101 protein-coding genes, 10 tRNA genes and 5 pseudogenes (2 of these 116 only partly in view) are annotated in these 113,977 nt (G+C 57.6%); 78 read left to right on the top strand and 38 right to left on the bottom strand.

The annotated features are described in order from the left end of the window. Positions 1-680, bottom strand: the 5' portion of a protein-coding gene (locus EAH78_RS07715; RefSeq protein WP_140667051.1) for a winged helix-turn-helix domain-containing protein. Its footprint begins 61 nt before the window's first position; only the first 680 of its 741 coding nucleotides appear in the window; its start codon is at positions 678-680; the stop codon falls past the left edge of the window. Positions 681-1,177: 497 nt separating this feature from the next. Here EAH78_RS07715 and EAH78_RS07710 point away from each other — a divergent pair, with 497 nt between their 5' ends. Then, positions 1,178-2,011, top strand: a complete 834-nt coding sequence (locus tag EAH78_RS07710; RefSeq protein ID WP_140667050.1) for an undecaprenyl-diphosphate phosphatase — start codon at positions 1,178-1,180, stop codon at positions 2,009-2,011. Positions 2,012-2,058: 47 nt separating this feature from the next. Here EAH78_RS07710 and dusA read toward each other — a convergent pair whose 3' ends face one another. Continuing rightward, positions 2,059-3,054 carry a tRNA dihydrouridine(20/20a) synthase DusA gene (gene dusA / locus EAH78_RS07705; protein ID WP_140667049.1) on the bottom strand — a complete coding sequence of 332 codons (996 nt, stop codon included), beginning with the start codon at positions 3,052-3,054 and terminating at the stop codon, positions 2,059-2,061. A 145-nt stretch (positions 3,055-3,199) separates the two neighbouring features. Then, positions 3,200-3,805, bottom strand: a complete 606-nt coding sequence (locus tag EAH78_RS07700) for a hypothetical protein (RefSeq protein WP_140667048.1) — start codon at positions 3,803-3,805, stop codon at positions 3,200-3,202. A gap of 288 nt (positions 3,806-4,093) precedes the next feature. Between EAH78_RS07700 and EAH78_RS07695 the strand changes: the two genes are divergently transcribed. Continuing rightward, positions 4,094-4,312: a hypothetical protein gene (locus EAH78_RS07695; protein WP_140667047.1), complete on the top strand. Its 219-nt coding sequence runs from the start codon at positions 4,094-4,096 to the stop codon at positions 4,310-4,312. A 64-nt stretch (positions 4,313-4,376) separates the two neighbouring features. On the opposite strand, the gene EAH78_RS07690 is transcribed toward EAH78_RS07695, so the two are convergent. Both EAH78_RS07690 and EAH78_RS07685 read right to left on the bottom strand, forming a co-directional pair. Continuing rightward, positions 4,377-5,162: a transporter substrate-binding domain-containing protein gene (locus EAH78_RS07690; RefSeq protein WP_140667046.1), complete on the bottom strand. Its 786-nt coding sequence runs from the start codon at positions 5,160-5,162 to the stop codon at positions 4,377-4,379. A 186-nt stretch (positions 5,163-5,348) separates the two neighbouring features. Then, positions 5,349-6,053, bottom strand: a complete 705-nt coding sequence (locus EAH78_RS07685) for a murein L,D-transpeptidase catalytic domain family protein (RefSeq protein WP_140667045.1) — start codon at positions 6,051-6,053, stop codon at positions 5,349-5,351. 81 nt (positions 6,054-6,134) lie between these two features. On the opposite strand from EAH78_RS07685, the gene EAH78_RS07680 reads away from it, so the two are divergent. Then, a complete protein-coding gene (locus EAH78_RS07680) occupies positions 6,135-7,886 on the top strand; it encodes a L,D-transpeptidase family protein (RefSeq protein ID WP_140667044.1) in 1,752 nt (583 codons plus the stop codon). A gap of 41 nt (positions 7,887-7,927) precedes the next feature. On the opposite strand, the gene EAH78_RS07675 is transcribed toward EAH78_RS07680, so the two are convergent. Further along, positions 7,928-8,395, bottom strand: a complete 468-nt coding sequence (locus EAH78_RS07675) for a hypothetical protein (protein ID WP_140667043.1) — start codon at positions 8,393-8,395, stop codon at positions 7,928-7,930. 255 nt (positions 8,396-8,650) lie between these two features. Here EAH78_RS07675 and EAH78_RS07670 point away from each other — a divergent pair, with 255 nt between their 5' ends. Together EAH78_RS07670 and EAH78_RS07665 are read left to right on the top strand one after the other, a co-directional pair. Continuing rightward, positions 8,651-10,222: a sensor domain-containing diguanylate cyclase gene (locus tag EAH78_RS07670; protein ID WP_140667042.1), complete on the top strand. Its 1,572-nt coding sequence runs from the start codon at positions 8,651-8,653 to the stop codon at positions 10,220-10,222. 142 nt (positions 10,223-10,364) lie between these two features. After that, positions 10,365-11,386: pseudogene (locus EAH78_RS07665) on the top strand (DUF1254 domain-containing protein); the annotation flags it as partial. Between the two features lie 114 nt (positions 11,387-11,500). On the opposite strand, the gene EAH78_RS07660 reads toward EAH78_RS07665, so the two are convergent. After that, positions 11,501-11,806: a hypothetical protein gene (locus tag EAH78_RS07660; RefSeq protein WP_140667041.1), complete on the bottom strand. Its 306-nt coding sequence runs from the start codon at positions 11,804-11,806 to the stop codon at positions 11,501-11,503. A 347-nt stretch (positions 11,807-12,153) separates the two neighbouring features. On the opposite strand from EAH78_RS07660, the gene xth reads away from it, so the two are divergent. Next, positions 12,154-12,948, top strand: coding sequence for an exodeoxyribonuclease III (gene xth, locus EAH78_RS07655; protein ID WP_140667040.1), 795 nt, complete (start codon positions 12,154-12,156; stop codon positions 12,946-12,948). Between the two features lie 112 nt (positions 12,949-13,060). After that, positions 13,061-13,888, top strand: coding sequence for an arylamine N-acetyltransferase family protein (locus tag EAH78_RS07650; protein WP_140667039.1), 828 nt, complete (start codon positions 13,061-13,063; stop codon positions 13,886-13,888). Between the two features lie 32 nt (positions 13,889-13,920). On the opposite strand, the gene EAH78_RS07645 is transcribed toward EAH78_RS07650, so the two are convergent. Next, a complete protein-coding gene (locus EAH78_RS07645; RefSeq protein ID WP_140667235.1) occupies positions 13,921-14,253 on the bottom strand; it encodes a BrnA antitoxin family protein in 333 nt (110 codons plus the stop codon). A 229-nt stretch (positions 14,254-14,482) separates the two neighbouring features. Here EAH78_RS07645 and EAH78_RS07640 point away from each other — a divergent pair, with 229 nt between their 5' ends. Continuing rightward, the gene (locus tag EAH78_RS07640; protein WP_140667038.1) at positions 14,483-16,000 is read left to right on the top strand and encodes a nucleobase:cation symporter-2 family protein; all 1,518 of its coding nucleotides are present in this window, start codon (positions 14,483-14,485) and stop codon (positions 15,998-16,000) included. A gap of 120 nt (positions 16,001-16,120) precedes the next feature. Here the strand turns inward: EAH78_RS07640 and EAH78_RS07635 are convergent. Then, positions 16,121-16,196 (bottom strand) — tRNA-Asn (locus EAH78_RS07635). Positions 16,197-16,424: 228 nt separating this feature from the next. On the opposite strand from EAH78_RS07635, the gene EAH78_RS07630 reads away from it, so the two are divergent. Continuing rightward, positions 16,425-16,655 (top strand): hypothetical protein, encoded by a 231-nt coding sequence (locus EAH78_RS07630; protein ID WP_027921605.1) that lies wholly within the window; start codon positions 16,425-16,427, stop codon positions 16,653-16,655. Here EAH78_RS07630 and EAH78_RS07625 read toward each other — a convergent pair. Both EAH78_RS07625 and EAH78_RS07620 read right to left on the bottom strand, forming a co-directional pair. After that, on the bottom strand, positions 16,652-16,852 hold the full coding sequence (locus tag EAH78_RS07625) for a hypothetical protein (protein WP_140667037.1): 201 nt from the start codon (positions 16,850-16,852) through the stop codon (positions 16,652-16,654). The two genes, EAH78_RS07630 and EAH78_RS07625, sit on opposite strands and share 4 nt — an antisense overlap. Before the next feature lie 233 nt (positions 16,853-17,085). Further along, positions 17,086-18,282: an amino acid aminotransferase gene (locus EAH78_RS07620; protein ID WP_140667036.1), complete on the bottom strand. Its 1,197-nt coding sequence runs from the start codon at positions 18,280-18,282 to the stop codon at positions 17,086-17,088. A gap of 338 nt (positions 18,283-18,620) precedes the next feature. On the opposite strand from EAH78_RS07620, the gene uvrB reads away from it, so the two are divergent. Further along, positions 18,621-20,636 (top strand): excinuclease ABC subunit UvrB, encoded by a 2,016-nt coding sequence (uvrB, locus tag EAH78_RS07615; RefSeq protein ID WP_140667035.1) that lies wholly within the window; start codon positions 18,621-18,623, stop codon positions 20,634-20,636. Positions 20,637-20,771: 135 nt separating this feature from the next. Here uvrB and EAH78_RS07610 read toward each other — a convergent pair whose 3' ends face one another. Together EAH78_RS07610 and EAH78_RS07605 are read right to left on the bottom strand one after the other, a co-directional pair. Beyond that, positions 20,772-22,322 carry an MDR family MFS transporter gene (locus EAH78_RS07610; RefSeq protein WP_140667034.1) on the bottom strand — a complete coding sequence of 517 codons (1,551 nt, stop codon included), beginning with the start codon at positions 22,320-22,322 and terminating at the stop codon, positions 20,772-20,774. Further along, the gene (locus EAH78_RS07605) at positions 22,312-23,361 is read right to left on the bottom strand and encodes an HlyD family secretion protein (protein WP_140667033.1); all 1,050 of its coding nucleotides are present in this window, start codon (positions 23,359-23,361) and stop codon (positions 22,312-22,314) included. Before EAH78_RS07605 ends, EAH78_RS07610 begins: the two co-directional genes overlap by 11 nt. 220 nt (positions 23,362-23,581) lie before the next feature. Between EAH78_RS07605 and gltX the strand changes: the two genes are divergently transcribed. From gltX to EAH78_RS07545, 12 genes are all read left to right on the top strand, one after another. Beyond that, positions 23,582-25,063 carry a glutamate--tRNA ligase gene (gene gltX / locus EAH78_RS07600; protein WP_140667032.1) on the top strand — a complete coding sequence of 494 codons (1,482 nt, stop codon included), beginning with the start codon at positions 23,582-23,584 and terminating at the stop codon, positions 25,061-25,063. A gap of 189 nt (positions 25,064-25,252) precedes the next feature. Next, a tRNA-Ala gene (locus EAH78_RS07595) sits at positions 25,253-25,328 on the top strand. A gap of 79 nt (positions 25,329-25,407) precedes the next feature. Further along, positions 25,408-25,483: transfer RNA gene (locus EAH78_RS07590), tRNA-Glu, on the top strand. Positions 25,484-25,535: 52 nt separating this feature from the next. Further along, a tRNA-Ala gene (locus EAH78_RS07585) sits at positions 25,536-25,611 on the top strand. A gap of 80 nt (positions 25,612-25,691) precedes the next feature. Next, positions 25,692-25,767, top strand: a tRNA-Glu gene (locus tag EAH78_RS07580). 184 nt (positions 25,768-25,951) lie between these two features. After that, positions 25,952-26,491, top strand: coding sequence for a TetR/AcrR family transcriptional regulator (locus EAH78_RS07575; RefSeq protein ID WP_027921598.1), 540 nt, complete (start codon positions 25,952-25,954; stop codon positions 26,489-26,491). A gap of 31 nt (positions 26,492-26,522) precedes the next feature. Continuing rightward, positions 26,523-27,356 (top strand): alpha/beta fold hydrolase, encoded by an 834-nt coding sequence (locus EAH78_RS07570; protein ID WP_140667031.1) that lies wholly within the window; start codon positions 26,523-26,525, stop codon positions 27,354-27,356. 48 nt (positions 27,357-27,404) lie between these two features. After that, entirely contained in the window at positions 27,405-27,860 is a 456-nt protein-coding gene (locus EAH78_RS07565) for an acyl-CoA thioesterase (RefSeq protein WP_140667030.1), read from the top strand. 153 nt (positions 27,861-28,013) lie between these two features. Continuing rightward, positions 28,014-28,973, top strand: coding sequence for a tRNA dihydrouridine synthase (locus tag EAH78_RS07560; protein ID WP_140667029.1), 960 nt, complete (start codon positions 28,014-28,016; stop codon positions 28,971-28,973). Between the two features lie 120 nt (positions 28,974-29,093). Further along, a complete protein-coding gene (locus EAH78_RS07555; RefSeq protein WP_140667028.1) occupies positions 29,094-29,540 on the top strand; it encodes an Hsp20 family protein in 447 nt (148 codons plus the stop codon). A 188-nt stretch (positions 29,541-29,728) separates the two neighbouring features. Beyond that, on the top strand, positions 29,729-30,427 hold the full coding sequence (locus EAH78_RS07550) for a DUF1266 domain-containing protein (protein WP_140667234.1): 699 nt from the start codon (positions 29,729-29,731) through the stop codon (positions 30,425-30,427). Beyond that, on the top strand, positions 30,424-33,105 hold the full coding sequence (locus EAH78_RS07545; RefSeq protein ID WP_140667027.1) for a DUF805 domain-containing protein: 2,682 nt from the start codon (positions 30,424-30,426) through the stop codon (positions 33,103-33,105). Before EAH78_RS07550 ends, EAH78_RS07545 begins: the two co-directional genes overlap by 4 nt. Here the strand turns inward: EAH78_RS07545 and EAH78_RS07540 are convergent. From EAH78_RS07540 to EAH78_RS07530, 3 genes are all read right to left on the bottom strand, one after another. Then, on the bottom strand, positions 33,102-34,793 hold the full coding sequence (locus EAH78_RS07540; protein WP_140667026.1) for a molecular chaperone HscC: 1,692 nt from the start codon (positions 34,791-34,793) through the stop codon (positions 33,102-33,104). The genes EAH78_RS07545 and EAH78_RS07540 overlap by 4 nt on opposite strands. A gap of 115 nt (positions 34,794-34,908) precedes the next feature. Further along, positions 34,909-38,187 (bottom strand): sensor domain-containing protein, encoded by a 3,279-nt coding sequence (locus EAH78_RS07535; RefSeq protein ID WP_140667025.1) that lies wholly within the window; start codon positions 38,185-38,187, stop codon positions 34,909-34,911. A 69-nt stretch (positions 38,188-38,256) separates the two neighbouring features. After that, complete coding sequence (locus tag EAH78_RS07530) at positions 38,257-39,147, bottom strand: LysR family transcriptional regulator (protein WP_140667024.1); 891 nt, start codon at positions 39,145-39,147, stop codon at positions 38,257-38,259. Between the two features lie 142 nt (positions 39,148-39,289). Between EAH78_RS07530 and leuC the strand changes: the two genes are divergently transcribed. The 23 genes from leuC (at position 39,290) to EAH78_RS07415 (ending at position 64,563) form a co-directional block, all read left to right on the top strand. Beyond that, complete coding sequence (gene leuC / locus EAH78_RS07525; RefSeq protein ID WP_140667023.1) at positions 39,290-40,708, top strand: 3-isopropylmalate dehydratase large subunit; 1,419 nt, start codon at positions 39,290-39,292, stop codon at positions 40,706-40,708. Positions 40,709-40,719: 11 nt separating this feature from the next. After that, the gene (gene leuD / locus EAH78_RS07520; RefSeq protein WP_140667022.1) at positions 40,720-41,364 is read left to right on the top strand and encodes a 3-isopropylmalate dehydratase small subunit; all 645 of its coding nucleotides are present in this window, start codon (positions 40,720-40,722) and stop codon (positions 41,362-41,364) included. 146 nt (positions 41,365-41,510) lie between these two features. Then, positions 41,511-42,278, top strand: coding sequence for a class I SAM-dependent methyltransferase (locus EAH78_RS07515; protein WP_140667021.1), 768 nt, complete (start codon positions 41,511-41,513; stop codon positions 42,276-42,278). Between the two features lie 65 nt (positions 42,279-42,343). Next, positions 42,344-43,426 carry a 3-isopropylmalate dehydrogenase gene (gene leuB / locus EAH78_RS07510; RefSeq protein ID WP_140667020.1) on the top strand — a complete coding sequence of 361 codons (1,083 nt, stop codon included), beginning with the start codon at positions 42,344-42,346 and terminating at the stop codon, positions 43,424-43,426. A gap of 66 nt (positions 43,427-43,492) precedes the next feature. Then, a complete protein-coding gene (gene asd, locus EAH78_RS07505; RefSeq protein WP_140667019.1) occupies positions 43,493-44,605 on the top strand; it encodes an aspartate-semialdehyde dehydrogenase in 1,113 nt (370 codons plus the stop codon). A gap of 255 nt (positions 44,606-44,860) precedes the next feature. After that, positions 44,861-45,871, top strand: a complete 1,011-nt coding sequence (locus EAH78_RS07500; RefSeq protein ID WP_140667018.1) for an aspartate-semialdehyde dehydrogenase — start codon at positions 44,861-44,863, stop codon at positions 45,869-45,871. Positions 45,872-46,078: 207 nt separating this feature from the next. Next, positions 46,079-48,712, top strand: coding sequence for a FimV/HubP family polar landmark protein (locus EAH78_RS07495; RefSeq protein ID WP_140667017.1), 2,634 nt, complete (start codon positions 46,079-46,081; stop codon positions 48,710-48,712). A gap of 342 nt (positions 48,713-49,054) precedes the next feature. Beyond that, positions 49,055-49,879 carry a tRNA pseudouridine(38-40) synthase TruA gene (truA, locus tag EAH78_RS07490; RefSeq protein WP_140667233.1) on the top strand — a complete coding sequence of 275 codons (825 nt, stop codon included), beginning with the start codon at positions 49,055-49,057 and terminating at the stop codon, positions 49,877-49,879. A gap of 63 nt (positions 49,880-49,942) precedes the next feature. After that, entirely contained in the window at positions 49,943-50,566 is a 624-nt protein-coding gene (locus EAH78_RS07485) for a phosphoribosylanthranilate isomerase (RefSeq protein ID WP_140667016.1), read from the top strand. A gap of 209 nt (positions 50,567-50,775) precedes the next feature. Beyond that, a complete protein-coding gene (gene accD, locus EAH78_RS07480) occupies positions 50,776-51,696 on the top strand; it encodes an acetyl-CoA carboxylase, carboxyltransferase subunit beta (protein WP_140667015.1) in 921 nt (306 codons plus the stop codon). Then, positions 51,693-53,000, top strand: a complete 1,308-nt coding sequence (gene folC / locus EAH78_RS07475; protein WP_140667014.1) for a bifunctional tetrahydrofolate synthase/dihydrofolate synthase — start codon at positions 51,693-51,695, stop codon at positions 52,998-53,000. The genes accD and folC overlap by 4 nt, the downstream gene beginning before the upstream one ends. Next, positions 52,984-53,637 carry an SPOR domain-containing protein gene (locus EAH78_RS07470; RefSeq protein WP_140667013.1) on the top strand — a complete coding sequence of 218 codons (654 nt, stop codon included), beginning with the start codon at positions 52,984-52,986 and terminating at the stop codon, positions 53,635-53,637. Before folC ends, EAH78_RS07470 begins: the two co-directional genes overlap by 17 nt. A gap of 99 nt (positions 53,638-53,736) precedes the next feature. Beyond that, positions 53,737-54,297 carry a CvpA family protein gene (locus tag EAH78_RS07465; protein WP_140667012.1) on the top strand — a complete coding sequence of 187 codons (561 nt, stop codon included), beginning with the start codon at positions 53,737-53,739 and terminating at the stop codon, positions 54,295-54,297. Positions 54,298-54,338: 41 nt separating this feature from the next. Beyond that, positions 54,339-55,844 carry an amidophosphoribosyltransferase gene (gene purF, locus EAH78_RS07460; RefSeq protein WP_123425738.1) on the top strand — a complete coding sequence of 502 codons (1,506 nt, stop codon included), beginning with the start codon at positions 54,339-54,341 and terminating at the stop codon, positions 55,842-55,844. A gap of 132 nt (positions 55,845-55,976) precedes the next feature. Continuing rightward, complete coding sequence (locus tag EAH78_RS07455) at positions 55,977-57,188, top strand: O-succinylhomoserine sulfhydrylase (RefSeq protein WP_140667011.1); 1,212 nt, start codon at positions 55,977-55,979, stop codon at positions 57,186-57,188. Next, positions 57,185-57,961 carry an SDR family oxidoreductase gene (locus tag EAH78_RS07450; RefSeq protein ID WP_140667010.1) on the top strand — a complete coding sequence of 259 codons (777 nt, stop codon included), beginning with the start codon at positions 57,185-57,187 and terminating at the stop codon, positions 57,959-57,961. Before EAH78_RS07455 ends, EAH78_RS07450 begins: the two co-directional genes overlap by 4 nt. 181 nt (positions 57,962-58,142) lie before the next feature. Further along, a tRNA-Val gene (locus EAH78_RS07445) sits at positions 58,143-58,218 on the top strand. 53 nt (positions 58,219-58,271) lie between these two features. Beyond that, positions 58,272-58,348 (top strand) — tRNA-Asp (locus EAH78_RS07440). Positions 58,349-58,440: 92 nt separating this feature from the next. After that, positions 58,441-58,517 (top strand) — tRNA-Asp (locus tag EAH78_RS07435). 471 nt (positions 58,518-58,988) lie between these two features. Beyond that, a complete protein-coding gene (locus EAH78_RS07430; protein WP_140667009.1) occupies positions 58,989-61,820 on the top strand; it encodes a xanthine dehydrogenase family protein molybdopterin-binding subunit in 2,832 nt (943 codons plus the stop codon). After that, complete coding sequence (locus EAH78_RS07425; RefSeq protein WP_046026867.1) at positions 61,813-62,352, top strand: (2Fe-2S)-binding protein; 540 nt, start codon at positions 61,813-61,815, stop codon at positions 62,350-62,352. The genes EAH78_RS07430 and EAH78_RS07425 overlap by 8 nt, the downstream gene beginning before the upstream one ends. 2 nt (positions 62,353-62,354) lie before the next feature. Further along, entirely contained in the window at positions 62,355-63,590 is a 1,236-nt protein-coding gene (locus EAH78_RS07420) for a c-type cytochrome (RefSeq protein ID WP_140667008.1), read from the top strand. 1 nt (position 63,591) lies between these two features. Next, the gene (locus EAH78_RS07415; protein WP_140667007.1) at positions 63,592-64,563 is read left to right on the top strand and encodes an XdhC family protein; all 972 of its coding nucleotides are present in this window, start codon (positions 63,592-63,594) and stop codon (positions 64,561-64,563) included. Between the two features lie 49 nt (positions 64,564-64,612). Here EAH78_RS07415 and EAH78_RS07410 read toward each other — a convergent pair whose 3' ends face one another. Continuing rightward, on the bottom strand, positions 64,613-65,896 hold the full coding sequence (locus EAH78_RS07410) for an NAD(P)/FAD-dependent oxidoreductase (protein ID WP_140667006.1): 1,284 nt from the start codon (positions 65,894-65,896) through the stop codon (positions 64,613-64,615). Between the two features lie 183 nt (positions 65,897-66,079). On the opposite strand from EAH78_RS07410, the gene EAH78_RS07405 reads away from it, so the two are divergent. After that, positions 66,080-66,156 (top strand) — tRNA-Val (locus EAH78_RS07405). A gap of 609 nt (positions 66,157-66,765) precedes the next feature. On the opposite strand, the pseudogene EAH78_RS32595 reads toward EAH78_RS07405, so the two are convergent. Next, positions 66,766-66,976 (bottom strand): annotated as a pseudogene (locus tag EAH78_RS32595) (hypothetical protein). A gap of 752 nt (positions 66,977-67,728) precedes the next feature. Between EAH78_RS32595 and EAH78_RS07390 the strand changes: the two are divergent. From EAH78_RS07390 to EAH78_RS07380, 3 genes are all read left to right on the top strand, one after another. Next, positions 67,729-68,004, top strand: a complete 276-nt coding sequence (locus tag EAH78_RS07390; RefSeq protein WP_140667004.1) for a hypothetical protein — start codon at positions 67,729-67,731, stop codon at positions 68,002-68,004. A 189-nt stretch (positions 68,005-68,193) separates the two neighbouring features. Then, on the top strand, positions 68,194-68,535 hold the full coding sequence (locus tag EAH78_RS07385; protein WP_240051852.1) for an RDD family protein: 342 nt from the start codon (positions 68,194-68,196) through the stop codon (positions 68,533-68,535). A 62-nt stretch (positions 68,536-68,597) separates the two neighbouring features. After that, entirely contained in the window at positions 68,598-68,792 is a 195-nt protein-coding gene (locus EAH78_RS07380; protein ID WP_059181194.1) for a hypothetical protein, read from the top strand. Positions 68,793-68,833: 41 nt separating this feature from the next. On the opposite strand, the gene EAH78_RS07375 is transcribed toward EAH78_RS07380, so the two are convergent. Next, positions 68,834-69,586 (bottom strand): carbonic anhydrase, encoded by a 753-nt coding sequence (locus tag EAH78_RS07375; protein WP_140667003.1) that lies wholly within the window; start codon positions 69,584-69,586, stop codon positions 68,834-68,836. A 200-nt stretch (positions 69,587-69,786) separates the two neighbouring features. Between EAH78_RS07375 and EAH78_RS07370 the strand changes: the two genes are divergently transcribed. Both EAH78_RS07370 and EAH78_RS07365 read left to right on the top strand, forming a co-directional pair. Then, on the top strand, positions 69,787-70,020 hold the full coding sequence (locus EAH78_RS07370; protein WP_140667002.1) for a hypothetical protein: 234 nt from the start codon (positions 69,787-69,789) through the stop codon (positions 70,018-70,020). A gap of 22 nt (positions 70,021-70,042) precedes the next feature. Further along, a complete protein-coding gene (locus EAH78_RS07365) occupies positions 70,043-70,498 on the top strand; it encodes a DUF2214 family protein (protein ID WP_140667001.1) in 456 nt (151 codons plus the stop codon). A 189-nt stretch (positions 70,499-70,687) separates the two neighbouring features. On the opposite strand, the gene csrA is transcribed toward EAH78_RS07365, so the two are convergent. Then, positions 70,688-70,882: a carbon storage regulator CsrA gene (csrA, locus tag EAH78_RS07360; protein ID WP_007938114.1), complete on the bottom strand. Its 195-nt coding sequence runs from the start codon at positions 70,880-70,882 to the stop codon at positions 70,688-70,690. 250 nt (positions 70,883-71,132) lie between these two features. Here csrA and EAH78_RS07355 point away from each other — a divergent pair, with 250 nt between their 5' ends. Beyond that, positions 71,133-71,498 carry an SPOR domain-containing protein gene (locus tag EAH78_RS07355; RefSeq protein ID WP_140667000.1) on the top strand — a complete coding sequence of 122 codons (366 nt, stop codon included), beginning with the start codon at positions 71,133-71,135 and terminating at the stop codon, positions 71,496-71,498. Between the two features lie 67 nt (positions 71,499-71,565). On the opposite strand, the gene EAH78_RS07350 is transcribed toward EAH78_RS07355, so the two are convergent. From EAH78_RS07350 to EAH78_RS07340, 3 genes are all read right to left on the bottom strand, one after another. After that, on the bottom strand, positions 71,566-72,255 hold the full coding sequence (locus EAH78_RS07350) for an endonuclease (protein ID WP_140666999.1): 690 nt from the start codon (positions 72,253-72,255) through the stop codon (positions 71,566-71,568). Positions 72,256-72,259: 4 nt separating this feature from the next. Then, complete coding sequence (locus EAH78_RS07345; protein ID WP_140666998.1) at positions 72,260-72,550, bottom strand: DUF1654 domain-containing protein; 291 nt, start codon at positions 72,548-72,550, stop codon at positions 72,260-72,262. A gap of 169 nt (positions 72,551-72,719) precedes the next feature. Beyond that, a complete protein-coding gene (locus EAH78_RS07340; protein ID WP_140666997.1) occupies positions 72,720-73,808 on the bottom strand; it encodes an asparaginase in 1,089 nt (362 codons plus the stop codon). Between the two features lie 348 nt (positions 73,809-74,156). Between EAH78_RS07340 and EAH78_RS07335 the strand changes: the two genes are divergently transcribed. From EAH78_RS07335 to EAH78_RS07300, 8 genes are all read left to right on the top strand, one after another. Then, positions 74,157-74,603 (top strand): hypothetical protein, encoded by a 447-nt coding sequence (locus EAH78_RS07335; RefSeq protein WP_140666996.1) that lies wholly within the window; start codon positions 74,157-74,159, stop codon positions 74,601-74,603. 190 nt (positions 74,604-74,793) lie between these two features. Next, positions 74,794-75,750, top strand: a complete 957-nt coding sequence (locus tag EAH78_RS07330) for a sugar ABC transporter substrate-binding protein (RefSeq protein ID WP_140666995.1) — start codon at positions 74,794-74,796, stop codon at positions 75,748-75,750. A gap of 55 nt (positions 75,751-75,805) precedes the next feature. Continuing rightward, positions 75,806-77,359 carry a sugar ABC transporter ATP-binding protein gene (locus EAH78_RS07325; protein ID WP_140666994.1) on the top strand — a complete coding sequence of 518 codons (1,554 nt, stop codon included), beginning with the start codon at positions 75,806-75,808 and terminating at the stop codon, positions 77,357-77,359. Beyond that, a complete protein-coding gene (locus EAH78_RS07320) occupies positions 77,356-78,333 on the top strand; it encodes an ABC transporter permease (protein ID WP_027921561.1) in 978 nt (325 codons plus the stop codon). Before EAH78_RS07325 ends, EAH78_RS07320 begins: the two co-directional genes overlap by 4 nt. Before the next feature lie 3 nt (positions 78,334-78,336). Beyond that, entirely contained in the window at positions 78,337-79,356 is a 1,020-nt protein-coding gene (locus EAH78_RS07315) for a LacI family DNA-binding transcriptional regulator (protein WP_140666993.1), read from the top strand. Between the two features lie 57 nt (positions 79,357-79,413). Then, on the top strand, positions 79,414-80,331 hold the full coding sequence (gene rbsK / locus EAH78_RS07310; protein ID WP_140666992.1) for a ribokinase: 918 nt from the start codon (positions 79,414-79,416) through the stop codon (positions 80,329-80,331). Further along, positions 80,328-80,732, top strand: a complete 405-nt coding sequence (gene rbsD / locus EAH78_RS07305; protein WP_140666991.1) for a D-ribose pyranase — start codon at positions 80,328-80,330, stop codon at positions 80,730-80,732. Before rbsK ends, rbsD begins: the two co-directional genes overlap by 4 nt. Positions 80,733-80,773: 41 nt before the next feature. Beyond that, on the top strand, positions 80,774-81,802 hold the full coding sequence (locus EAH78_RS07300; RefSeq protein ID WP_140666990.1) for a nucleoside hydrolase: 1,029 nt from the start codon (positions 80,774-80,776) through the stop codon (positions 81,800-81,802). A 32-nt stretch (positions 81,803-81,834) separates the two neighbouring features. Here EAH78_RS07300 and EAH78_RS07295 read toward each other — a convergent pair whose 3' ends face one another. Next, positions 81,835-82,047, bottom strand: a complete 213-nt coding sequence (locus EAH78_RS07295) for a hypothetical protein (RefSeq protein ID WP_140666989.1) — start codon at positions 82,045-82,047, stop codon at positions 81,835-81,837. A 132-nt stretch (positions 82,048-82,179) separates the two neighbouring features. On the opposite strand from EAH78_RS07295, the gene EAH78_RS07290 reads away from it, so the two are divergent. Together EAH78_RS07290 and EAH78_RS07285 are read left to right on the top strand one after the other, a co-directional pair. After that, positions 82,180-82,485 (top strand): hypothetical protein, encoded by a 306-nt coding sequence (locus EAH78_RS07290; RefSeq protein WP_140666988.1) that lies wholly within the window; start codon positions 82,180-82,182, stop codon positions 82,483-82,485. Between the two features lie 164 nt (positions 82,486-82,649). After that, complete coding sequence (locus EAH78_RS07285; protein ID WP_140666987.1) at positions 82,650-82,970, top strand: I78 family peptidase inhibitor; 321 nt, start codon at positions 82,650-82,652, stop codon at positions 82,968-82,970. Positions 82,971-83,042: 72 nt separating this feature from the next. Here the strand turns inward: EAH78_RS07285 and EAH78_RS07280 are convergent, their stop codons facing one another. Beyond that, positions 83,043-83,255 (bottom strand): cold-shock protein, encoded by a 213-nt coding sequence (locus tag EAH78_RS07280; protein WP_003179963.1) that lies wholly within the window; start codon positions 83,253-83,255, stop codon positions 83,043-83,045. 291 nt (positions 83,256-83,546) lie between these two features. Then, complete coding sequence (locus EAH78_RS07275; RefSeq protein WP_140666986.1) at positions 83,547-83,849, bottom strand: hypothetical protein; 303 nt, start codon at positions 83,847-83,849, stop codon at positions 83,547-83,549. Positions 83,850-84,223: 374 nt separating this feature from the next. Between EAH78_RS07275 and thrS the strand changes: the two genes are divergently transcribed. The 9 genes from thrS (at position 84,224) to EAH78_RS07230 (ending at position 91,679) form a co-directional block, all read left to right on the top strand. Beyond that, entirely contained in the window at positions 84,224-86,146 is a 1,923-nt protein-coding gene (gene thrS, locus EAH78_RS07270) for a threonine--tRNA ligase (protein ID WP_140666985.1), read from the top strand. Next, entirely contained in the window at positions 86,146-86,697 is a 552-nt protein-coding gene (infC, locus tag EAH78_RS07265; RefSeq protein ID WP_172668659.1) for a translation initiation factor IF-3, read from the top strand. The genes thrS and infC overlap by 1 nt, the downstream gene beginning before the upstream one ends. A gap of 60 nt (positions 86,698-86,757) precedes the next feature. Continuing rightward, positions 86,758-86,952 (top strand): 50S ribosomal protein L35, encoded by a 195-nt coding sequence (rpmI, locus tag EAH78_RS07260; protein ID WP_008145659.1) that lies wholly within the window; start codon positions 86,758-86,760, stop codon positions 86,950-86,952. A 27-nt stretch (positions 86,953-86,979) separates the two neighbouring features. Continuing rightward, a complete protein-coding gene (gene rplT / locus EAH78_RS07255) occupies positions 86,980-87,336 on the top strand; it encodes a 50S ribosomal protein L20 (protein ID WP_007905879.1) in 357 nt (118 codons plus the stop codon). 109 nt (positions 87,337-87,445) lie between these two features. Further along, positions 87,446-88,462: a phenylalanine--tRNA ligase subunit alpha gene (gene pheS / locus EAH78_RS07250; RefSeq protein WP_007905876.1), complete on the top strand. Its 1,017-nt coding sequence runs from the start codon at positions 87,446-87,448 to the stop codon at positions 88,460-88,462. A gap of 26 nt (positions 88,463-88,488) precedes the next feature. Further along, positions 88,489-90,870: a phenylalanine--tRNA ligase subunit beta gene (pheT, locus tag EAH78_RS07245; protein ID WP_140666984.1), complete on the top strand. Its 2,382-nt coding sequence runs from the start codon at positions 88,489-88,491 to the stop codon at positions 90,868-90,870. 3 nt (positions 90,871-90,873) lie between these two features. Beyond that, complete coding sequence (gene ihfA / locus EAH78_RS07240; protein WP_002553164.1) at positions 90,874-91,176, top strand: integration host factor subunit alpha; 303 nt, start codon at positions 90,874-90,876, stop codon at positions 91,174-91,176. Beyond that, on the top strand, positions 91,157-91,513 hold the full coding sequence (locus EAH78_RS07235; RefSeq protein ID WP_003179985.1) for a MerR family transcriptional regulator: 357 nt from the start codon (positions 91,157-91,159) through the stop codon (positions 91,511-91,513). Before ihfA ends, EAH78_RS07235 begins: the two co-directional genes overlap by 20 nt. An 89-nt stretch (positions 91,514-91,602) precedes the next feature. Continuing rightward, positions 91,603-91,679 (top strand) — tRNA-Pro (locus tag EAH78_RS07230). A 1,499-nt stretch (positions 91,680-93,178) separates the two neighbouring features. Here the strand turns inward: EAH78_RS07230 and EAH78_RS07220 are convergent. The 7 genes from EAH78_RS07220 to EAH78_RS07190 all read right to left on the bottom strand — a co-directional run bounded on the left by EAH78_RS07220 (position 93,179) and on the right by EAH78_RS07190 (position 102,308). Continuing rightward, positions 93,179-93,787: a hypothetical protein gene (locus EAH78_RS07220; protein WP_140666983.1), complete on the bottom strand. Its 609-nt coding sequence runs from the start codon at positions 93,785-93,787 to the stop codon at positions 93,179-93,181. Positions 93,788-94,171: 384 nt separating this feature from the next. Next, positions 94,172-95,581 carry a bifunctional NUDIX hydrolase/phosphatase PAP2 family protein gene (locus tag EAH78_RS07215; RefSeq protein WP_140666982.1) on the bottom strand — a complete coding sequence of 470 codons (1,410 nt, stop codon included), beginning with the start codon at positions 95,579-95,581 and terminating at the stop codon, positions 94,172-94,174. A 202-nt stretch (positions 95,582-95,783) separates the two neighbouring features. Further along, on the bottom strand, positions 95,784-97,001 hold the full coding sequence (locus tag EAH78_RS07210) for an EAL domain-containing response regulator (RefSeq protein ID WP_140666981.1): 1,218 nt from the start codon (positions 96,999-97,001) through the stop codon (positions 95,784-95,786). A gap of 103 nt (positions 97,002-97,104) precedes the next feature. Beyond that, positions 97,105-98,136: a fimbrial protein gene (locus tag EAH78_RS07205; protein WP_140666980.1), complete on the bottom strand. Its 1,032-nt coding sequence runs from the start codon at positions 98,134-98,136 to the stop codon at positions 97,105-97,107. Positions 98,137-98,201: 65 nt separating this feature from the next. Continuing rightward, positions 98,202-100,790 carry a fimbria/pilus outer membrane usher protein gene (locus tag EAH78_RS07200; RefSeq protein ID WP_140666979.1) on the bottom strand — a complete coding sequence of 863 codons (2,589 nt, stop codon included), beginning with the start codon at positions 100,788-100,790 and terminating at the stop codon, positions 98,202-98,204. 177 nt (positions 100,791-100,967) lie between these two features. Further along, on the bottom strand, positions 100,968-101,708 hold the full coding sequence (locus EAH78_RS07195) for a fimbria/pilus periplasmic chaperone (protein WP_140666978.1): 741 nt from the start codon (positions 101,706-101,708) through the stop codon (positions 100,968-100,970). A 72-nt stretch (positions 101,709-101,780) separates the two neighbouring features. Further along, positions 101,781-102,308 (bottom strand): fimbrial protein, encoded by a 528-nt coding sequence (locus tag EAH78_RS07190; protein WP_140666977.1) that lies wholly within the window; start codon positions 102,306-102,308, stop codon positions 101,781-101,783. Between the two features lie 516 nt (positions 102,309-102,824). Between EAH78_RS07190 and EAH78_RS07185 the strand changes: the two genes are divergently transcribed. The 5 genes and pseudogenes from EAH78_RS07185 to EAH78_RS07165 form a co-directional block, all read left to right on the top strand. Next, the gene (locus EAH78_RS07185) at positions 102,825-103,511 is read left to right on the top strand and encodes a response regulator transcription factor (RefSeq protein ID WP_140666976.1); all 687 of its coding nucleotides are present in this window, start codon (positions 102,825-102,827) and stop codon (positions 103,509-103,511) included. Further along, positions 103,511-105,886: an ATP-binding protein gene (locus EAH78_RS07180; protein ID WP_140666975.1), complete on the top strand. Its 2,376-nt coding sequence runs from the start codon at positions 103,511-103,513 to the stop codon at positions 105,884-105,886. The genes EAH78_RS07185 and EAH78_RS07180 overlap by 1 nt, the downstream gene beginning before the upstream one ends. 206 nt (positions 105,887-106,092) lie before the next feature. Beyond that, positions 106,093-106,434: pseudogene (locus tag EAH78_RS07175) on the top strand (RtcB family protein); the annotation flags it as partial. Between the two features lie 149 nt (positions 106,435-106,583). After that, complete coding sequence (locus EAH78_RS07170; RefSeq protein ID WP_140666974.1) at positions 106,584-107,564, top strand: quinone oxidoreductase family protein; 981 nt, start codon at positions 106,584-106,586, stop codon at positions 107,562-107,564. 14 nt (positions 107,565-107,578) lie between these two features. Beyond that, a pseudogene (locus EAH78_RS07165) lies at positions 107,579-108,145 on the top strand (TauD/TfdA dioxygenase family protein); the annotation flags it as partial. Here the strand turns inward: EAH78_RS07165 and EAH78_RS07160 are convergent. The 3 genes and pseudogenes from EAH78_RS07160 to EAH78_RS07150 form a co-directional block, all read right to left on the bottom strand. Beyond that, positions 108,092-108,619 (bottom strand): annotated as a pseudogene (locus EAH78_RS07160) (integrase arm-type DNA-binding domain-containing protein); the annotation flags it as partial. The pseudogenes EAH78_RS07165 and EAH78_RS07160 overlap by 54 nt on opposite strands. Positions 108,620-108,922: 303 nt before the next feature. Next, positions 108,923-110,023, bottom strand: coding sequence for an aromatic ring-hydroxylating dioxygenase subunit alpha (locus tag EAH78_RS07155; protein WP_140666973.1), 1,101 nt, complete (start codon positions 110,021-110,023; stop codon positions 108,923-108,925). Positions 110,024-110,049: 26 nt separating this feature from the next. Further along, on the bottom strand, positions 110,050-111,003 hold the full coding sequence (locus EAH78_RS07150; RefSeq protein WP_140666972.1) for a PDR/VanB family oxidoreductase: 954 nt from the start codon (positions 111,001-111,003) through the stop codon (positions 110,050-110,052). A 292-nt stretch (positions 111,004-111,295) separates the two neighbouring features. Here EAH78_RS07150 and EAH78_RS07145 point away from each other — a divergent pair, with 292 nt between their 5' ends. Further along, complete coding sequence (locus EAH78_RS07145) at positions 111,296-111,766, top strand: MarR family winged helix-turn-helix transcriptional regulator (RefSeq protein WP_140666971.1); 471 nt, start codon at positions 111,296-111,298, stop codon at positions 111,764-111,766. 138 nt (positions 111,767-111,904) lie between these two features. Further along, on the top strand, positions 111,905-112,840 hold the full coding sequence (locus EAH78_RS07140; protein WP_140666970.1) for a LysR family transcriptional regulator: 936 nt from the start codon (positions 111,905-111,907) through the stop codon (positions 112,838-112,840). On the opposite strand, the gene EAH78_RS07135 is transcribed toward EAH78_RS07140, so the two are convergent. Both EAH78_RS07135 and EAH78_RS07130 read right to left on the bottom strand, forming a co-directional pair. Next, complete coding sequence (locus EAH78_RS07135) at positions 112,825-113,271, bottom strand: GlcG/HbpS family heme-binding protein (RefSeq protein ID WP_140666969.1); 447 nt, start codon at positions 113,269-113,271, stop codon at positions 112,825-112,827. The genes EAH78_RS07140 and EAH78_RS07135 overlap by 16 nt on opposite strands. An 11-nt stretch (positions 113,272-113,282) precedes the next feature. Further along, positions 113,283-113,977, bottom strand: partial view of a metal-dependent hydrolase family protein gene (locus EAH78_RS07130; RefSeq protein WP_140666968.1) — the 3' portion only. The gene runs 655 nt beyond the window's last position; only the last 695 of its 1,350 coding nucleotides appear in the window; its start codon lies off the right edge, out of view; its stop codon occupies positions 113,283-113,285.

Below are 113,977 nucleotides of genomic sequence, written 5' to 3'. Positions count from 1 at the left end.
GCATTCGTGCCAAACAGGCCTTTTATCTTTCCGCGAAGGCGGCTGATGGACTTTTCCAAGGCCCTTGGATCGTAAAAATTAATATTAAGCCCCATGATTCTGGCGATTTCATCGTGGCTCAATATCTGGCTTTTTGTGCCGGAAAATGCTTCTAGAATCTTCATTTCCGGAAACGATAGATCCAGTCTTTTATAGTCTCCAATCAGGCAAATACGAGTGGGGTCCAGGAGTAAATTGTGCTGCTTCTGCCATTCCGCACTATTAAAAAACTCGGAAAGCACGTCCGAGTTTTGGTCAGTCAAAGTACCAAACTTAATACAATAGTCGGCCCCGGCAAGATAATATTTCATCTTGTTGTAGGTGCCTCTACCGGTGATAGCTACAAAAATGATGAGTGCATGGTTGTCAGCACGCATATTTTCAACGAGGGCAAGGCTTTCAACAAACGCCTGAGGGCTGTCAATGACAATGAAGACGGCACGGTAAGAATGAGCGTCTTTGTTTTTTCTGAAAGAGTTATTGTAGCAAATTGTGTCAACTGGTATATCATTTGGGGCGTGGTTTGTTACTAAGGTCTTAAAGCCCTCCACTAACGTTTGGGTCCGCCCAATGGTGAGAATACCGGTCACCTCCTTCGCGTGACGGTGGCTGTTAATCGTTATTTTCCCTGTAAGCATCATGCTTTGACTCGGCTGGGTGCTGACATTTGGATGTTAAAGCACTGATTCTCGTCTGTGACTGACAATTGGTAACATTTCATGGGGTTTTTTCGCTAGCATCACAATTTTTTAACATTGTTGGTAAATTTGTTAGAAATCATTGCGCTCTTGTGTGATTGATGGTGGCTGGCAAAAGAGTGTCATTGTGCCATCCTCCTGCTTGTTGTCCCGCCTTTCCAGCGCAATACGCTGTGCGCTTGGTTACCCAATCGCTGCGTGACTTTATGAGTTGGGTGTTATGAATGATCAGCACTTTGTTACTTGGCAGATTGTTCTGATATTTTCTTTGGTGCTTAACTAGAGGCCATTGATCTCTGTATAACATCAGGGTTGTTAGTAGTAGTGGTGGACAATAATTAACATGGGGTTCTAATGCTTGGCTGAATGCGTTTTACTCTCTCTTTAACGATGCATTAAAAGCACGTCGGTGGATGTGTTTTTGTCGATAGGGAGGATTGATGGATTTTTGGACTGCTGTAACGGTGTTGATTTTAGGCCTGGTCGAAGGCCTGACAGAGTTTTTGCCTATATCAAGTACAGGGCATCAGATTATCGTCGCGGACTTGCTCGACTTCGGCGGTGAACGAGCAATGGCGTTCAATATCATCATTCAACTGGGTGCGATCCTGGCGGTTGTCTGGGAGTTTCGTCGCAAGATCCTCGAGATCATCACCGGCTTGCCAACTCAACGTAATGCACAGCGTTTTACCTTGAATGTGTTGATCGGTTTTATGCCGGCCGTTGTCTTGGGCGTATTGTTCGCCGACAAGATCCATGAGTATCTGTTTAATCCGATTACCGTGGCAGTGGCATTGGTAGTGGGCGGCTTCATCATGTTGTGGGCAGAGCGGCGTGAACATGTGGTGTATGTCGACCATGTTGACGACATGCGCTGGACCGACGCCCTGAAGGTCGGATTCGCACAGTGCCTGGCAATGATTCCGGGCACCTCACGCTCTGGATCGACCATTATCGGTGGGCTGCTGTTTGGTCTGTCGCGAAAGGCCGCCACCGAGTTTTCATTCTTCCTGGCCATGCCGACCATGGTCGGTGCCGCCGTCTACTCAGGCTTCAAGTATCGCGACCTGTTCCAGGCCGATGACCTTCCAGTGTTTGCCTTGGGTTTTGTGACCGCGTTCTTTTTCGCCATGATCGCTGTGCGCGGCTTGCTCAAGTTCATCGCCAGCCACAGTTACGCCGTATTCGCCTGGTACCGGATCGCATTCGGTTTGTTGATACTGGCAACCTGGGCATTTGGCTGGGTTAACTGGACTGAGGCGGCAGCGCTCTGATATATGCACCAGGCTGCGGTAAATACAGCCTGGTTTCTCGCAAGCCGTTAACGCCCCTCAAGTAACTCCGCGGCCTGATCCAGCAAGGCCAACGGCTCTTTGGCCTTGTGAATATCCACCGACAACAACTGCCGGAACTTGCGCGCACCCGGAAACCCGGTGCCCAGCCCTAGCACATGCCGGGTGATATGGTGCATCGAGCCACCCGTATCGATGTGCGCGGCAATATAAGGCCGTAATTGCGCCAGGGCCTCGGCACGGCTGATCACTGGCGCCATACTGCCGAACAGTTGCTGGTCTACCTCAGCCATTACATAAGGATTGTGATACGCCTCGCGGCCCAACATCACGCCGTCGAACGTCTGCAAATGTTTGTGACAGGCCTCCAGCGTCTTGATCCCGCCGTTGAGAATAATCTCCAACTCCGGAAAATCCGTCTTCAGCCGCGCCGCCACGTCATAACGCAGGGGCGGAACGTCGCGGTTCTCTTTCGGCGACAACCCCTCCAAAATCGCAATCCGCGCATGCACCGTAAAACTCGTGCAGCCGGCATCCCGAACCGTGCCCACGAACTCACACAGCTCCTCGTAACTGTCCCGCCCATTGATCCCGATGCGGTGCTTCACCGTCACCGGAATCGACACCGCATCGCGCATCGCCTTCACACAATCTGCCACCAACTGCGGATGCCCCATCAGGCACGCGCCGATCATGTTGTTCTGCACCCGATCACTCGGGCAGCCCACGTTGAGATTCACCTCGTCGTAACCGTGTTCCTGGGCCATGCGGGCACAGGCGGCGAGGTCCAGCGGGACACTGCCACCGAGTTGCAGGGCGAGCGGGTGTTCGGCTTCGTTGTGACGGAGGAAACGCTCGTGATCGCCGTTGAGCAGCGCGCCGGTCGTGACCATTTCGGTGTAGAGGAGGGCGTTTTTCGACAATAGGCGTAGGAAAAAACGGCAGTGTCTATCAGTCCAATCCATCATCGGGGCGACGGAGAAGCGGCGGGAGAGCGGGGCGGGTGCGGCAGTGATTGGGGGCATTGGGGGTCTGGAATCGGTGGGGCGAAAGAGCGGAGTTTATCAGGAATGGGCTGGTTGAGTTGAGGCGAGTCCTGCGAGATAAAGCTCTGGCGACGCATTAATCAGGTCCGCCCCTATTCTCGTACACACTCGTCGAGCGCCCAACTCAAAAAAACCAACTCCGATCATCTTCCAACGCCTGGCGACAAAGCTTCAACTGCGAGTTATAACTCTGTGATTGTTGTTCTACTTTGCGCGCTACCTGCATGAGCCAAGGCTTGCTCAGATAGGTGCCATTACGATAGCCACCACGGCCCTCGTGGTACGCCAGATACTGGTTGTAAGCGTCCCATTTGGAGATCCCGAGTTGGCGCTGGGTGCCGGTTGTGTACCAGCCGATGAACATGATCGCGTCATCAAAGTTGTCTCGCGAGCCGCCATTGCCGGTGCCGTTTTTGTACTCACCCCACACGGGGTCTTGCGCTTGCGCATAGCCGTATGCGGAACTGACTCGACCCCATGGGATGACCCACAGCAGGTAGTCGCGAGGTGGCAATGCATCGGAAATAAAACTGCTTTCCTGCTTCATGATGGCCATCGCCACATGTTGAGGCGTGCCCCACTTTTCCTGCATCTTTAGCGAGTCTTCATACCAGCCAGGGTATTCACGATAAATATTGCAGAGGTTGTTCTGGTCTTTGGGTGGTGGCGTTGCGCATCCCGTCAAGGTCAGCAGCATCAATACGGGTAGCCATGTTCGCCATTGCTTCATTCATCGTGTCTCAGAAAAGAGTAAGGGCGAGGTCAGCCCATCTTCGTTGCTTGTGGCTCTCATGGAGCACAGCAGCGCCAGCAACGTCTGATGTCATTTGGCTGGATGGGGTCACCCGTTAGGCGATTGGCTTTGTAACGTTCTGCGACCATTCAACCGACCCAAAACTGCGATTCCTGAACCAACGCTGTCGCCCCGCAAAGTTTCATAATCCCCACAGAAATTGCAGCTTAGGATGACAACTCAACCTCGTATCACCGCGCCCTCCAGCCCACAGGGAACTGAAAAATGATCTCGAATCTCTTCAAAGTCGTGCTAATCGGTGGTGCAGTGCTGTTGAGCGCCTGCTCGGGTGCAAGTACCCATAGCGAATATTCGGAAGCCACGCTGCCGTCTGCTGGTTTTGGCCCGGGGCCTACGAACAGCCCCAACAAGATGAATTTCCATGGCAGTGCGCTTGGTAACAGCTTCGGCGAGTACAGTTCGGGGTTGTTGCACGACGATTAATTATCGGCGGAAGTGTTTCCGCCGTTTTGCGATTTGCCTGAGATGGCGTGTGGTAACTGGCGGGTTATTTAGTCTCGGGCGTTGCTATCCACTGGCTTAGTACCTTCTGGTAACTGCCCGTCACCTTGGCCAGGTGCAACCACTGATCGACATACAATTTCCAGGTGATGTCGTCGCGCGGTAGCAGGTAAGCCTTTTCCCCGTACTGCATAAACTTGCTCGGGTTCACCGCGCACAAACCGGGTTTAAGTTTCTGCTGGTACAGCGCTTCCGACGCATCGGTGATCATAACGTCAGCCTTCTTATCCAGCAGTTCCTGGAAGATGGTCACGTTGTCGTGAAGGCTTAGTTGCGCCTTGGGCAGGAAGGCATGGACAAACGCTTCGTTGGTGCCACCGGCCGGTTCAACCAGGCGCACTGAAGGCTGGTTGATTTGCTCGACGGTTTGGTACAGCGCCTGATCGTCGCAGCGCACTAGCGGGATCTTGCCGTCGACGTCCAGCGTGGTGCTGAAGAAGGCTTTTTTCTGCCGTTCCAGGGTCACCGAGATACCGCCCATGCCGATGTCGCACTTACCCGCCAGCATGTCCGGCATCAGGGTTTTCCAGGTGGTCGGCACCCATTCAACTTTGGCGCCCAGGCTGTCTGCCAGTGAACGGGCCATGGCGATGTCGATGCCTGAGTATTCGCCGTCCTCGGCTTTGGAGGTATAGGGTTTGTAGTCACCTGTGGTGCACACGCGAAGTTGGCCTTGCTGGATGACGCTGTCCAGATGCGAAGGTTCTGCCTGAACGCCAAACGATAGAGCGATCAAACCACCGAGCATCATTGTGCTTTTTATGTTCTTCATTGTTCTCGGACTTTTTTGACGGATTCTCATCAGCCCTGCATTAATGCAGAGCCGTCCCCGAACGAATCATAAACACTAAATACCATCCAAGGCGACGCACGCCGCTGTCCCCGGTCCGTCAACATAGAGTTGACGGCGAGACAAGTGAGGGGGCTTTCAGAAGACAGAGGAGGGGGCGCGAGGTGTTTACTTGCGGATGGTGGATTTGGACGCCGACGCGACCGTGCCGCTGCCGCAATTGATATACGAAGAGGTCTTCAACCAGCGCTGATCCGGATAGTAGGAAAACAATAGCTGCCCATCTTTCATCGAATCAATCAGCCGATGCGCAATCGCCGGCCTGACTGCCGGGCAACCGAGGCTTCGGCCAATTCTGCCATTCACACGGGCCAGCATCGGGCTGACATAGGGCGCGCCGTGAATCACGATTGCCCGGTCAAAGGCGTTGTCGTTGAAACCGGGCTCCAGGCCTTCCATGCGCAACGAGTAACCGTTTTGCCCGACATAACTTGCCTGTGTACGGTACAAACCGAGACTGGTGGCGAAGCTTTCGTTTTGATTGGAAAAGTTGACGGCCATGTTTTCGCCGCTGTTTCGACCGTGGGCCACCAGTTCATGGAACAGCAACTTGCGTTTTTTAAGGTCGAACACCCACAACCGTTGTTCGGTCGAGGGCAGGGAATAGTCGATGATCGCAAGCCTTTGGACAGGGGCTGCGCCTTGAGCGATGCTGCATTGTGAAGCGCGCACGGCCAGGTTAATGACTTTTGCGTCGGCACCGGGCGCTGCTTTGACGAGGGCGGCAGCCAGCGAATCGGCGTAGGCTAACGGTACGGACATTGCAGTCAGTAGCAGGGCCGCCAGTGGAAGGCCAATACGTAGTCGCGCCATATAGATGTCTCATCATGTTAAGTTCGAGTCTAGCAGTGCGTGGGAAGCTAGCGAGTGAATGCGGGAGATTAAGGATTATTCATGGTGCAATTAACAAGGTTATTCGTCATAAGCCGCCTATTTTTTATGGGCTTTCTGATCAGCGGTGCAGCAGTAGCCGAAACGTCGCCGATTGAGCCGGTAACTGCGTCGATCAACGTGATGGATGCCGCAGCGGACGACAACGTCGCACAAACGATTCAGGCTTCGCTTGCGCCATTGAAAACCGCATTTCCGCCCTTGCTCACTTCAAAGCGTTATCGGCGAGTGGATGTCAGCCGTCTGGTCATGGATTTTTATACCCATCGCGCCTACCGCGCGGCGTGGACCAACGACAGCGACGTCGCACAGTTGATCACAAGTTTGAACAACCTCCAGGCCGACGGTTTGAACCCGGCGGATTTCCATATTGATGAAATTGTCCGCACTCAGCCCTCGCTACAGGCGTTGAACGCCACGACTGAGCAGCGGGCAGCGTTTGATATTGCCACCACCCACACTTTTATTACCGCGTTGCTGCAATTACGGCGCGGCAAGGTCGACCCTTCGCGGCTCGACAATCACTGGAATTTTGACTCCAGTGGCGTCGATCCCCGTGACGACATCAACGCCTTCTTCGCTGCGCTCGACAATCACGACGTGGCAAGCGCTTTTGCCCAGGCACCGCCGCAAGAGGCCGTGTACGTCAGTTTGCGTCAGGCGTTGGCACAACTGCGCGGTATTCGGGACAGGGGCGGCTGGCCGAAAGTGGCGGTGGACCATTCGCTCAAACCCGGCATGGACGAACCCGCTGTTGCACAGTTGCGTGCGAGGATGGTCGCGGCAGGTTTTCTCGATCCGAAATTGATCCGCGGTACGAAGTACGATGGCGCCGTCACCGCGGCGGTGAAAAAGTATCAGAGCGAGCAATACCTTGGCGCCGATGGCATGGCGGGGGCGACTACGCTGGCGGCGCTGAATGTGCCCGTTGAGGCGCGCATCGACCAGGTGCGGGTGAACATGGAGCGGGCGCGTTGGCTGCTTTATAAACTGCAGGGTACGTTCGTTATTGTCGATATTGCCGGCTATAAAGTGGCGATGTACCGCGATGGCCAACCGATCTGGCGATCCCGGGTGCAGGTGGGTAAAACGGCTCGCAATACCCCGATTTTCCAGGCGCAGATTACCTACATCACGTTTAACCCGACCTGGACGGTGCCGCCGACGATCCTCAAGGAAGACGTGCTGCCAAAAATCCAGGCCAATCCAGGCTACCTGGCCTCCAACCGAATCCGCGTACTGGATCGAGAAGGCAATGTGCTCGACCCGTCGACCGTTGACTGGAGCAATGCACGCGGGCTCACCTTGCGTCAGGACGCCGGGCCTGAGAGCTCGCTGGGCCAGGTGGTGATCCGCTTCCCCAACGACTATGCGATCTACCTCCACGACACACCGCACCGCGACTTGTTTGCCAAAACTGTCCGCGCGACCAGTTCGGGCTGCATTCGGGTAGAGAACCCGTTGCAACTGGTGGAACTGCTGTTCAACGACCCAGTGAAATGGAACAGCGCCGGCATTCAAAAACAATTGGCCAACGGTAAGACCGAGAACATCCGGCTTCCGGTGAAAGTGCCGGTGTTGTTGGCGTACTGGACGGTGGACCTGGAGAATGACGGACGAGTGGCGTTCAAGCCTGATGTGTATGGCTACGACGCGCCGGTGTTGCAGGCGCTGAACCGGCCTGCGCCAATGCCGGCGCTGGATCTGCGTGCGGCGACGGGTTCGGTGGTGGCGTCGGGAACGGGTTTGCAATAAGAAGGGGCACGTTTGGCTTGGACCCCTTATGTCGCGCGGGTCTAGAGTTCCAGTCCGTCTTGGACGGCCGTCAGCAAGATGTGCTCTGTTATCGCCACCGCATCGGCTTGCTCGCCGGACTGCTCAATCGTCTGCAACCACCAATGCGTCTCGCCGTGCTCGTCCACCGTGCGCAGCAGCGCGAGTTCTTTACCCTTGGAATGAACCTCGACGCGCCCCTCGCCATCCGCGGTGAAGCGTGCAACCGGGTCGAAAGTCAGGGTGTGGCGATTGCCTTCAATCAGCAGTTGGTCGATCGCATAGTCGAACGTTTCCCCGTCCGGACTGCTCTCGAACACATGAGTGGGATTACGCCGCAGGACCAACCCCACCTCGGTCAACGGATGCAGCCAAACCTCGATCTGGCGATACAGTTCGTAAACCTGGCCAGGCCAGCTGTCGATCGCCTGGCTGACGCGGGTAGACCCGGAGTGTTTCAACTTCGCGGCGAGCTCGTCTGCCTTACTCATTTCGATTCCTTGTCATGATGTAAGTGTAAGCGTAGCGCCTCCAACGTCATCCGGGTCTTGCCTTGGGTCATGCTTGTAATGCAAGCGTGACAAGCCAACGCGCCTCGGCGATGCCGAGAGCGCTCGCGCACATTTGGAGAGTGCAATGCGGCGTCTGCCCAAAGCACAATTGCCCCTCACCACCGCGTAGACTAAGCTCACAAAAAATAAGGGTTTTGGGCCTTCGCCCACGCCTTACCCTTACAGGACGAGCTTTTGCCTATCCCCATTCATGATCCGCATCACGCCCCCGGCGGCGCGTTGAAACGGTTACCGCTGCTGACAGCATCGGTGCTGTTTATCGCGACGGTGTGCCTGTGCCTCTGTGGTTTGTTGTACCTGCAACTGGAGCAGTCGCGCCGCCACGATCTGGATGAGGCGCAAGTGGCGTCGTCGAACCTGAGCCGGGCCATGGCGCAGCAGGCTGAAGACACCTTCATGAAAGCCGACCTGGTGCTGACCAGTCTGGTGGACTGGATTCAAGCCGACGGTTATGGCGCTGCTCAACTGCCGCGCTTGCAGAAAACCTTTGCCCGCAGGGTGCTGGCGCTGGACCAGTTGCACGGGATTTTCCTGTTCGACAAACAGGGGCAATGGGTGGTGACGTCGTTCGAGGACCTGCCGCGGGGGGCGGGGGTGGCCGATCGTGATTACTTCAAGTTTCATCAGCAGAACGTGTCGTCGGTTGCGCACATCGGGCCCGCCATCCGCAGTCGACAGAATGGCGAGTGGATCATTCCAGTGTCCAAGCGCATCAACGACAAGAACGGCAAGTTTCAGGGCGTATTGCTGGCCGGCATCAAGATGGAGTACTTCGATCAATTCTTCAAAAGCTTCAGCATCGATGACAAGGGCTCGATGTTTTTGGCCCTGAGCGATGGAACACTGTTGGCGCGACGGCCGTATATGGAGTCGCTGATCAACACGTCATTGGCCAAGGGCGATATCTTCCAGACGCTGCTGCCGAATGCACCGGCCGGCAACGCGATGATCGGTTCGGTTGTGGACGGCATCGTCCGTCTGTACGGCTACCGTCAACTGGAAGGTTATCCACTGGTGGTTTCCGCAGCGTCTTCGCGGGACGCGGTGCTGAAGGGCTGGTACGACACGGCGTTTCAATCCAGCGTCATCGTGGCGCTGGTCATCCTGGGGGTGGGATTATTCGGCTGGGTGTTCATTCATCAGGTGCGCGACGGTGAGCGGATCGAGGCTGATTTACGCAAGGCGCAAGAGGCGCTGGAGCTGATTGCCACTCACGATAGCCTGACCGGTCTGGCGAACCGTCGATTGTTCGAGCGGGCGCTGGACATCGAGTTCGCGCGCGGGGCCCGGCAGTTGAGTTCGTTGAGCCTGGTCATGCTCGACATCGATTTCTTCAAACGCTACAACGACACCTACGGCCATGTCGCCGGCGACCATTGCCTGGCCGAGGTGGCGCGAGCGCTGAAGAGTTGCTGTCATCGCAAGGCCGATCTGGCGGTGCGCTATGGCGGTGAAGAGTTCGCCGTGTTGCTGCCCAACACCGACATTCATGGCGCAATGGCGATTGCCGAGCAAATCCGCCGCAGCGTCATGGACAAGAACATCACCCACAGTGGCTCGCCCACGGGGTATGTGACGGTCAGTCTGGGCTGTTACGCGTTTATACCGACGGGGCGCGACAGCATTGAAGTGTTCATCGAACGCGCCGATGCCGCGTTGTATCAGGCCAAGCATTCGGGGCGTAACCGGTCCTGCGTGTTGTCGATGGAAGGGGGCGTGGAGGCGCTGTTGCGCTCGGATCGTTGAATCGCCCGCCTTGTTGTTTCAGTCTTGCAACACCCTCGAGAACCGGCCGTCCGCCTGTCAGTTCTTGCTGAATCGATCGTCTAGAGTTCCGGTAGCCCTGCCGAGCCCGGCAGCGCTCCCCATCGCACGGACGATCGCCTAAATGTTGATCAGTCAAGCATTGACAGCCGTTGCTCTAACCCTTGCTGCTGCCGTTTTCCCACTGGCCAGTCAGGCTCAACCGAACGTCACGCCCGAAGAAGCGCACGCGATTGGCGTCGACGCCTACCTGTATTTTTATCCGCTGTTGACCATGGACATCACCCGCAAGCAGTTCACCAATATCGAACCCGGCAAGGAGTTTGGTAAAGGCCCGATGAACATGTTTGTGAGTGTGCCGCAGTACCCGCCCGCGAATTTCAAAGGGGTCGTGCGCGCGAACTTCGACACGTTGTATTCCATCGCCTGGCTCGACTTGACCAAAGAGCCATTGGTGGTTTCCGCGCCGGACACGGCGGGGCGTTTTTATCTGTTGCCGATGCTCGACATGTGGAGCGATGTATTTGCCTCGCCCGGTTGGCGCACGACCGGCACACAAGCCAGTCAGTTTCTGGTCACCCCGCCGGGCTGGACCGGAATGGTCCCGGCCGGATTGAGCCATTTGCCGGCGCCGACGCCTTTCGTCTGGATCATCGGTCGTACCAAAACTGACGGCGAAGCTGACTACGCAGCGGTGCACAGCATTCAGGCGGGCTACACGGTGAGGCCGTTGTCGCAGCTGGGTAAAAAAGCTGAGCCGGTCACGGTGAAAATCGACCCGTCGGTGGACATGAAAACGCCACCGAAGATTCAGGTCGATACGATGTCGGCAGCCAATTACTTCTCCTACGCGGCCGAGTTGCTCAAAGTGCATCCGCCACATCTTACTGACCAGCCGATCCTGGCGCGGATGCAAAGCATCGGTATTGAAGTGGGCAAATCGTTCAACGTTGAGGCGCTGGACCCGGCCGTGAAAGCCGCGCTGCAGACCGTGCCTGATGAAGCGCAAACGCTGATGAAGTGGAAAGTGGCAACACTGGCTCGCGTGGTCAACGCTGGTCGATGAACACCGACACCATGGGCGTTTATGGCAACTACTACCTTAATCGCGCGATCGTGACCCAGGTCGGGTTGGGGGCAAACTTGCGGCCCGAAACCCGAGCGTGGAACGGCAAGTGGAACCCGCCGGCGGTCAAGCGCTTGTTATGGGGGGGTAACGAAAGCAGGCCATGAATCGCTTCATGGCCTGCTTTTATTCGTTCAGCTGCCTGTTCCACCCCCGGCACCTCCGGTTCCGCCACCCGCCGCCCCAGTGCCGCCGCCTGCGCCCGAGCCCGAACCACTGGCGCCGCCATTAGTCCCGGTGCCGGTGCCGCCACCCGAGTCCGTGTTACTCCCGGCCGGAGGCGTGCCGGGCGTGTGGTCGGTCGACATGTTCGAGCCGCTGTTGGTCCCCGACTGGGAGCCGGTCGAACTGGAGCCGTCGTTGGACGCTGCAAACGTGGCTGCCGAGGCGACGCATAACAAGCCAGCGAGTAACAGCGAATTGAATTTTTTGGTCATCATGGTCCATCTCCAAAAGATGAGTCGTTACCTGATGTTGGTGCGAAGGGCGGGGTGGTTGGTGCCGGTTGAATGACGAGTGGTCACCCCGACTCAAAGTGGGCGAGCCTTCGTAGGGGTGAGCCTGCTCGCGATGGCGTCCTTTCAGCCAACTCACCATTAACAGACCTGACGCCATCGCGAGCAGGCTCACGCCTACAGAGTTTTGAGGTGTCATCGAGGTCTCTCCATTACGAGGATGGCAAGTCCCGCCGCGGCACCTTTAATCGCCTGCTTCGTTGGCCTTGGCAACTGTCGCCATGCAAACGGGTCATAAGCGGATAACGCCAATCCGCTGCGAGCCTCGGACCATGAAAAACCTGAAAATCGCCACCTTCAATGTCAACGGCCTGCGCGCACGCCTGCCCAACTTATTGGCGTGGCTGGAACGGGAAAAACCGGACATCGCGTGTTTGCAGGAACTGAAGTCGGTCGACACGGCTTTTCCCGCCACCGAGCTTGAAGCGGCCGGTTACGGCGCTATCTGGCAGGGCCAATCGTCGTGGAACGGTGTGGCGATTCTGGCCCGAGAGGCGCAACCGCTGGAGAGCCGACGCGGTTTGCCAGGTGACGACACGGACACCCACAGTCGTTATCTGGAAGCGGCAGTGCACGGCGTGCTGGTGGGGTGTCTGTACTTGCCCAATGGCAACCCGCAGCCGGGGCCGAAATTCGATTACAAACTGGCGTGGTTCGAGCGGCTGATCGCCTATGCCAAGGATCTGCAAAGCAGCGAGCACCCGGTGGTGCTGGCCGGTGACTACAACGTGGTCCCCACCGATCTGGACATCTACAACACGCGCTCCTGGCTCAAGGACGCGCTACTGCAACCGCAAAGCCGCGAGTGTTATCAACGTTTGCTGGATCAGGGCTGGACTGACTCCCTGCGCCATTTGTATCCGGAGGAACGGCTTTACACGTTTTGGGATTACTTCCGCCAACACTGGCAGACCAACTCCGGGTTGCGCATCGATCACCTGCTCCTGAACCCGGCGCTGAGTCCCTATCTGCAAGAGGCGGGTGTCGATGCCTGGGTGCGCAATGAGCCGCATGCCAGTGATCATGCGCCGACGTGGATTCGTGTGAGCTCGCGCAAGCAACATTGATATTGATGGGCGCCGTGATTGGCGAAATCAATTGTCAGTTGAGCAGGCTTATCCCTTATACATGACGGCCATTGGCGGAGAGATCCGCGGCCCCATGCATAAGGACTGAGCAATGAGCGAGCCACGCCTGACCCACCTTGCGTTGTATCTCCAGCGTCTGGGCTTCGACGCGCCCCCGGCGCCGACCCTGGAAACCCTGCGCCAGCTGCAACTGCGCCACACCGGTGCCTTCGCGTTCGAAAACCTCACCACGTTGTCGGGCGAGTCGGTGCTGATAGATCTGCCGTCCATCGAGCAGAAAGTCCTGTTCGACGGTCGCGGTGGTTACTGCTATGAACTCAACAACCTGTTTCTTGCCTTGCTTCAGGAACTGGGCTTCGATGCTCGCGGCATCACCGGCCGTGTGGTGATGGGCCAACCCGAAGGCGCGTGGACTGCGCGCACGCACCGCTTGAGCCTGGTCACGCTGGATGGCGTGCATTACATCACCGACGTCGGCTTCGGCGGCATGGTCCCCACCGCACCCCTGATACTCGATACCGACGCGGAACAACTAACCCCCCATGAACCGTATCGCATTGAACGCCATGAAGACGGCTACACCTTGCGGGCCAACGTCGGCGGCGAGTGGCGGCCGATGTACATTTTCGACCTGCAGCGCCAGGAAGACATCGACTACACCGTCGGCAATTGGTACGTCTCCACCCATCCCGAGTCGTCGTTTACGCGGCAGCTGATGGTCGCCCGAACCGGTGACGGCTGGCGCCGTACCCTGAACAACGGCAGCTTTGCGATACACCGGCTCGGTCACGAAAGTGAACGGCGGCAGGTGGCGAATGTGGGCGAATTGGTCGGGGTACTGCAGAACGAATTCGGGATTCGGGTGCCGGAAAACGAGGGATTAAGGACTGTGCTTGAGCGATTGATTCGCCCAAGCTGAGCCCGTGTTATTGCGGCCTCAGAGCGGTGTGTTCAAGGCGCCATCACCCGATGAATTTCACTGAGCACCTCGGTTAATTTTTTCTCGAGGTCCTTCCGTTCGCCAGGGGTTATCCCTTCCTTGAAATGCCTGGCATTCCCGACAGCCGTGCGCTGTTCGAGCTCAACGGGTGTTTCCCGGTGATTGAGCAGCGCCTGACGCAAGGTGTTATTGATCACCGTCTGATAACCAAACCCCTCGCTCTCGGCAAGAGAGCGAGCGGCCTCTATGACGGCATCATCCAGCATGATGGTGATTCGGGTTTTGCCTTTGCTGCTGGCTATGGCGCCACGCTTGGCATTGCTGAAGTCGTATTCGTCCTGCATCTTCATGGCCTCAATACACACTGTTGAAAGGCATGGTTATGCATATCTAATATGCATAACAAGAAAAAATGGATTTCAAAAATTTTGAGGAGCCAGCAAGCCGCACAGATAAGGCCGAAATAGACACCTGTCCATAATCTGACTGATGAGTTGTATACAACTCTATAGACATTTGTCCTGAGTCTTGCATACAGTGTGCGCATAACAAAAACCAGGGAACCCCCTAACTATGAAAACGCCCCATGTTTCACACCAACGGCCCGAGGATGAAAATCTTGGGATCGGCGCGAATATGGCTTACGGCCTGCAACATGTTCTGACCATGTACGGCGGCATCGTTGCGGTGCCATTGATCATTGGTCAGGCGGCCGGGCTTTCGCCGGCGGACATCGGATTGTTGATTGCTGCTTCATTGTTTGCAGGGGGGCTGGCGACGTTATTGCAGACCCTTGGTTTACCGTTTTTCGGTTGTCAATTGCCGCTGGTACAGGGCGTGTCGTTCTCTGGCGTCGCGACCATGGTGGCGATTGTCAGCAGTGGCGGGGAGGGCGGGTTTCAGTCGATTCTCGGGGCGGTGATTGCCGCGTCGTTGATTGGCTTGCTGATCACGCCGGTGTTCTCGCGCATCACCAAGTTCTTCCCGCCGCTGGTCACGGGCATTGTGATCACCACCATCGGCCTGACGTTGATGCCGGTGGCTGCGCGCTGGGCCATGGGCGGCAACAGCCATGCACCGGACTTCGGCAGCATGGCGAACATCGGCCTGGCGGCGGTGACGCTGGTGCTGGTACTGCTGTTGAGCAAGATCGGCAGCGCGACCATCTCCCGATTGTCGATTCTGCTGGCGATGGTCATCGGCACGGTCATCGCGGTGTTCCTCGGCATGGCAGATTTCTCGTCCGTCACCCAGGGCCCGATGTTTGGCTTCCCGACACCGTTCCATTTCGGTATGCCAACCTTCCACTTCGCCGCCATCCTGTCGATGTGCATCGTGGTCATGGTGACGCTAGTGGAAACTTCGGCGGACATCCTCGCCGTCGGTGAAATCATCGGCACCAAAGTCGACTCCAAACGCCTGGGCAATGGCCTGCGCGCCGACATGCTGTCGAGCATGATCGCGCCGATCTTCGGTTCGTTCACCCAAAGCGCCTTCGCCCAGAACGTCGGGCTGGTGGCGGTGACCGGGATCAAGAGCCGCTTCGTGGTCGCCACGGGTGGTTTGTTTTTGGTGATCCTCGGCTTGTTGCCCTTCATGGGCCGGGTCATCGCCGCCGTGCCGACGTCTGTCCTCGGTGGCGCCGGTATTGTGCTGTTCGGCACCGTGGCAGCCAGTGGTATTCGTACGCTGTCCAAGGTTGATTACCGCAATAACGTCAACCTGATCATCGTCGCCACCTCCATCGGTTTCGGCATGATTCCGATTGCTGCACCGAACTTCTACGATCACTTCCCAAGCTGGTTCGCGACCATTTTCCACTCGGGCATCAGCTCGTCGGCGATCATGGCCATCGTGCTGAACCTGACCTTCAACCACCTCACGGCGGGTAACTCGGATCAGCAGTCGGTGTTTGCGGCCGGTACTGAGCGTGTGCTGCGTTATCAGGATCTGGCAGCGTTGCGTGAAGGGGATTACTTCAGCGAAGGCAAGTTGCATGACTGCGACGGGAAGGAAATTCCGGTGGTGGAGGTGGACCATGGACATGGAGAATCGCATCCGGTGCATGCGAAAAGCAGCGAGCATGTCTGACGGCGACACTCGCTGAAAAAGGCCGATCTGTTGAAGAGACAGATCGGTTTTTTTGTTTTTCCGTCAGCCACAAAAAAGCCCCTGAACCTTTCGATTCAGGGGCTTTTCGATATTGCTGTCTGGCTCCACGACCTGGACTCGAACCAGGGACCCAGTGATTAACAGTCACTTGCTCTACCAACTGAGCTATCGCGGAATGGCGCCTATGTTACTGATTCAAAAAGAGAAGTCAAGCGCCTGTTAGCAACTTGAGCGATTCGTCGGGACAGGCGGTGGTTTATCGACCATGAGCGGTTACCAGAATCGTCCCAGAGGTCTACCATGGCTGCCCGGAAGTGGTCACACGCGCTACCGGCCATTCGCCGAAACAGGTACGCGCCATGAATCATTCAATCCTTACACCTCACACCAACGGGGTGTTCGCATGAGCATCGCTCAGATCAGCTTGCCCAAAGGTGTGGGTCCTCACGCCGAAAAACTGCTCGACGCAATCACCCAGGCCAGCACGGCCGAGGATCTGAACCGTGCCGGTGGCAAGGCCGAGGGTTTTGTTCTGGGCCTGGAAAGTGCCAAGGCGATCAAGAGTCAGATTGCCGAGTCGCTTTATGTCGCCTATGACGACGCCGCCAGCCAGCGTGCTACCGAACTGGCTTAACCGCCGAATGTGAAGGTGCCGAGCATCATTTTGGCGTAGAGCGTTGTGGCGGCCAGTTGCACCAGCCATAAGGCCAGGCCGCCGAGAAACACACCCGCAGCGACTTGCAGTACCAGGTTATTCCCGCGTTTGGCCGGGGTGCGAGGGGCGAAATCGTCCAGCTCATCGCGGTCGGCGCGTAGGTCATCGTTTTTCATGTCGGTTCTCGTAAAATTCCTGGGTGTACACAAAACCATGTGGGAGCGGGCTTGCTCGCGAAAGCGGTCTATCTGACACATTGATGCTGGATGTGCCGCCGTCTTCGCGAGCAAGCCCGCTCCCACATTTGATCTGTGTGCAGTCTAGAGCGCTCGTTCGCTGCGCTGGGAATTATCTGAAGCAAATAAAACGGGAAGCCCAAGGGCTTCCCGTTTTTTTACTACTCGACGACTCAGATCACCGCAACGATGGCCTTGGTCACTGCGTCGATGTTGCTCTGGTTCAACGCCGCCACGCAGATGCGGCCGGTGTCCAGGGCGTAGATGCCGAACTCGGTGCGCAGGCGGGTGACTTGCTCAACCGTCAGGCCGGAGTAAGAGAACATGCCGCGCTGACGGCCGACGAAGCTGAAGTCGCGCTGCGGGGCGTTTTTCGCCAGGGTGTCGACCATCTGGATGCGCATGCCGCGAATCCGCAGGCGCATTTCAGCCAGTTCTTCTTCCCACTGGGCGCGCAGGACCGGGCTGTTCAATACAGCGGCGACGATGCTTGCACCGTGGGTTGGCGGGTTGGAGTAGTTGGTGCGGATCACGCGTTTGACTTGCGACAGCACGCGCGCGCTTTCTTCTTTCGATTCGCTGACGATCGACAGTGCGCCAACGCGCTCGCCGTACAGCGAGAACGATTTGGAGAACGAGCTGGACACAAAGAAGGTCAGGCCGGATTCAGCGAAAAGGCGCACAGCGGCGGCGTCTTCGTCGATGCCATCGCCAAAGCCCTGGTAGGCCATGTCGAGGAACGGCACGTGGCCTTTGGCTTTAACCACTTCCAGCACGTTGTTCCAGTCCGCCGGGCTCAGGTCCACGCCGGTCGGGTTGTGGCAGCAGGCGTGCAGCACAACGATCGAGCCGGAGGGCAGGGCGTTGAGGTCTTCGAGCAGGCCGACGCGGTTTACGTCGTGGGTCGCTGCGTCGTAGTAGCGGTAGTTCTGCACCGCAAAACCAGCGGTTTCGAACAGGGCGCGGTGGTTTTCCCAGCTTGGGTCGCTGATTGCCACGACGGCGTTCGGCAGCAGTTGCTTGAGGAAGTCGGCACCGATTTTCAGTGCACCGGTACCGCCCACGGCCTGGGTGGTGATGACGCGGCCAGCGGCGATCAGTGGCGAGTCATTGCCAAACAGCAGTTTCTGCACAGCCTGGTCGTAGGCTGCGATACCGTCGATTGGCAAGTAGCCACGGGAAGCGTGTTGAGCGACGCGAATCGTCTCGGCTTCGACAACGGCGCGCAGGAGTGGAATTTTCCCCTCCTCGTTGCAGTAAACACCGACTCCCAGGTTGACCTTGTTGGTACGGGTATCGGCGTTGAATGCTTCGTTGAGGCCCAGGATTGGATCGCGTGGTGCCATTTCGACAGCGGAGAACAGGCTCATTTTTGCGGCGGCTCTGAATGGAGAGTGGAGGGACGTGTAGCGCTCCAGCCGAATGCACTAGAGCGGTGCACAAACGGGGAGCTAGTATAGAGGCCATCAGCGGCCGATGGCGACAGACGTTTCGGCTTTTCCTCCAAGTTTTTCCGATTATTTTTCGACCGTTAGTCGATTGTCGTCGTCAAAGGATTCACGGGATGTAGGACGTTTGCCTTGAAAGAGCAGGCAATCGACTCCACATTGAGCACAATCCAGTTTTTTCCTCGGGCGACGTCGGTCGTTTGCGGTCTTTCTCGTTGCTGTCCGGTTTGACCGGTCAGGCGCGACCCCAGGGGTATCGAATGTCTGAATTCCAGCTAGTCACCCGCTTCGAGCCCGCCGGCGATCAGCCGGAAGCCATCCGCCTGATGGTCGAGGGCATCGAAGCCGGGCTGGCGCACCAGACGTTGCTCGGTGTGACCGGTTCCGGCAAGACCTTCAGCATCGCCAACGTGATCGCGCAAGTGCAGCGTCCGACCCTGGTGCTGGCGCCGAACAAGACCCTGGCCGCGCAGTTGTACGGCGAGTTCAAGGCGTTCTTCCCGAACAATGCCGTCGAATACTTCGTTTCCTACTACGACTACTACCAGCCCGAAGCCTACGTACCGTCGTCCGACACCTTCATCGAGAAAGACGCCTCAATCAACGACCACATCGAACAAATGCGTCTGTCCGCGACCAAGGCGTTGCTAGAGCGCAAAGACGCGATCATCGTCACCACCGTCTCATGCATTTACGGTCTGGGCAGCCCGGAAACCTATTTGAAGATGGTCTTGCACGTGGACCGCGGCGACAAACTCGATCAGCGTGCCTTGCTGCGTCGCCTGGCGGACCTGCAGTACACCCGCAATGACATGGACTTCGCCCGTGCGACCTTCCGGGTACGTGGCGATGTGATCGATATCCACCCGGCGGAATCCGATTTTGAAGCGATCCGCATCGAGCTGTTCGACGATGAAGTCGAGAAAATTTCCGCGTTCGATCCGTTGACCGGCGAAGTCACCCGGCAATTGCCACGCTTCACCTTCTATCCGAAAAGCCATTACGTGACGCCACGAGAAACCCTGCTCGGTGCCGTCGAAGGGATCAAGGTCGAGTTGCAGGAGCGCCTGGATCACCTGCGCACCAACAACAAATTGGTTGAAGCCCAGCGTCTGGAGCAGCGCACGCGCTTCGACCTGGAGATGATCCTCGAGCTGGGTTATTGCAACGGTATCGAAAACTACTCGCGTTACCTGTCCGGCCGTGAATCGGGCCAGGCGCCACCGACGTTGTTCGACTACCTGCCGGCCGACGCCTTGCTGGTAATCGACGAATCCCACGTCAGCGTGCCGCAGGTTGGCGCCATGTATAAGGGCGACCGTTCGCGTAAAGAGACGCTGGTGGAATACGGTTTCCGCCTGCCGTCCGCGCTGGATAACCGGCCGATGCGTTTCGACGAATTCGAAAGCATCAGCCCGCAGACGATTTTCGTCTCGGCGACGCCCGGCAATTACGAAGCAGAACACGCAGGTCGCGTCGTTGAACAGTTGGTGCGCCCGACCGGGCTGGTCGATCCGCAAATCGAAATCCGCCCGGCGCTGACTCAGGTCGACGACTTGCTCTCGGAAATCGGTAAGCGTGTCGCGCTCGAAGAGCGGGTGCTGGTCACGACCCTGACCAAGCGCATGTCCGAAGACTTGACCGATTACCTGGCCGACCACGGCGTTCGCGTGCGTTATCTGCACTCGGACATCGACACCGTGGAGCGGGTCGAAATCATCCGTGATTTGCGCCTCGGTACGTTTGATGTGCTGGTGGGGATCAACCTGCTACGTGAAGGCCTGGACATGCCGGAAGTGTCGCTGGTGGCGATTCTTGATGCGGACAAGGAAGGCTTCCTGCGTTCCGAGCGCTCGCTGATACAGACTATCGGTCGGGCGGCGCGTAACCTCAATGGTCGGGCGATTCTGTACGCCGATCGCATCACCGGTTCGATGGAGCGAGCGATTGGCGAAACCGAGCGTCGTCGCGACAAACAGATCGCCTTCAACCTGGCCAACGGCATTACGCCGAAGGGTGTGTTCAAGGACGTCGCCGACATCATGGAAGGCGCCACCGTGCCGGGTTCGCGCAGCAAGAAGCGCAAAGGCATGGCCAAGGCTGCCGAAGAGAGCGCCAAGTACGAAGCGCAATTGCGCTCGCCGGGTGAGATCGCCAAGCGCATTAAAGCCCTGGAAGAGAAGATGTACGCGTTGGCGCGTGATCTGGAGTTTGAAGCCGCGGCGCAGATGCGCGATGAGATTGGCAAGTTGCGGGAGCGGTTGATCACAGTCTGAGATTTGCGGCGCTTGGGATGACCCCTTCGCGAGCAAGCCCGCTCCCACATTAGACCGTGATCGCCTGAACTACGCGGACAAATGTGGGAGCGGGCTTGCTCGCGAAGGCGGCCGACCGAACACTACACTTTCCAGCTAGTGCGCCTCGCCAGCCTTAATCCCCTCCGGCAATTTCTTGGTCAACAAGATCGCCAGCATGCTCACCCCCAACGCAATCCCGACAAAGTGAAACGCATCGTTATAGGCCATGATCGACGCCTGCTGATGCGCAATCTCACTGATTTTCCCCAGCGCCGCCGTCTCATTGCCCAGTCGATCCGCCATCGACGCCAGCCGCTCGGCCACCTGCGGATTGCTCGGCACGATGGCTTCGCGCAAATAATCAAAGTAGGTCTTGGTTCGCGCATCCAGCAGGGTGGCGAGGAGGGCGATGCCAATCGCGCCGCCGAGGTTACGCAGGATGTTGAACAGGCTCGACGCCGAACCCGCGTCCTGCGGCAGGATGTACGCGGTGGCGATCAGCGAAATGGTGACCATGATCAGCGGCTGGCCGAGCGCGCGGATGATCTGGATCTGATTGAACTGCGGCCCGGCGAAGTCCGGGTTCAGCACCCCCGATGAAAAACTCGCCAGCCCGAACAAGCCGAACCCCAACGTACACAGCCACTTCGGCGAAATGTACTTCATCAACTTGGGCACCAAAGGAATCAGAAACAGCTGCGGCACGCCCATCCACATGATCACTTCGCCGATCTGCAAGGCGTTGTAGTTCTGGATCTGCGCCAGGTACAGCGGCAGCAGATAAATCGAGCCGTACAATCCGACTCCCATCCCCAGGCTGGAAATACTCGACAGGCCAAAGTTGCGGTTGCCCAGGATGCCCAGGTTGATCAGCGGGTTGGGCTTGGAAAACTGCACGATCACAAAGGTGATCAGGCTGATCAGCGCGATGCTGCCCAGGGTCACGATCAGGTTCGATTCCAGCCAGTCCTTGCGGTGGCCTTCCTCCAGAAACACCTGCAAGCAGCCGAGCCCGACGCCAAGGGTGAGAATGCCCATGTAATCGGTGCTTTTCAGCAGCTCCCAGTGCGCTTCCTTCTTTTCGAGGCCATACATCAGACCGGCGATCATGATCAGGCCCGGCGGGATGTTGATGTAGAAAATGTACTCCCAGCCCCAATTCTCGGTCAGCCAGCCGCCCAGCGTCGGGCCAATGGAGGGCGCGAAGGTGGCGGTCATGGCGAACATGGCCATGCCCTTGGCGCGGTGGTGCTCCGGGAGTTTGATCAGCGTGAGGGTGAACGCCAGCGGGATCAGCGCGCCGCCGGTGAAGCCCTGTAGGGCGCGGAAAACGATCATGCTTTCCAGGCTCCACGCCATGGAACACAGCAGCGAAGCGAAGAGAAAACCCAGTGAAACCCACACCGCCAGCCGCCGAGCCGAGAGCAATTGCACCAGCCAGGCAGTCAGCGGAATCATGATGATTTCTGCCACCAGGTACGAGGTGGAAATCCACGAGCCTTCTTCCAGGGTGGCCGACAAAGCGCCCTGAATGTCCTTGAGCGAGGAGTTGGTGATCTGGATATCAAGCACGGCCATGAAAGCGCCGAGCATCACGCTCATGACCGCGATCCAGTCCCGCCGGGTCGGTTCGCCGACCGGGCGGATCAGTTGATCACCGGCCATCGTCAGGGGCGTCTTTGATGTTCACTTTGGCGGTGACTGACATGCCCGGGCGGATTCTGCCGCGCAGCGGATTGTCCGCGTCGAACGTCAGTTTCACCGGAATCCGTTGTACGACTTTGGTGAAGTTGCCGGTGGCATTGTCCGGTGGCAGCAGGCTGAACTGCGCGCCCGACGCGGCGAACAGGCTGTCGACGCGTGCCTTGATCGGCGTGTCGCTGTAGGCATCGAAGGTCAGCTCGGCGCTCTGGCCAGGTTGCATGTGGCCAATCTGGGTTTCTTTGAAATTGGCCTGAATCCAGATGTCCTGGTCCGGGACGATCGATAGCAAATAAGCGCCGGCCTGCACCACTTGGCCCTCGCGGGCAGCGCGCTGGCCGATCAGGCCGCTGATCGGCGCGTGGATTTCGCTGCGAGTCAGGTTCAGTTCGGCTTGCGCCAGGTCGGCTTTGGCGTTGGCGATCTGCGCGTCGAGGCGCTTGATCTCGGCATTCAGGGCATTGACCTGCTGACGTTGGCCCTGAGCGTCGGCCTGGGCCTTGGCCACTTGCGAGCGGGCAATGTGGTTGTCGGCGGACAGGGTGGTCACCCGTTCTTCCGAGACGTAACCCGGTTTGCGCAAGGTCTCGGCGCGGTTCAAATCGATGAGCGAGCGGCCGAGGCTGGCCTGGCTGGACGCGACTTGCGCTTCGCTGGCGGCGATCAGGCTCGATTGCTGGGTCAGTTTGCTTTGCGCTTGCAGGCGTTCAGCCTGGCGGGTGGCGAGGGTCGCGTTGGCGCGGTCGACGGCGAGGTCGAAATCGGCGCCTTCGAGCTTGATCAGCAACTGGCCTTTCTCGACGTGCTCGTTGTCGTGCACCAGCACCTGCTCGATGCGCGCGCCCAGCTGGCTCGAGACACGGGTGATCTCGCCCTGAACATAGGCGTTGTCGGTGCTTTCATAAAATCGTCCCTTGAAGAACCACTGGGCAAAAAAGCCCCCGGCAATCAACAGGACGATCAACAGGAAAATAAACAGGCGACGCTTGAGTTGGGCAGGCATGGGGCAGACTGTAGTCGAGAAATTGTAAGGGAAGTTATCAGCAGGTGAATCTGTCATACAGCCGACAAGCGGTAAATGCCATCGGCTGATATTCGGCCATTCGCCAGGGCATACGCGTGTTGTAGGCGCAAACTTGGCTTAAATGCCCTGCTCACTGGAGCCGGGCGGGTATCGCCTGTTACCATTCGCCCTTTGTTTTATCTTCATTTCGAGACTTGCCATGACCACCGTCCGCACGCGCATCGCGCCATCGCCTACCGGGGACCCCCACGTAGGTACCGCTTATATCGCTTTGTTCAACTACTGCTTTGCCAAGCAGCATGGCGGTGAGTTCATCCTGCGGATCGAAGATACCGACCAATTGCGTTCGACCCGCGAGTCCGAACAGCAGATTTTCGACGCCCTGCGCTGGTTAGGTATCGACTGGAGCGAAGGCCCGGACGTCGGCGGCCCGCACGGTCCATATCGTCAGAGCGAGCGCGGCGATATCTACCAGAAGTATTGCCAGCAACTGGTTGAAATGGGCCATGCGTTCCCGTGCTTCTGCACCGCCGAAGAACTGGACCAGATGCGCGCCGAGCAAATGGCTCGCGGCGAAACCCCGCGCTACGACGGCCGTGCGCTGTTGCTGTCGGCAGAAGAAGTCGCGCGCCGCCTGGCCGCTGGCGAGCCTCATGTGATCCGCATGAAAGTGCCGAGCGAAGGCGTGTGCGTGGTGCCGGACATGCTGCGTGGCGACGTCGAGATACCGTGGGATCGCATGGACATGCAAGTGCTGATGAAGACCGACGGCTTGCCGACGTACTTCCTGGCCAACGTGGTCGATGACCACCTGATGGGCATCACTCACGTCCTGCGCGGCGAAGAGTGGCTGCCATCGGCGCCGAAACTGATCCTGCTTTACGAGTACTTCGGCTGGGAACAACCGGAGCTGTGCTACATGCCGCTGCTGCGTAACCCGGACAAGAGCAAGCTGTCCAAGCGCAAGAACCCGACTTCGGTGACGTTCTACGAGCGCATGGGCTTCATGCCGGAGGCGATGCTCAACTACCTGGGGCGCATGGGCTGGTCGATGCCGGACGAGCGCGAGAAGTTCTCGTTGCAGGAAATGGTCGATAACTTCGACCTGAGCCGTGTTTCACTGGGCGGGCCGATTTTCGACGTCGAGAAGCTGTCCTGGCTCAACGGCCAGTGGCTGCGTGACTTGCCGGTGGAAGAGTTCGCTTCGCGCCTGCAGACCTGGGCGCTGAACCCTGAATACATGATGAAAATCGCGCCGCACGTTCAGGGCCGGGTCGAAACGTTCAGCCAGGTCGCACCGCTGGCCGGGTTCTTCTTTGCCGGTGGCGTGAATCCGGATGCCAAGCTGTTCGAATCCAAGAAGCTTTCGGGCGATCAGGTGCGTCAGTTGATGCAGTTGATCCTGTGGAAGCTGGAAAGCCTGCGTCAGTGGGAAAAGGACAGCATCACCGCGACGATTCAGGCGGTGGTTGAATCGCTGGAGCTGAAACTGCGTGACGCCATGCCGTTGATGTTTGCCGCGATCACTGGGCAGGCCAGCTCGGTGTCGGTGCTGGATGCGATGGAAATCCTCGGTCCGGACCTGACGCGTTTCCGTCTGCGTCAGGCGATTGACCTGCTGGGCGGCGTGTCGAAGAAAGAAAACAAGGAATGGGAAAAACTCCTGGGCAACATCGCCTGAGGACGTTTGACCCAGCGGCAACCGCCGGAGGGCGCGATCATTTGATCGCGATCTTCGGCCCTCCCCCCGATTTTCCGGGGGGAGGGCGGTAAGTGATTGTTATGTCGGCAAAAAACTTTGAAATATTTTAAAAATAAGTTTGACAGCTTTTCGATCCGCCATTAAGATTCGCCCCGTCCTCAGCGATGAGGGGCTATAGCTCAGCTGGGAGAGCGCTTGCATGGCATGCAAGAGGTCGACGGTTCGATCCCGTCTAGCTCCACCAATTTACACTTCAAGGCCTGGCCACACCGGCCTTGAAGCGATCAGCACTTAGCGTTGATCTGTTGTATAGAAGGGTTTGCGTCCCCTTCGTCTAGTGGCCTAGGACACCGCCCTTTCACGGCGGTAACAGGGGTTCGAGTCCCCTAGGGGACGCCAGTTTTACAGAAGTAGTGTCGCAAGACGCTGCTCCGCCGCCAGGCGATAAATCGGGGCTATAGCTCAGCTGGGAGAGCGCTTGCATGGCATGCAAGAGGTCAACGGTTCGATCCCGTTTAGCTCCACCAATTTTACAGTTCAAGGTCTGGCCACACCGGCCTTGAATCGATCAGCACTCAGCGCTGATCAGTTGTATAGAAGGTTTTGCGTCCCCTTCGTCTAGTGGCCTAGGACACCGCCCTTTCACGGCGGTAACAGGGGTTCGAGTCCCCTAGGGGACGCCACGATTACCCGCTCTGCGGGATTTTATAAGGGTCATTCAATTATTGAATGGCCCTTTTGTTTGTCTGGCGTTTGGCCAAATCCCCCAATTTCTTTCAAACTGTTCTTCAGACCAGCGGTCACATCCACGACTTGCGAAAAATTATTATGAGAATAATATTCTAGTCGTAATATTCGGAGGCAACGATGAACGATAAAAAAGCTCAAACCCGCGAACGCATCCTTAAGGCTGCCAGTGCAGCGCTGATTCAGCGTGGCCCGGCAGAGCCGAGCGTGGGCGAAGTGATGGGCGCAGCCGGCCTGACCGTCGGCGGCTTCTATGCGCACTTCGAAAGCAAGGACGCAATGATGCTGGAGGCGTTCCAGCAATTGCTCGGACACCGTCGAGGCATGATCGCCGACATGGATGCCGAGTTGACCGGCGAAGAGCGTCGCGCGTTGGTGGCAGCGTTTTATCTGTCACGTAAACACCGTGATTCCTCCGAATCGGCATGTCCGATCCCGGCGTCTGTCGGCGAGTTGGGAAGGCTGCCGGACGCGTTTCGTGTCGCCCTGAATGAACATGTGGAAATGATGGTCGCGCAGTTGGCGGCCAGCCCGGAAGACACCGACAAAGCCCTGGCTGACATGGCCTTGATGGTGGGTGGTTTGGCGCTGGCCCGCGCGCTGGGGCCAGGAGAATTGTCCGATCGATTGCTGCGCGCCGCCAAATCGGCGGTGCTGTGACCTGAAGGCATTGGCCTGAGGAGTGAGAGCGATGAGCACGTTGAAGTGGGTTCGTGGCGTTAATGGCACCTTGGGCTGGTTCGCACCACAACTGGTCGCGAGCAAAATGCGACTGGCATTCATGACCCCGCGAGACCTGCCTCCGCGTGATTGGGAGCTGCCGCTGCTGGCGAAGTCCGAACGTATCACGCTGCGCTTTGGGCTCTCGGCGCTACGTTGGGGCCAAGGCCCGGCCGTGTTATTGATGCACGGTTGGGAAGGGCGGCCGACGCAGTTTGCCAGCATTATCACTGCACTCGTCGATGCGGGTTACAGCGTGGTCGCCCTCGACGGTCCGGCGCATGGTCGTTCACCAGGCGAAGAAGCAAACGTCGTGCTGTTTGCCCGGGCCATGCTCGAAGCCGCCGCCGAGTTGCCGCCACTGCAAGCGGTCATCGGTCATTCGATGGGCGGCGCCAGTGCCATGCTCGCCGTGCAGTTGGGTTTGCGCACCGAAACCCTGGTCACTATTGCCGCTCCGGCGCGGATTCTCGGCGTGCTGCGCGGCTTTGCCAAGTACGTGCGACTGCCGCCCAAGGCGCGTTCGGCCTTCATCCGTCAAGTCGAGAAAGACGTCGGCATGCGCGCCGCGGCGCTGGACGTGGCGCACTATCAGCTCGACATGCCGGGCCTGATCGTCCATGCCGAAGATGACTGCTACGTGTCGGTCAAGGAATCGCAACTGATTCACGAAGCCTGGTTTGACAGCCGCTTGTTGCGTCTGGAAGAAGGTGGCCATCAAAAAGTGCTGGCCGATCCTCGGGTGATTGATGGCGTCTTATCACTCCTGGCCGGCCGCAGCCTGCAATCGCGCCAATCGGCGTAAGCATCCGTTACACTGCCCCGGTCGACATTATCTGACCGGGAGTGAGGCATGAGCTGGGATCGGGCAACGCCATTTATCATAGATCTGCAAGTGGGCGCCGAGGACATCGACGGGCTGGGTCACGCCAATAATGCGGTGTACGTGACATGGCTCGAACGTTGTGCCTGGCGCCACTCGCAGCGTCTGGGCCTTGATCTGGTCGAGTATCGGCGGCTGGACCGGGCGATGGCGGTGGTGCGGCACGAGATCGATTACCTGGCTGCCGCCTACGAAGATGATGAATTGCAGTTGGCAACCTGGATCGTCGATTGGGATCAGCGCCTGAAAATGACCCGACACTTCCAGTTGAAACGCCCGAGCGACAACACCACGTTGCTGCGCGCGCAAACCACCTTCGTCTGCATTGAACTGTCGACCGGCAAGCCCAAGCGCATGCCACCGGAGTTCATCGAAGGCTACGGTCCCGCGTTGTTGCCGCAAGAACTGAATACCACCCAAATCTAATGTAGGAGTGAGCCTGCTCGCGATTCAGACGGCGCGGTTTACCCAGTACGCCGTGTCATTGTCCATCGCGAGCAGGCTCACTCCTACAAGGAATCTGCGATTCCCCGCGCAATCCAGTAAACTGCCGCACGTTTTTCGTTGAGTGTGTTTTTCATGCAAATTGCTTTGGCGCCCATGGAGGGGTTGGTCGACAACATCCTGCGAGACGTGCTGACCCGTGTGGGCGGTATCGATTGGTGCGTGACCGAGTTCATCCGGATCAACGATCAGTTGCTCACGCCTGCCTACTACCACAAGTTTGGCCCCGAACTGCTGACCGGTGCCCGCACCGCGTCCGGCGTGCCGTTGCGCGTGCAATTGCTGGGCTCCGATCCGGTGTGCCTGGCGGAAAACGCTGCGCTGGCGTGCGAGCTGGGTTCCGAGGTCATCGACCTGAACTTCGGTTGCCCGGCCAAGACCGTCAACAAGTCCCGTGGCGGCGCGGTGTTGCTCAAAGAGCCTGAACTGCTCAACGAAATCGTCGAGCACGTGCGTCGTGCGGTGCCTGCGCACATTCCGGTGACCGCCAAGATGCGCCTGGGCTTCGACAGTCCCGACGGTTCGCTGGTCTGTGCCACGGCTTTGGCTGAAGGCGGCGCAGCGCACATCGTCGTGCATGCGCGGACCAAGACCGATGGCTACAAACCGCCGGCGCATTGGGAGTGGATCCCTCGCGTGCAAGAGGTGGTCAAGGTGCCGGTGTTTGCCAACGGCGACATCTGGAGCGTCGAAGATTGGCGTCGTTGCCGTGAAATCAGCGGCGTGGAAGACATCATGCTCGGCCGCGGTCTGGTCTCGCGCCCGGACCTCGCCCGGCAAATCGCGGCAGCGCGAGTCGGTGAAGAAGTGGTCGAGATGACCTGGGCCGAGCTGCTGCCGCTGATCCAGGACTTCTGGCTGCAAGCCAAGGCGCAGATGACGGCCCGCCAATCCCCGGGCCGCTTGAAGCAATGGCTGGCGATGCTGACGCGCAATTATCCGGAAGCAGTCGAGCTGTTTACCGTGTTGCGGCGTGAAACCGAGCTGGATCAGGTTTCCCGTTTGCTCGGTCTGACAGTCGCAGAAGCGGCGTAAAAAAATCTGAAAAAAGTCTCTTGAAATGCAATCAGCGGTCCCTATCTAAGTGTTACGCGATGCCGAATTCGGGTCGCGGAGATAAAAAACCTTGCTGATTGTTTTCAGGAGATTTGAATCATGACTACTGCATTTTCCCTGGCCCCACTGTTCCGTTCCTCGGTAGGCTTCGACCGTTTCAACGACCTGTTCGAAACCGCCCTGCGCAACGAGCCAGGCAGCACCTACCCACCTTACAACGTGGAAAAACACGGTGATGACCAATACCGCATCGTCGTCGCCGCGGCCGGTTTCCAGGAAGAAGACCTGGACCTGCAAGTTGAGAAAGGCGTGCTGACCATCAGTGGCGGCAAGCGCGAAGCGAACGAAAGCGTGACTTTTCTGCACCAGGGCATCGCCCAGCGTGCGTTCAAACTGTCGTTCCGCCTGGCGGACCACATCGAGATCAAGGCCGCTGACCTGCGTAACGGTCTGTTGAGCATCGACCTGCTGCGCATCGTTCCAGAAGAGGCGAAAGCCAAACGCATCCCGATCAACGGGGCGCAAAAACCGGCTCTGCAGCACTGAGTCATGCGAAGAAATACATTCGTCTGAACAGGCTGTAACCCGCGGAATGAAGGCCCCGACATGTCGGGGCCTTTTTGTTTTCTGGCAAAAACTGCAATGCGGACTTTGCTGCCTTGCGACGGCTTCTCTACAATCCGCGCCAGTTTTGCCGACTCCCATTCTGCCTGGTCGGCCTGGAGCTTTTTTTCATGGAAGAGATACAACAGCGTTGGCTGTGCGGGCTTTCCGCGCCGATGGTGGCCCTCAATCCTCGTGCCGAATACGACGAGCCTGCGTTTTACTCCAATCCGCAATTCATCGACCTGCAATGCAGCTGGGGCATCAATGAGCGGCCGCAGTTGCTGGGCATGCTTGAAAGAATGACCGATGACGGCCACGCCACTCACCTCGAACCGGCGTACCGCTCATGGCAGCGCTGTTTGCCCAGTGATTGGCAGGCTTTGCTCGATACACTGGATGCCCGTGAGCGCATCTTGCATGAGTTTGCCAGCCGTACCTTTGAAGGCTGCGGGGCGGGTGGAATCCAGGCGTGGGATTTGGGACGTATGGGTTTCCTCTTGCGTTGCGCGGTGCGAAACGAGTGGATCGATCTCTCCGAGAGCCTTTGGCTGCACTGGCGTCTGGCAGTCAGGGCGCAATATCACTACGACGACTGGTTTTCTTATTTCAACGGATTTCTGACAGGTCGTGCATTTTGGGGGTGCCTGAGCTGCAGTGACGAGACGCTTGCATTTGAACTGGACCGACAAGGAGAGTGTTCGAGCAGTCTGCGTATCGCTCACGGCCTGAACCAAAACATGCCTGCTTTTCTGGCTGGTTTGCCTTGGCACCTGGATTTCGATCCGCCGCAACGCCCGGCGTCCCTTGGGGAGTTCGACTGGTCATGAGTTGCTGGAATCGCTTGGGCATAGAGCCCACCAAAGACCAATTACTGATTCGAGATGCCTATCGCGCGCGTCTGCCTGAGCATCACCCTGAAAGTGATCCCGCTGGCTTTCAGGCACTGCGTGAAGCCTATGAAAACGCTACCCGATTCGCCCGGCAGGAAGAGGTCGAAATCGAGGAGGAGGTCGCTGGTGTCCCTGAGATGCCGCAAACCGTGGTGGATTTTTACGCGTTGCTCGAAGATCCGGAGCGGCGATTCAATCTGGAGGCCTGGCAACGGTTTGTCAGAGCACTGGATCAATTGCCGCTCGAGGCCCTTGATGACTTGAGTTGGGGACTGTTCCACCCCTTGGCCAACGCCGGTCCATTGTCTAACCGCTGCGCGAATCTGTTGGCGCAACGGATGGCATGGGAGCACCAGTTGCTGGATCTTGAGTTCGACCAGGCCAGCCGGGTCGAAGCATTCCTGCAACGCATCAAGCAGCCTGACCCGTTCGACACGACACTTATGGGCAACTGGTCCGAGCCTGGACAGTTGGAAACCCTTTGGTATGCCCGCAGCCTCGACTACATCTTCGAGCAGCGTCCGCTCCATGAATTCGTAGACTTCGCCAGCCATCACACCTGTTTGCCGCTGCCGGCGGATGACGTTTTCATCAAGCGTTTGGTGGTGCAGTTTACTCAGGCGGGTATCGGTGGTGCCGGTCTGTTGCAGCTGTGCGCCGAACAACAAGCGCAGACGCCAGACGATGTCGATTGGCTTTTTATGTTGGCTTGCCAAAACAGCTTGATGGGGCTGGAGGATCAGGCACTCCCTTGCTGGATCCGGCTCTGGCAGGAGCATCGTCACCCGAAGGCCGAAAGCCACCTGTTGGCGCTTTGCGCTAAGCGTCAGCCGGATGTTCTCGCGTTGCTGATTCAGGCGTTTGACCGGCTGGAAGGCTTCCGCGATTGGTCCAGTGACCTTGCCGATGTCTCCGTGGAATATGGCAGCCCATCACAGCGTCCCGAAACGCTGACGCGCTGGCTTGGAGTCAGGAAGCTCAATCTTCAAGGCTTGGCAGGTGCGTTTGTCGATTGGCGAATGACCGGGGATGAACTGCCGCTGCTGGCATTACTTCTAGGCGCGTGTGCGGATTCGCGCTTACAACGTCTGTATCAGCATGCATGGGCCTTGCACCGCGGGGATGTGGGGTTGCTGCAACAGTTGTTGGATGAGCCTTACCCGGTTGATGCGCTTGAAGGTCTGGTAATCAGCGGCTTCAAGTATCAGGCAGAGCAGCACCTTCGCTGGTTGAATCAGGCGCCGATCCCATTGGCGATGAAGACCTTTCTCAGCAGTCGTTCAGTTCATCCACGGCTGGCCGAGGAACTGACAAAGGGCGAGCCCCAACAGATTTGCCGCCTCTGGCTGCGCCGGTTGCGGGTTTACGATCAGACTGCGCTGGTGCGAATCGATCAGTCATTTGATCTACAAGACGCGCAAGCGGATGTGAGCTTGCGTGAGTTGAATCTGTTGGTGGAGTTGGGGGAGGAGGGTGCGTTCCTACCGGTCATCGCACCAGGCGAGGACGCGTGGCAATGGCACGCGCAAAGCATGTTCCTGCTGGCGTTGCTTGATCAGCCAGAGCGTTGGCTGGCAATGATCGACTCGCAATGTCTGGAACGGCTGGACGTTGACGTGGCCCATCCGCTGAGCCGGCTCCAACCGTTATTGCGGCGATTGCAACGCGAACAAGGCAACTGCGCCGGTTTGCTGGGATGGCTGCAAGGTACGGATCCGGTTCATGGCTTGCTTGTGCAAAAGCTGTTGAATGTGCAGCAGGCTCTCGAAAGCGCCGCGTTGCCTGGTAATGCACAACTTTACACTTGCATTGAAAGTGATCCGGACGCCTGTGGCGAGGATGTGCTCGGGCTGATGCTGCTCTGGGGTGTGCTGTATCACGATCCGAGCCTCGATGCGGAGCAGCATCGCGCGCTGTTGCAATCCATAGCCGCCATTAGCTGTGAGGATGACTGGTTCGAAGCATTTCGTGATGGCTTGATCGAAGGCGATCCTGTGTGGCCACCTGACAAAGTGCTGACGGATTTCGGTGTTGAGAAACTGGTCGTTTATCAAGCCCTCGACACGCTAAAAAGCCTGGTTCGTCATGGTGCCGCAGGGGTGCCGAGGAATAAGGTGCTAAGGGTGTTGCAGTACGGCAAAGATGATACCGAGAACAGCGTCGGCCTCCGTCTCGCGTTGACCTCGCTTTTGTCCTGGAACGAACGCCTGCTGTTGACCAATAGCAACACTCGACCCGTACCTGCCACTGCTTTCTGGCGTCTGGGTTCCCGGTTGGGGCGCAAGGCGTTTTTCTGGCAGGTGCTGGGTTGTGTGCTGATCACACCTTATCTGGCGTTGATGAGCGGCACTGCGCTCTCGGGTATTGGCGTGCTTCTGCTGGGCGTCGCGTTGTTGCTCGGCGCGATTTTGCGCCGATTGCATGACATGGGGCGCGGGATTCCCACGTTGTTGATCTTTGGCTGCCTGTCGCTCGTGCTGCCATTCATGCCTTTGCTGCTATTTGGCTTTCCCGGCGACAAACTGCCCAACCGCTACGGGGTGCCGCCGGACAGCGGTAGTGAAGACACGTTGTCTGCTGGTTTGCAGGCGGCCCTGCGGCGGCTAAACGGTTAAAGACGCAGTTCATCCAGGGCTTTTTCGAGCTGTGAGCGATGGCTGGCAATCTCCACCGATTGCTGGCCGCCGAGCACAGCAGTAAAAGTATCCAGCCAACTGGCGATCTGCTCGCGCTCTTCGCCCAGGCTTTGCATCCAGGCCCGCTCTAGTCGCGCCAACAGGGTGCGATTGGGCAATGCATCACGTGGATGAATTTTCAGTGCGCTGAGCCGTTTATGGCTGTTTTGTCGGGATTGCTCATCGAGACCCGTGGGGCTGCGGTCGATGCTGTGGCTGTGGCGTCCACCGCTGTCCAGCAGGGTCACGTCGACTTCGAGCAAGCCATTGATGTCGTAGCTGAAGCGCACATCCAGGGCCTGGGTCTGCTCACTGGGTGTCAACGTGACGTCGAAGGAATCGATAAAAATATTGTCCCGTACCCACGGTCGTTCACCCTGATAGACCGCAATGCGGATAGACGCTTGCCGCGGATGGGTGGTGTAAAAACGTTGCACCTTGGACGTCGGGATCACAGTGTTGCGCTCAATGATTGGCGAGAAAGCGCCGCTGACGTCTTCACCGCGATTGGTCGAAATGCCGAGGGTGTATGGGCAGACGTCAGTCAGGATCAGTTCTTCGATTGCACTATCGCGGGCCTTGCATGCCGCTTGGGTCGCGGCGCCCAGCGCGACAATCGTGTCCGGGTCGAGGTGCCGATAGGGCAGGCGCCCGAAGAGCGTGGCGACCATTTGTTGCACGACGGGCATCCGTGTGGCGCCGCCCACCATGACCAAACTGTCAAGGTCCCGGGGCTTGAGCCGGGCATCACGCAGGGCTTGCTCGATGGGCGCGCGCAGTCGGGCCAGCAGCGGCTCCCAGATTTTTAGCGCACCCACTTCATCCAGTGACCACTCGCGCAAGGCGCCGGCGCCGTTCCAGCTCAGGTGCTGGGTGCCTTCACTGAGTTTGCATTTCAGTTGCTCCAGCGCATCGCCAAGGCTGGCCAGCCCTTGGCTGTCGACTGCCGACGGAGTTAGCTGCCAGTCCTTTAGACAGGCCTGCAGCAATGCAGCGGTAAAATCTTCGCCGCCCAAGAAGTTATCGCCAGTGGAGGCGTGCACTTCGATCAGTGGCAATGCATATTCCAGCACCGTCACGTCGAACGTACCGCCGCCCAGGTCGAAGATCAGCGTGCGCTCGAATTTCTGCTCATGCAGCCCGTAGGCCATGGCGGCAGCCGTCGGTTCGTTGATCAGCCGCGATACGGTCAGGCCGGCCAGTTCGGCGGCGAACAGCGTGCGCTTGCGTTGCTCGTCGCTGAAATATGCCGGTACTGAAATCACCGCCTCGTACACTGGGAGGCCCAGCCAGGCTTCGGCATCTTGCTTGAGCGAGCCGATCACCAGCGCCGAAAGTTCTTCTGGGCTGAATTGCCGCCCGCCCAATTCGAACTGCTTGTCACTGCCCATGAACCGCTTGAACGCTGCCACTGTGCGTTCCGGGTGGGTGGTCAGGCGTGCGCGGGCGGCTTTGCCCACCAGAATGCTGTCGTCCTCATCAAGGCTGATTACTGACGGAGTCAGGACATCGCCGAGGGCGTTGGGAATCAAATGTGCCCGACCGCCTTGCCAGACGGCGATCAGGCTATTGGTGGTCCCAAGGTCGATACCCAGCAAGGCCGGGCGGGGGAGGGTTGCATCCTGCATGGTTGATCTCTTTGAGGCGGTACAAAAAAACGCGACCCTACAGGCTGAGAGAAAAACTGGCAATTGGGGCGGTTGTTACCGAACAAATCCCTCGTTCGGTGTATCAGTGCCCTGATTATTTGAGGAGTTTCTGAAATTCCTCAACCGGCAACGGCCGACTGTGCAAATACCCCTGATAAAAATGGCAGCCCAAACCCTGCAAAAACTCCAGTTGCTCCGCTGTCTCCACTCCTTCGGCAATCACTTTCAACTCCAGGCTGCGCGCCATGGCGACAATTGCTCGAATGATTTCTGCATCGTTCGGATCAGTGGTGGCGTCACGGATAAACGACTGATCGATTTTCAGGGTGTCGACCGGCAAACGCTTGAGGTAGGTCAGCGAGGAATAGCCGGTGCCGAAGTCGTCCATCGCGAAACTCACACCGAGTTTTTTCAGGCGGCGCATTTTGTTGATGGTGTCTTCCAGGTTCTGGATGACGATGCCTTCGGTAATTTCCAGTTTCAGCAGCGAGCAGGGCAGGCCGTGGCTGCTAAGGCTGTGTTCGATGCGTTCGACGAAATCGGTTTGACGAAATTGCCTCGGGCTGATGTTCACGCACAGGCTGAAGCTGAGCGGATTGACCAGGCCTTTGGCGACCAGTTGTTTGAAGGCCCCGCAAGCCTCGTCAAGAATCCAGGTGCCGACTTCAAGAATCAGGCCGCTGTCCTCCAGCACCTTGATGAACTCAGTGGGTGATTGTGCGCCGAGTTCCGGGTGGTTCCAGCGCACCAGTGCCTCGGCGCCGACAATGCGATTGCCCCGGGCGTCGATCTGCGGTTGGTAATGCACATGGAATTCGCCCCGTGAAAGCGCCAGGCGCAGGTCGGTTTCCATGCGCAGGCGTTCGCTGGCAGCCTTCTGCATGGTGTTGTGATACATCTGCGTGGTGTTGCGGCCCGAGTCCTTGGCGCGGTACAGCGCGATGTCGGCGCGTTTGAGCAGGTCGGTCGGGGTCGAGCCGTGGTCGGGAATCAGCGCGATACCGATACTCGGCGTCACTTGCAGGCGCTGGCCATCGAGGAACATCGGTTCCGACAACAGTTCTCGCAACGTGTCGGCCAGCTCCCGAACCTGGGCGCTGACTTCGTTGCGCGAACCTTCCAGCCCGCTGAGCAACACCACAAATTCGTCACCGCCCAGCCGCGCCACGGTGTCTTCCATGCGCACGCTGGCTTCCAGCCGCGCGGTGATGATTTTCAGCACGGTATCGCCAACCGGGTGACCGAGGGAGTCGTTGATGTGCTTGAAGTGATCGAGGTCGAGAAACAGCAACGCACCCCGCAGGTTATGGCGCTTGAGCAGGGCTATCTGCTGGCTCAGTCGATCCATCAGCAAGGCGCGGTTGGGCAGATTGGTCAAGGGGTCGTGGTAGGCCAGGTGACGAATTTGCGCCTCGGCGTTTTTCAGCAGGCTGACGTCGCGGGCGGTCAGCAACAGGCAGGCGGTTTCGTTGAGGGTGATCGGCTCGACCGAGACTTCAACGGTCAGCAACTCCCCGCGTTTATTGCGTCCGAGCATTTCCTGGTGATGCACCCGACCTTTGAGTTGTAGTTCGGCCAGCAACGCCGAACGTTGTTTCTCTTCCGCCCAGATGCCTACTTGATACACCGTACGACCGATCACTTCCTGCGCGCGATAGCCGGTCAGGCGGCAGAAGCCGTCGTTGACCTCCAGGTAGCGTCCGCTGTCGCGCTCGGTAATGGTGATGGCATCGGGACTGGAGTGGAACGCCTTGGCGAACTTCTCTTCACTGGCCTTGAGCGCCGCTTCGGAGCGTTGTTGCTGAGTGATATCGCGCAAGGTGGTGACGATGCAGGGTTGGCTGTCGACGTTGATCTGGCGGCTGGAAATCACGCAAGTCAGCGATTGCCCGTCCTTGTGCTGGGCGGCGATCGCGACATTGTTCAGCCCTTGTTCGCGGATGACCTGCTCGATCCGTTGCAGGCTTTTCGCCGAGGCGTCCCACAGGCCAATCTCGTCAGCGCTGCGGCCAATCACTTCGGCGGCGCTCCAGCCGAAGGTTTGGGTGAAGCTGGAGTTGATTTCGATGAACTGGCCGGTGTCCTGTCGGGTTACGCAAATCGGGTCCGGGCTGACCTGGAACAGCGTGGCGAATTTCTCTTCCGAAGCCACCAGTCGTTGCTCGCGTTCCACTTGATCGGTGATGTCCAGCAAGGTGCCGGCCATGCGCACCGGGACGCCGTTCTCATCGCGGTAGAGGCGGGCGCGGCTTTCCAGGTAGCGCGAACTGCCGTCCGGCAGTTGTACACGGTAGGTCAGTTGATAATTGCCGGCCGGGCCTTCGCGCAGACTGCGGTAGGCGTCGCGCATGGTGTCGCGCTCTTCGCCGGGCACGCCTTCGAAAAACTCCTCGAAGGATTCATGGAAGGGCTTGGCTTCCAGTCCGTGTAATTGCGCGGCCCGCGCCGAACCGTAGAGCATGCCGCTGGGAATGTGCCAGTCCCAGGTGCCGAGTTGCGCCGAGTCCAGGGCGAGGTCGAGACGCTCCTGGCTGTCCTTGAGGGCTTGTTCGGCGACTTTGCGTTCGGTGGTGTCGAGGAATGTGCTCAGCAAATACGGCTGGCCCTCGAGTTCGACTTTTTGCGCGCTGAGGATGCCGTCGAGGATCTGCCCGTTGCTGGCGCGAAACTGCACCTCCATGCTGATCAACTCACCCTTGGCCTTGGTTGCAGCGACCAGTTTGGCGCGTTGCTCCGGGTGCACCCACAGGCCCAGTTCCAGGGTGGTGCGGCCTATCGCGTTTTGCACCGGCCAGCCGAACAGGCTTTCGAAATACTGGTTGGCTTCGGTAATCAGGCCGTCTTCCTGGCGGGTCAACAACACCATGTTCGGGCACAGGTGAAACAGCGTGGCGAAGCGTTTTTCCGAGCTGCTCAGGGCTTGTTCGCGCTGGCGCTGGTGGGTGATTTCGCGGATCACTCCGATCATGCGTGGCCGCCCGTGTTTATCCGGCAGCAGGCTGCCGCTGATTTCCAGCCAGTGCAGGCTGCCGTCGGGCCAGCGGATGCGGTGGTGCATCGCTTGCTCAAGCGGCGCGCCGGCAATCACCGCATCGAATGCGCGGACGGTTTTCGCCCGGTCTTCTGGCGGCAGCAGATCAAGGTATTCCAGGTCCTCGGGTAATGGCATATGCGGGTCGAAACCAAACAGCGCCTGAGTACCCCGCGACCAGCTGATCTGTCCACGCTCGATATCCCAATACCAAGCGCCCAGCCGCGCGCCGTTAAGCGCTGCGAGCAATTGTGGCGCGCTTTCCCAGCTCAGCTCGGACCGTTTTGGGTCAAGCGCCTGGATACGCGGCATCGGCGGAACACGGTCAACAGATTTCGGCATTGGCAGCAGGCCTTGGGCGGAAATGGGCGTTAGGCGCGGGAGTTCGCAGCACTATAGGCGTAGCACACGTTAGCCTTGAATCCCTGGCAAATCGATCTGTGCATCCAGCAAAGCCATGAAAGCCCTTGCCGCATTCGATAGCGTCCTTTCGGTATGCAAGATATAGCCTAGCTGGCGAGTCAGTTGTATGCCCGGCAAAGGTATTCGCGCAACCTGATCATCGAGCATCGTGCGTGGCAACACGCTCCAGGCCAGGCCGATCGAGACCATCATCTTGATCGTTTCCAGATAGTTCGTGCTCATGGCGATGTTCGGCGTCAAGCCCTGCGCCTCGAACAATCGTTGAACAATGTGATGAGTAAAGGTGTTGCCACCGGGGAAGACCGCCGGGTGCAGGGCAATGTCGGCCAGGGTGACCGGGCCGTTGCTGATCAGCGAATGCTCCGGGGCGACCACGAAATCCAGCGGGTCGTCCCACACCGGCGTGGCTTTTACCAGCGTGTGCGGCTCCGGCGCCAAGGTAATCACCGCCAGTTCCGCGCGGCCATGGAGGATTTCTTCGTAGGCCACTTCCGAATCGAGGAACTGAATATCCAGCGCCACTTCTGGGTAACGCCGGGTGAACTCCCTTAATAAGGGCGGCAAACGGTGCAGGCCGATGTGGTGACTGGTGGCCAGGGTCAGGCGGCCGGACACCTCGCCAGTCAAATTGGTCAGGGCGCGCCGGGTGTCGTCCAGCACATTGAGAATCTGATACGCCCGCGGCAACAGAGCCCGACCTGCCTCGGTCAGGCCCACTTCACGGCCCAGGCGATCAAACAGGCGCACCTTCAATTGTTGCTCCAGCCCGGCGATACGCTTGCTGATGGCCGGTTGCGTCAGGTGCAGCCGTTCTCCCGCGTTGGAGAAACTCCCGGTCTCGGCAATGGCGATAAAGGCATTGAGGTTGGCCAGATCCATTGATGTATTCCAGTTGGTTATCCAAAGCATGAAAAATATGAATTTGAGTTATTTAATGTAACCCCCTAGGATCGACCTCACAAGCCAAAGGGTTATACAAACGGCCCGGGGCATAGAAACAAGCTGATGAGGAAACCGTCTGATGGCCGGCAAAACGCTCTACGACAAGCTCTGGGATTCGCATTTGGTCAAACAGCGCGACGATGGCTCTGCGCTGATTTATATCGATCGTCACATCATCCACGAAGTGACCTCGCCGCAAGCCTTTGAAGGCCTGCGCCTGGCCGGGCGCAAGCCTTGGCGCATCGATGCCAACATCGCGACCCCGGACCACAACGTACCGACCACCCCTGAGCGCAAGGGCGGCATCGAGGCGATTGTCGACCAGGTCTCGCGTTTGCAGGTTCAGACCCTCGACGACAACTGCGATGAATATGGCATCGTCGAATTCAAGATGAACGACATTCGCCAAGGCATCGTCCACGTCATTGGCCCCGAGCAGGGCGCGACCTTGCCGGGCATGACCGTGGTCTGCGGCGACTCCCACACCTCGACCCACGGTGCATTCGGCGCCCTGGCTCACGGTATCGGCACTTCCGAGGTCGAGCACGTGCTCGCCACTCAGTGCCTGGTCGCAAAAAAAATGAAGAACATGCTGGTGTCGGTCGAAGGCAAATTGCCATTCGGCGTGACCGCCAAGGACATCGTCCTCGCCGTGATCGGCAAGATCGGCACCGCCGGCGGTAACGGCCACGCCATCGAGTTCGCCGGTAGCGCGATTCGTGACTTGTCCGTTGAAGGCCGCATGACCATCTGCAACATGTCCATCGAGGCCGGCGCACGCGTAGGTCTGGTGGCCGCTGACGAAAAAACCGTGGCTTACGTGAAGGGCCGTCCATTCGCCCCGAAAGGCGCGGAGTGGGACTTGGCTGTCGAAGCCTGGAAGGACCTGGTGACGGATAAAGACGCCACGTTCGACACCATCGTTGAACTCGACGCGACCCAGATCAAGCCGCAAGTCAGCTGGGGCACCTCGCCTGAAATGGTTCTGGCCGTGGATCAGAACGTGCCGGACCCGTCGAAGGAAATGGACCTGGTCAAACGCGATTCGATCGTGCGCGCTTTGAAGTACATGGGTTTGACCGCCAATCAGGCGATCACCGACATTCAGCTGGATCGCGTGTTCATCGGTTCCTGCACCAACTCGCGGATCGAAGACTTGCGCGCCGCCGCCGTGATCGCCAAGGGCCGCAAAGTCGCGTCGACCATCAAACAGGCCATCGTCGTGCCGGGCTCGGGTCTGGTGAAGGCGCAGGCCGAAGCTGAGGGTCTGGACAAGATTTTCCTCGAAGCCGGTTTTGAATGGCGTGAGCCGGGTTGCTCGATGTGCCTGGCGATGAACCCGGACCGTTTGGAGTCGGGCGAGCATTGCGCATCGACCTCCAACCGCAACTTTGAAGGCCGTCAGGGCGCCGGTGGTCGTACCCACCTCGTCAGCCCGGCGATGGCCGCCGCCGCTGCTGTAAACGGTCGTTTCGTCGACGTCCGTGAATTGATCTAAAGGAGCGCAGCATGAAAGCTTTTACCCAGCACACTGGTCTTGTCGCGCCTTTGGATCGTGCCAACGTCGACACCGACCAGATCATCCCGAAGCAGTTCTTGAAGTCGATCAAGCGCACCGGTTTCGGCCCGAACCTGTTCGATGAGTGGCGTTACCTGGACGTGGGGCAGCCGTATCAGGACAACTCCAAGCGTCCGCTGAACAAGGACTTCGTCCTCAACGCCGAGCGTTATCAAGGCGCCAGCGTGTTGTTGGCCCGTGAGAACTTCGGTTGCGGCTCCAGCCGTGAACACGCGCCGTGGGCGCTGGAAGAATACGGTTTCCGCAGCATCATCGCGCCGAGCTACGCCGACATCTTCTTCAACAACAGCTTCAAGAACGGCTTGCTGCCGATCATCTTGAGCGACGCTGAGGTTGATGAACTGTTTCAGCAGGTTGAAGCGAATCCGGGCTACCAGTTGCAGGTCGACCTGCAAGCCCAGACCGTGACCCGTCCGGATGGCAAGGTGCATAGGTTTGAGATCGATGCGTTCCGCAAGCATTGCCTGTTGAACGGTCTGGACGATATCGGCCTGACGTTGATGGACCATGAAGCGATTGCAACGTTTGAAGCCAAGCACCGGGCGAGCCAGCCTTGGTTGTTTCGCGATGCTTGATTGAGCTGAAATTTATGTAGACAGGGCCGGCCTCTTCGCGAGCAAGCCCGCTCCCACATTTGAAATGCATTCCCCTGTGGGAGCGGGCTTGCTCGCGAAGGCGGCAGTCCCGGCAATACAAGGCTAAATCCCAAAAGGAAGTCCCCATGACCAGCACCGCCCAGCACACCCAAGTAGTCCAAAAGCAATTCGGTGAACAGGCTTCTGCCTACCTGAGCAGCGCTGTTCACGCTCAAGGCTCCGAATTCGCGCTGCTACAGGCTGAACTGGCCGGGCAGGGCGATGCTCGGGTGCTGGACCTGGGCTGCGGCGCCGGTCACGTGAGTTTTCACGTGGCTTCGCTGGTCAAGGAAGTGGTGGCGTACGACCTGTCGCAGCAAATGCTTGACGTGGTCGCGGGTGCTGCCGTTGATCGTGGTTTGAGTAACGTATCGACGGTCCTCGGTGCCGCCGAGCGCCTGCCGTTCGCCGATGGCGAGTTCGACTTCGTGTTCAGCCGTTATTCGGCGCACCATTGGAGTGATCTCGGCCTGGCGCTGCGGGAAGTGCGTCGGGTGCTGAAGCCGGGCGGCGTAGCGGCGTTCGTCGATGTGTTGTCGCCGGGCAGCCCGTTGTTCGACACTTACCTGCAAAGCGTTGAAGTGCTGCGCGACACCAGCCATGTGCGCGATTATTCCGCCGGCGAATGGTTGCGCCAGGTCAGCGAAGCGGGGTTGCATACCCGCAGCACCACGCGCCAACGGCTGCGACTGGAGTACACCTCCTGGGTGGAGCGCATGCGCACACCTCAAGTAATGCGCGCAGCGATCCGCGAGTTGCAGCAGTCTATGGGCAACGAAGTGCGCGAGTATTTTGAGATTGAGGCCGATGGCTCGTTCAGTACCGATGTGCTGGTGCTGATTGCAGAGCGATAAGCTACGGACGATAGAATTTTTCCGGGTGCGCCCCTGGGCGCACCGACTGATGACATGAGGAAAGCATGAGCAAGCAGATTCTGATTCTTCCAGGTGACGGTATTGGCCCGGAAATCATGGCCGAAGCGGTCAAGGTGCTGGAATTGGCCAGCGACAAGTTCTCCCTGGGCTTCGAGCTGAGCCACGACGTGATCGGCGGCGCCGCCATCGACAAACATGGCGTTCCATTGGCCGACGAAACCCTGGAGCGCGCCCGCGCCGCCGATGCTGTGCTGCTGGGCGCCGTGGGCGGCCCAAAATGGGACACCATCGAGCGTGACATCCGCCCTGAGCGCGGTCTGCTGAAAATCCGTGCGCAACTGGGCCTGTTCGGCAACCTGCGTCCGGCGATCCTGTACCCGCAACTGGCCGAGGCTTCGAGCCTGAAACCGGAAATCGTCGCCGGCCTGGACATCTTGATCGTCCGTGAACTGACCGGCGGTATCTACTTCGGCGCGCCACGCGGCACCCGCACCCTGGAAAACGGCGAGCGTCAGTCCTACGACACCCTGCCGTACAGCGAAAGCGAAATCCGCCGCATTGCCCGTGTCGGCTTCGACATGGCCATGGTGCGCGGCAAGAAGCTGTGCTCGGTGGACAAGGCCAACGTATTGGCGTCCAGCCAACTGTGGCGTGAAATCGTAGAGGAAGTGGCCAAGGATTACCCGCAAGTCGAACTGAGCCACATGTACGTCGACAACGCCGCCATGCAACTGGTGCGCGCGCCCAAGCAGTTCGACGTGATCGTCACCGACAACCTGTTCGGCGACATTCTGTCCGACCAAGCGTCGATGCTCACCGGTTCCATCGGCATGCTGCCATCGGCATCCCTGGACACCCACAACAAAGGCATGTACGAGCCTTGCCATGGTTCGGCACCGGACATCGCCGGCAAGGGCATCGCCAACCCGTTGGCGACCATTTTGTCGGTGTCGATGATGTTGCGTTACAGCTTCAACCAGCAGGTTGCCGCCGATGCCATCGAGAAAGCCGTTAGCCTGGTGCTGGACCAAGGCCTGCGCACGGGCGACATCTGGTCGGCGGGTTGCACTAAAGTCGGTACGCAGGAAATGGGCGACGCAGTAGTCGCCGCGCTGCGGAATCTGTAATCTCTCGGGCCCGCTGCGAAATTCAATACAAAGCAGCGGCCCACATTTCAAGAAGGTGTAGTTGCGATGAAACGTGTAGGTCTGATCGGTTGGCGCGGTATGGTCGGTTCCGTGCTCATGCAGCGGATGCTGGAAGAGCAGGATTTCGATCTTATTGAGCCGGTGTTTTTCACCACTTCCAATGTCGGTGGCCAAGGCCCGTCCGTGGGCAAGGACATTGCTCCGCTCAAGGACGCTTACAGCATTGAAGAGCTGAAAACCCTCGACGTGATTCTGACCTGCCAGGGTGGCGACTACACCAGCGAAGTGTTCCCCAAGCTGCGCGAAGCCGGCTGGCAGGGTTACTGGATCGACGCCGCTTCCAGCCTGCGCATGCAGGATGACGCGGTTATCGTCCTGGACCCGGTCAACCGCAAGGTCATCGACCAGCAGCTGGATGCGGGCACCAAGAACTACATCGGCGGCAACTGCACCGTCAGCCTGATGCTGATGGGCCTGGGCGGTCTGTTCGAAGCCGGTCTGGTCGAGTGGATGAGCGCCATGACCTATCAGGCGGCCTCCGGTGCCGGCGCGCAGAACATGCGTGAACTGATCAAGCAAATGGGCGCGACCCACGCCGCTGTCGCCGATCAACTGGCCGACCCGGCCAGCGCGATTCTCGACATCGATCGTCGTGTGGCCGAAGCCATGCGCAGCGAAGCGTACCCGACCGAAAACTTCGGCGTACCACTGGCCGGCAGCCTGATCCCGTGGATCGACAAGGAACTGCCGAACGGTCAGAGCCGCGAAGAGTGGAAGGCCCAGGCCGAGACCAACAAGATCCTCGGTCGCTTCAAGAGCCCGATCCCGGTCGATGGTATCTGCGTGCGCATCGGCGCCATGCGCTGCCACAGCCAGGCGCTGACCATCAAACTGAACAAGGACGTGCCGATTGCCGACATCGAAGGGCTGATCAGCCAGCACAACCCTTGGGTCAAACTGGTGCCGAACAACCGCGATATCAGCATTCAGGAACTGAGCCCGACAAAAGTCACCGGCACCCTGAACGTACCGGTTGGCCGTCTGCGCAAGCTGAACATGGGCACCCAATACCTGGGTGCGTTCACCGTCGGCGACCAACTGTTGTGGGGCGCGGCCGAACCGCTGCGTCGCATGCTGCGGATTCTGCTTGAGCGTTGATCGGTTGAAGCAATGAAAGAACCCGTGCCTTGAAAGAGGTGCGGGTTTTTTTATTCCGGCAATCTGATGTCGATGAGTTGTCTGTACCGGCCCTTTCGCGAGCAAGCCCGCTCCCACATTGGAACGCATTTCAAATGTGGGAGCGGGCTTGCTCGCGAAAGGGCCATCACAGACACCACAAACACCGGCAGAAATTGCCTGCACGCCACCCACCCGGTAAAGTGCCGCTCCCCCCGTTTCGCCTGAGGTAGAACCATGAGCCAGTCCTTTGATATCGCCGTGATCGGCGCCACCGGTACTGTCGGCGAAACGCTCGTGCAGATTCTTGAAGAACGCGACTTCCCGGTCGGCGACTTGCACCTGCTGGCCAGCAGTGAATCGGCCGGTCATTCGGTGCCGTTTCGCGGTAAGAACGTGCGGGTACGGGAAGTCGATGAATTCGATTTCAGCAAAGTCCAGTTGGTGTTCTTCGCCGCCGGCCCGGCAGTAACCCTCAGTTTTGCCTCGCGCGCGACCGCTGCCGGTTGCTCGGTGATCGACCTTTCTGGCGCTTTGCCGGCCGACCAGGCACCGCAAGTGGTGCCGGAGGCCAATGCCGAAATCCTCGCGACGTTGAAACAGCCGTTCCAGGTCAGCAGCCCAAGTCCGTCGGCCACCACCCTGGCCGTGGCGCTGGCGCCGTTGCTTTCGGTCATTGACCTGCAGCGGGTCAATGTCACCGCCAGTCTGGCGGTCTCTGCCCAAGGTCGCGAGGCGGTGAAAGAGCTGGCCCGGCAAACCGCCGAGCTGCTTAACGTGCGTCCGCTGGAGCCGACATTTTTCGATCGGCAAATGGCGTTCAACCTGTTGGCTCAGGTTGGCAAACCGGATGAGCAGGGCCATACGCTGCTGGAAAAACGCCTGGTGCGAGAGTTGCGTCAGGTGATTTCGCTGCCTCAATTAAAGATTTCTGTCACTTGCATTCAAGCCCCGGTGTTTTTTGGCGATAGCTTTAGCGTGACCTTGCAGTCGGCGAGCGCTGTCGACCTCGCGAAAGTCAACGCGGCACTGGAAGATGCACCCGGTATCGAGCTGGTCGAGGCCGGCGATTATCCGACCGCGGTGGGTGACGCGGTGGGGCAGGACGTGGTGTGCGTCGGTCGGGTTCGCAGCGGTGTCGACGATCTGTCGGAACTTAATTTGTGGCTGACGTCAGATAACGTACGCAAAGGCGCCGCGCTCAATGCTGTGCAGGTGGCTGAATTGTTGATAAAAGACCTGCTGTAAAAGATACTTGGCAACAATTCACAGAATGATTCTAGCCGGGCGCTATGCTTGGCCGCACTGCAGAAGGAAAGCCGCTCAAGGGGCTTTCCGGGGCAGGCAAGAAATGATCGCGCGCGATGACACTTCGACGCCGCGCGCAATGCCTTACGGCAGCGACTATCAATACCTTCTCGCTGGCCGAGGAATGTTTAAACAAAGGATGAGGCTATGGTTCAAGTTCGCAAACTGGTGTTAGCAATTGCGGCCGCCTCGGCGCTGTCATCCGGTATGGCGCATGCCCTCGGTCTCGGGGAGTTGACCCTGAAGTCGACGCTGAACCAACCCCTGGTGGCGGAAATCGAGCTGCTCGACGTCAAGGACCTTACGGCCGCCGAAGTGGTGCCGAGCCTCGCCTCGCCTGAAGATTTCGCCAAGGCCGGTGTCGACCGCCAGGCATTTCTCAATGACCTGACCTTCACCCCTGTGCTCAACGCCAGTGGTAAAAGCATCCTGCGTGTGACTTCCAGCAAGCCTCTGTCCGAACCGATGGTGAAATTCCTGGTTCAGGTCATGTGGCCAAACGGTCGCCTGCTGCGCGATTACAGCGTGCTGCTCGATCCGTCCAAATTCTCGCCGCAGACCGCTGAAGCGGCTGCGCAGCCAGCGCCGACTTCAACCGTTACTGCGCCGGTGACCGGTGCCACCAAACCGGCTCAATACACCACCACGCCGCGCGATACCCTGTGGGAAATCGCTGCGAAGGCGCGTAACGGTGGTTCGGTTCAGCAAACCATGCTTGCCATCCAGGCGCTAAACCCGGATGCCTTTATCGACGGCAACATCAACCGGCTGAAAACCGGTCAGGTGCTGCGCATGCCGGATCAGGCGCAAGCCACCACTTTGCCGCAACCCAAGGCAATCGCTGAAGTGGCCGCGCAGAACACCGCGTGGCGCCAGGGCCGTCGTTATGTAGCGAAACCCGGCACAGGTCAGCAACAACTCGATGCCACCAAGCGCGGTCGTGCTGACGCCGGTAGTGCACAACCTGCCAAAGACAAGCTGAGCCTGGTCTCTGCCGAATCCGGCAAGGCCGGTGGTAAAGGTGCCGCGGGCGATGCCAAGAACCTGGGCAACAAGTTGGCCGTGACCCAGGAAAGCCTCGACACGACACGTCGTGACAATTCTGAACTGAAAAGCCGCATCACCGACCTGCAAAGCCAGATGGACAAGCTGCAAAAACTGATCGAACTGAAGAACAATCAACTGGCCAAGATGCAGGCCGAAGGCGCGGCGGGTGCACCCGCTGCTGCGACTGCTACGACTGCGACGGCTCCCGCCATCTCGGCCGAGTTGGCAGCCAACCCTGCGCCGGCACCGGCTGAGGTGACGCCTGCTCCGGCGGCGGCACCTGAAGCGACTCCGGCACCCGCTGAGCCGGCAATCGAGCCGGCTCCAGCCGTTTCCGACGACCAGAAGTTCAACGACTTGCTGACCAACCCGATCCTGTTGGGTCTGATCGGTGGTGGTGCGGTGGTTCTGGCGCTCCTGTTGCTGTTGCTGGCACGTCGCCGCAAAGCCCAGCAAGAAGCCGAAAAACACCTGCGCATGGCCCGTGCGTTGTCTGAAGAACAGAACATGTCCTTTGACAACGACCTGCCAGAAAGCAGCTTCGAAGGCCTGGAAGTGCCGCCGCCTAGCGTGAAGCTCGCCACCGCGCCGACGCCAGCACCTGCGCCCAAGCCGCCTCCTGCACCCGTGGTTGCACCGGTTGTGATGACTACGCCGATTGCCGCACCGTTGGTATCCCCGGCTGGCGAACGTGATGACGACGTGCTGAACAAGGCGCAGTCGCACATCACTGCCGGTCGACTGAATCAGGCTGCTGCGTTGCTGGAAGACGGCATCAAGCAAGAGCCGCAACGCAGTGACCTGCGTTTGAAGTTGATGGAAGTGTATGGTCAGCAGGGCGACCGTGATGCGTTCGTGGGCCAGGAGCGCCAACTGGTCGCTAACGGCGACAACTTCGCCCAAGTCGAAAAACTCAAGACCCGCTTCCCGGCCATGGCCGTGGTCGCCGCCAGTGGCTTGGCCGCCGCAGCCATCGCCGCGGAACTGGATGCGCAGTACGTCAAGGACTTGCTGCTCGACGAGCCGCAAGCCCCGGCAGCAGCCGACGACGACTTCGACAGCGCGTTCGACCTGAGCCTGGACGACCTGGAAGCCGCTTCCCCGGCCGTGGTTGCGTCTGAAGCAGACGCGTCGACCGAGCTGGACGAATTCCCGCTGGATGACGATTTGAGCTTTGAATCGGTGCTGAAGCAGCAAACCGACATCAAGGAAAACCTCGACGACCTGTCGGACTTCGATCTGGACATGGACCTGGGCGCAGAGCCGTCGCCGGCCAATCTCGCCGAAGACGACTTCCTGCTGGATCTGGACGAAGGCGTGAAAGATTTTCCAGTCGCGCCTGAAGTGCCTCAGGACGATCTGGAATTGCCTGCCGATTTCGACCTGTCGCTGGCCGATGAAATGGACGCAGCCCCGGCCAAGCCTCCTGTCGCTGATGTTCCAGACGCTTTTGAATCTGAACTGGACGATGTCAACGCCGAACTGGATCGTCTGTCCCAGAGCATTGGCGAGCCGCGCTTCACCGCAGAAGACGCCATGGCCTCGGCAGCGGATGAGCCGGACTTCGACTTCCTCTCCGGTACGGATGAAGTCGCTACCAAACTCGATCTGGCCCAGGCCTACATCGACATGGGCGACAACGATGGCGCTCGGGACATCCTCAATGAGGTGGTGATCGAGGGTGATGCCGGGCAGAAGAGCGAAGCCAAGCAAATGCTTTCGCGTCTGGCTTGAGTGATTGCTCGGCAGTAATTAAAACGGCAGCCCATTGAGGCTGCCGTTTTTTATGGTTCATCGCAATTCGAATGTGGGAGCGGGCTTGCTCGCGAAGGCGTTCTGTCAGTCGATGTTAATGCTGAATGACACGCCGCCTTCGCGAGCAAGCCCGCTCCCACAGTTGATTTGCGCTGTTCACAAAACCCCTGTGGGTGCGAGCGTGCTCGCGATGGTGCCCTGACATTCACCGCAAATGCTGAAGCCACTCTGGCGTCTCGGTCCGACGGCCTTATAATGCCCGCCTTTGCGTAGATCAGCAGGCTGCACCCCTTGGCAAATATTGATAATCCGGCTGCCGAAATGGCGGCCGACGGCTTTTACCGGATCGCATTGGGCGTTGAATACAAAGGCTCGCGCTATCGCGGCTGGCAGCGCCAAGCCTCCGGTGTGCTCACGGTGCAGGAAACCCTTGAGAAAGCCTTGTCCAAAGTCGCCGACTCACCGGTGTCGCTGCTGTGTGCCGGGCGAACGGACGCGGGCGTGCACGCCTGTGGTCAGGTGGTGCATTTCGATACCCAGGTCGAGCGGTCGATGAAAGCCTGGGTCATGGGCGCCAACATCAATTTGCCCCACGACGTCAGCGTCAGTTGGGCCAAGGTCATGCCGGCGCATTTCCATGCGCGGTTCAAGGCCATTGCCCGGCGTTACCGCTACGTGATCTACAACGATCAGATCCGCCCGGCGCACCTCAACGAAGAAATTACCTGGAACCACCGTCCGCTGGACGTCGAGCGCATGGCCCAGGCCGCGCAGTACCTGGTCGGCACCCATGATTTCAGTGCATTCCGTGCCGGTCAGTGCCAAGCCAAATCGCCGATCAAGGAATTGCATCATCTGCGCGTCACCCGTCACGGCAAGATGATCGTGCTGGATATTCGCGCCAGCGCGTTCCTGCACCACATGGTGCGCAACATTGCCGGCGTGCTGATGACCATCGGTGCCGGCGAGCGTCCGGTGGAGTGGATGAAGGAAGTGCTGGAAAGCCGCATTCGTCGGTCTGGCGGGGTCACGGCGCATCCGTTTGGCCTGTACCTGGTGCAGGTCGAGTACCGCGATGAGTTCGAATTACCCGAGCGTTACATCGGCCCACACTTCCTGACCGGTTTCACGGAACTTGACGGCTGACGCCCTCGAACGCATTTGTTACCATCCGGGACTTTCCCGGATTTGCCCTGAGGATTTACCGACATGTCAGCCGTTCGCAGCAAGATTTGCGGGATTACCCGCATAGAAGATGCGTTGGCGGCGGTCGAGGCCGGGGCCGATGCCATCGGATTTGTGTTTTACGCCAAGAGCCCGCGGGCCGTGACGTTCCAGCAGGCGCGCGACATCATCAAGGGACTGCCGCCGTTCGTCACCACCGTGGGTTTGTTCGTCAACGCCAGCCGCTGCGAATTGGGCGAATTGCTCGATGCCGTGCCGCTGGACCTGTTGCAGTTCCATGGCGACGAAACGGCCGCTGATTGCGAAGGCTGGCACCGGCCGTACATCAAGGCGCTGCGGGTCAAGGCCGGCGACGACATCGCGGCAGCCTGCGATGCGTTCCCAAGTGCCAGCGGAATCCTGCTCGACGCCTACGTTGAAGGCGTACCGGGCGGAACCGGTGAAGCATTCGACTGGTCTCTGATACCGCAAGGCTTGAGCAAGCCGATTATTCTGGCGGGCGGTTTGACCCCGGATAACGTCGCGGGGGCGATTGCCCGGGTCCGGCCTTATGCGGTGGACGTCAGCGGTGGGGTAGAGGCGGGTAAGGGCATCAAGGATCACGCAAAGATTCAGGCGTTCATCAAGGCTGTACGCAGTAGTACATAGACGATGTGACGGCTGGCAGACTGCCGCCGTCCCAAAATGCACTGCGCTGCACAAAGCAGGCACGGCTGAGGGTTGATGGATTGTACGCAGGTCGCGTTTCGCTGACCCGGCCATCCACCGACCATCGCCACACACATGAATTTAGCTCAAGGGCATACGCGGGGCTGCGAACCAGAGCGTTCGGGCCGCCGGTACTGGAGAAAGAAAGCATGAGCAACTGGTTAGTAGACAAACTGATCCCTTCGATCATGCGTTCCGAGGTCAAGAAGAGCTCGGTGCCTGAAGGTCTGTGGCACAAATGCCCGTCTTGCGAGGCTGTGCTGTATCGTCCGGAGCTGGAAAAGACCCTGGACGTTTGCCCCAAGTGCAACCACCACATGCGTATCGGCGCGCGCGCCCGCATTGATATCTTCCTCGACGCCGAAGGCCGTGCCGAACTGGGTGCGGATCTGGAGCCGGTTGACCGTCTGAAATTCCGCGACGGCAAGAAGTACAAGGATCGCCTGACCGCTGCCCAGAAGCAGACCGGCGAAAAAGACGCACTGATCTCCATGAGCGGCACCTTGCTGGGTATGCCGGTTGTCGTGTCGGCGTTCGAATTTTCCTTCATGGGTGGTTCGATGGGCGCCATCGTTGGTGAGCGTTTTGTTCGCGCCGCCAACTACGCCCTGGAAAACAAATGCCCGATGATCTGCTTCGCCGCTTCCGGTGGTGCGCGGATGCAGGAAGCCCTGATCTCCCTGATGCAAATGGCCAAGACCTCGGCGGTACTGGCGCGTCTGCGTGAAGAAGGCATTCCGTTCATCTCCGTACTGACCGACCCGGTCTACGGCGGTGTTTCCGCCAGTCTGGCGATGCTCGGCGACGTGATCGTCGGTGAGCCGAAAGCCCTGATCGGCTTTGCTGGTCCGCGCGTGATCGAACAAACCGTGCGTGAAAAACTGCCGGAAGGCTTCCAGCGCAGCGAATTCCTGCTGGAACACGGCGCCATCGACATGATCATTCACCGTCAGGAGCTGCGTCCGCGTCTGGGCAACCTGCTGGCACAAATGATGGGCCTGCCGACGCCGACATTCGTCGCTGCGCCAGTCGAGCCGATCGTGGTTCCGCCGGTACCTGCGAACATATGACCGAGCGCACCCTTGGCGAGTGGCTCGCCTACCTTGAGCAGTTGCACCCTTCGGCCATCGACATGGGCCTGGAGCGCTCGCAACAGGTAGCGTCCCGCATGGGACTGGGCAAGCCGGCGCCTCGGGTGATCACGGTCACCGGCACCAACGGCAAGGGTTCTACCTGCGCATTCGTGGCTTCATTGCTACGGGCGCAAGGCCTGAACGTTGGTGTCTACAATTCTCCGCACCTGCTGCGCTACAACGAGCGGGTGCAGGTCAATGGCGTCGAAGCCAGTGACGCCGAGCTGTGCGAAGCCTTTGCAGCTGTCGAGGCCGGTCGCGGCGATACCTCCCTGACGTACTTCGAAATGGGCACCCTGGCGGCATTCTGGCTGTTCCAACAGGCCGGGCTTGATGCGGTAGTGCTGGAAGTCGGTCTGGGCGGGCGTCTCGACACGGTTAACGTGGTCGATGCCGACATGGCGCTGGTCACCAGCATCGGCGTCGATCATGCCGACTATCTGGGTGATACCCGTGAGTCCGTGGCCTTTGAAAAGGCCGGCATCTTCCGTCAGGGCGCGCCTGCGCTCTGTGGCGATCTGAGTCCTCCACAACCCCTGCTGGACAAGGCGCGCGAGTTGGCTTGTCCGTTTTTCCTGCGTGGCCGTGATTTTGACCTCGGCGTGACCGATCACAACTGGCAATGGCGCGGTCTGGATGCTCAGGGGCGTGCGGTCGAGCTGCGCGATCTGCCGTTGCTCGATCTGCCGATGGAAAACGCGGCACTGGCATTGCAGGCGTATCTGCTGCTCGGGTTGCCGTGGGTTGATGCACAGATTATTGATGCGCTCAAAGCGACGCGGGTGGTGGGTCGTCTCGACCGCCGTCAGTTCGACTGGCAGGGCAAGCGATTGAGCTTGCTGCTGGATGTGGGGCATAACCCGCATGCGGCCGAATATCTGGCACGGCGCCTGGCCAGTCGTCCGCCGGTTGGCAAGCGCCTGGCGGTGTTCGGTTTGCTGGCTGACAAGGATCTGGATGGTGTTGTCGGTGAATTGAATGCTAGTGTCCAGCACTGGGCTGTTGCGCCGCTGGATTCTCCGCGAGCGCGACCGGTTGCCGATTTGCAGGCTGCATTGCAGAACCTTGGCGCGTCGGTAACGTCCTATGACAGCGTGGCGGCAGCCCTGGAAGGGCAGAGTACGCTGGCGACGAGCGACGATGAGATTCTGTTGTTCGGATCATTTTATTGTGTTGCCGAGGCCCTTGAATGGCTTGCCCGGCGCTCCACGGAGGAAGCGGCAAATGGCATTGCTGGATAAGGCCTACAAACAACGTATGGTTGGCGCCCTGGTGCTGGTGGCACTGGCGGTGATTTTCCTGCCGATGCTGTTTTCCCGTCAGGATGAGCAGCGCCAGGTGGTAGTCGACGCCCCAGCTGCGCCACATGCCCCGGCGATGCCGCAAGTGCAAGTCGAGCCAGTCGTGGTGCCTGAGCCGCAAGCGCTGCCTCAAGAACCGGTGCCGAGCGATGATGAAATCGCTCAGCAAGAGGCGCCGTCGGCACCAATTGTGCCGACTGTCCCTGTGACCCCGGCACCTGTCGCCAAGCCCGTTGCCCCAGCGCCAGCCGCCAAGTCCACGACGCCGCCGACTCAGCCGATCGCGGCTGCGCCGACTAAACCGGATACGACTCAAAGTCGCATTGATGCCAATGGCCTGTCGGTCAGTTGGTCGGTGCAAGTAGCCAGTCTGGGGAGCCGAGAAAACGCCGAAAGCCTGCAGAAAGACCTGCGTAGTCAGGGCTACAACGCTTACATCCGATCCTCTGATGGCAAGAATCGAGTGTTTGTCGGGCCGCTGATTGAGCGCGCCGAAGCCGACCGCCTGCGTGACTTGCTGGACCGCCAGAAGAAACTCAAAGGTTTTGTCGTGCGCTTCCAGCCTGAGCGCGGGTAAAAACTATCACGTCGATTTGAAATGCACTGACAATCGCAGCTTACCGATAGCCGTGCGCTCTGCTAAAATGCGCCGCCTTATCCGTCTGTAGGCTGCACTGTGCCATTTACCTGGGTTGACTGGGCGATCGTTGCAATCGTCGCCATCTCCGCATTGATCAGTCTGAGCCGCGGCTTCGTCAAAGAAGCACTGTCGCTGGTGACCTGGATCATCGCAGGAGCCGTTGCCTGGATGTTCGGTGGTTCATTGTCCGAGTACCTCGCCGGATACATTCAAACGCCGTCAGCTCGTGTCATCACGGGCTGTGCCATCATGTTTGTCGCCACGTTAATCGTAGGCGCAATGATCAATTATCTTATCGGCGAGTTGGTTCGCGTCACCGGGCTATCCGGGACCGATCGATTCCTCGGCATGGCCTTCGGCGCCGCGCGTGGCGTGTTGCTGGTGGTTGTGGCGGTCGGGCTGTTGAGCCTGGGGCCGGTACAGCAGGACGGGTGGTGGAAAGAGTCACAGCTCGTGCCAAAATTTCTATTGGTCGCAGATTGGTCCAAAAACCTGATTCTCGGGTGGAGCAGTCAGTGGCTTGCCAGCGGTATCAGCGTACCCGCTGAGATACCGTTCAAGGAGCAACTCTTGCCGATGGTCAAAACGCCTCAGTGAGTGTTGTTCAGTTCAGATCCATTAAGTAGGGGTTGCGTCGCATGTGTGGCATCGTCGGTATCGTCGGTAAGTCGAACGTCAATCAGGCGCTGTATGACGCGCTAACCGTGCTCCAGCACCGCGGCCAGGACGCTGCCGGTATCGTAACCAGCCATGACGGCCGGTTATTCCTGCGCAAGGACAATGGTCTTGTACGTGACGTGTTCCATCAGCGTCACATGCAGCGCCTGGTCGGCCACATGGGCATTGGCCATGTGCGTTACCCGACCGCAGGCAGCTCGACTTCGGCCGAAGCTCAGCCGTTCTATGTCAACTCGCCTTACGGCATCACGTTGGCGCACAACGGTAACCTGACCAACGTTGAACAACTGGCCAAGGAGATTTACGAATCTGACCTGCGCCACGTCAACACCAACTCCGACTCGGAAGTCCTGCTGAACGTGTTCGCGCACGAACTGGCCCAGCGCGGCAAGTTGCAGCCAACCGAAGAAGACGTGTTCGCCGCCGTAACTGACGTGCACAACCGTTGCGTCGGTGGCTACGCGGTCGTGGCGATGGTGACCGGTTACGGCATCGTCGGTTTCCGTGACCCGCACGGCATCCGCCCGATCGTCTTCGGCCAGCGTCACACCGACGAAGGCGTCGAGTACATGATCGCCTCCGAAAGCGTCTCCCTGGACGTCCTCGGTTTCACCCTGATTCGCGATCTGGCACCGGGAGAAGCGGTCTACATCACTGAAGACGGCAAGCTGCACACCCGTCAGTGCGCGACCAACCCGTCCCTGACCCCGTGCATCTTCGAACACGTCTACCTGGCGCGTCCGGATTCGATCATCGACGGCGTTTCTGTCTACAAGGCGCGTCTGCGCATGGGTGAGAAGCTCGCCGAGAAGATTTTGCGCGAGCGTCCTGAGCACGATATCGACGTGGTCATCCCGATCCCGGACACCAGCCGCACCGCGGCCCTGGAGCTGGCGAACCACCTGGGCGTCAAGTTCCGCGAAGGCTTCGTGAAGAACCGCTACATCGGCCGGACCTTCATCATGCCGGGCCAGGCTGCACGGAAAAAATCCGTACGCCAGAAGCTCAACGCGATCGAGCTGGAATTCCGTGGCAAGAACGTAATGCTGGTGGACGACTCGATCGTTCGCGGCACGACGTGCAAGCAGATCATCCAGATGGCTCGCGAAGCCGGCGCCAAGAACGTGTACTTCTGCTCCGCTGCACCGGCCGTTCGTTACCCGAACGTCTACGGTATCGACATGCCGAGCGCTCACGAACTGATCGCTCACAACCGTTCGACCCAGGACGTTGCTGACCTGATTGGCGCTGACTGGTTGATCTATCAGGACTTGCCTGACTTGATCGAAGCGGTCGGTGGCGGCAAGATCAAGATCGAAAACTTCGATTGCGCAGTGTTTGACGGCAAGTACGTCACCGGCGACGTCGACGAGGCTTACCTGAACAAGATCGAACAGGCACGTAACGATGCCTCCAAGGTCAAGACGCAGGCAGTCAGTGCGATCATCGATCTGTACAACAACTGAGTAAACGAACGGCCTGTAGGAGCAAGGCTTGCCCGCGAAGCTTTTGGCGTTCCCAAGGGCCCCTTCGCGGGCAAGCCATGCTCCTACAGGCCGGTTTTGTATCCATTACCGAGTAAGGCAAGGAGTGAAAGCATGAGTCAGGATTGGGATGCCGGTCGGCTGGACAGCGACCTCGATGGCGTAGCGTTCGATACCCTGGCCGTACGCGCCGGACAGCACCGCACGCCGGAAGGCGAACACGGTGATCCGATGTTCTTCACTTCCAGCTACGTCTTCCGTACCGCTGCCGACGCAGCTGCGCGCTTTGCCGGTGAAGTGCCAGGCAACGTTTACTCGCGCTACACCAACCCGACCGTGCGTGCGTTCGAAGAGCGCATCGCTGCGCTGGAAAGCGCCGAACAAGCCGTGGCCACGGCCACCGGCATGGCCGCGATCATGGCGGTGGTGATGAGTCTGTGCAGCGCTGGCGACCATGTGCTGGTTTCACGCAGTGTGTTCGGTTCGACCATCAGCCTGTTCGAAAAGTACTTCAAGCGTTTCGGTGTTGAAGTCGATTACGTGCCTCTGGCGGACTTGTCCGGTTGGGACGCCGCAATCAAGGCCAATACCAAATTGCTGTTTGTCGAGTCGCCATCCAACCCGTTGGCCGAGCTGGTGGATATCGCTGCGCTGGCTGAAATCGCTCACGCCAAAGGCGCGATGCTGGTGGTCGACAACTGTTTCTGCACTCCAGCGTTGCAGCAGCCGCTGAAGATGGGCGCGGACATCGTCGTGCACTCGGCCACCAAGTTCATCGACGGCCAGGGCCGTTGCATGGGCGGTGTCGTCGCCGGTCGCAGTGAGCAGATGAAAGAAGTCGTCGGTTTTCTGCGCACTGCCGGGCCGACACTGAGCCCGTTCAATGCGTGGATTTTCCTCAAGGGCCTCGAAACTTTGAACCTGCGGATGAAGGCGCATTGCGCCAACGCCCAGGAACTGGCCGAGTGGCTGGAAAAGCAAGATGGCATCGAGAAAGTCCATTACGCCGGCCTGAAAAGCCACCCGCAGCACGAACTCGCCAAGCGTCAGCAGAAAGGGTTTGGTGCGGTGGTCAGCTTTGAGGTCAAGGGCGGCAAAGAGGGCGCCTGGCGCTTTATCGATGCAACCCGCCTGATTTCGATCACGGCCAACCTCGGTGATACCAAAACCACCATCACCCATCCGAGCACCACCTCTCACGGCCGTCTGGCGCCGCAAGAGCGTGAAGCCGCTGGCATTCGTGACAGCCTGATCCGCATTGCGGTTGGCCTGGAAGACGTGGCTGACCTGCAAGCCGACCTGGCGCGCGGGTTGGCGGCCTTGTGATCGAGTTGTCCACGCCGACCTCCGGGGCCAATGGTCGTGTTGCGCTGGTCACCGGCGCGGCGCGGGGCATTGGTCTGGGGATTTCGGCCTGGCTGATCAGCGAAGGCTGGCAGGTGGTGCTGAGCGACCTTGACCGGGTTCGCGGTTCGAAAGTGGCGAAGGTGCTGGGCGACAATGCCTGGTTTATCGCCATGGACGTCTCGAACGAAGGGCAGGTGGCGCTGGGTGTTGCCGAGGTGCTGGGGCAGTTCGGGCGCCTGGATGCGTTGGTGTGCAATGCCGCGGTGGCCGATCCGCACAACATCACCCTGGAAAGCCTCGATCTGGCTTACTGGAATCGAGTGTTGGCGGTGAACCTTAGCGGGCCGATGTTGTTGGCCAAGCACTGTGCGCCGTATCTGCGCGCGCACAGCGGCGCGATCGTCAACCTGGCCTCGACCCGCGCCGGCCAGTCGGAACCTGACACAGAGGCTTACGCGGCCAGCAAGGGCGGGCTGTTGGCGCTGACTCACGCCTTGGCGATCAGTCTTGGGCCGGAAATCCGTGTGAATGCGGTCAGTCCGGGCTGGATCGATACCCGTGATCCTTCTGTGCGGCGGGCGGAGCCACTGACCGATGCCGATCATGCGCAGCATCCGGCGGGCAGGGTAGGGACGGTTGAAGACGTGGCGGCGATGGTGGCCTGGCTGTTGTCGAAAAATGCCGGGTTCGTCACGGGCCAGGAATTTGTGGTCGACGGTGGCATGACCAAGAAGATGATTTACGAGCAGTGAGAAGCAGTTTCAAGCTTCAAGCTGCAAGTAAAGGCTCGACAGTGTTATGCGGGCCTCACGCGTGACGGCTTCCACTTATGGCTTGAGGCTTGCCTCTTGCAGCTGTTTTTAAAAAACTTCAATCCTGCTATTGACTTAGGTTCGCTACCTGCGTAAATTTCGCGGCCTCGGAGATGCAAACGGGTGATTAGCTCAGCTGGGAGAGCGTCTGCCTTACAAGCAGAATGTCGGCGGTTCGATCCCGTCATCACCCACCACTTCCGAGATACTTGCGAAAGCAAGAGGTAGGCTGAAATGCCTCCACCGACGCGCAGCGGTAGTTCAGTCGGTTAGAATACCGGCCTGTCACGCCGGGGGTCGCGGGTTCGAGTCCCGTCCGCTGCGCCATATTTTCCGAGTCAGATTTATCTGGTTCGAGATTGAAAAGCTTCTGAGTTTTCAATCAGACGAGTTACTTGGATGAAAGTCCAAAGCGATACGCAGCGGTAGTTCAGTCGGTTAGAATACCGGCCTGTCACGCCGGGGGTCGCGGGTTCGAGTCCCGTCCGCTGCGCCATATCTGCCTCAAGGCCCACTGAACGCCTTGAAGCTACAAAGAAAGACGCTGGCCATGCCGGTGTTTACTTTGAGTCGATAGCAAAGACCCTGGTCGAAAGACCGGGGTTTTTTGTGTCTGGAATTTGGCTTTTCCTCCTCTCGCAGTCTCCCTTACCGGGCCATCCTGCCTGCCTTCTTCTATGCTGCCTCTAAGGTTGTCGCGACGACGCCGTCCGGCCGGGCTGACCTTGGCGTTGCATTTACTTGCCTGGTCAATTCTGTGCACTGAAAACACAGTATTTTGATTCGCTGGTCAGTTTTTTTGTGTGGGGCTGTTTGCCGCAGGCGCATAAGCCTATAAACTTAACCTTTCGGTCAGCTTTGCACTGTCATTTCAGCCCTTCGTTTCGTCAAAAAGGGCTTCTGCACGACTCGAGATTTCCAGAACATAACCAGAAGGGCGGGTCTATAACCGCCCAGAGGATGATCCATGTCCAACCGTGATATATCCCGGCGCTCGTTCCTTCAGGGCGGGCTGGTGGCAGGTGTGAGCGTGACGCTCACGCCGCTCAGCAGTCAGGCACTCGCTGCCTTGATGGAAAACAGCGTGACCTTGCCGTCCGAGCAATGGCTCGGCAACAACGGCAAGGCGCGCTCGCGTAACGATGCCTTGTCGAAGGTCTGCGGCAGCAAAGTCTTTGCCCGTGACATCCGCGCCAAGGACATGCCGGGCTGGCCGCAGCAACAAGGCCACGCCATGCTGCTGAAAACCATCAAGGCCGACCGCATCTACGCGGGCATGGACCTGTCGTGGCTCGGCGCCGAATTGCAGCCTGACCGCATCGTCACCGCCGCCGATCTGGAGAAAGACGGCATCGTCTTCCCGGAAGAGCACGCGCCGGATCCGCTGTTGCCGGAAGGCAAGGTGCCGATGTTCATCGGTCACCCGGTGGCCATCCTGATCTGGAACGACTTCGAGCGTTTCCGTCAGGCCAAGGCCAAACTCAAATTCAATGACAAAGCGATTCGTTACGGTGCTCAAGTGCCGTTCTACGAAGGCGATCCCTACGGCAGCTTCCGCTATGTGCGTGTAGGCGGGGCGACCTCGGCGGACGAAGACGAATTCGCCAGCCTCAAGGACTCGATCCTGTTCCCGATGCTGAAAAATCGTCGCCCGGTGTGGAATTCCCAACCGAACCTGCACGGCAACCTGACTGAGCGCGGGTTGTTCTACGCCGATCGCATGAAACAGCAGATCGACACGCCGCCGGACAACTGGCTGGTATTCGACGAGCGATACAAAACCCCGTCGATTGAACCCGCCGCGATGGAGCCGGACAACGGCAACGGCTGGTATGACCCGGCAACCAAGACCCTGCATTTCGTGGTGGCGACCCAGTGCCCACTGGAAGCGGCGACCGAGACTGCGAAGATGATCGCGCCGTCGCGCTTCGGCCTGGCGAACCTGAATATGCACCCCGGTTACACCGTGGGTTACGGTTCCAAAGACCACAACATTTTCGTCTACTACGCGGCCCTCGCGGCGTTGTATGGCGCGGGTGTGCCCGTGCGTCTGGCCAACGACCGCTATGAGCAGTTCCAGAGCGGCATCAAGCGTCACCCGTTCGACATCCGCTACCAATTGGCCGTGGACAAGACGGATCACAGTTTCAAGATTTTCCGCGCAGAAATGAGCGTCGATGGCGGTGGCCGGGTCAACTACAGCCCATCCGTCGCGGCCGTTGGTGCCACGGCAGCGCAGTCGATCTACTACATGCCGCAGAACGATTTGCAGGTCACCGCTTATCATTCCCGCGCCGTTGAAGCCGGTTCGATGCGTGGCTACGGCACTCTGCAAAGCATGGCGTCCACCGAGATGATGGTCGACGAAATTGCCGATCGTCTCGGCATCGACGCCATTGATTTGCGCAAGAAAAACGCCATGGTCTCGGGCATGAAAAACACCCAGGGCGCGGTGCCAGCGGGTGCGTTGCGCTTGCACGAGATTCTCGACAAGGCCGCCGTTCACGACGTCTGGAAAAACCGCGACGCGATCAAAAAGCAGCGCGAAGCACAGGATCCGGACAACTGGTACGGCGTCGGTTTTGCCATCTGCCAGAAAGATTTCGGCACCGGTTCCGAAGCGCCGATGGCGAGCATCGAGTTCACCGCGCAAGGCCACATCACCCTGCGCCACATCGGTATCGAGATCGGCACCGGCATGTCGACCTCGCAAGCCTTGGTCGTGGCCGATTTCCTCGGTATCGCGGCGACGGAAGTGAAGACCGGCGAGACCGAATGGAAAGAGTTGCAGCTGATCAGCGGCGGCAACCCTTACATCATGAGTCAGGCTGAACAGGACAGCCTGCTGCGCAACCCGCGCTGGGTCGGCAAGATCGCCTCGGCGTCGTCGGCCACCAACTCGGCCTACTACTTCAGCCACGCTACCCGTGAAGCGGCGCGCGTGCTGTTCAACCACGGTTTGTGGCCGGCGGCGCTGCAGATCTGGAGCCAGGGCCCTTACGGTGGCTCGGCTAACCCTTATGTGGTGCGTCGCGAAGATGCGCACTGGGTCGACGGCAAACTCACCGCCAACGGCATGCAGCCACTGAGCTTTGAGCAACTGGCCAAGCACGCTCATGAGAAGGGCCTGGTCACCGGTGCGACCGTGCACGGCTTCAACCGCTGGAGCTGGGCCGAGGCCGAGTTCAGCATCGACGGCGTGCGTGAACGTCTGCCGCTCGACGGCTTGGCGGTCAAGTACGGCGACGGCGCGCCGAGCGTGAAAAAGGCGCAAATGAACAGTGCCGGTTTCCACCTGCTGGATCGCCAGAACGTGCACTACCCGGACACCCAGTTGAACAACGCGGCTGTGACCTACTACAGCCCGGTCGCGACGCTGGTGGAAGTGAAAGTCAACAAGGGTTCGGCCGAAGTGCAAGTGCTCAACCATCACTCGTGGGTTGAGTGCGGTCGGGTGCTGGTGGAAGAACTGGTCAAAGGCCAGATCGAAGGCGGGATCGCCATGGGCATCGGCCATGCGCTGATGGAAGAGATGCCGCTGTACGAAGGCGGGCCGGGGGAGGGTGACTGGAACTTCAACCGTTACCGCTTGCCGATGGCGCGCCATGTGGCGGTCTGGAAGCAGACGGCTGAAATCCTGCCGCCGTTGTCGCCGAGCGATCCATCGAAGGGCATTGCCGAAGTGGTGATGATCCCGGTGGTAGGCGCCATCGGTAACGCCGTGGCACACGCCATCGGCAAACGGGTCCGCGATCTTCCTCTCACTTCTGCACGCATCAAGGAGGCCCTCAATGGCTAACCGTCCGCTTCAACTGACCCTCAACGGTCAATCCGTCGGCCCGGTGGACATCCCTGATGACCTGCCGATGATCGACTATCTGCACGAATACAAAAACCTTACCGGCTCCCGTTTGGGCTGCGGCCAGGGCATCTGCCACGCCTGCGTGGTGATCGTCGACAACCCGGACGGCACCAGCGAAGAAGTGCGCACCTGCATCACCGGCGCGCATTACTTTGAAGGCAAAAAAGTGCGGACCATCGAAGGCCATGCCAAGCGCGACGAGGAAGGCAAAGTCACTGAGCTGAACCCGATCCAGCAGCGTTTCGTCGACGAATTCGCGTTCCAGTGCAGCTACTGCGCACCGGGTTTCGTGAATGCCGCGACGGTGCTGGTGGAGAAGCTGCAGCGTCAGCCGATCGTCAAAAGCCAGTTGGAAAAAGTCATCGAGGACAGCCTCGGTCACCACATCTGCCGCTGCACAGGCTACGTGCGTTACTACAGTGCGACGCGCAACGTGCTGACCGATCTCGGCCTGGTCAAGGAGGGTTAAGCATGAAGCAACTACTTTCCCGCCTGGCATTGGCGGTCGGCCTGGCTGCGCCGGTGTTGCTGGCGCACGCGGAAGATCAGATCAAGCGCGGCGAATACCTCGCCCGTGCTGCTGACTGCATGGCCTGCCACACCGCGCCGGGTGGCGCGCCCTACGCGGGCGGTCTGCCGATTGTCTCGCCGTTCGGTACGATCTACGGCACCAACATCACCCCGAGCAAAGAGCACGGCATCGGCCTCTACAACGATGACGAATTCTTCGCCGCGCTGACCGAAGGCAAGCGCCGTGATGGCGCCAACCTGTACCCGGCGATGCCGTACACCTCGTATCACCTTATTCCGCGCGACGACTCGGACGCGATTCACGCGTACCTGAAAACCGTCGAACCGATTGAGCGTGCAGCACCGGTGACCAGCCTGAGCTTTCCGTTCAACGTACGCCTGGGCCTGATGGGCTGGAACATGCTCTACGGCAAGGACGTGAAGCTTTCGTCCACCGAGGGTAAAAGCGATGCCTACAAGCGTGGCCAGTACATGGTCGACGTGCTCGGTCACTGCGGCGAATGCCACACCCCGCGCGGTTTGCCGGGTGCGATGCAACAGGACAAGCGCCTGACCGGTGGCCTGCTCAATGGCTATCTGGCACCGAGCCTGTTGGCCAATGACCTGGCGGCTCGCGGCTGGAGCCATCAAGACCTGAGTTCGTTCCTCAAGCACGGCATGAGCGCCCAGGGCACGATGTTCAACGAGATGTTCCCGGTGTTCCACAACAGCACCCAGGGCCTCAACGATCCGGACCTCGCGGCGATGGCGACTTTCCTGCTCGGCGATCAACCGCCGCAAGCCAAGGTGCTGACTGACGTGCCGTTGGACAAGCTCACTGCCAGCGCCCAACGCGGCCGTCAGGAATACTTGAACGTTTGCGCCGGTTGCCACGCGATCGGTGGCGAAGGCAAGCCGCACATCGCGGTGGCCATGCGCGGCAACACCACGCTGCGCCTGGAAGATCCACGCAATCTGGTGCGGGTGATCGACGACGGCATCGGCGAGCAGAAGTTTTCCGGGTTCGAGCACATGCAGCCGATGCCGGGGTTCGCCGAGAAGCTCAGTCACGAGCAACTGACTGATCTGCTGAACTACCTGCGTCAGGGCTGGGGTGGTCAGCCGGGTGATCTGGCCGTGAACGACGTGCAGAAGTTGCGAGCTGATGCGCCGCCGCTTGAGCACAAGGCGCACTGACATGCAGCATCTCGATCTGCAAGTTGTGCGTCGGGCGCTGCAATGGTCGTCGGCCGGCCAACGCGTCTGGCTATGCACGGTGCTCGCCACCTACGGCTCGGCGCCGCGTGCGCCGGGTTCGCTGCTGGCGGTGAACGCTGACGGGCAATGGATCGGTTCGCTGTCGGGCGGCTGTGTCGAGGAAGACTTTCTCGAGCGAGTCGCCGAAGGGGCGTTTCTTGAGGCGGTCAGTGTTGTTCGTTATGGCGAGGGAGATGAGCCGCGCTCTCGCGTGAGCTTGCCCTGTGGCGGTGTGCTCGATGTGCTGGTGGAGAAGCTTGAGCCGGTTTGTGAGGTTCAGGCGCATCTGCGAGAACTGGAGTCGGCGCTGTTGGGGCAGCGTCGGCTGATCCGCGAAGTCGATCTGGCCAGCGGTGCGCGCAGCCTGTTCGATGATCGCGAGCAGGGTGTACGCATCGAGCGTGAGATCGATCGGGTACGCGTGCGGATCGGTGCGGCCCAGCGCTTGTTGCTGGCTGGGTATTCCTCGGTTGCTCAGGCCTGTGCAGAGTTTGCCGTCGGGTTGGGTTTCGAAGTGATTCTTTGCGATCCGCGCGACGAGGTGCTGGAAGGCGTGGTGCTGGAAAACGTCGAGATTCGTCGTCAGTTGCCCTCAGTGTTCATTGCTGACGGCGGCTGCCACAGCGACACGGCGGTGGTGGCGTTGACCCACGATCCGCGCATCGATGACCTGGCGATGATGGAAGCGGTGCGCACCGAGGCGTTTTACATCGGTGTGATGGGTTCAATGCAGACGTCGCAAAAGCGCTTCGAACGGTTGCGCAGGATTGGTGGCTTGGGGGAGGCCGAGCTGGCGCGGATTCATGCGCCGATCGGTTTGAACCTGGGCAGCAAGACACCTGCTGAAATCGCCCTCGCGGTACTCGCTGACATCTTGCGAATCCGCAGCGGCATCGCACGGGACAAGCTGTAAAAACCATTCCTACAAAAAAGGGGCCGCATTCAGCGGCCTCTTTTTTGTATCAGTATCCGAATTTGTCCCGCAGCCCGTAGTACCAGGCGCCCAACGCCGCAAACGGTGTACGCAGCAATTGTCCGCCCGGGAACGGGTAGTGCGGCAGATCAGCAAACGCATCAAAACGCTCCGCCTGACCTCGCAGCGCCTCGGCCAGCACTTTGCCCGCCAGGTGCGTGTACGTCACGCCATGGCCGCTGCAGCCTTGGGAATAGTAAATGTTGTCACCGATCCGTCCGACCTGCGGAAGACGCGACAGGGTCAGCAGAAAATTGCCGGTCCAGGCGTAGTCAATTTTCACGTTTTTAAGCTGCGGGAACGCCTTGAGCATCTTCGGCCGAATGATCGCCTCGATGTTCGCCGGATCCCGCGCGCCATACACCACACCGCCGCCGAAGATCAGCCGCTTGTCACTCGTCAGGCGGTAATAGTCGAGCAGGTAATTGCAGTCCTCGACGCAGTAATCCTGCGGCAGCAGGTTATTCGCCAGTTCCTCGCCCAGCGGTTCGGTAGTGATGACCTGCGTCCCGCAAGGCATCGACTTGGCCGCCAGCTCCGGTACCAGGTTGCCGAGGTAAGCATTGCCCGCCACGATGATGAACTTGGCCCTGACCTTGCCCTCTGGCGTATGCACCACCGGATTCGCGCCGCGCTCGATGCGTACCGCAGGCGACTGTTCATAGATAGTGCCGCCCAACGACTCAACGGCCGCGGCTTCGCCCAGCGCCAGGTTGAGCGGATGAATGTGCCCGCCGCTCATGTCGAGCATGCCGCCGACGTACTGATCGCAATTCACGACTTCGCGGATACGACGTTGATCCATCAATTCAAGCTGCGTATGACCGAAGCGTTCCCACAGGCGCTTCTGCGATTCCAGGTGGCCCATCTGCTTGGCCGTGATGGCCGCGAACACACCGCCGTCCTTCAAGTCGCACTGGATATTATATTTGGCAACACGCTCACGAATGATCCGCGCACCCTCGAACGCCATTTGCCCCAACAACTGAGCTTGCTTGGGGCCAACGCTGCGCTCGATCACATCGATATCGCGACTATAGCTGTTGACGATCTGACCGCCGTTACGGCCCGACGCGCCAAAACCAACCTTGGCCGCTTCAAGAACCGTTACCTTGAAACCGTTCTCCAGCAGAAACAGGGCAGAGGACAAACCGGTGTAGCCGGCGCCAATCACGCAGACGTCAGTCTCTACATCACCCTGCAAAGCCGGGCGCGGCGGAACCGCATTGGCCGATGCGGCGTAATAGGACTCTGGGTAGGGAGTGTTCGCCATCCTGCTGCCTCTGTTTAATATATTTTACGAGTGCCTTGATCCTACCCGAGTTAAAAATCGACCGCCAGCGACCGGAAAATCTTCTTCATCGCCGAAAAATTAAATATTTTGCATATTCATAGGGTTAGCTCGAAAAAAGGTGTTGACACCCCTTCGGAATTCCGTAGAATGCCGCCTCACAGCAGGCACGTAGCTCAGTTGGTTAGAGCACCACCTTGACATGGTGGGGGTCGTTGGTTCGAGTCCAATCGCGCCTACCAAACAAAATCCGCTCTGCTGGGCGGTGTGAAAAGGGTCAACCCACGGGTTGGCCCTTTTTTTCGTCCTGGATTTCTTGCAGAACGTTCACACAACATAGGCTCCATTCACACTGTGCAATGTGAGCGACCCAATCAGCCGCTTCTTATGCGCAATCCTTCCTCAATATCCCCGCCATCTCCACCATCTGGCTTCTCCCGATTGAGCAACCGTTTTCAAACTGTGCTGTATGCACGCGTTTTGGGATTGTTGGTCGACAAGATGTAGCGGTGTGGGTGGCGCGGTAGATGCTCCTGTACTTCGGGGAGCAGCCCAGAATGTAGGATGAGTTAACCCCCATAGTTGGGGAATTCATCGCGACTGAAAGAAATTTTTCAATGGAATCGTTGATCCTAGACCTTGCCATGCCCACTGGCTTGGATATTGCTCAGGTGCTCACACTCAATCTATCGTTGAATGACGGTCACCGGAGATTCCAGCCTTGTTTAAACATTCTCTGTTTCTGAGCGTCGTGTTTGGAGTCGTGATCTTTGCCTGTGGCTCGGTTATGAGCATAATTTTATTTTGCTTCGGGTTGGGATAACACCATCCAATCCGATTCAGGGATGAAATCATTCTGGAGTCATGAGCACAGCAGGCGTCATCTTGAGGAACTCTTTGTTTTTGTCGATCGTTTGCAGAGCGCCGCGTACGTTACCGGCGACCTCTGCTGAACCGCGCTGCTCGACGCCATAGCGTCAGCTCCATAATAGCCGCCTCCAGGGCGAGCTGATTTTCGTTGATCTTGAAGAGCAGGGAAGGGAGCAGGTCAGAGTTTGGCATTGTGAATTCTCCGTTTAGAGGTCAGCGTAACTGCAATATTTCTTGGGTGAGCATGGCAGGGGGCCTGGATTTTTGGGCGGCTAGACCTTTCTAGGGACAAACATAATTGTGTATGTTTGGTTTGGTGGCCATCATTTGGCCTTCATCTGCGATGATTTTTTAGGTAGTATCGATAAATCAAAAAATGGAGGTTTTGGTGATGGATAGGTGGCTGTATTACTACGTTTTTTTAATAATTGTGTTCGGTGGGGTAACACTTGCCTTTGCACCTATCCAAAAAACCGAACAGCTGGATGACGATTTCGCTGACTACCAAGAGTTCTTGGGATACAAGAGATAGAAGTGCTCCTGCCAGGCAAAATCCGCTCTGCCGGCGGTCTAGAAGGGCTAACCGAAAGGCGAGCCCTTTTTTGTTGTCGATTGGAATCCGCCTGAGTCGAGGGTGATGCCACGGAGGCGGGCAACCCAGCGCAGAACGATGCGACCATTACCCAGCTGCGCCAGGCCTCATGGATGCAACAGATCCAGTCCGCGGCTGTTCGGTGCCAGCGACGTGGACCATGCAGAAGCGCGCACCAACTTGCCCTAGCGCATGCTCAACGAATTATCGGAATCACCTACGCCGGAGACCAAGGCTGGATCGCGCTAAACGCGCGTGCCAGGCATGCGCGTGGAAGTGCGCAATATTGGATAGTGGCAAAATAGTGTCTCTGCGTTCAAAATGCCTGGCCTGCCTAGCCATGGATTGCTCTATGAATGAAGTAAACGTACCTGCCCAACGCAAAGTCGGTTTCCTCCTCCTCGCCGGAATAATTATCTCCCCTATACTTTTTGCCTGGTTTCTTCTGCGTAAAGGGCATTCGGTTTTATCGCGTGTTATCGGCTTTGCATGGCTCACCCTGTGTCTTTTGAGCACGCTTGACTCTTATCTTTCTTTGACCAACGAGCCTGCAGCACCCGCGGCGGAGTCTATTTCTTCGTCGACCTCATTTAGCCTCGCCGTTCCAGTCGAGACACTTAAAAAATAGTGGTTTCGTTTTTCGGCAGAACGCTATCGTCTTGCCAAACACTCAATTAAATCTTGCGGACCCGGTGCCGATACGTCTGTATCCAAACACCAACAGGCGAATGACATATGGAAGTCAGCAACACTCAAATCGAATATCAAAAGCCAAAAAATCTGGCGGGCCTGGGACGTCGATGGGGAGGGCAAATGATTGACTCACTTATCACGTTCTTTCTGTTCTTGTTTGTCGGTCGAATGGGCAGACTTCATAGGTCTGCCACCGACCGTGGTCGCCATTCTGGCGCTGGGCGCGGGTGCGGGTTATTACCTGTTTTCCGATGCAATGCCCAAGGGTCAAAGTGTTGGTAAAAAATTGCTGGGCATGTGCGTGATAGATGAGGGCAGCTACCTTGACTGCAATCTTTATCAATCATTTGTACGCAATATCACCACACCGTTCCTGAGTATTTTTGACTGGATCTTCATTTTCTTTGGCTCGCGCAAACGACTGGGCGACATGCTCGCTTCTACGATCGTGATTCGATCCAGGTAAGGGGCGGTTTGCAGTAATTGAGGCGTAAACTGGCGGTGCTACCTCATCAAAAGGAGCCGCATATGATCGCCGACCAAACGAACAAACAGACGTCTGAGACCAGAACTGTTTGGGATCAGTTTTTCTGCGCTGCATTGATTGCGGAGAGCAACCTGACGGCGCCGGTCGTGGGTGGGGCTACTCACGAAGACAGGCAGAACCTGTTGATCGAAAGAGCCAAGGCGCTCGCTGACAAGATGATGGAAAACAGAAGGTAACCAGAGCCCAGCCGTTGCGCTGGGCTTTTCACGCCTGGCTCTCAGGCGATCAGGTCTACTTTTCCGCTCGCGAGGCGATAGATGCCACCCACTACTTTCAATGTGCCTTTACTTAGGGCGTCCGTCAGTAGGGGAGAAGCATTTTTTAGTTTCTTGACCGAGTCTTTGACATTCTGCGTTACCGCGTTGGCTGGGAGACTTCCAGGTTCCTTGAGTACCGTCTCGATAGAGCCCTTGAGCGCCTCCGTCAGTTTCGGGATGTGACCAGGGAAAACGGTGTGATCCTTTACCGCCTTTATACCCGCGTTAATCGCACCGCAGTCTTCATGCCCGAGTACGAGGATCAAGGGTGAGCCGAGCACCGCGACCGCGTACTCAAGACTAGCCAAACCCTCATCGGTGACGAAGTTGCCGGCAACGCGTATGGCGAAAAGATCTCCTCGTGCGGTGTCGAAAGCGTACTCGGGAGCGATACGAGAGTCAGAACAACTGAGTACCGACACGAACGGGTTCTGGCCTGTGACCAGGGCTTCTCGTTCGGCCTTGAAGTCATGAGTTTTGGAGGTGCCGGAAACATACCGCTCGTTTCCTTCCATAAGCCTTTGGAGGGCCGCGTCGGGGGTGATTGAGTTTTGTGGTTTTGGGGGTGGCGCCGTTTTCTCGACGGCCATGAGGAGTTGGTTCGGCAGGGCGCCAGCCAATAGCAGGGCGCCGGCGCCGAGGCCGGCTAACTTCAGGAACTTACGGCGACCACCCGCGTTTTCAAGTGGTTTTGAATCACATGATTCACACATGGCTTGTGTACTCAGGTGAAAGGGGGGGCTTGCTGTCAAAAGCGAGTGCTTTCAGAAGTCTTCAGCTCTTGTGTTGTGCAGTCTAGACGGTCTGTGACGTAATGTTTCAGGTGCTGTTCTCAGGTCCGTTGGTCGGGTTCGCGATGGCTCGGCTCAGCCAGAGACTTATCCATGCTCCATGAAAAAAGTGTGGATATTTAATGAGTTACGATTTTTTTAAACCGGCCGGCGGTCGAAAATATATTGTTACAAGTGAGTTGCTGGGATATTATCGCCCCGCGTTCACCACCACGGTTTATGCATTTTTAAGTCCCGAGCTTCCATCAGCTGCTTGGGATTTTTTTTTGCCTGCGTTTTGTCCTGACCCTTCGAACACCCTCCCGAATCGGGCAGCCCTCGGTTTTTTGGACTACTACTGTTTGGCCAAACTCTAACTCGGTCTGATGGGGTACATCGATGCTGGTTCAGTGGTCTCTTGCGGCAATTCACCTGCTGGCTGTTGCGCTGGCATTCTGGGCCGTTTTGACCCGAGGCACGGCATTCAGTCGCCTGGCGGCCGGGACGGGGGAGGCTCGTCGCGTGCTGATGGCCGATAACCTGTGGGGGATTTCTGCAGTCATCCTCCTTATTACCGGTGGGATGCGGGCCTTTGGCGGGTACGAAAAAGGCACCGATTACTACCTTCATCAGCCACTGTTCCACCTCAAGATGACGCTTTTCGTGCTGATCCTGCTGCTTGAAGTTGCCCCGATGGTGGCGCTGATCAAATGGCGGATTGCACTTGGGCGTGGCGCGACGATCGATGCCGGGCGTGCAAAACTGTTTGCTCGTTTCAGTCATGTCGAAGGCTTGCTGGTGTTGCTGATGGTCATCGCGGCGACGGGGATGGCGCGCGGGGTAGGCTTTGGTTAGCCAAGAGGTATCACGTACTTCCTCGGGGTTATTCGGAAACGTCTGACAGCCATGGCATGGGACATGCCGGTAGTATCGGCTTCATGTTTTGGCGGGAGAGGGTGAGCGTACCGGCGGGCGTTGCGGCGCTCGAATCTTTAGCCAGCCGGTGTTCAGGGCGAACGGGCTGGCTACTGACTGCAACAGGATTCAGGGGGTTTGTGGCTTGTCTGGCGCGGTGAGGCCAGCCTGAATGCGCTGATAGATTTCTTCGCGATGCACTGCAACGTCTTTCGGGGCGTTGATGCCGATCCTGACTTGCTGGCCGCTCACGCCCAGAATGGTGATCGTAATGTCGTCACCAATATTTATGCTTTCACCGACTTTGCGGGTGAGTATCAGCATGGTCTTCTCCTTGATTGCTTTGTAGGGCACCTGATTCGAACAGTGCAGAGGTCGGTGGTATGTATAGATTAGTGCGAAGTCTCACGGTTTGGGTGCCTCTTTCTGACGCGCAGATGCTGCATTAATTCCCAAGGCGTAACTATACAGAGGCCGCAACCATCAATCTCGTTGTTTTGTGCCCATTTTGCGGCACTCGGGAAGTATTCATGAATGTTAAAATCGCCGCTTTCGGCATCCAGAGGGAACCGTTGTGCGCAAAATGGTCTTGGTAATCGCTGTATTGGCGCTGGCTGGCTGCGGTGAAGGGAAGGGCGTAGACACTCAAAAAGCGAAGCCGGCAATCGTATCCGCCCCCGCAGCGACAAACGGGCCGCAATGGGACCTCGAAGTGCGAGGCGAAACACCCCAGGCAGTGAGTGATCTGAGTGGCTGGTTGATTGAACATAGCTTCGTCTCCAACGTCATCATGGAAAACGGCAAGACGCGCATTCTGATGGGGCCATTCAGTTCGAAAGCCGAGACCGAGGCCAAGCAGGCAGAAGTGGCTGCGGCGCTGGCGCGGGCTAAGAAACAGAATGTCGAATTACTGGTGCTCGAGCGGCCTGCAGCCCAGTAACGCAGAGGCTGAAAAGGCCAAAGGCCTCGGGTTTTACACCGAGGCCTTTTTACTTTCCGACGGGCAATCAGCCGCAGGCTTTCATGTTCACCGGCCCGACAAACTCGTTACCGCGACCCATGACGCACGCCACGCTCTGGTTGCGCTGACGTTCCCAGGCTTCAACCGGATAGGTTTTGTTCCAGGCTTCGTACAGTTGGCGATCCTGTTTCGACAGCCTCAAGCCGTATTGCTTGCTCATGTAGAAATAAGTCCGGGCAATCATGCCGCGAATGGAAGGGCGGGGCATGACCTTCTTGGCCTTGAAGTCGACCTGGGTCAGGCATGAGCCATATTGACCGGTCTGCACCGGCAGCCAGCCAAAACTGAAGTTGTTGCGATCGCCATTGACCTCGCCAATGCTTGGCACCAGGTTATGCAAATCGGCTTCGGCCTTCTGGAAAACTGGATCGTAACGGGTGCAGTTTTTGCGCCCACCAGCCTGCCAGCATTGGCGCTGATGGCCGATCTGCCACGCCGGGACAATGTGCTCCCACTCGATGCGGGACGCGCGCTTGGCGTTTTTGCGCGGCACATAACCACAGGCGGCCAGGTTCACCTTGTTGCCGGTGTATTTGCAGCCGCAATAGAACTCGGTGGATTGCGGTGCATACAGTTTCCAGGCGACTTTTTTGGCTTCGCCGAAGGTGCGTGGGGCGCCAGCCTGGGCTCCGAAAGTGACGAACAAAAACAGCAAAGCAAACCAGCGGACACTCATTGACTCAATCTTCCTTCGGCACAACCCAGAAAATCTGCACGCCGCCATCGTCGCGATAGGCGAGGGTGACGTTGTCGTTCTCGTCGATTTCTTCGAGCAATTGTTCCCACTCATCCACTGGTTCGTCCGGCAGGCGGAAGATCAGTGCGGCTTTGGCTTTTTGAGCGGTGGGGGAATTGATGATTTTCTGAACGCGCAGACCCATGCGTGCATAGGTGTCAGGAGAGGTAGAGGTGGTGGCCACAGGATTATCCTTATTAAGCTGTACGTGCATACAGTATTTAACTGTAAGCATTTTCGCAACTGCTTAAAATTCAAGAAAATCCTCTGACAGCGGTTTTTACCGCTTGGTGTAGGAAGAGGAGAAACCCTTTATCGGAGTTTTGCCTGGGGCGTTAACCACTCGTCAACGCTGACGAGTGGTCAAGAATGTGCCCGACCAGAACCGGTCGGGCGAGGGCGAATCAGTATTCCCAGAACATCCGTTGCAGCTCTTTGCTGTCGTTGGTCTTGGTCAGTGCAACCATGGCCAGGATGCGGGCTTTTTGCGGGTTCAAGTCGTGCGCAACCACCCAGTCGTATTTGTCGTCAGGCTGTTCGGCATTACGCAGTACGAAGCCGCCGGCGTTGACGTGGGACGAACGAATGATTTGCACGCCATCCTTGCGCAGGGCTTGCAAGGTTGGAACGACGCGCGAGGCCACCGAGCCGTTGCCGGTGCCGGCGTGGATAATCGCCTTGGCGCCGGACTGAGCCAGTGCCTTGTACGCCGTGTCGCTCACGTTGCCGTAAGAGTAGGCGATTTCTACGTCAGGCAGGCTCTTGATGGTTTTGATGTCGAATTCCGAGTCCATGGTGTGGCGCTTGGCCGGCAGACGGAACCAGTAGGATTTACCTTCGACCACCATGCCCAGCGGCCCCCAGGCACTTTTAAACGCTTCGGTCTTGATGTTGATCATCTTGCTGACGTCGCGACCCGACTGGATCTCATCGTTCATGGTCACGAGGACGCCCTTGCCGCGCGCTTCTTTGCTGCTGGCGACGGCGACGGCGTTGTACAGGTTGAGCATGCCGTCAGCTGACATCGCGGTGCCTGGGCGCATGGAACCGACGACGATGATCGGCTTGTCGGTCTTTTCCACCAGGTTCAGGAAGTAAGCGGTTTCTTCCAGGGTGTCGGTGCCGTGGGTGATCACGATGCCATCGACGTCTTTGCTGTCCGCCAGTTCGGCCACGCGACGGCCCAGTTGAAGCAGGTTGTCGTTGGTGATGCTTTCCGAGGCGATCTGCATGACCTGTTCGCCACGAACGTTAGCCAATTGGCTGAGTTCCGGAACGCCGGCAATCAACTGTTCGATGCCGACTTTTGCCGCTTGATACGTCGCGCTGTTGGCGGCGCTCGCACCGGCGCCAGCGATGGTGCCGCCCGTGGCCAGGATGACCACGTTCGCCAGTTTCTGTTGGGTTTCGACTTCTTTTGCCTGAAGGGCGGTAGGGAGTAGCAGCAGGAGGGCCAAGGCGCCCGGAATAAAAGTGTTGAAGGCAGATTTCATTATTTTCTCTCTAGTAGTCAGACGGTGCTGATGCAAGTTCATCTAGATACGCCCCCGGCAGATCTGAACGCTGGGGGTGTAGGTGAAGAGCAGGATCTGTACCAGTCAAACGTTTAACGAGAAAAAGTTTTAACTAGTTGATTTGTATTGGAAATTATCTCGGCTCTGGTCGGGGTTAAACATGAAGATGTCCGGGTTTCCGAATAGGTTGAGCGTTTACATTCGGTTCTCCGAAAATGCCTACGACGTTTGTAGAGAAGGTCGCCTTGCCAAATCAAGAATCAATGCTAAAGAAACCCTCGCACAGGTCGATGCCCCGTTAAGGTTATTTTTCTTACAGGAGTTCCCATGTCGTTTTCTGTTGGTTTTCCAAATGCGGGCGCGATCACCATCGGCGGCAAGTCCCCGTCGACGATCAATGCCTTGAGCGAAGCGACGGCCGACACCGCGACTCAGGTCCTGGGGAAGGAAGAAGGCAGCGACAACCAGGTTCGAACCGGTGGCGGTGCTCAGGACGAAACCAAGTCCAAGGGCGGCAGCACCCAAAGTATTGCGGTGCAGGTACTGCTCAAACGCATGCAGGAACTGCAACAGCAACTGCGCGAACAGCAGCAACAACTGGCGGCCGCTCAGGCAGCGCCTTATCCGACTCCAGAAGCTAAAGCCACGGCGGTGATGTCGATCCAGGGGCAAATCGCCGACACCAACGGCGCGCTGTCACAAGTGGCGGGCAATCTGGTGAAAGAACTGGCCAAGGACTCCAGCACAGGCGGCCTGATTAGCACCGTTGCCTAATGTGGCGAGCCAGTTTTTGCCAACGCAGACACCAAACAGGTCGTTGACAAATGGCAGCAGGGTTCGCATAGTTCGGTCTACGCAAACGTTTGCGCGTTCCTGTCGGTGGCTTATTCCGTCGACAATCGGAGTGCAGGCATTACTCCCGCGCAAGCATTGCTCACAATAATCATAAGATCGGAGTGAACCCATGAAGCTGCCATTCGCTGGACGTCTTCTTGCTGTCGCTATGCTGGCTGTCGCATCCGCCGCGCTGCCCGTCTCATCGGCATTCGCCGAATCTCCTGAAAAACCCAAAGTCGCACTGGTCATGAAATCCCTGGCCAATGAATTCTTCCTGACCATGGAGGATGGCGCCAAGGCTTACCAGAAAGACCACTCCGGCGAATTCGAGCTGATCTCCAACGGCATCAAGGACGAAACGGACACAGCTGGCCAGACGCGCATCGTCGAGCAAATGATTCTCGCCAAGGTCAATGCCCTGGTCATCGCGCCAGCGGACTCCAAGGCCATGGTTCCGGTGATCAAGAAAGCCATAGATGCCGGCATCACCGTGATCAACATCGACAACCAACTCGACCCGACCGTCCTCAAAAGCAAGAACATGACGGTGCCGTTCGTGGGGCCGGATAACCGCAAGGGCGCGCGTCTGGTTGGCGAGTACCTGGCCAAGCAACTGAAGGCCGGTGACGAAGTCGGCATCATCGAAGGTGTGTCCACCACCACCAATGCCCAGGCCCGCACCGCGGGTTTCAAAGATGCAATGGAAGCGGCGCAGATCAAAGTCGTTTCCTTGCAGTCCGGTGACTGGGAGATCGACAAGGGCAACAAGGTTGCCGCCTCGATCCTCAGCGAATACCCGGACGTCAAAGCCCTGCTGGCCGGTAACGACAGCATGGCCGTCGGTGCCGTTTCCGCCGTGCGTGCCGCGGGCAAGGCCGGCAAGGTGCAAGTGGTCGGTTACGACAACATCAACGCGATCAAGCCGATGCTCAAGGATGGTCGCGTCCTGGCGACCGCCGACCAGTTTGCAGCCCGACAAGCCGTGTTCGGTATCGAGACTGCGCTGAAAATTATCAAGGGCGAGAAGGTCGACAGCGGCACCAACGGCGTGATCGAAACCCCGGTAGAACTGGTCACCCAGTAAGCCTTCTGGCGACACACTGGTGCTCGCCCGTCCGGGCGGGCACAGGGAGAGTTTTATGTCCGTTTGCGCTCCGAACGCTGTCCTCACGGTCAGCGGTATCGGTAAGACCTACGCCCAGCCGGTACTGACCGGCATCGATCTGACGCTGATCCGCGGTGAAGTGTTGGCGCTGACCGGTGAGAATGGTGCCGGCAAAAGCACGCTGTCGAAGATCATCGGCGGGTTGGTCACGCCGACCACCGGCCAGATGCAATTCCAGGGTCAGGATTACCGTCCCGGCAGCCGGACCCAGGCTGAAGACCTGGGCATTCGCATGGTCATGCAAGAACTCAATCTGTTGCCGACCCTGTCGGTGGCGGAAAACCTGTTTCTCGACAACTTGCCCAGTAACGGTGGCTGGATCAGTCGCAAGCAGTTGCGCAAAGCGGCGATCGAGGCCATGGCCCAGGTTGGCCTCGATGCAATCGACCCGGACACCCTGGTCGGCGACCTCGGTATTGGCCACCAGCAAATGGTCGAAATCGCCCGCAACCTGATCGGCGACTGCCATGTGCTGATCCTCGACGAACCGACGGCCATGCTGACGGCGCGTGAAGTCGAGATGCTGTTCGAACAGATCACCCGCCTGCAGTCCCGTGGCGTGTCGATTATCTATATCTCCCATCGCCTTGAAGAACTGGCGCGGGTCGCCCAGCGCATTGCGGTTTTGCGCGACGGCAACCTGGTGTGCGTCGAGCCGATGGCCAACTACAACAGCGAGCAATTGGTCACGCTGATGGTCGGTCGTGAGCTCGGCGAACATATGGACATGGGGCCGCGCAAGATCGGCGCTCCCGCGTTGACGGTCAGCGGCCTGACCCGTTCGGACAAGGTTCGCGATGTGTCCTTCGAAGTGCGAGCCGGTGAAATCTACGGGATCTCCGGATTGATCGGGGCAGGGCGCACCGAGTTACTGCGCCTGATCTTCGGTGCCGACACTGCTGACAGTGGCACGGTTGCGCTGGGGTCTCCGGCTCAGGTGGTGAGCATCCGCTCGCCGGCCGATGCAGTGGGTCATGGCATCGCCCTGATCACGGAAGACCGCAAGGGCGAAGGCTTGCTGCTGACCCAATCGATCAGCGCCAACATTGCCTTGGGCAACATGCCGGTGATTTCCAGTGGCGGATTCGTCAACAACGGCGACGAGATGTCCCTGGCCCAGCGTCAGATCGACGCCATGCGCATCCGCAGTTCGAGCCCGACACAATTGGTCTCCGAACTGTCCGGCGGCAACCAGCAGAAGGTCGTGATCGGCCGCTGGCTCGAGCGTGATTGCTCGGTGATGTTGTTTGACGAGCCCACCCGAGGCATCGATGTCGGCGCCAAATTCGACATTTATGCGTTACTCGGCGAGCTGACCCGACAGGGCAAGGCGCTGGTGGTGGTGTCCAGTGACCTGCGTGAGCTGATGTTGATCTGCGACCGGATCGGCGTGCTGTCGGCGGGACGCCTGATCGACACGTTCGAGCGCGACAGCTGGACCCAGGATGACTTGCTTGCCGCCGCTTTTGCCGGCTACCAAAAACGTGATGCGTTGCTCAATGAAGCAGCGCCTAGGGACCTTCCATGAAAACTGCATCTTCTGCCGGCAAACGTAGTGGCAACTTCTACGGTCTGGGCACCTATCTGGGCCTGGCCGGTGCCTTGCTGGCGATGATTGCGCTGTTCTCGGTATTGAGCAGCCACTTTCTTTCTTATGACACATTCAGCACCCTGGCCAACCAGATTCCCGATCTGATGGTGCTGGCGGTCGGCATGACCTTCGTGTTGATTATCGGTGGCATCGACCTGTCGGTCGGTTCGGTGTTGGCGCTGGCAGCATCAACGGTCAGTGTGGCCATTCTCGGCTGGGGCTGGAGCGTTCTGCCCGCCGCGTTGCTCGGCATGGCGGCGGCGGCATTGGCCGGGACCATCACCGGTTCGATCACCGTGGCCTGGCGGATTCCGTCATTCATCGTGTCTCTGGGCGTGCTGGAAATGGCCCGGGGCGTGGCGTATCAGATGACCGGGTCGCGCACCGCTTATATCGGTGACGCCTTCGCCTGGCTGTCCAACCCGATCGCCTTCGGTATCTCGCCGTCGTTCATTATCGCCTTGCTAATTATCTTCATTGCCCAGGCCGTACTGACCCGTACGGTGTTCGGTCGCTACCTGATCGGCATCGGTACCAATGAAGAAGCAGTGCGTCTGGCGGGGATCAATCCAAAGCCCTACAAAATTCTGGTGTTCAGCCTGATGGGGCTGCTGGCCGGTATTGCCGCGCTGTTTCAGATTTCCAGGCTCGAGGCCGCGGATCCGAATGCCGGCTCCGGGCTGGAGTTGCAGGTGATCGCCGCTGTCGTCATCGGCGGCACCAGTTTGATGGGTGGCCGTGGTTCGGTGATCAGCACGTTCTTCGGTGTCCTGATCATTTCCGTATTGGCCGCCGGTCTGGCGCAGATCGGCGCGACCGAGCCCACCAAACGCATCATCACCGGCGCAGTGATCGTGGTGGCGGTGGTGCTCGATACTTATCGCAGTCAGCGCGCAAGCCGGCGGACCTGAATCATGGCAACAATCAAGGATGTAGCCGCACTCGCGGGCATTTCCTACACCACGGTGTCCCACGTGGTGAACAAGACCCGCCCGGTCAGCCAGGAAGTGCGGATCAAGGTCGAGGAGGCGATCAAAACCCTGGACTACGTGCCGAGCGCCGTAGCCCGTTCGTTGAAAGCCAAAACTACCGCGACCATTGGTTTGCTGGTGCCCAACAGTCTCAACCCGTACTTCGCTGAATTGGCGCGAGGTATTGAGGATTACTGCGAGCGTAAGGGGTATTGCGTCATCCTCTGCAACTCCGACGACAACCCGGACAAGCAGCGCAGCTATCTTCGTGTGCTACTGGAAAAGCGTATCGACGGTTTGATCGTGGCGTCGGCCGGCGGTGATGCTGGGCTGGCGGAAGGCCTCGCCGGTGTGCGCACGCCAATGGTCATTGTCGACCGCGGACTGGAAGGCGTGAATGCCGACTTGGTGCGCATCGATCACGAATACGGCGCATATCTGGCCACTCGGCACCTGCTGGAACTGGGGCATCGGGACATCGCCATGATCGGCGGCCCGGCAGGTACCAGCGTGGCGCAAATGCGTCTGGCCGGTTATTGCCGTGCCTTGCAGGAGGCAGGTGTCGAAATGAGTCGCGAGCGCATGCTGGAAAGCGACTTCACCAGCACCGGCGGTTACAACGCGGCAGCGATTTTGCTGGAGCGCAATCCGCCCAGCGCGATCTTTGCCGGCAACGACATGATGGGTATCGGCGTGCTGCGAGCGGCCGCCGAACGCAATGTTCGCGTACCGAGCGAGTTGTCGGTGATCGGCTTCGACGATATCCAGATGAGCCGTTATGTTTACCCGGCGTTGACCACGGTGGGGCAGTCGATCCTGCAACTCGGTGAGATGGCGGCTGAAGTGCTTTTGCGCAGGATCGCCACGCCGGACATGGCCACCGATCAGCGCATCGTGACGCCCAGTATTGTCCTGCGAGAGTCGACCGCGCCGCTCGCCGGCGTGTTCGCCCAGTTTCGTTGAAACACGGCGCCGCTAAACCAAAAGCACTGCGGACCCAGAATTGATGAGTAGCAATGTATGCCAGCAAAAGTAGTGGTGATAGGCAGTCTGAACATGGACCTGGTAACCCGGGCGCCAAGGCTGCCGCGTGGCGGTGAAACGCTGATCGGCGAGTCGTTTGCCACGGTTTCCGGTGGCAAGGGCGCCAATCAGGCCGTCGCAGCAGCGCGTTTGGGTGCCGAGGTGTCGATGGTCGGCTGTGTGGGCAACGATGCCTATGGCGCAGAACTGCGCGGAGCGCTGTTGGCCGAGCGTATAGATTGTCAGGCCCTCAGCACCGTCGAGGATTCCAGCGGCGTCGCGTTGATCGTGGTCGATGACAACAGTCAGAACGCCATCGTCATCGTCGCGGGTGCCAATGGATCGCTGACGCCGCAAGTCATCGACCGTTTTGACGCCGTATTGCAGACGGCGGATGTGATTATTTGTCAGTTGGAAGTGCCGGACGCTACGGTGGGGCATGCCTTGAAACGCGGTCGTGCGCTGGGCAAGACCGTCATTCTCAACCCCGCGCCCGCCAGTCGCCCATTGCCGGCGGATTGGTTTGCCGCCATTGATTACCTGATCCCCAACGAAAGCGAAGCCTCTGCCCTCACGGGGTTGTCAGTGGACTCCCTGGCGTCGGCAGAAACCGCCGCGACCCGATTGATCGCCATGGGCGTTAGTAAAGTGATTATCACCTTGGGTGCCCAAGGCTCGCTGTTCGCTGACGGCTCACGTCTGGAGCATTTCCCGGCACCGAAGGTCAAAGCCGTCGATACCACGGCCGCCGGGGATACCTTCGTGGGTGGTTTTGCTGCCGCATTAGCGGCTGGCAGTAGTGAAGCCGATGCAATCCGGTTCGGTCAGGTTGCCGCAGCCCTGTCGGTCACCCGCGCTGGCGCCCAACCCTCGATTCCCACCTTGTCCGATGTACAGGCGTTTAAAGCACCATGAAAAAAACACCACTGCTCAATGTCGCGTTGTCGCGGCTGATTGCCTCGCTGGGTCACGGCGACATGGTCGTGATCGGCGATGCCGGTCTGCCGGTGCCGCCCGGTGTCGAACTGATCGATTTGGCGCTGACCCAGGGGATTCCGGACTTCATCAGTACCTTGAAGGTTGTACTGAGTGAAATGCAGGTCGAAAGACATGTGCTGGCACGGGAGATCCTCGACAAGCAGCCGCCGGCCTTGGGTGTTCTGGACGAATTGAACGTCGACGGCGTGCTGGGTTCCCGTGAGTTGCTCAGCCATGACCAGTTCAAGGTCCTCAGCCGACAGGCGCGGGCGATTGTTCGTACCGGCGAATGTGCGCCGTACTGCAACATTGTGCTGGTGTCGGGGGTGACGTTCTAGCGCTGTACACATTAGTTTTTCCCGCGCACAAGGAGTGCGATATGCCCCGCTATGCTATGAAACTGCACCATCTGCTTCGGAGTCTGCTGCTTTTGTCCCTGATTACTGCAACGAGCGCCCAGGCGGCGGAAAAGATCGACTTGATCATCGATACCGATCCGGGGACCGACGACGTGGTTGCTTTGCTGTTTGCCTTGGCATCGCCCGAAGAGCTGAGCATTCGTGCACTGACCACCGTGGCCGGCAACGTGCGCCTGGAGAAGACATCGCGTAATGCGCGACTGGCCCGGGAGTGGGCAGGGCGCGAAGACGTGCCGGTTTATGCCGGTGCGCCGAAGCCGCTGATGCGCACGCCGATCTATGCCGAGAACATTCATGGCAAGGAAGGTCTGTCAGGCGTCACCGTGCACGAGCCCAAGAAGGGCCTGGCTGAAGGCAGTGCGGTCAATTACCTGATCGACACCTTGAAAACGGCCAAGCCCCACAGTATCACCATCGCCATGCTCGGCCCGCAGACCAACCTGGCGTTGGCGCTGATCCAGGAGCCTGAAATCGTTCAGGGCATCAAGGAAGTGGTGATCATGGGCGGTGCGCACTTCAACGGTGGCAACATTACACCGGTCGCGGAGTTCAACCTGTTCGCCGATCCGCAGGCCGCCGAAATTGTGTTGAAAAGTGGCGTTAAGCTGACTTATCTACCACTGGACGTGACCCATAAGATCCTCACCAGCGAATCTCGCCTGAAGCAGATCGCGGCGATCAACAACAACGCCAGCAAGCTGGTGAGCAACATTCTTGATGCATACATCAAGGATGACATGGAGCACTACGGTCTTACAGGTGGCCCGGTGCATGACGCTACCGTCATCGCCTACCTGCTCAAGCCTGAGCTGTTTACCGGTCGCTCGGTCAACGTGGTCGTTGATAGCCGCGAAGGCCCGACCTTCGGTCAAACCATCGTCGACTGGTATGACGGCCTGAAGGCGCCGAAGAATGCGTTCTGGGTTGAAAGTGGCGATGCCCAGGGCTTCTTCGACTTGCTGACGCAGCGTCTGGCTCGTTTGAAGTAAGTTTCAAGCCCGCAGGTGCCAGCCTGCGGGTTTTACCCCCGTCCTGCCTCTACGGTGGCTTTTTGGTCCGCCAGGTGTTTTTCGAAGATCTGCTCGATGAACGACTGGGCAGCCTCGGTTCCAAGGTCCCGGACCAATAGATCGATACCGATAATGGCGAGCTCCTCCGTACTGCTTGGGCTGTAAGAACTGTGCCCGTCCTGCCATTTGGCTTTGATATCGGCGTCGATGCTTACGGTGGTCATGATGGCGCTCGTGAAGTCGGGAAAGTCTGAGTGTCGAGTTAACCATTTTGCGCGGCGTTTGGCACTCCGACTTAGGCATGGGAGAAGGGCTATGCGACACTTGGTCTTTGACGAATTTTCAAGGACCGCGCTGTGCAGATCGATTTGAACACCCCTGACGGTTTGACCCTTGAGGCGGTGCGCCAGCTATTGGCCTCCGCCAGTGACGATGAGCACACTCAATTGCGGGTCACCCAAAGCGGCATCGCCTACATCTCTTCGGGTGTCGTGGGCGGCACTGACATTGGAGGGCTGCGATTTCGGCTGGAGACGTGGGCCAAGGGCTCGGGCTATGTAGGATTGGTCGCGGCCAGTGACGAAGTCTGGGTCATGCAGATTTTCAACGCGTTGAAAGAGAACTGGCCGAACCCGCCGTACGACTACATCGACGTTTATTGAGCGCTGTTCATATTCAGTCACGATTGAGTGCTAAGCGGCAGGGCGATGCTCAGGCAAACTCGGCGCTTGTGCGAATCGAGGGCCGGGTGAGGGCATTCACCTTGAAACCTATCGCCGAAATGGCGGTCGCACGATCTCTGCTTAACTATTGAAAAGGAGGCTTCATGCCTTGGAAGCTCGCGTCATTGGGTAGTTTATTTGTCGTCACTCTGCTGGCAGGTTGCAGCAGTACGTCATCCGAGTCGGCAACTGACCCTGTAACGACGACTGACACGGGACATAGCCGCTGCGAGGCAAAGGCTGCGGAATTCACCGTTGGCAAAGCGGCTTCGCCCGAACTGCTGGAGCAGGCGCGCACTCGCGCAGGTGCACAGAACGCACGGTTCCTTTCGCCCAACGACATGGTGACCCTGGAGTACCGCTCTGATCGCCTGAACCTGAACACCGATGCCAATCGGGTGGTCACTCGCGTCAACTGCGGCTGATCGCACCAGGCTTTTGTTTCGCCCATAAAAAACCCCGCCACATGGACGGGGTTTTTTTAGTGCGCCAGAAACTTACTCTGGGCGAACTTGTGCAGCTTGCATACCCTTTTGGCCTTTCTCAGCCACGAAGGAAACGGTTTGGCCTTCTTTCAGGCTTTTGAAACCGTCGCTTTCGATAGCTTTGAAGTGTACGAACAGGTCGTCACCGCCACCTTGAGGAGTGATGAAGCCGAAGCCTTTTTCATCGTTGAACCATTTAACGGTGCCGGTTTGGCGATTAGACATGGTGTATCTCCAAGAAACATATATTTTCAGTAGTGCTGTGCTGCTCAGGCCAACTGGGCACACCGGAGTATCATAGTCGAAATGTTCGCTTTGGGAGCCCCCCGGACGTGCTGTTTGCCTTGCTGTTGAGCGTTCTTTGCTGCTTCAAGCGGCTGAAAGCCCCGATTTAAAAGGCTTTCAGCCAAAAGTAAAGACTAAAAAAAAGCTGTAAAACCTTCAAAAAATGTCTGAGAAACCGACGTTTTGGCTATTTTTTCGGTTATTACAGGTGAAAAAATCAATGCGAGTAGCTTATTTCTGCGCGCCGGTATCCACCCTGCAAGTGGCAATTTTCTGCATCGCCTGATTCCCAAGCTCTGGACTCGCAGTGCCGTTCATCAATGCCTGAAGGTCTTTGGCAGGATATGATTTGAGCTGATCGGCGCCGCAACCACACACGGCTTTTGCCTTCGCTTCGCCAATCTTCTGTGCCGCCGCGGGAACGCATTGCGCCATGTATTTCTCGCGCTCACCCTTTGGCCAATCGGCATGGGCGGCCAATGGCAGCAGTAGAACGATAGGGGCGACTATGGCGAACAAACGGTTCTGACGCATGCTGGGATGCTCCTTGTGGGTCAATGACTTCTAGTTTGAGGGGCAACGCGGTGTTCAAGTTCAGCACTCTGGCATAAAAATGGCCGATTTGCCCCCGCGCAAAGTCTGCTTGCGTCGATGACCGTTCATCTGTGCTAGCATGCCTCGCTCGAGCGTTTGCAAGCTCCGGATGACCTTCAGTCCCGGTGGCGGCTACTGCGCGAATAACCCTGATTTGAATCCCAGTCACTCTGGTTCGGTTTTCCGGTTGGCCGCAAGGCTCCTGCCGCTGTAAGGCAGGCGTTCGTCATTGAATGGCCTGGATCGGATCTTGTACTGGCTCATCCCAACCCACGTGACCTTTGGTAGGGGTCACCACTAGGAGAGGAGGCGCCATGCCAACTATTACTCTTCCCGACGGCAGTCAACGTTCATTCGATCACCCGGTTTCCGTAGCCGAGGTCGCCGCATCCATTGGTGCTGGCTTGGCCAAGGCCACCGTGGCCGGCAAGGTCAATGGCAAGCTGGTTGACGCCAGCGACATCATCGACAGCGATTCCACGCTGCAAATCATTACGCCAAAGGATGAAGACGGGCTGGAGATCATTCGCCACTCTTGCGCCCACCTGGTTGGCCACGCGGTCAAGCAGTTGTACCCGACTGCCAAAATGGTGATCGGGCCGGTCATTGACGAAGGCTTTTATTACGACATCGCCTTCGAGCGTCCTTTTACTCCGGACGACCTGGCCGCCATCGAACAGCGCATGCAGCAGCTGATCGAGAAAGATTACGACGTGATCAAGAAAGTCACTCCGCGCGCCGAAGTGATTGAGGTGTTCAAGGCCCGTGGCGAAGACTACAAGCTGCGCCTGGTCGAGGACATGCCGAACGAACAGGCCATGGGCCTGTACTATCACGAAGAATACGTCGACATGTGCCGCGGCCCGCACGTGCCGAATACGCGTTTCCTGAAATCCTTCAAGCTGACCAAGCTGTCCGGCGCCTACTGGCGTGGCGATGCCAAAAACGAGCAATTGCAGCGCGTTTACGGCACTGCATGGGCAGACAAGAAACAGCTGGCGGCTTACATCCAGCGCATCGAAGAAGCTGAAAAGCGCGATCACCGCAAGATCGGCAAGCGCCTGGGCCTGTTTCACACTCAGGAAGAGTCGCCGGGCATGGTGTTCTGGCACCCGAACGGCTGGACTTTGTACCAGGTGCTCGAGCAGTACATGCGCAAGGTTCAGCGCGACAACGGCTACCTCGAGATCAAGACCCCGCAAGTGGTTGACCGCAGCCTGTGGGAGAAATCCGGGCACTGGGCCAACTACGCCGACAACATGTTCACCACTCAGTCGGAAAACCGCGACTACGCCATCAAGCCAATGAACTGCCCTTGCCACGTGCAAGTGTTCAATCAGGGCCTGAAAAGCTACCGCGAGTTGCCGATGCGTCTGGCCGAATTCGGTGCTTGCCACCGTAACGAGCCATCGGGTGCGCTGCACGGCATCATGCGTGTGCGTGCGTTCACTCAGGATGACGCCCACATCTTCTGCACTGAAGAGCAGATGCAGGCTGAATCCGCAGCGTTCATCAAACTGACCATGGACGTTTATGCCGATTTCGGCTTCAAAGACGTCGAGATGAAACTGTCCACTCGTCCGGAAAAACGCGTTGGTTCTGACGAATTGTGGGATCGCGCCGAAGCAGCATTGGCTGCAGCCCTTGATAGCGCGGGCCTGCCGTACGATCTGCAGCCGGGCGAAGGTGCGTTCTACGGTCCTAAGATCGAGTTCTCGCTGAAAGATTGCCTTGGCCGCGTCTGGCAGTGTGGTACCCTTCAGCTCGATTTTAACCTGCCTGTCCGTCTGGGAGCCGAATACGTCTCCGAAGATAACAGTCGCAAGCACCCGGTAATGTTGCACCGGGCGATCCTGGGCTCCTTCGAACGTTTCGTCGGGATCCTGATCGAGCACTACGAGGGTGCATTCCCTGCGTGGCTGGCTCCGACCCAGGCAGTGATTATGAATATCACTGATAAACAAGCCGATTTTGCTGCTGAAGTTGAAAAAACCCTCAACGAAAGCGGATTTCGTGCCAAGTCTGACTTGAGAAATGAAAAGATCGGCTTTAAAATCCGCGAGCATACTTTGCTCAAGGTTCCCTATCTCTTGGTTATCGGAGATCGGGAAGTCGAGATGCAGACTGTCGCTGTGCGTACTCGTGAAGGTGCTGACCTGGGCTCGATGCCCGTCGCCCAGTTCGCTGAGTTTCTCGCGCAAGCGGTTTCCCGGCGTGGTCGCCCAGATTCGGAGTAATTATTATTAAGCGTGAAATGAGACAAGATAAACGAGCTGCACCGAAAGCCCCGATCAACGAGAATATCTCGGCACGCGAGGTTCGGTTAATTGGGGCTGAAGGCGAGCAGCTTGGGATTGTGTCAATTGAAGACGCGCTTCTTAAGGCTGAAGAAGCCAAGCTCGATTTGGTGGAAATTTCCGCCGATGCAGTACCCCCTGTTTGCAAGCTGATGGACTACGGCAAATCGATCTTCGAGAAGAAGAAACAGGTTGCCGCGGCCAAGAAAAACCAGAAGCAGATCCAGGTTAAAGAAATCAAGTTTCGTCCAGGGACGGAGGAAGGGGATTACCAGGTAAAACTGCGCAACCTGGTACGTTTCCTGAGTGATGGGGACAGGGCCAAGGTATCCTTGCGATTCCGCGGCCGTGAGATGGCCCACCAGGAGCTGGGGATGGAACTCCTCAAGCGAGTTGAAGGTGACTTGCTCGAGTACGGTTCGGTCGAACAGCATCCTAAGATGGAAGGACGCCAGCTGATCATGGTCATCGCCCCGAAAAAGAAGAAGTAATCATCAGGGCACGGCAGGCCTTCTGATTATGTTTATCAACTGAATGCGGAGTATCCGAACATGCCAAAAATGAAAACTAAAAGTGGTGCTGCTAAGCGGTTTCTGAAAACTGCTAACGGTATCAAGCACAAGCACGCTTTCAAGAGCCACATCCTGACTAAAATGTCGACCAAGCGTAAGCGTCAACTGCGCGGTAGCAGCTTGCTGGCACCGTGTGACGTGGCAAAAGTCGAGCGCATGCTGCGCCTTCGTTAATTTAGTCAAGAATAGAGGAAGTAACTCATGGCTCGTGTAAAGCGTGGCGTCATTGCCCGTAAACGTCACAAAAAAATTCTGAAACTTGCTAAAGGCTACTACGGCGCTCGCTCGCGCGTATTCCGTGTTGCCAAGCAAGCGGTAATCAAGGCAGGACAGTACGCCTACCGTGACCGTCGTCAGAAAAAACGTCAGTTCCGCGCTCTGTGGATCGCTCGTATCAACGCTGGTGCACGTATCAACGGTCTGTCCTACAGCCGTTTCATCGCCGGCCTGAAAAAAGCGTCCATCGAGATCGACCGTAAGGTTCTGGCTGATCTGGCAGTGAACGAAAAAGCGGCGTTTGCTGCGATTGTCGAGAAAGCTAAAGCCACCTTGGCTTAAGTACCCCCGACAGTCACCTGGCCTCACCTCTGTGGGGTCAGGTGTTAAACGTCATAAATAGGGGAAGAGCCTTCAAGCTCTTCCCCTATTTTGTATCTGGAGTCTGTACATGGAAAACCTGGACGCGCTCGTCTCTCAAGCACTAGAGGCTGTGCAAAGCGCTGAAGATATCAATGCCCTGGAGCAAATCCGGGTTCACTACCTTGGCAAAAAGGGTGAATTGACTCAGGTGATGAAGACCCTGGGGAATTTGCCGGCAGAAGAGCGTCCGCAAGTCGGCGCTCTTATCAACGTTGCCAAGGAGCGTGTCACAGAGGTTCTCAATGCCCGCAAGGCACTGTTTGAAGAGGCCGACCTGGCCGCCAAACTGTCTGCCGAGTCCATTGACGTGACCCTGCCTGGCCGCGGCCAGACCTCCGGTGGTCTGCATCCGGTTACCCGGACTCTGGAACGTATCGAACAGTTCTTTACTCACATCGGCTACGGCATTGCCGAAGGCCCTGAGGTCGAAGACGACTATCACAACTTTGAGGCGCTCAACATCCCAGGCCACCACCCGGCCCGGTCGATGCATGACACCTTCTATTTCAATGCCAACATGTTGCTGCGCACCCATACCTCGCCGGTACAGGTCCGCACCATGGAATCGAAACAGCCGCCGATCCGCATCGTCTGCCCAGGCCGTGTGTACCGTAGCGACTCCGATATTACCCACTCGCCGATGTTCCACCAGGTCGAAGGCCTGCTGGTCGATCGCGATATCAACTTCGCCGACCTGAAAGGGACCATCGAAGAATTCCTGCGCGTGTTCTTCGAAAAAGAACTGGCCGTGCGTTTCCGCCCTTCGTACTTCCCGTTCACCGAGCCATCCGCTGAAGTCGACATGGAATGCGTGATGTGCAGCGGAAAAGGCTGCCGCGTCTGCAAGCAGACTGGCTGGCTGGAAGTGATGGGCTGCGGCATGGTTCACCCGAACGTGTTGCGTATGTCCGGGATCGACCCGGAAGAGTTTTCGGGCTTTGCCTTCGGCATGGGCGTTGAACGTCTGGCCATGCTGCGTTACGGCGTAAACGACTTGCGTCTGTTCTTCGACAACGACTTGCGGTTCCTCGCGCAATTTCGCTAGTCGTAACGAATTCTTAGGAGAGCAGGATGAAATTCAGTGAACAATGGCTGCGTGGCTGGGTAAGCCCGCAGGTAAGTCGCGACGAGCTGGTAGCTCGTCTGTCGATGGCCGGTCTTGAGGTCGATAGCGTTACGCTGGCCGCCGGCGAATTCACCGGTGTAGTGGTGGGCGAGGTGCTGAGCACCGAGCAGCACCCGGACGCTGACAAGCTGCGTGTGTGCCAGGTCAGCAATGGCTCGGAGACCTTCCAGGTCGTCTGCGGTGCGCCAAACGTGCGTCCGGGCCTGAAGATCCCGTTCGCCATGATCGGTGCCGAGCTGCCGGGCGACTTCAAAATCAAGAAAGCCAAGCTGCGTGGCGTTGAGTCCAACGGCATGCTGTGCTCGCAAGCCGAGCTGCAAGTGGGCGAAGGCAACGATGGCCTGATGGAGTTGCCGGTCGATGCGCCGGTCGGTCAGGACATTCGTGAATACCTGAGCCTGGACGACGCCAGCATCGAGGTCGACTTGACCCCGAACCGCGGCGACTGTCTGTCCCTCGCCGGTCTGGCCCGTGAAGTCGGCGCGCTGTACGCCGCCACCGTCACCCGCCCGGTCGTTGCCACTGTTCCAGCCGTGCACGACGAAGTGCGTTCGGTTGAAGTGCTGGCGCCAGCCGCTTGCCCGCGGTACCTGGGTCGTGTGATCCGTAACGTCGATCTGTCCAAGCCTACGCCGCTGTGGATGGTTGAGCGCCTGCGTCGTTCCGAAGTGCGCAGCATCGACGCGGCTGTCGACATCACCAACTACGTGATGCTGGAACTGGGTCAACCGCTGCACGCCTTCGATCTCGCCGAAATCAACGGTGGCATCCGCGTGCGCATGGCCGAAGAAGGCGAGAAGCTGGTGCTGCTCGACGGCCAGGAAGTCACCCTGCGTAGTGATACGCTGGTGATCGCCGACCACACCCGCGCTCTGGCTATCGCCGGCGTCATGGGTGGCGAGCACAGTGGTGTGAACACTGCGACCACTCGCGATGTTTTCCTTGAAAGCGCGTTCTTCGATCAGATCGCCGTCGCTGGCAAGGCCCGTTCCTATGGCCTGCACACCGACGCCTCGCACCGCTACGAGCGTGGCGTGGACTGGCAACTGGCCCGTGAAGCCATGGAGCGCGCCACTGGCCTGCTGCTGGAGATCACTGGCGGTGAAGCCGGCCCGATCATCGAAACCGTCAGCGAACAGCATCTGCCGAAGATTGCTCCAGTGACGTTGCGCGCACAGCGCATCACCCAAATGCTGGGCATGGAAATGGATTCGGCCGAAGTCGAGCGTCTGCTCAACGCTTTGGGCCTGACCGTTTCCGCCGATGGGGCAGGGCAGTGGCGCGTTGAAGTGCCAAGCCACCGCTTCGACATCAGCCTGGAAGTCGATCTGATCGAAGAGCTGGCCCGTCTGTACGGTTACAACCGTCTGCCGGTTCGCTACCCGCAAGCTCGCTTGGCGCCACAAGCCAAGGCTGAAGCGCGCAGCGAGCTGCCTGAACTGCGTCGCCTGTTGGTCGCCCGTGGTTACCAGGAAGCGATCACCTACAGCTTCATCGATCCGAAACAATTCGAGCTGTTTAATCCGGGTGTGGAGCCGCTGCTGCTGGCCAACCCGATTTCGAACGACATGGCGGCCATGCGTTCGTCCTTGTGGCCTGGTCTGGTCAAGGCGCTCCAGCACAACCTGAACCGCCAACAGGATCGCGTCCGTCTCTTCGAAAGCGGCCTGCGCTTCGTCGGTCAACTCGAAGGCCTGAAGCAAGAGCCAATGCTGGCCGGTGTGGTGTGCGGTAGTCGTCTGCCGGAAGGCTGGGCTCAGGGTCGCGATGTCGTGGACTTCTTCGACGTCAAGGCTGACGTGGAAGCGGTGCTGGGCTTCGCTGGCGCGCTGGACTCGTTCATTTTCGTGCCGGGCAAACACCCAGCGCTGCACCCGGGTCAAACCGCGCGCATCGAACGTGAAGGCCGTCTGGTCGGTTTTGTCGGCGCCATTCACCCCGAATTGTCGAAAACCCTCGGCCTCGACCGTCCGGTCTTCGTATTCGAGCTGGTTCTGGCGGAAGTGGCGTTGGGCAAAATGCCTAAATTCCAGGAGTTATCGCGCTTTCCTGAAGTGCGTCGTGACCTTGCACTGATCGCCGAAAAAGACGTCGCAGCCAGCGCCGTACTGGACGTAATCCGTGAAAATGCAGGGGAATGGCTGACGGACCTCAGGCTATTTGACGTGTATCAGGGTAAAGGCATTGATCCTGATAGAAAAAGCCTCGCAGTCGGCTTGACCTGGCAGCATCCATCGCGCACTCTTAATGACGATGAGGTGAATACCACGACGCAAAATATCCTCACCTCGCTCGAACAAAGGTTGAACGCCACGTTAAGGAAGTGACGTATGGGGGCTCTGACGAAAGCTGAGATGGCGGAACGTCTGTATGAAGAGCTGGGCCTGAATAAACGGGAGGCCAAGGAATTGGTCGAACTGTTTTTTGAAGAAATCAGGCACGCTCTTGAAGACAACGAACAAGTCAAATTGTCCGGTTTCGGCAATTTCGACCTTCGGGACAAACGCCAGCGGCCTGGCCGCAATCCGAAAACGGGGGAAGAAATCCCGATCACGGCTCGCCGTGTGGTCACCTTTCGTCCAGGGCAGAAGTTGAAGGCCCGAGTTGAGGCTTATGCTGGAACCAAGTCATAACGACGAGCTCCCCGTCATCCCAGGCAAACGCTACTTCACCATCGGTGAAGTCAGCGAGCTGTGTGCCGTAAAACCGCACGTGCTGCGCTATTGGGAGCAGGAGTTTCCTCAACTCAACCCCGTCAAACGCCGCGGAAACCGCCGGTATTATCAGCGACAAGACGTGCTGATGATCCGGCAGATCCGCGCGCTTCTTTACGATCAAGGGTTCACCATCGGCGGCGCGCGCTTGCGCTTGTCCGGCGATGAAGCCAAAGACGACACCACCCAATACAAACAAATGATTCGGCAGATGATTGCCGAGCTGGAAGATGTGTTGGTGGTTCTCAAGAAATAAATTCCTGCGATTGAATACTTTCAGTTTTCAAAAGCTTGCGATATATTCTTGAGCGTCCTTCGAGAAGATGGACGAGTTTCACGCCTAGTCGGGGCGTAGCGCAGTCCGGTAGCGCACTAGCATGGGGTGCTAGGGGTCGAGTGTTCGAATCACTCCGTCCCGACCATATTTTATAAGGGGATCAAGCACTTAGGTGCTTGGTCCCCTTTTTCGTTTCAGGTCTGCGCAAAACCCGCTCTTGTTCCTGCAGCTCCTTTCAATACCATTGCCATCAGGTCGTTTCCGCCGGAACGGTTGAATGCAGTCCAGTCAACGTACCAGAGTTTCCCTATTTGCTTGCCGGGCACCATCCCGTTGCGGATGTGATTGCGAATTGCCTGGGGCAGGGCGGGGTTCCGACCGCCGACCGGCAGGCTTTATTGTTTAGTGGGAGTCATTCTTAAAAGGTAGAAATTATGGAAAATGCATTTAGAAAAGCCGCTGTTCGTAGTGGGAATGTCACTCTTTGTCTGCGGTTTGAGTGTTGAAAGCCCTGGGCTCTGGATTCCGGGAGCCGCGTTTATTCTGATCGGATGGAGTCAGCGGAGTAAGTGAGCCCCATCGTGACCCCGTGTAAATGAGCCGGGTCATGTAGGCGAGGCCGGTGATAGGGATCATTGCGCCTGCAGAGTGTTGCAGAGCACAACTGAATATCCATCCGGGCTCTGGTCCGCAGCGAGTGCGCCTACCACTCCGATTTCACCCAGGGCTTTGCATGCCTCGGATTCATGGACAATCAGTGCGTGAGATTCGGCACTGGCCCAGATGTGCAAAGCCGGTTCCGCTTGATCCGCAGTCCGACCGTTTGCTGCACGAATCGGCATCTTCTTTCGCGGCATTGAGGTAGTCCCGCGTCCGACAGTCAGGGCCGATATGTGTTTCGTCTTGCGGATCCCAGCCCTCGCCAGATCCGGCATCAAACAACGGGAAACGCTTTTGTTCGTTTCACAGGTGATTGGGGCCATTTCTGGGAGGCTCTGGCGTTGCATGCATGGTTCACGCAAGCAGTATTTGCCTACCTTAGAGGAGGTTGGGTCGCCATTTGGCCTGGCGGTCTATCTAAAGACGCGAATCCCATAGGCAGAGTGCTCTTGGCTGCAACAGCGTTTGCGTTTTACCTATTGGTGTTCAGCTACGACGGTCTTAAGCACGAAGACTCAATCTATGAAAGAAGAGCCTCGGACTGGAGCATGCCCACACGGGAGGAGATCGGCCGTACGGCAGAGTGACGCTAATTCACTTCAAAGCCGCATCGGCTTTTCTGTGGCCACTACCTGTCCTTTGCCGCTATAGCGGCTGACCTTTAAGGGGGAGATACTCGTTTTCTGCCACTGGAGGGGGGCGTTGATGGTGGCGGCTGACTTTGAAGGGGGGCGGTTACTACGCTTTGTTCAGCGCGGCCTTATATTGCAGCGGACCCCAGCCGGAGAATGTACCTACAGGCCACGAAGGAGATTCTGACGTGCGGGTGCAAGCGGTTAGAACAACATGGCTCTCGATAGGCGCTTGAGCATAGCCCGTACCAACGAGGAAACATTTCCGTTCAAGCGCCCCCCATACAACACCCGTTGGCGTTTTTTGAGCGGCAGGGTATTGTCAGAACGTTTCCTTGGCGTTGATTTCCCTCTAAATCCTGTGCCATTGAGCAACGATTACCGAGCCCGGCAGTTTCAATTCCAAAGTACCAGAGAACTGATCGTCGATAGCTTTGAGCAGGCCTTGAGCAGGTGTACGACCCAAGCTGATGGGCTTGAGTCCGGAGCTTGCGAGCATCAGCGCCTTGAGGTCTTTCAATGGGCCTTTAATAGCTTTGGCACTCGACAGATCCTTGGTGTGCAGCAAGTCTGGGGAGGCGAAAAACTCCGCATTTTCCAGACCCGCGGCCGTCATTTGTTCCTGGTTGTCCGGATCAATTTCCGCGTAATGCGTTGCACCTGCAAGGAACTTTCGGTTCGCTACCTCGCCATCGATTGCCAAGAGAAAGAAGGTAAACGCCGTATTGCCCAGGCGCACCCAATCATCCTGGTTGGTGTTGCTGCCCTGGGTTCTTTGCAAAGTTTTAATTTTGCGGTACACCAGTTCAAAGTTCGAAGAAATAGTGTTGAACGGTGGGGGGCCGTCTTTTGACGTGGTGTAGTGGCGGAGGGTGAACTTCTTGTCCGCAACTTTTAAAAGCTCGGCGTCGGTCGCCTTCTTGTTGCTGAATTTCAGGTTGTCATCCGTGACCGAATGCATGATTTCGAACGGCTGAGTCCGGTCCTGTGGCTGATAGTTCGCCTGGTGCCGTTCATACAATTCCAGTGCCGAAGCCGGTTTTTGCGAAGAAGATGCTTCACTGGGTCGAGGAGTCGTGCAAGGGCCTTGGTGATATGTTCCGCACGCGGAGCAGGTCCTGGGGACTGAAAACGGCACAGGTTTTGGGGCGATGGCGGGCGCTGCTCGAGGGGACGGTACCAATGTGCTTGGTGAAGACGCCTGGGAGCTTTCGATCGGGGGAAAAACCTTGCTGCTCCTGCGTTTTTGACCCGCGGGCGGCGTGTTGGGGCTTGCAGGAGACGGGACGTTGGGCATGGGGCCTTTGCCTGCATTCGATCCGGAGTTTTTCAGCATATTAGACCTCTACACATTATTCTTCGGCAGGATTGGCAATCGAGACTTAAACATTCTTTGAAAGGTGCGATAAGCTCCCGCCCGTAGCCAGTATCCCAACAATAAATAAATAACGGCATCCTTTGCCGCAATCTGCCAGAAGACGCTTAACTTGTTGGTCAGATAGCCCTTTATCAACACTAGCCCTGACATACCAATCAACATCCAGAGAGACGTTGCTGCAGTAGCCTTCCCAGTCGTCGAATGACTGCCCGCTAACCCATAACCGATTGCTATAGCAAAAGGGAGTAGAAGGCTTTCTTGGCTGAATATAAAGCCAAATATTAAACTCAGAGCACCCAGGCTAAACCATGTAGAAGGTTGAACGGCGATTTGTCCCCCTGTCGACCGTTCATATTTACTCTGCAGACGTTCAAGATATAAAAGCGCAAAACCCAAGCCAATCCCCGCGAGTACATCTGAAGCAAAGTGGACCCCCAACCAGACTCTTGCCGCAGCCGTCCATAGAGCTAACGTTAGTGCGATAAGCGCACCATATCTCAATGGAATTCGCGATGTAGACCATAAGGCCAGTGCGCCGAAAAAAAACATTGCGCTGAATGCGTGCCCGCTGGGCATACCAAATCCAGAAGCGCCATCCAGGCTCAGATGTGGTAAGTAGTTGAAGGGTCTGGCCATGGCCACCATTGGTTTGAGAATCTGGGTCAATAGTGTCACCAGCATTAAGCCTAGCAGCATCCGGTGCAGGTAGCGCCAGCCGAACAAACAGACTATGAGGGGTAGACATAATACATAGAACCACGTTTCGCCAAGGAAGTTTCCAGCTCGAAAGAATACTCCCCACTCGGACGTCTTCGTCGCTAGTTTATTCATCCATATAAGCTCAAGCGCTTGGACGTGTGGCAATCCATCGGAAAAATAATCGACTTCCTCCGTTAAACTGTTCTGCCAGGCATCGCTGAATTCGAGTAATCTGCGAACTTGTTCAGGGAATCTAAGCTTTAGTGCTTCAATTTCCGTTGCATGAAAAAGACCAGCCTGGATTGTTTCTCGCCCGAGGTGTGGGGCATTTAGTATGTTGACTCTATTGGCAGAAACTTGGAGTGGCTGTTCGGTCCTGCATATGAACAGCTGAATTTTCTGCTCCCCTATGTCGATCGGTCCAACGATATTCACCTTTAATCCCGTTTCTTCGAGCGTTTCTCGTTGCGCGGTTTGTTCCGGGGTTTCGCCTTCTTCTGCATAGCCAGCTGGTAGAGACCATTTGTTACCTGGGCCGCCTTGTACCAACAAAATTCGGTCTTGCGAGCTGATCACGCAGCCTGCGGGTTTGTTCGACAAAACGGTAGCTTGAGCTATGTCATGGAACAGCAGGATGGATAATATGAAGAGAACCGAGGTTAACGATATTTTTCTCATTGTATGTCCTGAAGAAGATATGCCTGCTCTGCACCACTTTGCACAACATTAGGCCGATCTAACTGGTTAAAGTGGCTTTTTTATGCATCGGGTCGCTTAAGTCAAGCCCCGGTATGAGCGTCATCGCCGTACACTTGGCCTTCCCTATGACGCAGCAAATTGACTGACCTGAGTCACTTCCCCTTTCCCTGTGGCAAGCACTTCAGAGAGCAAACGATAGATGGCTGCATTCCTGCTTTTTCTTGCGGAGCAAGGCCAAAAAATCGTACGCAGGCATGGGGCGAGCACATAAATAGCCCTGACCCATGCTGCATCCCAGTTCAATAAGCATCTGACGTTGCTCTTCTGTTTCCACTCCTTCGATCACTACTGACATACCCAATGCCTTTCCCAACGTCAGTGTGCTGGTGATGGCAGCCTGACGATGTGGTTCATCCTTGAGTGCGCGTACAAACTCACTGTCCAGCTTGATTTCGTTGAACGGCAACTGATAAAGGCGCTGTAACGACGAGTAGCCGGAACCGAAGTCGTCTATGGATAATCGGCATCCGAGCATGCGCAGGCGTACCAGGTTCTCAAGCGTCGTAGAGGACATTTCAAGCGTGCTGCGTTCGGTCAATTCGAATGTCAGGCCTGAGCCATGGGCTTTTTGAGTCGCCAGCAACGCCTTGATCCGAGCCCAGAAATCACGATCAGCCAATTGTGAGGCTTCCAGATTGAAGGCGACATTCAGTGAATATCCCTGCTCATGCGCCTTGTGTTGCAACGCCAGCCCTTGATGTAGGAGGGCATCTAAAAGACGGTCAATGAGCCCAAGATGCTTAATTGTCGGCAGGAAGATTGCTGGCGACAGGGCGCCAAGGGTCGGATGAATCCAGCGAGCGAGCACTTCTGCACTCTGGATTGCACCGCTGTTCAAATCGAATTTAGGCTGGAAATACGCCTCGAATTCTTGGTTTTCCAAGGCCTTGTGCACGTCTTGCTGGGTAATCACTGGTTCTGACGTCAGCAGGGGCAGTTCCGCGTTGCGGTTCTTCATGTGTTGAAAAAGTATCGATTTCAGTAACTCGGAGCTCAATGGCTTGCTAATGTCCGCCAACACCTGCAACCCCATGAGCGTGACTAGTTGCCGGATTGTTCGCTTAACAGCGGGGTCAAGAGTGCTAGTCAGAATGACGGCATTTACCTTGCCAGACCGCGCAATCTCTTGAAGAAAATTCAGGCCGTCCATATTGGCCGTGTGCAGGTCACAGAGTGCTACGTCCACAGATCCCTCGCGCCTTAGAACTTCTAGCGCGCCGCGCCCGTCTGCCGCACAGAAGACCTCTTCGCAACCTAGCTGCTGCAACCTGCTCACTGCGACTGAGCGCTGTAAACAATGGTTCTCTAGTACCAGAATGCGTAACGGGGGTGTTGGCATGTCTCTGCTCGAATAGAGATAAGGACCGTCATTTTTGAGTGATAGCCCTCTGCTTACTATAAGAATTGTCTCAAATCAGTAGGGCGAGGCGCCCTGGTTTACTTCACTGGTACGAAAGGGTGAAAGTGGCGCTACTTTCCAGGCTGCCGGCGGTGATCGCGCCGGTTCTGACGTAATTGGCGGTCATCGGGATGCTAATCGTGCCTGTTTGGTTGGCACTGACTTGTATTTGGTTGGTATTCCCTCGCATAGACGAGTCTGGGCCAAAGCCGATTCGCTGGCCGCCGTGAAATATTTGCAGCGCGACGCCGTGGGCGGTGGAAGAGGCGTTGATTCCCAAGGTTGTGGAGGTATTGCCAGCGTTGCTTGCGTCGGTGAGGGTCATGAAGACATTTGATGGCTGAGCGCAATTGAGCACTATCGCGAACGGGGTAGTTCCTGCTGTAGCGCCAATGCTGGGCAGTTGCGCGGATCTCACGGCAGGAAGGGGCACATTGATAAAAGGCGTCACAGTAGAGCAGGTCGTGCCGGTGATAGTTGTGCCGCCCTGATTACTGAATATTGCAAAGTGGGGGCCACGGGTGGGGCGTCCCGAAACAGGGTTCACTCGGATTTCGATAGCTATCTGCGAGATGGCCAGGGTGCCTGTGCCGATAGGGCCGGTCTTGACCAAGGCCATGGCGACTGAGTAATTGTGGAGGCCCGTATCAGTATTCTCCGACAGCGTATTGGACGGCGTTTGTGCGTCATAGCTAATACCGACTCCAGGAATATTGGTGGCGTAGACGCTAACGGAGTTGTTGGGGGAGAAGGGTGGCGATGAAACGGTGACATTCGTTAGCACAGCCCTTCTATCCGGGAAATTTACAATTTTATACCTTCTAATGCCTCTGCACTGAATCGAGCCATCAATGCTGACCCACGGAGTGAGCAGCGAACCTACGGGCTGGTCACGAGGTGGCGAGAGCGTGCTGGGAAAAGGAATATTTCTATTGGATCCGATGTGAGAGCAATTCAGATCGTTTGCCCATGCCATGCTGAATGGGCTGAACAGAAATGCCGCCAATATCAATAGCCACAAGGCACGACTGGCCTTACAGGATCTTGAATGGCGGGGTAAGTTAGCTGTGTTCATCTCTATGAGTCTCTGGAAAGTCGAGCCAAATGGAAGGCCGTTTGGGGAGTTTCAAAGTGCAGCACTTAATCTTTGCAAGTTAGTTTTATCGTTTGCAGCCGTGATGAGGCTTCTCCTTTTTCGCGCGGCTTTAACCGGTAGGGCATGTTGCACTGGCTGAGTTCCTTGCTGTTGGAGCTGATACGCAAAGTGCCTTGATCACCGGCGAGCCGGGCAAAGATTTGCCCGCCCTGGCCTACCGCGCCCACTTCCTGTCCTTTTTCATCGTAGACACCGGCACCGAAAGGCAATGGCTTGCCATCGGCCTGGCGGGCGTTGATCAGCAATGCACGACCTGAAACGGTGTTGAATTTGGCCATGATGATTGAGCCGCTACGTGGCACGACTTCCTGGCTGGTATTTTGCAATTCGACATCGTCACCGATGCCTTTCGGGTCAAGCTCCAGGTTGTTCACTCGGTATGGGTTCAGGTAAGGCACTACAGCCTGACCGTGACGGTCGAGTTTTACCCCTGTCGCATTGGTGAGCTTTGCACCGGCGGCATCTGGAGCAACGACGATGGCAATGGAATCGCCCAATGGCTGACCAAAGGTGATGCCGGCCGGGTGCACGACGATCGAACCGCTCGCGCCCATGGAGGTCTGCTGGAAATCGGTACCCTTGCTGAGTGAGGCGCTGAGGTTGGCCGCGGACGTATGGAACTGGGTGTTACCGCTGACGTTAGTCGTGTTGTCGCCATTGCCGGGGCGGTTGTTGCTGGTGGTGATGCCGTAGCTCAGTGCCTGGTCTTCACCACGGCTTCCGCTGAGGGTGGTTTGCAGGTTCTCACTGCCATCGGTTCTGGAGGTGGCGCTGGCAGTCAGGTAAGGCCGATTGCGGGAACTTGAGGGCCCCAGGGGAACGGACACGTTGACCATATATTCGGTAGTGTCGTTACCGAACATGTCCTGGGTGCTCGAGGCGCTCACGCCGACACTGCCCCAGTTCAACGATTGACTGAAGCCAGCCTGGTACTGCTTGTCGGTGCCTGAACTGTTCCAGTAGCTCTGTACCGAACTGTTGAGGTAAAGGTGCGAATGGCTGCCCAGGTTCTGGCTGATGTTCAGCTGTACCCTGCCGCGCATGTGACGGATCGAGTCAACACTGCCTTGGTTATCGCCGAACTCTTTTAATTGGTCTTGGGCATTGAGCGCCTCGGTAATGCCAAAGTAGCCCGTGTCGGAGTGACGGTAAGCGGCCACGGTCAAATGGGTGCCGGTGCTTTGCAGAATCTTGTTGTACGTTACACGCGCCGACTGGCCGGCGAAGGTCGTGCCTTCCAGTTCGGTTTGCGAGGTAGTGATGTCGGTACCGAATGCGCCGTATTGGCTGTTTAGTACGCCGCCGAGGATGGCCGTGTTGTAACCCTCGGCGGCGGAGAAGCCGGTATAGCTGGTGATGAGGTTACTCAGGCCACGCTGGTAAGTGCCCTGCACGATCAGCGGCTTACTGCCATAAGGCAGTTCGCGAGCCTGGCCGACGGTCGCCGTGTAGCGAGAACTGCCTTCGCGCAGGGAGCGACTGACGGACGAAAGCGGCACGGTGAAGTGTTTTTCCTGGCCGTCGGCTTCCTTCACGGTGACATCAAGGTTAACGGCGCCGCTGGTGGGGTTGAGGTCGGTAATCGTGAAGGCACCGGGCGCAACGGTAGTCTCCTGAATGATGAAACCGTTCTGGCGAATGGTGATGAGGGCGTTGGTTGAAGCAGTACCCCGGATGACGGGTGCATAGCCACGCTGGGAGTCCGGCAGCATGCGATCATCGGTGGCCAGGCGCAGGCCCCGGGTTGCCACCGTGTCGAACAGTTCACCATCGGTAAAGGAGTCGCCCAGTGTCACCTGCGAGCGGAGGGTGTCGATGTCCCGGTGCGCATAACGGGTGAAGGTCTGGAAGTTACCGCCGGTTTTTTTGTTCCAATTCAGTGTCGACCGCTGGCGCAAACGCCAATCGCCGACATTGACGCCCACGTTAATGTTGGCGTAGGCGGTATTGTTCTGGTTGCCGTGGCTGGTGGCCTGGTATGCATTGACGTTGTAGTCGACGAACGCTGCGTTTACCCCACGATTCCAGCGCTTAGGGCTGACATAACCGCGCGGACGATTGAGTAGGGCAGCCTGCGGAACGCTGAGATCAAGCCGCTGATCAGCACTGTCATAGCGATAGGTAGCGTTGGGAATGAAGCTGAGCAGATCGTGTGTCGCCGCACCGTTGTCGACACTGCCTTGCAATGTTTCGGTATCGACGCCGATTTTTTCCAGCAATTCGAGGGACGGGGCAGGCTTGGCTTGGACAGCTGATGCGCCGGGGACGAAAGTGATGTCATGGCGTCCGGCGGGAGTGTTATTGAGGCTGACGTCGACGCTGTAGGTACCAGGTTCGACCGGATTGCCCTCGTTGTAACGCTCGACATTCAGTGACTGGGCGCCCGCGCCCCAAAGCATGCTGGTATCGAAGCTGGCGAGCTTCTTCGACGTATGCTGATTTTCCACGGCGTTGACGGTGGTGGTCAGGCCGGTGGTGGCGAGAATCATGGCGCCGGTGAACGGCTTCAAGCAAGCGCGAGCGTTAAAAAGGCCGCTGCTGATATTGAGACCGGGCTTGCGACGCTTGATCATGTTTAGAGGTTCTGTATACAAGATTCAATAGCTGGCGCCACGTTCTCGGGGCTTTTTGAGACAGTCGAGAGCGTCACGGGAACTGATAAGTTCGTGATCTGAATGACATGTTCTGGATTATTTTTCTGACTGATATTTACGACTTGAATCACACGGCCAGCATACTAACCGTGCTTTTTACGGTGCCAAGGGCAGCGTGACAGCGTTGATTCCGCCATAATCATTGATCGCGGAAAACTTCATTTGCTTGCTCTCTGATGCATCAACGGCACCCTTGAGTGGCAGTGTCTTATGCTCCCCAGGCGCGAACATGCTGTTTATCAGGTCCAGCTCTGCGCTGGCGCTACCTACCTTGATCGAACTCAGACTTAGATAATACGGCGTCGGATTGTTTCCTTCCAAAGCCCAGGTTCCCGCATTTTTGGTCAGTCGCCATTGCATTTTCTGCGCAGCCTGCGCCGTATCGAGCTGCAGCGCGACCGGACGATAGAAGAGTTTGACCCTGCTGCGAAAGGCAATCTTTAGCTTGTTCTGTCCATCATCGGAAGAGGGCGGAACTTCCAGCACGTTCAGCCAGAAAATCGACTCCTTGTCCTGCGGCAAACTTTCCTGGCCGGTGAAGCGCACCCGCAATGTCTGCCCTTTGCGGCTCTCGATCCGGGCAATAGGTGGTGTTAGAACAAAAGGCGCCCTGGCAGTATCTGGCGTGGCACGAGCGTCACCGTCGTCGATCCAGGATTGAACCAGCAGAGGGGACTCGCCGTTGTTATCCAGTTTGACGCTGATTTCCTTTTGATCAGAAGGGTAGATCACCCGAGTGCCGTTGATTACGATGGCCGCTTGAGTTTGGGGTGCGAACAGACAGCAAGCCAGGACCAACCCGGAAAGCACGCACCGAGAGAAGATAAAAGGTTTCATTGCAAATCATCCAGGATGAAGGGTTTCGCTGTCGATCTGGCGGATCGCTAAAGTGCTCCGCGGGCATGAGGGTTAGAAATAGACGACTGAGTAGGTAACGCTAGAAACCACGGTGCCTGACCCCGGAGTTGTACTGGTAGCGAAGTATTTGACGGTGTAAGGCATGGTGATGCCGTGAGGATTCGCCTGGCTGGTGGTTCTATACTGGCTAATTGGCCTTGCACCAAGGCTGAACGGTGTATTACTGCCCTCGGTGTAAATCGCTAGCTGTACGTTGGTGGCGGTACCAGTGTTATTCAAGCGACCATCTACATTGACGGTAACGCCTGGCTCGAAATGCACGGCAACACCGTTTCCAGCGGCGTTGCTACCGTTGCATCCGGCCAACGTAATATTGAATGGGGTATCGCCCGCAGTGGCACCGATACTGGTTAGATCCGTCTTTCTGATGGTTGGCAGGGTAACGGTCGCATCGGCGGTTACGGTACAGGTGATGTCTTTGATCTCACCCCTGAAATTGATGGTGCCGTCGGCAGCCTGGGTCGGCAAAGCGAATACAACAGTCAGGCCAACGGTAGCGGTCAGAAAACGTTTGAACATGGCTTCACCGGATGTTGATGTTGATGAGTATAAGATTTCTCATGCGGGTTATTTCTAATCTGCATGAGAGGTGGGTGGCTGTGTTTAGTGCAACAGTCGCCAAGGTACGGAGAAATTCTGGCTTAAAATATAAGACAATTCTCAAATGTAATTTTGTCGCCGTTGTCGTTACGGTGTGAGTGCTTGCTCTTTGCAATATTCAGGGGGCTATTGGCTATGGGGAGGTGCCAGTGGTAAATACAATCACTCCACTATTTATTCCGATGGATGCGGATAGTTGCATTGAAACTTCAACTCTGTGTTGCGAGTGGGGTGTAACGATGTTGATTATCACTCCGGCAGAGCCGGGATTTCTGTCAGCAAATTCTTCAAGATTTTGCATCTCAGTATATAATGCTCAGGGCCTTTTAATTTTGACTCGCTGAGCAGTTTGTACGCGCTAAGAGGTCAGGCGAAGCTACCCGAGGTGAGCTAGGGGATGGGCCTTCTTCAGCAGCATTCTAGAGAATTCAAAAAATGAAATGGTCGAATCTGGCGCCTTTGCGCGTCGCGCTGCTGGATGATCATGCGCTCATCCGCCATGGCTTCATGCTGCATATTGCTGAAGAGCGGGACATAGAAGTTGTCGGCGCCTTTGGGAGCAGCAGGGAAATGCTGGCAAGTCTGCGTAGCGTTTCAGTGGATGTCCTGGTCATGGATTACTCTTTACAACAGACGGATCTGGATGGTTTGAATCTGATCCGGCTGCTACGGATACGCTTTCCAGACATTCGAATACTGGTGTTTTCCTCTACGGAGTCGCCATCGACAATCGCACTGAGTTTGCGTGCTGGCGTTCGAGGTTTTCTTGGTAAGTCCGAGGATCTTGTTGAACTGGTGCGAGCAGTTCGTACGGTAGCCCATGAGAAAATTTATCTGAGTGACGCAGTGGCGTTAGAGCTTGGTTTTGCACCTGGGTCCCAGCAACTACTAGACGAGCATGTTGCAGCAGAGGGAACTGTGCAGGAAAAAACACGGCTCTCTCCTCGAGAAGAGGAGGTCATTCGCTGCTGTCTGGTCGGCATGTCAGTCTCCCAGATTGCACTCAAGTTCAATCGCAGTCGCAAGACAATCAGCGGCCAAAAGCAGACCGCCTTTCGCAAGCTTGGAGTGAGCAGCGAAATTGAACTTTATAAAATTCGAAGTGAATTGGGCGTCGATTGATGCTGCGTTGCCTCTGGTTTTTTGGTTGCGTGACGATGTTCTGGCACGCCAGTGCCTGGAGTCACCAAAATGATTTGTTCACGAAACAGGAGCGTGCCTGGATTGCTGAGCATCCTGTAATAACGACCGGAGTCGATCCGGACTGGCACCCCTTGGAGTACTTGGAAGGTGGCAGATATAAGGGCGTAGTGATCGAATACGTCAAGGCAGTTTCCAGGATTTCCGGGATTGAGTTTCAATGGGTTCCTATTGTTGACTGGAGTAAGGGGCGAGAAGCGTTTCTTGAGGGGCGAATCCAGTTGATGCCCGCTCTTGTGCAAGATCTTGAGGCGCCCGAGTTGCGTGGTAAGGTCAGTTACACGCATCCTTACTTTGCTGACTCAGTCATGGTGGTGACCAAGGGTGTGGTACCTATTATTTTTAACTCCAGGCAACTTTCCGGAAAAAAAGTAGCTGTGAAGGGGGGGCGGGCAATTGGGCAGGCGCTTAGCTTTCACCCGGACATACAAACAGTTACGGTCGACACAGTTGGGCAGGCGCTTGCATTAGTTGCAGATGGAACCGTTTATGCCGCTATGGGTGCTGAGTCGGTGATAATGCCAGAGTTACGTCGCCACTATTTCGGCGTACTAAACGTTGCAGGTTCCCTTGTGGACGTCCCGGTAACAGCTAGTATGGGTGTACTTAAAGACAATAAAATATTACTTTCAATCATCGACAAATCGCTCTCGTCGTTATCCGCTCGCGAAACAGATAGAATCATGACGGAGTTTTCGGAATCGACTGACTACGGAGCCCCTTCGCTGTCGACGATTACGCAGTTCTATAAATGGGAGGGGGTGGCTTTTTTAACGGGTCTGTTGATTATTAGTTTCCTTGCATTAACCGCCTTTCGCGCCGAGCGCCGTGCCACTCGCAGTGAGAAAGAAAAGAGTATGTTTCTGGCGGTGATGAGTCATGAGGTCCGAACGCCAATGAATTCCATTCTGGCATCCGTTGAGCTTTTGGCCCGGGCGAAGCTTTCCACTGAAGATAAAAGGTTGGCCAAGGTTGCCGTCAGCAGTGCGACGACACTTATTGAGTTGCTCAATGACGTGTTGGATTACTCCAAGATGGAGGCCAATAAACTGGCCTTGAGTCTTCATCGTGTCGATGTCGAATTTTTGATCCGCGAGACCGTCAGTATGGTTGAGGCTCGTGCTCATGAAAAAGCTCTTTGCCTTGGGGTTGAATTTTCGGGGCTAAAAGATATTTGGCCCGTTATCGATTCTCATCGGGTGCGACAGATACTCATCAACCTGCTATCGAATGCCATAAAGTTTACCGAGAATGGACGCATCGACGTTTTTGCGACGTTAAGCGCTGAACCCCACGATAAGACTCGTGGCATGCTGCGTTTCAAGGTGAAGGACACCGGGATTGGCATGTACAAAAAACAGCAGAACAAGCTGTTCAAAGCATTTACGCAAGCCGATGAAACAATTACCCGTAAGTTTGGTGGTACGGGGCTGGGTCTCACCATATGCAAAGATCTGGTGGCGCTAATGGGCGGCTACATTGTGATGGAAAGTGAAGCGGGCGTAGGCACTACAGTGGAGGTCATTCTGCCCGTTCAGCTTCAAGGGTGTAGTGAAGCTTTAGGTCGTTATGAAGACTTTGAAATGCTTGAACTTAAAACTCACGCAAACGGTGCATCTGGAGCATTGAGGATATTGGTTGTGGAAGACCATCCGGAAAGCCAGTTTGTGATTGAGCGCCAGTTGAATACCTTCGGCTGCAAAGTGACCAAGGCTGAGACCGGGTTAGCCGGCCTTGATGAGGCTCGGGCTCATGTGTTTGATCTGATGTTGCTTGATTGCAATCTGTCGGACATGGATGGTTATGCTGTTGCTGCAAAAATTCGCGAAGCAGAAGTATCGTCTGGTTCTCACTTGCCGATTATCGCCATTTCCGCAATGGTAGGTCCTGAGCATTCCAAGGCCTGCTTTGATGCAGGCATAGACGGCGTGCTCACAAAGCCATTGCGTCTTCAGGAGCTGCAGGAAATTATCGAGATGTGGTGCAGCGTTTCGCCCAGCGAAACCAACGTGCCCAAGTTACCAATGAAAGATGAGGCTCAACTACAGAAGTTGTTCCATAAGAGCATGCGTGTCGATCTTGAGCAGCTTCGTGCTGCAGCACTGATCAACGATTGGCGACAGGTAGAGCGGTTGGCTCATCGGATCCTGGGTGGGGCTTTAATTGTAAAGGCTCAGTCGATCACTGCGGCTTGTAGAGATCTTGAGAAAAGGGCCAGCACAGGCCGCTCAGAAAGTATTATCAAATCCATTCAGCATCTTGATGAGGTAATTATCCAGGCAGAATCGGAGTGGTAATACTGGATGTGTTCGTGCTCCTCAACACGCCTCGAAACCACCTGAAAATGTTGTACCGGGACACGAACTGACCTGCGCCAAATACCATATTTCAAAAGGGGATCAAGCCATTCAAGTTTGATCCCCTTTCTCGTTTCATACACTCAATCTCTCTGCCTTCAGACTATCGACGTACCGGATATCAGCATTGCGTCGATCATCACCCGCAGGGTTGCCGGCACTTCGATGACTACGTCGAAGCTGTGAACTGGGCTCAGGATTTCGCCAAACAGAACCGTGCCTTGATGATGCAAGCAGTGATTCAAGCGACACGAAAAGTGATCAGCAAGCCCTTTGACGTCGTGCTGGAAACGGTGAACTGCCACCACAACTACGTGCAGAAAGAGCGGCACTTTGGTCAGGACGCTCTGGTAACTCGCAAGGGTGCTGTGTCGGCGAAGAAGGGGGAGCCAGGGATTATTCCGGGATCGATGGGGGCGAAGAGCTTTATCGTTCGTGGACTCGGCAACGAGGAATCGTTCAGCTCGTGCAGCCACGGTGCCGTCCGCATGGCTTTCTTACCCTGCACGTCGGATACCAACACCCAACTGTCATGAATGAAAAGCCATTGTCGTCTGATGAGAAGCGTCTCGTCAGACTGCGTCCTACAGTCCAATCAGCGCAAATCGACGCTGCACAGATTGGAGAATAAGAAAACATGGCCAGAGCCGTACGCTTCTACGAAACCGGTGATCCCGACGTTCTACGCTATGAAGAGGTCGACGTCGGCGAACCTGGTCCGGGCCAAGTCCGTCTTCGTCATGTGGCGGTCGGCCTGAACTATGCCGACACCTATTTTCGCAATGGCACCTACCCGATCCCGATGCCTAATGGCATGGGGGTTGAAGCCTCCGGTGTGGTCCAGGCCATTGGCGAGGGGGTTACCAATGTCCGTGTGGGTGATCGCGTCACCTATACCGGTTTTCTCAATACATTGGGGGCCTACAGCACCGAGCGTCTGATCCCGGCCGCGCCGCTGATCAAACTGCCGGAAACCATCAGTTTCGAGACCGCCGCGGCCATGACCATGCGCGGCCTGACGTCGTCGTACCTGATGCGGCGCATTTACGATTTCAAGGCCGGCGACAGCATTCTGCTGCACGCCGCTGCTGGTGGCGTGGGCCTGATCGTTTCGCAGTGGGCCAAGCTGCTCGGCCTGACCGTCATCGGCACCGTGTCCACCGAGGTCAAGGGTGAAATTGCCCGGGCCCATGGCTGCGACCATGTCATCAATTACAGCCACGAAGATGTCGCCCAGCGCGTGCGCGAGCTGACTGACGGTGTGGGGGTCAACGTGGTGTTCGACAGCGTCGGCAAGAACACCTTCATGGGTTCGCTGGATTCGCTCAAGCGTCGTGGCCTGATGGTGTGCGTCGGCACGGCATCCGGTCCGATCCCGGCCTTGGATCCGGTACTGCTGGCAATGAAAGGCTCGCTGTTCATGACCCGTCCGGCCCTGGCCGACTACATCGCCGACCCGGCGGAAAAAGCCGCCCTGGCCGGCGAATTGTTCGACCACGTTGGCAGTGGCCGGATCAAGATCGAGATCAACCAGCACTACGCTTTGCAGGATGCCGTCCAGGCCCATCGCGACCTGGAATCACGCAAGACCACGGGCTCGTCGATTTTTGTCATTTAAGGGAGTCGTCTGCCATGAAAGTCGAACAATTGACCTGCAGCATTGGCGCCGAACTGATCGGCGTCAATCTCGCCGACGCGGTCCATGACGACGGTCTTTTTGCCGAGATTCGTGCTCAGCTGCTCAAGCATCGAGTGGTGTTCCTGCGGGATCAGGACATCACTCGCGCCGAGCACGTGGCCTTCGCTCGACGCTTTGGTGAGTTGGAAGATCATCCGGTGGTTGGCAGTGATCCGGATCATCCAGGGCTGGTGCGCATCTACAAGAACCCGGACCAGCCGCTAGACCGCTACGAAAACGCCTGGCACACCGACGCGACCTGGCGCGAAGCGCCGCCGATGGGCTGCGTACTGCGCTGTGTAGAGTGCCCGCCGGTGGGCGGCGACACCATGTGGGCCAACATGGTCGAGGCCTACGCGCGCTTGCCGGAGGACGTGAAGGTGAAGATTGCCGACCTGCGTGCCCGCCACAGCATCGAAGCGAGTTTCGGTGCCGCCATGCCGATCGAAAAGCGTCTGGCGCTCAAGGCGATGTACCCGGATGACCACCGCCCGGATAAGCGCCCGAATACCATGCTCGGACACACTGCTCACCGATGTCCGCCCGAGTGCCGGGTATAGGTCCTTGTTAAAGCGGCGCTGCAATTCAGCATTGCCGTCTTTGCGCGCCACGCCATCCAACAGCCACGCCTTGGCCAGATCTTGGACGGTCAGCGTTTGCACCTTCGTCGTTTTTACTTGTTCAGCCTCTACGTTAGCAACGGCGTATGCCTATGCCTTGGCGGTTTTCTTTTGCTCGTTGGGATTGATCTGCTCATCGATGAGCGCACGTGCCTGCTTGCGTGCTTTACGGATGTCCGTCAGGGATTTGCGCGGCCAGGAGCCGCAGGAGTACTCTTTGTTCTGATCGCCCCACCGATAGCGATAGAAAAAGCTGACCGACACGCCGTCCTTACGGATTGAGATTCGACCGGCGAGATTGCCGTCCTCCCTGAGGATCCGGCCGGCATCATCGGCGGTCAGCGACTCGAGTTCTTTGATGGTGATTTTGGCCATAAAATGAGTTCTCCCTACTTTTCCCCCCACAAAAACGTCGGCTCTTGATGGGCGTTACTGGACTCTCGTAGAGCAGATCACCGCTGGAACTCAAGTAAATACTAGCTTAGAAAAATCCAGAGTGAAATTTTCGAAGCTTTCAAGAAGTATGAAAAAGGAGATGGGGTGCTAGGGGTCGAGTGTTCGAATCACTCCGTCCCGACCATTATTCCTGAGTAAAATCAGACACTTGAGCCGATCAGTTAGATCGGCTTTTTTGTGCCTGCGTAAAACCGGTGCAAAGGTGCCAGATCCGCTGCTAACTCACAGATCTTCCTGCCGCGCGGGTCCTGTATTGGCTTGACGAAGCTGCTCAATAATCCTGCGCGCCCGATTAGCACCAACATCGACATGTATATCAATCATCGGACGCATGCCAAACCGGCACATGTTCTGGTACTGGGCTTCGATCACTTCCTTGTCTTCATCAAACGTCATAACCGTTTGCTCAACGACCTTGGCCTTGATGGCTTCAGGATCGCTTTCGGGGTTGGTGGCAATGGTCCAGAAGTAGTGACTGCTGGTTTCGGTTTCTGGCGTTACCCCGTGGAATCCACGCATATGGAAACCACCACGATCGGGGTCATCCAGGGCATCGGTTCCGGCATCCACTGCACCGGTCCAGATACGCAGATGACTGACGTGAAATTCGATCTCCTGCCAACGGTCCACGGTGCCTTTGAAAGGGTAGGCGGCCGTGTAGGTGGGGGGTGGAACCGAGCCGGGCATGTGGCGCACGACCCGCACCACGTTACCTTCACTTTCCACACTCATCCGCGCATTCATATGGATGCTGGCGTTACCACCGATGGTGCGCAGGTGGACATAACCCAGATGACTCAAGTCCATGAGGTTGTCGTGGATTAACTGATAAGGCGCGTCGTAGTGGTACACGTCGCCGTCGAACAAGTACTTGCCATTGCTGTGAACAGGGTAGGTCGGCGGCTCGCAGTTCGGCTCCGGTTGAACCTCGCTGCCAAACCAGATCCAGACGATTTGGTCCTGCTCACGCACGTGATACGCGGGCACTTTGGCTTTGCTCGGTATCTTGTCCTGGCCCGGGATTTCGACGCATTTGCCGCGTTCATCGAACAGCAGGCCGTGGTAGCCACAACGTATGCCAGTGGCTTCGAGCGTGCCGTTCGACAGTGGCAGCGCTCTATGGCAGCAGCGGTCTTCCAGCGCGGCGACCTCGCCGTTGGCTTTGCGAAACATTACGACAGGCTTGTTGAGCAGTGTCCGGCCGACGGGTTTGTCCTTCAACTCCCATCCCAGGGCTGCAACGTACCACTGGTTGAGGGGGAAGCTGGGTAAGGCCGGCGCCGGAATTTCTTCGGCAAGCGTCTGGAAAGTGGATGTGTTCATGGTGTTCTCCATGTTGTTGTTTGAGTTCACAGATCAAGAACCAGGCGTGATGATTTGGCGCGCGAGCAGCAGGGGGTAAAGCGGTCGTTTGCGGCGTGTTCGGCCAGGGTCAGGAACTGGTCCCGATGTTCCGGGATGCCCTTGAGTACACGGGTTACGCAGGTGCCGCAGACGCCTTGCTCGCAGGATGACTCGATCGCTATGCCGGCCTCGTCGAGCACTTCAAACACCGTACGTTCGGCAGGAATCTGAAAAACCTGTCCAGTGCTTGCCAGCTCGACTTCGAAGGGCGCATTGGCGCTTTGATCGATAGGGTCTGCGGCGAAGAACTCTTTGTGTACCTGGTTCTGCGACCAGCCAGCGCTTTGCGCCGAATCGAGGATGTAGTTCATGAAACCCGCCGGCCCGCAGACATAGAGATGGGTGCCAGCCTCTGGGGTTGCCAGCAGGGCCGACGCGTCCAGCTTCTGTCGTTGAGCGCCGCTGTCGTCATGAAACTTGATGCGACCGGCGAATGGGGTGTGCGCCAGCATCGCCACGAACGCTGCGCGTTCACTGGATCGAAAGCAGTAGTGCAACTCGAAGTCGGCCCCTTGATGTGAAAGCTCATAGGCCATGGCCAGCATGGGCGTGATGCCGATACCGCCGCCGAACAGCAGGTGGCGGTTGGCTGAGCGATCAAGCGGGAAAAGGTTGCGCGGTGTGCTGATGGTGAGCGTTTGTCCTGACCGTACCTGCTCGTGCATGGCTTTAGAGCCGCCACGGGAGCTGGGGTCCTTGAGCACGCTGATCAAGTAACGATGGCGCTCCTTGGGATCGTTGCACAAGGAGTATTGCCGGGTGAGACCCTCGGCGATGTGGATGTCGATGTGGGCGCCGGCCTCGAACGCCGGTAGCGCACTGCCGTCTGCTGCACATAGTTCGAAACTACAGATGCCTTCGGCTTCATCTGCTTTGCGGGTGACGTTGACTTGAAGCATGACGTGTCCCTCCACACTGAAGTGGCTGCTGAAAAAAAGCATGAGTCAGAGCGTTAGTTGAGGACGTGTCAGCCGGTCGCTGGCACGTGGGGGACGACCCGGTGCGTGAGCAATGCGAAGGGAATGAAATTGGAAGTGTTCATGATCACGACCTGATAATTATTTTTATGCGGTAGGGCGACGGCCTATCATGCAGGCAATCACCCGTGACGTTCGGTAGAGAAATCCTCCTGTCATTTAGTTGCGGTGTCAACCAATATTCAACGACCCACCGATCCAAGGTGTTTGCTCAATGTCTGCAGAATCCCAGCTGAATCTGACTCGTTACGTCCCGGCACTCCTGAATTTCTTGTCCAATAAACTCTCCGCCGGGGCCTCACAGTGCTATCGCAAGCATTTCGGCATAGGTGTCGTGGAGTGGCGAATGCTCTCGATGCTCGCCGTGGAAAATGACATCACCGCCAATCGAATTTGTCAGACGATCGGTCTCGACAAGAGCGCGGTCAGCCGTTCACTGCAGTCCCTGGAAGTGGCAGGGCACATTTGCAGCCAGGTTGATTCAAAGGATGCGCGGCGTTACACCGTCAGCCTGACTGACAGCGGAAAAGCGTTGCATGATCGAGTGTTGAAGGTTGCACTGGAACGAGAGAGGCGGCTGCTCAGCGGGCTCTCTGCCAAGGAAGTGGACACCCTTATCGAATTGTTGGGGCGTATGCATGCCCAGGTCTCCAACGTGAACGATTACGATCCGGTAGACGCTTGACCCTGCGCTTGGCAAATCCTCGCCTACGTTTCAGATATCGCGATTGCCGATAGGTCGCATCCCGACAAGCGATTAGTCATCGCCCCTGTCTCACGGCATCCTGTGCCCGTTGCTCTTTCAATCTGCAATGGACACTGCATGCGTTATCGACGTCTTGACCTGAACCTGCTGGTAGCCCTGGATGCCTTGTTAAGTGAATGCAGCGTCAGCAGGGCGGCCGAACGTTTGTGCCTGGGCCAGTCGGCAGCCAGTTCGGCGCTCGGGCGTTTGCGGGAGCATTTCAATGATCCGTTGCTGGTTCAGGTAGGACGACGTCTGGAACCCACGGCATTGGGCCTGGAGTTGCTGCCCAAAGTGCGTCAAGCGCTGGCACTGACACGGGAGATTGTCGATGCACCGGTCAATTTTGAGCCTGCCAATTGCACTCGGCACTTCACGGTGGTGGCCTCCGACTACGTGGCTGGTGTGCTGCTGCCGGCGGTCAGTCTTGAATTGGCCCGTATCGCGCCGCGAGTGCGCTTGAGCCTGCGGGACATGCCCGTACCGCGTGATGGAGATGTGGTCAGCGAAGCGCTCGATTATCGTCGCAGTGATTGCGTGATAGTGCCTCAGCGACGGTTGAATCCGGCGTACCCCCATATACCGTTAATGAGTGACCAGCTCTGTTGCATCGTCTGCGCCCGGCAACCGCAATTCGCCGACGGTCTGAGCCTTACCGATTATTGCGAGGCGGAGCACGTAGTCCGCGAGTTTGCCGATGGCCGAAACCTGGCGATGGATGCCGTGCACCTGCAGGAACTGGGTGTTCACCGGCGAGTGGCGGTGGCCCTTGAAAGCTTCGTACTGATGCCCGAATTTATCGTGGGTACCGCGCGGATCGCCACCGTGTTTCGTCGACAGGCGCAGCGTTTCGCTCAGCATTACCCACTGCGTATTCACCCGACACCGCTGGCTTTTCCCGAGGCTGTCCAGGTGCTGCAATGGCATCCCTATCAAGACCATGACCCGGCCATGCTGTGGTTTCGCGGCCTCTTGCTGGAACAGGGCGCGTTGCTTGATCAGCAGGGCAACTGATCACCGTTGTCCGCCACCAATCCGACCTGCTCGATAGCCTGTAAAGCACAGCGTTCGTCATTGTCCGACGTGTCGCCGCTGATGCCGATGGCACCGAGAAGCAGTCCCTCGGCATTGCGAATCAATACACCACCGGCGACGGGAATAACCTCGCCACCCGTCAGGCTGTTGATGGCGTCGAAAAACGCCGGCATCGCTTGAGCGCGCCGGGCCAGTTCACGCCCGCCAAACCCCATGCCGAGACAGCCCCGGGCCTTGCCGGTGGCGATTTGTGGCCGAAGAAAACTGGCGAGTTCATCGCGCAAGACGGCCAATGGATGACCGGCGGCATCCAGCACGGCGACAGCCAAGGGTTTAACCGCCGTTTCGCGGGCGATGCGGATGGCGCTGCTGGCGATGTTGATGGCGGTCAACAGGTCGAGTTGCTGCATGGCGTTGGTCCTCATTGAGCCCACTTGCCCAGTTGGGCAACCCGGTCGCGGGTGTAAAGGTCTGTCCATTTCAGCGAGTTGAAGTCCGACACCTGTTTCGGGTTGTAGGGGTTGCGCTCCATGGTCACGGGCCGACCGGCCTTGTACACGGCTTTAAGGCGCGAGCGGTCTTGCAGAATGCGGATGTCGTGCAACGGTGAACCGTCGAGTAACAGGAAGTCCGCTTGCTTGCCCACTTCGAGGGAGCCGAGGGTCTCGCCGCGCGGCATGCAGCGTGCGCCGACTGCCGTGGCGGCGTACAACGCTTCTGCCGGTGTGAAGCCCAGACGGGTGACCAACAGTTCCAACTCACGAGCGTGCCACTCGCCGTATGGGGTTACCGCAAAACCGCTGTCGCTGCCACAAGCGAAAGGCACGCCGGCGGCCTTGGCACGTTTGAGCACGGCCGAACCCACTTCCAGGGTGCGGGCGCAGTAGCCGGCGTAACCGGTAGTGATGGCCGGGTCGTGGGGTTGGCAGAAGTCCACGGTGTTTTGAGGGAACGTCATGGTCGGCGCGAGGATGCTGCCGGCTTCGAGCAAGGCGTCGATGCACGCGTCGTCCATATAAAAAGCATGAAACACCAGATCAACGCCGGCGCGCGCGGCGTACATCACGGCTTCGCGGCCATAGGCGTGAGTCGCCACTTTGCAGCCCAGGCGATGCG

The sequence above is a fragment of the Pseudomonas arsenicoxydans genome, assembly GCF_006438915.1.
Classification (GTDB): domain Bacteria; phylum Pseudomonadota; class Gammaproteobacteria; order Pseudomonadales; family Pseudomonadaceae; genus Aquipseudomonas; species Aquipseudomonas arsenicoxydans_A.
This window is presented reverse-complemented; position numbering and strand designations above follow the sequence as displayed.

Excerpts from the sequence above, each read along its gene's own strand:
- EAH78_RS07700 (WP_140667048.1), bottom strand. The coding sequence starts at position 3,805 with ATGAAGCAATGGCGAACATGGCTACCCGTATTGATGCTGCTGACCTTG.
- EAH78_RS07555 (WP_140667028.1), top strand. The coding sequence starts at position 29,094 with ATGACTACTGCATTTTCCCTGGCCCCACTGTTCCGTTCCTCGGTAGGC.
- leuC (WP_140667023.1), top strand. The coding sequence starts at position 39,290 with ATGGCCGGCAAAACGCTCTACGACAAGCTCTGGGATTCGCATTTGGTC.
- dusA (WP_140667049.1), bottom strand. The coding sequence starts at position 3,054 with ATGCCCCCAATCACTGCCGCACCCGCCCCGCTCTCCCGCCGCTTCTCC.
- EAH78_RS07330 (WP_140666995.1), top strand. The coding sequence starts at position 74,794 with ATGAAGCTGCCATTCGCTGGACGTCTTCTTGCTGTCGCTATGCTGGCT.
- EAH78_RS07605 (WP_140667033.1), bottom strand. The coding sequence starts at position 23,361 with ATGCCTGCCCAACTCAAGCGTCGCCTGTTTATTTTCCTGTTGATCGTC.
- EAH78_RS07685 (WP_140667045.1), bottom strand. The coding sequence starts at position 6,053 with ATGGCGCGACTACGTATTGGCCTTCCACTGGCGGCCCTGCTACTGACT.
- EAH78_RS07545 (WP_140667027.1), top strand. The coding sequence starts at position 30,424 with ATGAGTTGCTGGAATCGCTTGGGCATAGAGCCCACCAAAGACCAATTA.
- EAH78_RS07650 (WP_140667039.1), top strand. The coding sequence starts at position 13,061 with ATGAGCGAGCCACGCCTGACCCACCTTGCGTTGTATCTCCAGCGTCTG.
- accD (WP_140667015.1), top strand. The coding sequence starts at position 50,776 with ATGAGCAACTGGTTAGTAGACAAACTGATCCCTTCGATCATGCGTTCC.
- EAH78_RS07535 (WP_140667025.1), bottom strand. The coding sequence starts at position 38,187 with ATGCCGAAATCTGTTGACCGTGTTCCGCCGATGCCGCGTATCCAGGCG.
- EAH78_RS07155 (WP_140666973.1), bottom strand. The coding sequence starts at position 110,023 with ATGAACACATCCACTTTCCAGACGCTTGCCGAAGAAATTCCGGCGCCG.
- thrS (WP_140666985.1), top strand. The coding sequence starts at position 84,224 with ATGCCAACTATTACTCTTCCCGACGGCAGTCAACGTTCATTCGATCAC.
- EAH78_RS07185 (WP_140666976.1), top strand. The coding sequence starts at position 102,825 with ATGAAATGGTCGAATCTGGCGCCTTTGCGCGTCGCGCTGCTGGATGAT.
- EAH78_RS07485 (WP_140667016.1), top strand. The coding sequence starts at position 49,943 with ATGTCAGCCGTTCGCAGCAAGATTTGCGGGATTACCCGCATAGAAGAT.
- EAH78_RS07410 (WP_140667006.1), bottom strand. The coding sequence starts at position 65,896 with ATGGCGAACACTCCCTACCCAGAGTCCTATTACGCCGCATCGGCCAAT.
- EAH78_RS07530 (WP_140667024.1), bottom strand. The coding sequence starts at position 39,147 with ATGGATCTGGCCAACCTCAATGCCTTTATCGCCATTGCCGAGACCGGG.
- EAH78_RS07630 (WP_027921605.1), top strand. The coding sequence starts at position 16,425 with ATGAGCATCGCTCAGATCAGCTTGCCCAAAGGTGTGGGTCCTCACGCC.
- rbsD (WP_140666991.1), top strand. The coding sequence starts at position 80,328 with ATGAAAAAAACACCACTGCTCAATGTCGCGTTGTCGCGGCTGATTGCC.
- EAH78_RS07675 (WP_140667043.1), bottom strand. The coding sequence starts at position 8,395 with ATGAGTAAGGCAGACGAGCTCGCCGCGAAGTTGAAACACTCCGGGTCT.
- EAH78_RS07320 (WP_027921561.1), top strand. The coding sequence starts at position 77,356 with ATGAAAACTGCATCTTCTGCCGGCAAACGTAGTGGCAACTTCTACGGT.
- purF (WP_123425738.1), top strand. The coding sequence starts at position 54,339 with ATGTGTGGCATCGTCGGTATCGTCGGTAAGTCGAACGTCAATCAGGCG.
- EAH78_RS07640 (WP_140667038.1), top strand. The coding sequence starts at position 14,483 with ATGAAAACGCCCCATGTTTCACACCAACGGCCCGAGGATGAAAATCTT.
- xth (WP_140667040.1), top strand. The coding sequence starts at position 12,154 with ATGAAAAACCTGAAAATCGCCACCTTCAATGTCAACGGCCTGCGCGCA.
- EAH78_RS07430 (WP_140667009.1), top strand. The coding sequence starts at position 58,989 with ATGTCCAACCGTGATATATCCCGGCGCTCGTTCCTTCAGGGCGGGCTG.
- folC (WP_140667014.1), top strand. The coding sequence starts at position 51,693 with ATGACCGAGCGCACCCTTGGCGAGTGGCTCGCCTACCTTGAGCAGTTG.
- EAH78_RS07200 (WP_140666979.1), bottom strand. The coding sequence starts at position 100,790 with ATGATCAAGCGTCGCAAGCCCGGTCTCAATATCAGCAGCGGCCTTTTT.
- rplT (WP_007905879.1), top strand. The coding sequence starts at position 86,980 with ATGGCTCGTGTAAAGCGTGGCGTCATTGCCCGTAAACGTCACAAAAAA.
- EAH78_RS07280 (WP_003179963.1), bottom strand. The coding sequence starts at position 83,255 with ATGTCTAATCGCCAAACCGGCACCGTTAAATGGTTCAACGATGAAAAA.
- EAH78_RS07345 (WP_140666998.1), bottom strand. The coding sequence starts at position 72,550 with ATGCTTACAGTTAAATACTGTATGCACGTACAGCTTAATAAGGATAAT.
- pheT (WP_140666984.1), top strand. The coding sequence starts at position 88,489 with ATGAAATTCAGTGAACAATGGCTGCGTGGCTGGGTAAGCCCGCAGGTA.
- rpmI (WP_008145659.1), top strand. The coding sequence starts at position 86,758 with ATGCCAAAAATGAAAACTAAAAGTGGTGCTGCTAAGCGGTTTCTGAAA.
- EAH78_RS07170 (WP_140666974.1), top strand. The coding sequence starts at position 106,584 with ATGGCCAGAGCCGTACGCTTCTACGAAACCGGTGATCCCGACGTTCTA.
- EAH78_RS07135 (WP_140666969.1), bottom strand. The coding sequence starts at position 113,271 with ATGCAGCAACTCGACCTGTTGACCGCCATCAACATCGCCAGCAGCGCC.
- uvrB (WP_140667035.1), top strand. The coding sequence starts at position 18,621 with ATGTCTGAATTCCAGCTAGTCACCCGCTTCGAGCCCGCCGGCGATCAG.
- leuD (WP_140667022.1), top strand. The coding sequence starts at position 40,720 with ATGAAAGCTTTTACCCAGCACACTGGTCTTGTCGCGCCTTTGGATCGT.
- EAH78_RS07575 (WP_027921598.1), top strand. The coding sequence starts at position 25,952 with ATGAACGATAAAAAAGCTCAAACCCGCGAACGCATCCTTAAGGCTGCC.
- EAH78_RS07390 (WP_140667004.1), top strand. The coding sequence starts at position 67,729 with ATGAATGAAGTAAACGTACCTGCCCAACGCAAAGTCGGTTTCCTCCTC.
- EAH78_RS07335 (WP_140666996.1), top strand. The coding sequence starts at position 74,157 with ATGTCGTTTTCTGTTGGTTTTCCAAATGCGGGCGCGATCACCATCGGC.
- EAH78_RS07695 (WP_140667047.1), top strand. The coding sequence starts at position 4,094 with ATGATCTCGAATCTCTTCAAAGTCGTGCTAATCGGTGGTGCAGTGCTG.
- truA (WP_140667233.1), top strand. The coding sequence starts at position 49,055 with ATGGCGGCCGACGGCTTTTACCGGATCGCATTGGGCGTTGAATACAAA.
- EAH78_RS07195 (WP_140666978.1), bottom strand. The coding sequence starts at position 101,708 with ATGAAACCTTTTATCTTCTCTCGGTGCGTGCTTTCCGGGTTGGTCCTG.
- EAH78_RS07375 (WP_140667003.1), bottom strand. The coding sequence starts at position 69,586 with ATGTGTGAATCATGTGATTCAAAACCACTTGAAAACGCGGGTGGTCGC.
- EAH78_RS07680 (WP_140667044.1), top strand. The coding sequence starts at position 6,135 with ATGGTGCAATTAACAAGGTTATTCGTCATAAGCCGCCTATTTTTTATG.
- EAH78_RS07275 (WP_140666986.1), bottom strand. The coding sequence starts at position 83,849 with ATGCGTCAGAACCGTTTGTTCGCCATAGTCGCCCCTATCGTTCTACTG.
- EAH78_RS07340 (WP_140666997.1), bottom strand. The coding sequence starts at position 73,808 with ATGAAATCTGCCTTCAACACTTTTATTCCGGGCGCCTTGGCCCTCCTG.
- EAH78_RS07295 (WP_140666989.1), bottom strand. The coding sequence starts at position 82,047 with ATGACCACCGTAAGCATCGACGCCGATATCAAAGCCAAATGGCAGGAC.
- asd (WP_140667019.1), top strand. The coding sequence starts at position 43,493 with ATGAAACGTGTAGGTCTGATCGGTTGGCGCGGTATGGTCGGTTCCGTG.
- EAH78_RS07625 (WP_140667037.1), bottom strand. The coding sequence starts at position 16,852 with ATGAAAAACGATGACCTACGCGCCGACCGCGATGAGCTGGACGATTTC.
- EAH78_RS07515 (WP_140667021.1), top strand. The coding sequence starts at position 41,511 with ATGACCAGCACCGCCCAGCACACCCAAGTAGTCCAAAAGCAATTCGGT.
- EAH78_RS07560 (WP_140667029.1), top strand. The coding sequence starts at position 28,014 with ATGCAAATTGCTTTGGCGCCCATGGAGGGGTTGGTCGACAACATCCTG.
- EAH78_RS07210 (WP_140666981.1), bottom strand. The coding sequence starts at position 97,001 with ATGCCAACACCCCCGTTACGCATTCTGGTACTAGAGAACCATTGTTTA.
- leuB (WP_140667020.1), top strand. The coding sequence starts at position 42,344 with ATGAGCAAGCAGATTCTGATTCTTCCAGGTGACGGTATTGGCCCGGAA.
- EAH78_RS07220 (WP_140666983.1), bottom strand. The coding sequence starts at position 93,787 with ATGCATTCGGTCACGGATGACAACCTGAAATTCAGCAACAAGAAGGCG.
- EAH78_RS07710 (WP_140667050.1), top strand. The coding sequence starts at position 1,178 with ATGGATTTTTGGACTGCTGTAACGGTGTTGATTTTAGGCCTGGTCGAA.
- EAH78_RS07495 (WP_140667017.1), top strand. The coding sequence starts at position 46,079 with ATGGTTCAAGTTCGCAAACTGGTGTTAGCAATTGCGGCCGCCTCGGCG.
- EAH78_RS07550 (WP_140667234.1), top strand. The coding sequence starts at position 29,729 with ATGGAAGAGATACAACAGCGTTGGCTGTGCGGGCTTTCCGCGCCGATG.
- EAH78_RS07205 (WP_140666980.1), bottom strand. The coding sequence starts at position 98,136 with ATGAACACAGCTAACTTACCCCGCCATTCAAGATCCTGTAAGGCCAGT.
- EAH78_RS07145 (WP_140666971.1), top strand. The coding sequence starts at position 111,296 with ATGTCTGCAGAATCCCAGCTGAATCTGACTCGTTACGTCCCGGCACTC.
- EAH78_RS07325 (WP_140666994.1), top strand. The coding sequence starts at position 75,806 with ATGTCCGTTTGCGCTCCGAACGCTGTCCTCACGGTCAGCGGTATCGGT.
- EAH78_RS07315 (WP_140666993.1), top strand. The coding sequence starts at position 78,337 with ATGGCAACAATCAAGGATGTAGCCGCACTCGCGGGCATTTCCTACACC.
- EAH78_RS07620 (WP_140667036.1), bottom strand. The coding sequence starts at position 18,282 with ATGAGCCTGTTCTCCGCTGTCGAAATGGCACCACGCGATCCAATCCTG.
- EAH78_RS07610 (WP_140667034.1), bottom strand. The coding sequence starts at position 22,322 with ATGGCCGGTGATCAACTGATCCGCCCGGTCGGCGAACCGACCCGGCGG.
- EAH78_RS07470 (WP_140667013.1), top strand. The coding sequence starts at position 52,984 with ATGGCATTGCTGGATAAGGCCTACAAACAACGTATGGTTGGCGCCCTG.
- EAH78_RS07420 (WP_140667008.1), top strand. The coding sequence starts at position 62,355 with ATGAAGCAACTACTTTCCCGCCTGGCATTGGCGGTCGGCCTGGCTGCG.
- EAH78_RS07235 (WP_003179985.1), top strand. The coding sequence starts at position 91,157 with ATGCTGGAACCAAGTCATAACGACGAGCTCCCCGTCATCCCAGGCAAA.
- EAH78_RS07215 (WP_140666982.1), bottom strand. The coding sequence starts at position 95,581 with ATGAGAAAAATATCGTTAACCTCGGTTCTCTTCATATTATCCATCCTG.
- EAH78_RS07285 (WP_140666987.1), top strand. The coding sequence starts at position 82,650 with ATGCCTTGGAAGCTCGCGTCATTGGGTAGTTTATTTGTCGTCACTCTG.
- EAH78_RS07500 (WP_140667018.1), top strand. The coding sequence starts at position 44,861 with ATGAGCCAGTCCTTTGATATCGCCGTGATCGGCGCCACCGGTACTGTC.
- EAH78_RS07565 (WP_140667030.1), top strand. The coding sequence starts at position 27,405 with ATGAGCTGGGATCGGGCAACGCCATTTATCATAGATCTGCAAGTGGGC.
- EAH78_RS07425 (WP_046026867.1), top strand. The coding sequence starts at position 61,813 with ATGGCTAACCGTCCGCTTCAACTGACCCTCAACGGTCAATCCGTCGGC.
- EAH78_RS07300 (WP_140666990.1), top strand. The coding sequence starts at position 80,774 with ATGCCCCGCTATGCTATGAAACTGCACCATCTGCTTCGGAGTCTGCTG.
- rbsK (WP_140666992.1), top strand. The coding sequence starts at position 79,414 with ATGCCAGCAAAAGTAGTGGTGATAGGCAGTCTGAACATGGACCTGGTA.
- EAH78_RS07150 (WP_140666972.1), bottom strand. The coding sequence starts at position 111,003 with ATGCTTCAAGTCAACGTCACCCGCAAAGCAGATGAAGCCGAAGGCATC.
- pheS (WP_007905876.1), top strand. The coding sequence starts at position 87,446 with ATGGAAAACCTGGACGCGCTCGTCTCTCAAGCACTAGAGGCTGTGCAA.
- EAH78_RS07180 (WP_140666975.1), top strand. The coding sequence starts at position 103,511 with ATGCTGCGTTGCCTCTGGTTTTTTGGTTGCGTGACGATGTTCTGGCAC.
- EAH78_RS07380 (WP_059181194.1), top strand. The coding sequence starts at position 68,598 with ATGATCGCCGACCAAACGAACAAACAGACGTCTGAGACCAGAACTGTT.
- EAH78_RS07415 (WP_140667007.1), top strand. The coding sequence starts at position 63,592 with ATGCAGCATCTCGATCTGCAAGTTGTGCGTCGGGCGCTGCAATGGTCG.
- EAH78_RS07140 (WP_140666970.1), top strand. The coding sequence starts at position 111,905 with ATGCGTTATCGACGTCTTGACCTGAACCTGCTGGTAGCCCTGGATGCC.
- EAH78_RS07350 (WP_140666999.1), bottom strand. The coding sequence starts at position 72,255 with ATGAGTGTCCGCTGGTTTGCTTTGCTGTTTTTGTTCGTCACTTTCGGA.
- EAH78_RS07455 (WP_140667011.1), top strand. The coding sequence starts at position 55,977 with ATGAGTCAGGATTGGGATGCCGGTCGGCTGGACAGCGACCTCGATGGC.
- EAH78_RS07660 (WP_140667041.1), bottom strand. The coding sequence starts at position 11,806 with ATGATGACCAAAAAATTCAATTCGCTGTTACTCGCTGGCTTGTTATGC.
- gltX (WP_140667032.1), top strand. The coding sequence starts at position 23,582 with ATGACCACCGTCCGCACGCGCATCGCGCCATCGCCTACCGGGGACCCC.
- EAH78_RS07370 (WP_140667002.1), top strand. The coding sequence starts at position 69,787 with ATGAGTTACGATTTTTTTAAACCGGCCGGCGGTCGAAAATATATTGTT.
- EAH78_RS07190 (WP_140666977.1), bottom strand. The coding sequence starts at position 102,308 with ATGTTCAAACGTTTTCTGACCGCTACCGTTGGCCTGACTGTTGTATTC.
- EAH78_RS07570 (WP_140667031.1), top strand. The coding sequence starts at position 26,523 with ATGAGCACGTTGAAGTGGGTTCGTGGCGTTAATGGCACCTTGGGCTGG.
- EAH78_RS07365 (WP_140667001.1), top strand. The coding sequence starts at position 70,043 with ATGCTGGTTCAGTGGTCTCTTGCGGCAATTCACCTGCTGGCTGTTGCG.
- EAH78_RS07540 (WP_140667026.1), bottom strand. The coding sequence starts at position 34,793 with ATGCAGGATGCAACCCTCCCCCGCCCGGCCTTGCTGGGTATCGACCTT.
- EAH78_RS07690 (WP_140667046.1), bottom strand. The coding sequence starts at position 5,162 with ATGAAGAACATAAAAAGCACAATGATGCTCGGTGGTTTGATCGCTCTA.
- EAH78_RS07645 (WP_140667235.1), bottom strand. The coding sequence starts at position 14,253 with ATGCAGGACGAATACGACTTCAGCAATGCCAAGCGTGGCGCCATAGCC.
- csrA (WP_007938114.1), bottom strand. The coding sequence starts at position 70,882 with ATGCTGATACTCACCCGCAAAGTCGGTGAAAGCATAAATATTGGTGAC.
- ihfA (WP_002553164.1), top strand. The coding sequence starts at position 90,874 with ATGGGGGCTCTGACGAAAGCTGAGATGGCGGAACGTCTGTATGAAGAG.